Here is a 115343-nt window from a genome sequence, read left to right as displayed (position 1 = left end):
CATTTCGACGATTCCTGCGGATATTGTGGAAGCGGCCAAGATGGACGGCGCCGGCGAATGGCATATCATCAAGCATATCATGTTTCCGTACCTCATTCCGATGCTGAAGGTCAGCACGATATTGATGACGACGAGCTCGCTCAAAAGCTTCGACAATATTTACATCATGACGCAGGGCGGGCCGAACCATGCGACCGAGGTGCTCGCTTCGCATATGTACACCAAAGCGTTCGCGCAGATGGAATACGGTTACGGCAGCGCCTTGTCCACCGCTCTGATGGCGCTGTGCATAAGCGCGACGGTTCTGCTTAACCGGTTGTTCAGGAGAGACGACTTTGACGCCTAAGGAGGTGAATCCAACGATGTCGACGAGAACCGCGCTGGTAGCAAATGCGAATCCGCAAGGAAACCGGCAGTACTCGAGGCTGACGGCTCTGAAGTACGTATTTCTGGGCGTTTATGCGCTAGCCATCTTGTATCCGCTTTTTTTCCTGCTCATCTCATCGCTGAAGGACAACGACGAAATTTTTTCCAACCCATGGGGACTGCCGATAAAATGGGGCTTGAACGTCTATTACCAGGTGTGGACGCAATACGAGGTGGGACGATATTTCTTCAACAGTCTCTATTACTCGCTGCTCAGCGTTGCGATTACAATCTTTATTTGCTCCATGGCTTCCTATGCCATCGTGCGGATGAAATGGAAGCTCAGCAAATGGACGCTCGGCTTTTTTTTGCTCGGCCTGATGGTGCCCGTCCATTCGACGCTGGTGCCGCTCTACATTACGGCTTCCAAGCTCGGCCTCAATTATCCGCGGATCACGATGATCGTCATCTTCGTCGCGTTCGCCATTCCGTTCTCCGTATTCGTGCTGGCGGGATTCATCCAGGGCATCCCGAAGGAGATGGAGGAATCGGGAGTGATTGACGGGTGCTCGCTGCCCAAAGCGTTCTGGAAGATCATCTTCCCGCTGCTGGCGCCGCCGCTCGCGACGATTACGATATTCAATTTCCTCGGCTCGTGGAACGACCTGATCTTTAGCCTGATTTTTATTAACGACGAATATTACAAGCCGATTCAGCTCGGAATTATGCGGTTCCAAGGCAACTTCTCGACCCGCTATTCGTTCCTTCTGTCCGCGATCGTCATCGCGATCGTTCCGAGCGTGGCTGCCTATATGGTGCTGCAGGACAAAATCGTATCCGGCATTACAGCCGGCGCTGTGAAAGGATAACGCCCGCTTCCATCGCGGAATTCGAGCAGTTGGCGGAGCATTACGGCATCGGCTCGGTCTGGAAGGGCCTCTATGGGCTGGAGGAAGTGAAGAAGGGGAGAATGCGTTGGGAGGAATGGCTTCCCGACGGCCTTCACCCGACGGAGCGGGGAAGCCTGAGCTACGGTCGGCGTTCGCCGGCATTATTCGTTAACATTGGGGGAGCCGTTATGTCAACAGGCCGTAATGAACTGGCTATTGGTGCGGATATTGGCGGTACAAATCTGAAGCTGGGCTTGGTCACGAGAGAGGGGACAATCCTGGGTTCGCTCTCTCTCCCTCTGGCAAGAAATTCAGAAGGGGGCGCCGATCTTGCTTTTATTGCGGAAGAGATCTCTTATTTCATCCAACAACAGAATCTTAACGCCGAATTGGCAGGAGTTGGCGTTGCGAGTCCGGGCGTTATTGACAAAGAGCGCGGTGTGGTCATTCATGCGGTTAATTTGGGATGGAGCAACGTGCGAATGGTCGAATACCTACAGAGGCAATTGCAGCTTCCCGTACGGTTGGAAAGCGATGCGGTAGCCGGAGCGATCGGAGAGAAAAAATACGGCGCGGCGATGGAGATGGACAGCTTTCTGTACATCTGCATCGGAACCGGCGTAGGCGCGAGTTTGTTTCTGGATGGACACTTCTATGAGGGGGATAGCGGCGCGGCCATTGATATGGGGCATATGTGCGTAATTCACAACGGTTTCCCTTGTAAATGCGGCAACTACGGCTGTCTGGAAAAGTACGTTTCGGGGTCTGCCATTACGGCGCGAGCGCAGTTGGATGCCCGAATGATCTTTCAGGCAGCAGAGAGCGGCGACGAGTTTGCGTGCAAAGTATTCGAGGAAGCAGGTCAGCTTCTGGGAATCGCTCTTGTGAATGCACTGCATTTGTTTGGTGTCGGAAACATCGTGATCGGCGGGGGAGTCAGCCAGGCCGACGCCTACTTGCTTGAGCCTGCGAGACAGATGGTGCGCGATAGGTTTAGCCGTCATACCCTCCCTCATATCCGGATTGAACGCGCGGCTTATCCGATAACGTCTGGCGTAGTGGGGGCGGCGGCTTCATTTTTCGAGGATGAAACATAAGGGGGAGACCATATGCTGATTGATCAGTATTTGCAAAAAATTGCAGCGCTAACGGAAGCCATAGGCGCAACTCAATCGGAAACCATTCGCAGAGTGGCAAGCTTGATAGCTGATTCCGTGGAAAAGGGCGGAGTGCTTCACGTGTTTGGCAGCGGGCATTCGCACATGATCGCGGAGGATGTTTTTCATCGTGCGGGCGGTCTCGCTTGTGTCAATGCGATGCTGGAGCCATCGCTTATGGAATTGAATGTGGGCAGAGCGACAGAGCTGGAGAGGCTCTCCGGATACGCCAAAGTGTTGCTATCCGGCTACGATCTCCGTGCGGGGGAGGTCATCGTTGTGATCTCAAATTCCGGCATCAACGCCGTTCCGATTGAAGTTGCGCTAGAATGTAGAGAAAGAGGGCTACATGTGATCGCTCTGACAAATATGGATCATTCCAGGCAAGCGGCTTCTCGTCATCACAGTGGAGTAAAGCTTTTCGAGGTGGCCGATCTTGTGTTGGACAATTGCGGAGTATACGGCGATGCTGTTTTGCAACTGGAGCATTCCCAACAGTTCGGGCCGACCTCGACGATTGGCGGTCTGATCGTGATGCAATCGGTCGCTGCAGCGGTCGTCGATGAGCTGATCAAAAGAAAAATGGACCCTCCGATTTTCCTCAGCGCCAATCGGGAAGGAGGGGATGAGCACAATGGGGAATTGTTTTCCCGGTATAAAGACAGGGTCCGTTACGCTTAGAAGAGTTGGGGAAGAATAACGGACTTCGCTTGATGGACGCGGTTCGACAGGGGGGCGCCGTATGCATAAAGTTTTGATTGTTGAATTAAGTTTAATTTCGGGGCGGTCATAACGTGAAAGGACGTATGGCCGCCTTATTAGGAGCGATGGAGCAATGATAAACGATCATCCCATATGGGCTTCCATGCTGGCTAAATACCCGGAGCTGGAACCAAGCATGCCCGATATCAAGCGAGCGTTGGAAGTATTGAAAGAAACGTACCGACTCGGAGGAAAAACGTTGCTGTGCGGCAATGGAGGCAGCGCTTCGGACAGCGAGCATATCGTTGGGGAACTGATGAAGGGGTTTATGAAGAAACGGTCCTTGCCGGATGATGTCAGACGGATTTTTCTTGATCGGTACCCGGAAGAAGGCGGCTTTCTGGCCGATCATCTGCAAGGCGCTCTTCCGGCGATATCCTTGATCAGTCAATCTGCGCTTCTTACGGCATATGCCAACGATGTATCCGCGGAAATGATCTTCGCGCAGCAAGTGTATGGTTATGGTAAACGTGAAGATACGTTAGTCGGACTCAGCACTTCAGGAAATTCCGCGAACGTCGTTCGCGCGATGCAGGTCGCTAACGTATTGGGAATGAGGACTATAGGGTTGACAGGCAGAGATGGCGGGCAGATGAAAGAGGTATGCGCGGTTACGATTCGCGTGCCCTGGGATACGACTCCGGAAATTCAAGAACGGCATCTGCCCATCTATCACGGACTATGCATGCTGCTGGAAGAGGAGTTTTTCTAGAATGACTATATTAGCCGGAGTCGATATCGGCGGAACGAAGTGTGCGGTAAGTCTAGGCCGAATCCAAGGAACGCAAATCGAGTTAATCGCTAGAAGCAGCTGGCCGACTTCCTCTTCACCGCAGCATATGATCGACCGATTAATGAATGAACTGGAAGAAAAGCTCAATGAGCTTGAGAGTTCAGAGTTGTCGGCTATCGGCATCAGCTGCGGCGGTCCGCTCGACAGCAAATCCGGAATGATCCTGTCGCCGCCCAACCTTCCGAATTGGGACCGGATCAACATTGTACAGCCGTTTAAAGAAAAGTTTAAAGTGCCCGTCGGACTTCAAAATGATGCCAACGCTTGCGCGCTTGCGGAGTGGCAGTGGGGAGCCGGCCAGGGAAGCTCCAACATGATTTTCTTGACATTCGGAACGGGCATGGGAGCCGGATTGATTCTGAATGGGCGTCTATACGCGGGGACGAATGACATGGCGGGAGAAATCGGCCATATTCGGCTCGAAGATGACGGACCGATCGGTTATGGGAAAGCGGGTTCTTTCGAAGGATTTTGCAGCGGAGGCGGCATCGCGCAGCTTGCGCAATCGATGGTGCGGGAACGGTTAATGCGAGGGCTCCCGGTTTCCTTCTGCCAATCGGAACATGAAATAGCGATGATGACGGCACAACAGGTTGGGGAAGCGGTTAGGAAGGGAGATCCGCTGGCGCTCGACATTTTCGACATCGTCGGAAGGCAGCTCGGAAGAGGACTGGCGATTCTGGTTGACTTATTGAATCCCGAATTGATCGTCATCGGGAGTATCTATGCCAGACAACAGCCTCTGTTGGAAAATAAGGTGATGGAGGTTTTGCGGCGCGAATGCCTTCCTGTCTCATTGTCGGTATGTCGCGTCGTTCCCGCAATGTTGAGCGAAAACGTAGGGGATTACGCCAGCTTATCCGTGGCTATGCACATTCTGATGAAAGACACATAAAAAATTCAGGGGGCGATGCCGCCGATTTTTCTGCGCATTTTCTCCCCAAATAGCTTCCAGCCCACCCATAGCCAGAAGACGCCAAGGATCAGAAGGACAAGCAAGGTTAACAAAATGAAATGATGAGGTACAGAAGGTTTACCGAAGTGATTGTTGCCTAGCCGATTCAGAGCCTGCTTCATTAGAGACATCTGCAGCACAGGATCATTTGTCATACCGCCCGCGTTTACCCGGAATCCGTTAGTTTGGCCGGCTTTGTTAAGTCCGCTTTTTACCGTCAGCGTAATATCGATACCCAATTGATTGCATATTTTCAGCAGCGGCTTGGAGAATGCCCCGAAAGGGAAGGCAAGCACATGGTTCGGCGCACCTAACTTCTGAAACAGAATGTCATTGGCCTTCTTCAGATCGGATGTTACGCGCTGCTCGTATTCTTGCTCGGTTTCTTTTCGTTTCTTATCCTTCAGATAGATCTGGCTGGCAAGCATCGGCAGTTGTTTTTTGTTCGAAGGACCTGTTGGGACATACATGTGCGAGTCGTACGTGTGGCTGAAAAAGTCGATGCCGTTCTTATGCATCAACTCCACCTGCTCCCAGGTGAGCTTCGGAACGCCGTTATGCTGCGGATTGCCGACCGTGTTGACAATAAGAAAGCTGGCAGATGGTGCATGATATTTTTCCAGTACAGGGAAGGCATATTTATAAAGCGACTCATACCCATCGTCGAAAGTCAGAAGGACCGCGTTTACCGGAATCGGGGATGAATGGAGAATAAAGTTTCTGTATTGGTTCATGGTAATCCAGTGAAAATTATTATCCCGCATTAATTCTAACTGTTTGTCAAAATTAGCGACAGATAGCGACTTTAAGTCGTCCGGCTTCGGGCTGATATCATGATACATCAGCACGATAACACGATCCTTATAATAAATCCCGTTCGGGTCATTCGGTTCGGGCTTCAATCCCGTATACGGATAGATAGGCGTTTCCGAGTTCGTCGCGCGGGGATGGGTATAAAACAACCGGTTGATTAGGGGGATTCGCGAATGGTATCTTGTGACAGCCAATGAACCAAGCACTAATAAACCCGCCGCAAGCGATAGAGACAATAAGATGAATTTTGTTTTTAATGTCATGCGGATTACCCCTTTATAATAAAAAGTTAGCTTTAGTAATGACGATCCAATCCTGCAAGAAGTTGCTAATGAAAATTGCGCTCGCGTTTTTTTAGCTTACCCAATCTTTGACAATGTATATGTGTATTCGGTATTGGAATCTTCTCAATTAGCCTCCTAAAGGAGGTTTTTTTTTATTTTCATAGAACAGGTCGGACATTCGTGTCGAATTGTGTTGAAAGAACACGGTTATTATGGTTCAATCTGTATGAATCGAAGAAAAGATTTCCAGCTTGAGTTGAAGGCATGAAGCAGCTCTTGTTTATGCTGGAAATGGAGAGAGAGGTATCTCTATGGAGCATGTTCATGGTTCGTATGATACGACGCTTGTCTTGTTTTCGTATATCGTCGCGGTCGTGGCTTCCTATACCGTACTGGATTTGGCAGGTCGTGTAAGCGAGACTAGCGGGAGAAGCCGCTGGTTATGGCTTTCATTCGGCGCGGTTGCCATGGGTATGGGTATTTGGTCCATGCATTTCGTAGGAATGCTTGCATTCTCACTGCCCGTTCCGGTCGCTTACGATTTAGTTATCGTTCTGTTGTCCGTATTGGCGGCCATCCTCGCATCCTTCATAGCTTTATTCGTTGTCAGCCGCAATCAATTAACGATAAAACGATTGCTCGGCGGCGGATTGATGCTTGCCATTGGCGTATCGGCGATGCATTATATCGGAATGGCGGCTATGCAGATCGATATTACTTACGATCCGATGTACTTTACTCTGTCCATCGTTATCGCGATCGTTGCATCCATTGCGGCATTATGGCTTTCGTTCTACTTCCGTAAGGGAGGAGAACGGGGTGAGGTGTGGAAGAAACTGGGCAGCGGGTTGATAATGGGCGCTGCGATCGTCGGCATGCATTATACGGGGATGGCGGCTACACGCTTTCATTTGGGCGGTAAATCGGGAATGACCACTGGGATCATATTGGATCAGAAGTGGCTCGCTTATTTCATAGCGGGAGGTACTTTATTTACGTTGGGATTATCGTTGCTGGGGATATTTATCTCCAAACGATTTTCCTACAAAGATTCGGAAATTCAGGAGAAGCAGGACGAGATTTATGTCATCAACCGCGAGCTGCGGCAGTTAAACGACCATCTGGAGGAATTGGTGGCGGAACGCACGGCACAGCTTGAGAAAGCGCACGATGAGGCGATTCAAGCGAATATGATCAAAAGCCAGTTTCTGGCCAATATGAGCCATGAGCTGAGAACGCCGCTTAATGCGATCATCGGCTACAGCGAAATGTTGATGGAGGAAGCTGAAGACCTCGGTGCGCCTGCTTTCGTGGAAGATCTCGGAAAGATCAGCGTTTCAGGGAAACATCTGCTTGCGCTCATCAACGATATACTGGACATTTCGAAAATCGAAGCCGGCAAAATGGAGATCTATTATGAGACAATCGGATTGGATGAGATTTTTCAGGATGTAATGACGACGGTCAAGCCGCTTATCGAGAAAAACGGGAATCGGTTGGAAACCCGTTTTATAGAAGGGGAACTGAAAACCGACGTAACGAAGCTGAGGCAAATCTTGATCAATCTGCTCAGCAACGCGAGCAAATTTTCCAAAGAAAGCACAATTGTGTTCGAAGTTTACCCCCAATCGAGAAATAACGTTGCTGGCTATTGCTTCAGCGTTAAAGATACGGGAATCGGAATGACGCCCGAACAGGTGGAGAAGCTATTCCAACCTTTCTCTCAAGCCGATAGTTCAACGACGCGCAAATATGGAGGCACCGGACTAGGACTTGCGATTAGCCAAAGCTTCTGCAACATCATGGGCGGCGACATTAACGTCGAAAGCGCACCCGGTCAGGGGAGTACGTTTACGTGCTGGCTTCCTGCATTTCCCGCAGGAGAGAGTCCGATAACGGATACTCCCGAAACGATTAGAGAAAATGTGCATGAAAATAATCAAGTGAGTATTCTCCTCATCGATGACGAGCCCGTCAACCAGCAATTAATGCGGCGATATCTCGCGAAGGAAGGATGGACCTTAGCGTTTGCGGAAAGCGGGCAGGAAGGACTTAGACTGTCGAAGCAGCTGCGCCCTAAAGTGATCTGTTTGGATATCCTTATGCCGAGCATGGACGGGTGGAGCGTATTATCCGCGCTCAAGAGCGATCCGGAGTTGGCCGACATTCCCGTCGTTATCACGTCGATGACCGACGACAAGCAATTGGGTTATTCGCTCGGCGCTTCCGAATTTCTAACGAAACCTTTGCATAAGGAGAGGCTTGTAAGCGTAATGGACAAGTACATATCGAATCGTGCGGATCACGCCGTTCTGGTCATCGAAGACGATGAGACAACAAGCGAAATGATGACTAAGCTGTTGCGGAAAGAGGGATATTCCGTTACCCAGGCTCAGAACGGTCGGATCGCTTTGGAATGCATGGCGAGGGAGACTCCGAATCTCATCTTATTAGATTTGATGATGCCGGAGATGGACGGTTTCCAATTCATTGCCGAGCTGCGCAAACAGGAAACATGGAGCGACATACCGATAGTGGTCGTGACTGCAAAGTCGATTACGTTGGAGGATCGTTTGAAATTGAACGGCTTTGCTAAGGGCGTCATACAGAAAGGATCGTTCGATCATAAATCGTTATTGACCGAAATTCGCCGATTCATTGAAGTCGGCCAAGGAGCATGATGGGTATGTATACAGTGCTTTTAGTAGAAGATCACGAGATGAACCGCGACATGTTGTCCCGTCGTCTTACCCGCAAAGGATATGAGATCATCATTGCCGAAGATGGCAAGCAAGGCGTCGATCTAGCCATGGAGCAACGTCCGGATTTGATTTTGATGGATTTAAGCTTGCCCGTCCTTGACGGTTGGGAGGCTACCCGTATTCTCAAGAACTCTCCCGAGACGAAAAATATTCCGGTGATCGCTTTAACCGCCCACGCTATGGCAGGGGATAAAGAGAAGGCTTACCAAGCAGGATGCGACGATTTCGATACGAAGCCGATTGAGCTAAGTCGGTTAATCGAGAAAATGGAAGCGGCCTTGGCGAGGAAATGAAACCATTTGTCTAGAATTGTTCATACCAAGCTTGCCCTCAAGGTGATATAATTCCGTTCATACTGTCGATTGAAAGGAATGGGGGCGCACTTTCAGCATGAGAAACGGATTAATTAACGCGGTAATCGCTTATACAATGTGGGGGCTGCTCCCGCTATATTGGAAATGGTTCGAAACGATGCCTGCCGGCGAAATCCTGTCCCATCGGATTATATGGTCATTTGTGTTCGTATTAGGGATTATCGCGGTTCAGAAGCGCTGGCGGGAGTTTAAGCAAACGTTGAAAAATTGGAAATCGCTTCTTCCGCTAGCGGTCAGCAGCGTGCTCATTACGACTAATTGGTTGATTTTCATTTGGGCCGTTAACAACGGACATGTCATCGAGACAAGCCTCGGCTATTATTTGACTCCACTGATTAACGTCATGCTGGCGGTATTGTTTCTTCGCGAGAAGCCGAACCGGGGCCAGTGGTTGGCGGTTGCGCTGGCTGGAGCCGGCGTGTTGCTCGTTACTATTGATTACGGAAGCTTCCCATGGGTATCGGTATCCCTTGCGTTCAGCTTTGGTTTGTACGGTCTTGCCAAAAAAAGAGTGACCATCGACGCTTCTATCGGGTTGCTGACGGAGACCACGATCGTCGTCCCGGCCGCGCTCATATACTGGAGCTACTTAGGAACGGCTCACTTGGATACGGCGTGGTCTTTGCCCGCCGCTTCCTTGATCTTGCTGCTGCTGTCCGGAGCAGCGACCGCGCTGCCTTTGCTGTTCTTCGCCAAGGCGGCGAGTCGGCTTCCGTTATCCACGCTGGGGTTCATTCAATATATCGGCCCTTCGATCACGTTAATTCTGAGCGTACTTGTTTTCAAGGAGACGATTTCCTCAGTCCTGTTGATCAGCTTTACTTTGATCTGGACCGCGTTGGTCGTCTATGCGATGGCTTCTATTCGAACGCCCCGAGCGATTCAGTCGGCGAAAGCTAAGTGAGATGAACCGCGAGCGCAAAAAGCAAACCCTCCTCGGGATGGTGTTAATGAGGAGGGTTTGCTTTTCTTTATTTCACCGAGTCTAGAATGTCTTCGATCGAGTCGAGCGTTGCTGCCTCGAGAACGACGCCCGCAGCATGCACATTCTCTGCAACTTGCTCCGGATGACTAGCTCCGACTAAAGCGCTGGCCACGCTCGGTTGGCGGAGAATCCAGGCGAGCGCTAGTTGTCCGATCGTGAGACCGAGCTCGCGGGCGACGGCTGCCAGTTTCTTGACGGCTTCGATTTTGTCTTCCGTAATTCCGTTCTTTACCCATTCCAGTTTGGCCGCGCGGCTGTCCGACGGAATGGAAGCGACAGAATCGTATTTGCCGGTCAACAGACCCTGTGCGAGCGGGGAGAAGACGACCTGCGAAATTCCTTTTGCTTCGCCGAGCGGAATGATTTCCTTCTCGATGTATCGGTTGAACATGTTATAGATAGGCTGATTAACGACGATTCGATCAAGCAAATAGCGGTCGGCCGTTCCGAGAGCTTCCTCCATCTGGGCAGCCGTCCACTCGCTGACGCCGACATAAAGGACTTTGCCCTGTCTGACGAAATCGTCGATCGTGCGCAGCGTTTCATCGATCGGCGTTTCCGTATCGTAACGGTGGCAGTAGAAAATATCGACGTAATCAAGCCCTAAACGGTCTAAGCTCGAGTTAATTTGCTCGGTAACGTGCTTGCGGGACAGTCCCCGGTCATTCGGACCTTCGCCCATCGGCCAAAAAGCTTTGGTCGCCAAAACGTAGCTTTCCCGCGGATAATCACGAAGGATTTCGCCCATAACTTTCTCGGCCGCTCCTTGCTCGTACACGTTGGCAGTATCGAAGAAGTTGACACCAAGCTCGTACGCTTTACGAATGGCGGACGCGGCACGTTCCTGTTCGACGTATCCTCCGTATGTCAGCCAGCTCCCAAGACTGATCTCGCTAACTTTAAGGCCGCTGCGGCCTAACCGACGGTATTTCATCGCGCAATCATCCTTCCTGTCTTTCGATCTTAACAGATAGAATTGTACCGCAGCAGCCGGGTAACGGGAAGAAGTGAAAGTTTTGTCACTTACTATACTCGAGATAACTATAGGGTGCGTGGCCGACGCAGTTGCCGTGCGACTGAATGAAGTGAGCTTTCCGCGGCTAATTCTGGCTCAGTAGGGCGCGGCGGCGGGGAGTTAGACGGAAAAATCGAGTAATTCTGGCTTAGTATGGCGCGGCGGCGGGGAGTTAGACGGAAAAACCGAGTAATTCTGACTTAGTAGGGCGCAAGGACCGGGAGCTAGACGGAAAAACCGAGTAATTCTGGCTCAGTAGAGCGCAGCGGCGGGGAGTTAGACGGAAAAACCGAGTAATTCTGGCTCAGTAGGGCGCAGCGGCGGGGAGTTAGACGGAAAAACCGAGTAATTCTGACTTAGTAGGGCGCGGCGGAGTGGAGTTAGACGGAAAAACCGAGTAATTCTCGCTGAGCAGGGGTCACCGGCGGTTAAGTCCCATCATATTAAAGTGGTTTTTCTTCTGCTTCGTGTTCAATATTAAGATGTTGTTAAGTCTTTGCAGGATTATGGCTTCCGGGTACGAATCGAATACGGGAGACTAGCGAAGAAGGAAGGTTATGGCCATCGGCAGAGAAGTGGGTATTGGAGTCATTGGGCTGGGCGGAATGGCACGTTATCACATTGAGCAGCTTGGGGAAGTGGCGGGAGCGAGAATTACCGCCTTGTGCGACGTCAGTCCGCAGGCGCTTGCAGAGGTAGGGGCTAAGCTGGGTGTGCCGGAAGAGAAGCGGTACGCTTCGATTGATGCGCTTATCGGCGACGAGGAAGTGGAAGGGATCGTCTCGGTGACGCCGAACGATTCGCATGCCGCTATTCTGAAGGCTTGTATTAAAGCGGGCAAACCGCTGTTTGCGGAGAAACCCCTTACGAGGACGCTGGAGGAGGCTTCGGAAGTACTTGAACTGTACCGGCGTAATCCGATTCCGCTCCTGATCAACTTTTCTTATCGTAACGGGCCTGCTTTTCAGTATGCAAGAGAGTTTATCGGAGAAGGCCGGCTTGGCCGGATCAATCATTTGTTCGTACAATACATGCAAGACTGGGGTTCAACGGTAAAAAATACCCCTTTCTTATGGCGCTTCGACGAAGCGGTTACGGGTACAGGTACTTTGGGTGATCTGGGCTCGCATATGATGGATATCGCCGAGTATTTGACGGGTTCCCGTATGACGGAATTGCAAGCGATGTTGCAGACGATCGTCCAGGAGAGGCAGGATCCAAAGACGGGTAAACCCATTCCCGTGAAAGTAGACGATTTTGCTTGTTTTAACGCGAGGTTCGAGGATGGCGCAGTTGGCGTATTCCAGACTTCTCGCAACGCGCTTGGCTGCGGGAACCAGCACGAGGTGACGCTGTACGGCGAAGCGGGAACGCTGCATGTCAGCACTCTGAATGACGGTCAAGTCGTATGGACTTATCCGAAGGAGGATGGCAGCGGAACGGAAACGGAAACGATCGAGGTGCCTCGGCAGAAAGGCTTGAATCCATGGCGGGAATTCGCGGAACGTATTCGCGGCGAGCAGGCGGCAAATCCGGAATTCGCCACCTTGGAGGATGGATATCGTAATCAACTGCTGTTGGAAGCCGTTGTCCAAGCTCACCAAAGTCGCTCTATAATTGCTGTCGAGTCTGTAAAATCCGAATAGGGAGGCAATATTAAAATGACTGTACGGGTAACGATATGGAATGAGTATAGACATGAACTAACCGACGATAAAGTCAAAGCCGTCTACCCGCATGGCATTCACCGCGCGCTAGCTGACGGGCTGGCCGAGCACGGGATCGATGCGGGAACCGCGACGCTTGACGAACCGGAACACGGGTTGACGCAGAAGGTACTGGAATCAACAGACGTACTGGTTTGGTGGGGGCACATGGCGCATCATGAGGTGAGCGACGAAATCGTTGAGCGGGTGTACAGGAGCGTGTTAAACGGAATGGGGCTTATCGTCCTTCATTCCGGGCATTGCTCGAAAATATTCGCGAAGCTGCTAGGAACGAACACTTGCGCATTGAAATGGCGAGAGGCGGACGAGAAGGAAAGGCTGTGGATCGTTGACCCGTCCCATCCGATAGCGGCAGGCATTAGCGAATATATCGAGCTGGAGAGAGAGGAAATGTACGGGGAGCATTTCGACGTTCCTCCTCCGGAGGAGCTCGTGTTCGTCAGCTGGTTCGAAGGCGGGGAAGTATTCCGCAGCGGGCTTACTTATCGTCGGGGACAGGGGAAAATATTTTACTTCCGTCCGGGGCACGAGACTTATCCGACCTACTACCATCCGGATATCAAGCGAGTTATCGCCAACGCCGTCAGCTGGGCGGCGCCGAGCGGGGTGGCTCGACCGGTATACGGGAACACGCAGCCGTTAGAACAGATTAAACCTAAACAATAAGATGGGCCACGTTCTAACGCTCTTTTCTGGTGTCAAACCTTCCGATCTTTATTCGGAAGGTTTGACACCTTTTTTGATTTATGGGGAGAAAGGGTTAGTTAATGCAGGAAAGATGTACCCCTTTTGCGTAATGTAAGCGGTTACTGAACATGTGCGGGTCCCTCCATAATGAAGGCGTAACGAAGGTCAAATCTAATCCATTGGGGGAAACAAGTCGATGAGAAAGCGGTTATCCATTATTTTGGTTTTTGCGCTCGTATTCGTTTTGGCAGCGTGCGGAGGGGGCAGCAACAATACGGCGAGCCCGAGCGACAGCGCATCTTCGGCCAAGCCAGCCGAAAGCTCTGCGAAGGCTTCGGAGGAGAAATCTCCGGAACCGGCGGAGAAAGTCACGATCGAGTATTGGCACACGTATTCCGATTCGGAAGAGAAGGTACTCGTCGAGAAAATCAAACCGATGTTCGAGAAAGCCTATCCGAATATCGAGCTGAAACTGACCCGTATGCCTTATGAAGGCTTAAAGGACCAGGTCATCGCGGCAGTAGCGGGCGACGCCGCGCCGGACTTGATGCGGATGGACATCATTTGGGTGCCTGAGCTCGCTTCCAAGGGAGCGCTTAAGAAGCTGAGCGATCTTCCGGGTTTTGACGACGTAAAATCAAGCGTATTCGAAAGTCCGTTGCAGACGAATTTCTACAAAGGAGATTATTATGGCGTTCCGCTCAATACGAACACCAAGATCGCCATCTACAACGCGGATACGTTAAAGGAAGCCGGTTTGGACCATGCGCCTGCCACAATGGACGAATTAGTCCAAGCGGCGCGCACGCTGAAAGGGAAGAAGAAACAGGGAATCGGAATTTCCGGTATCCACGCATGGGGTTTGCTTCCGTATTTCTGGAGCCTTGGCGGTCAAGTGACAAACGAGGATTACACGAAGGTAGACGGTTATCTGAATAGTCCAGACAGCATTAAAGCATTGGAAACGATCGTGGGCTGGAACAAGGAAGGCCTCGTCATTCCTGCGCTGCTCGGCGGCGAGCCAGGCGCTTGGGACGGTCTCAAATCGGGTCAATATATGATGATCGACGACGGTCCGTGGTTTTTCAGCATTCTGATGGGCGACGCGGCGAACAAGTTCAATCCGATCGACAAAACCGTGCGGGCATTGCTTCCCGCCGGACCGGGCGGCAGCCATTCCGTCGTCGGCGGCGAAGACCTCGTCTCCTTCTCCAACTCCAAGCATCCGGAAGAAGCATGGACTTTCATGAAATGGATGCTTGGCGAAGAGCCTCAGCAAGTGATGGTCGAGGCGGGGATGATTCCTACCAACAAGAATGCGGCGAACGCGATCGATACGAGCAAGAATCCGTATATTGCGCCGTTCATCGAACAGTTGAATACGGCGCTGCCACGGACCCCGATCCCGCAATGGGGCGAGATGGAGACGATATTTAACCTCAGCTTCGAGAAAGCGATCCGCGGAGAACAATCCGCCGCGGACGCATTGAACGATGCGGTCAAGCAGATCAACGCGGTATTGGGCGGATAACCTATCCGGCTTATAATCCGACGACCGTACCGGCGGTTTTTCGTCCGGTGCGGTTGTCGTCATCCGAAAGAGGGAGGCTATAGCCGTGGCGCAAGTTATGCTGTCCGGAAACCCCAAGCCAATGAAGAAAACCCGTCTGCGAATCGGCCTCAAACAGTGGTTGAACGTGCTACCTTTCGTCGCTGTCGGGATTGTCGGCGTTCTCGTCTTCGTTGTGTATCCGATGATCCAGAACATCAAGCTCAGCTTCCAGGAATTCAACATTTTGCCCGGGACCCAGAGCCCTTGGATTGGCTGGGACAACTATAACGGAGTTTTCGACGACCCTAACCATAAGTTCATGATCGCGCTTAAGAACACATTCCTCAACGTAGCGGTCACCGTGCCGATCAACTGGTTTTTAGCGGTGTTCTTTGCCGTTGTCATCAATACGCGATTCGTCAAGATGAAGGTGACGTTCCGGACGTTATACTATTTGCCGATCGTTACTTCTTGGATTGTCGTAGCGCTTCTGTTCAAGTATTTGTTCGCCGACGGGGCAGGGGGCTTCGTCAACTTCTCGTTGCTTCACCTCGGGATCCTTAAGGACCCTATCGCTTGGAAAAGCCATTATTGGTCGGCCATGATCATGATCTGGCTATTCCATATCTGGAAGACGGTCGGCTGGGGAGTCGTCATCTACATGGCTGCGCTTCAAGGCATCCCCCGCGATTTGTACGAAGCCGCGGACATCGATGGCGCATCGCCGATCAGCAAATTTTTCCGCGTGACGCTGCCGATGCTGCGCCCGATTACGCTGTTCGTTCTCATCAACCTGATCAACGGCGCTTTCGGCTTTTTTCCGCAGGTGTACTTTATTACGGCAGGCGGGCCGATGAATCAAACTCAGGTTATCCCAAGCCTAATCTACATGGAGGCGTTTAAGCACTTCCACTTCGGGGAAGCGGCTGCAATGGGCGTTATGATGGGACTTCTCGTTTTCGCCGTCACGTTCTATCAAATGACCAAGATCGGCAAACAAAGGCTGTTCTAGAAAGGAAGATTCCGGATGAAAACGCAGTGGATGACGAAGCTCGCCGTTTACGCCATCATCGTGGCCGGCGCCATGCTGTTCGTATTTCCGTTTATTTATATGATTCTGACTTCGTTTTTTACCGCGACGTTCTCCTTGCCGAGGCCTGAAGAAGTATTTAACGTAGTGCCTAATTTCATTAACTATGAGGTCGTATGGGGCAAGAACCATTTCGCCCAATATTTTTCGAACAGCTTGCTCATTACCTCGGTCGCGATGGTGGGGGCGCTTCTGATTAGCTCTTTAACGGCTTATGGCTTCGCCCGGTTTGCGTTTCCCGGCAAGGAAGGGGTATTCCGCCTATTCCTGTTAACGATGATGATCCCTTCGGTCATTAACATCATTCCGCAGTTCGTAATCGTTAAGAACCTTGGACTCGTCAACACGTATTCCGGGCTTTGGCTTATCTACATCGCGACCGGAGTCGTCGGCAACATGTTTTTCCTGCGCGGTTTTTTCGAGAGCATCCCGAAGGAACTGGAAGAATCGGTGTTAATTGACGGCGGCGGCAACTGGAGGATTTACTGGAATATTTACTTGCCTCTTTCGCTGCCGGCGATGGGAACGCTCGCTATCTTCATCTTCCAAGCGACATGGGAGGAATATTTCCTTGCGCTGACGATTATTAAGAGCGAGGCGTTGCGCACGCTCCCGATCGCCATTCTCATGTTCAACGACAAGTACGCGACGAACTACGGGCAAATTTTCGCGGCTTCGATGATCGCGCTGCTTCCGGTTATTCTCATCTACGTGATTTTCCAGAAGCGGTTTGTGCAGTCGGGCTTGAATGAAGGAGCCGTTAAAGGCTGAGATGGAGATTTGAATGCTGTACGGAAAGCTCGGTTTCGGAAAAGGATTCGTGGCTGCGGCTGCGTTTATTATCGTAGGAGCTCAGCGGGATGTTCAAGCGGGAATCCGGAGCCGATCCGGAGCCGATCAGGGTTGACAGGATTTCTTCGGAAATAGCAGTCTTGCTAGGAACCGTTTCGACCGACAAGGCGGCTTATAAGCCGGGAGAGACGGTTCGATTCAGGTTGGAAAGTGGAGACTCTACTCCAACTGACTGATATTTGAACAATCACTTGCCAATCAGCAGGAAATTCGGTATCGTGAACACATATTAAGCTTTTCGCGTGAAGCACACGCCGCTTGCTCCTGTTTGCCGGAGCTTGCGGCGTTTTATTTTTCTAAAGGAGGCGGTCGGGGTGTTCGAGAAGGAGTATGAAGGATTTTGGAAGGAGCAAGTTCGAGGTGCTGGCGGGCAGAGGTTGGAGATGCTTCAGAGGGATTTGACGGGAACAAAAAAACTGTTGGAGATGGTGCTGCAGCCGGTACTCGGTTCATTCAAGGGTTTGGTGCTCGAGTATGAGATGGTAAGTCTGTCAGGCGTGAAAATATATGGCGACGTATTTCACCCCCTGCTGCGGACCGTATTCGAAGAGGATAACTACGTCACGCATGCCGAGATGATCACTAGAGACCGCTTCTCGTTCGAGAGGGCTCGTGCGCGTTCCGTTGCTGCACTTGGATACACGTACTTTCCGTATAGTCGGGATGAGCTTGAGAAGAAACCGGATTTCTGCCAACGGAACCTTTACGAGTTAATCGGCCGAATCGGAAATGCGGAGGGGGTAGGTTTGCGCCAGTTGCCCGTTTACGAGCGGGAAGTTATAAGGTTTTCTTTGCTATATAATAAACCTTTTCAATTGGCGGACGTATCCGTTTGGCTGCAACTCAAGAAAGAGACATGCAGAAAAGTATTGCGAGATTTGGAATCCAAAGGATTGGTCTATTCAATTGGCGGCGGTATGACTAGATGCCATGAGTTCATGATTACTGAAAAGGCAGTGTCTCTTCTATACCGTCAAAAGTAGCAAGTCAGCGGCAGGTAGTTGCTCGAAAAATCCGGTTAATTCGAGTGCGGCAGAGGTCAGCGGCGGGGAGTTGCTCGAAAAATCCGGTTAATTCCGGTGCGTTAGAGGTTAGCGGAGGTTAGTTACTCGAAAAAGTCGATTAATTCCGGTGCATCAGGGTCAGCGGCAGGTAGTTGCTCGAAAAAACCGGTTAATTCGAGTGCGGCAGAGGTCAGCGGCAGGTAGTTGCTCGAAAAATTCGATTAATTCGGGTGCGGCAGAGGTCAGCGGCGGGGAGTTGCTCGAAAAAGTCGATTAATTCGGGTGCGGCAGAGGTCAGCGGCGGGGAGTTGCTCGAAAAATCCGGTTAATTCGAGTGCGGCAGAGGTCAGCGGCGGGGAGTTGCTCGAAAAATCCGGTTAATTCGGGTGCGTCAGAGGTCAGCGGAGGGTAGTTACTCGAAAAAGTCGATTAATTCCGGTGCGTCAGGGTCAGCGGCGGGGAGTTGCTCGAAAAATCCGGTTAATTCAGGTGAAGCAGAGTGAGGGTGAATGTTTTCCATAACATTAGACACTCATTCCGGAAAATACGACACCTATTATTGATTATAATGTAAGTGCTTTCAACAACTCCGCCAGGCGTTGTACAATGGGTACACGGAGGGCGATCGCGATGATCCAGATCATGCAAAGGAAAAACCAACGGCTTCAATGGGGCAGAAGGTTCGCAACGAAGATGATCCTCGCCCTGCTCGTGGTCATACTCATTCCGACGCTGACGAGCGTGCTGTTCTATTCGGCTTCATCGAAGTTGGTTAAGAAGAACGTTCGCGAATCCTCGCTTCAGCTTGTAAGGCAGGCCGCGGATGCGCTGTCCTCGATTATTATCGCGGGAACGGATGCATCCAACGTGCTGTACAGCGACGTTAAGCTGCAACAGGCAGTACGCAATACGCAGCCTACAACTGAAGAAGAGAAAACGGATAAAGATTATATTTCGACCCTGCTTAACAATTTCGTAGGCTCCAACTCTTTCGTTAAGACGTTATATGTGTTAAGGGAGGAAGGTACCAGTTGGGGCAGCGGTTCGTTTAAGCAGTCCAAGGTTTATCTTCAACCGCTCCGGGACCTGGAATGGGCTCGTCTAGCCCGCATGAAGGACGGCGAACCGGCTTGGGGGCCGATCGCTTACGATCCTTATAGCGGATATGGAGATAACAACGACCTCATATTGTCGGTCACCCGAGTAATTAAGGATTTCGAGTCGCTAGCCGATATCGGGTATTTGCTCGTTAATCTCGACGGGAAGAAAGTCGTAGACAGGATTAGTCAAATTCATCTCGGGAAGACGGGCGGATTTTACGTCGTGGACAATGAAGGGAAAGTCGTTATCGACAGACGATTGGAGAGAATCGGTCAACCTCTTTCCGACAGCGGTTTACGCGACTGGGCATCCCGGGGGAGCGAAGCGGAGTTTGAATATGAAGCCAATGGCATTAGATATTACAATATCAAGCAGCCCTTATCCAACGGATGGAGTATTGTCGGTTCAGTACCCATCCACGAGATTACGGACGAATTGACGGATATGCGCAGAATGATCTGGACGTCGGCAGTCGGTTTTGCGCTGCTTGCGATTGTAATCGGCCTCATTCTTGCCCGTCAGGTAACTAAGCCGATTAAGCAGTTGACATCTCAGATGAAGGTAGCGGAAAGCGGCGACTTCACCGTGCGCACTGAAGTGAGATCGCAGGACGAAATCGGCCATATGAGCCGCCAGTTCAATAAAATGATCAAGCGAATCGACGAGCTCGTTCACGAGGTGCACGACATTCAGGAGAGCAAACGGCAAGCTGAGCTTAGGGCGGTCATGCACCGCATTCACCCGCATTTTCTATTTAATACTCTCAGCACGATCAAATGGCTTATTCGTTACAATCAATCCTCTAAAGCTTACGAAGCTTTGTCGGCGCTTGTGCTTTTGCTCGAGGCGAACATGGGCAAGAAGGGCAGCTTCGTATCGTTGGCGGAAGAGCTGGATATCGTCGGCAAATATTTATCCATCCTTGAAATCCGTTACGATACGGCGTTCCGGCTGCATCTTGATATCAATACGGAGGCGGTGCCATTCCGGATACCAAGGATGCTTATTCAGCCTATTGTGGAAAATGCCGTTTTTCACGGGCTCGTTCCAACCGGTGGAGACGGGGACATCTGGGTAAAGGCGTTTCCTTCATCCGATGCCATCATGATCGAAATAAGGGATAACGGACGAGGAATATCACCGGAGTACGTGCTGAAGTTAGACAAATATGAGCAGGCGGAGCATTCAGGAATGACCGGAATCGGACTCATGCACGTTCACGAATGGATTAGGTTGTATTATCCGGCAGGGTCGGAGCTGAGAATCGTAAACGGGGAATCAGGCGGAACTGTCGTACTCATGAAGCTGATGAAACCCGTGGACGATAATTGGCAGCGAGAGGGGGCATAGCCATGTATCGGGTCGCGATCGTAGACGATGAACCGGTCATTCGTTTCGGTATAAGGGCTTCGGTAGATTGGGGCCATGAAAATATCGGTCTTGCTGGAGATTTCGCCAACGGAGAAGAAGCGTGGCAGAACATTCGGAATGAGCCCGTCGATATTCTGATTACCGACATCAAGATGCCGGTTATGGACGGACTGGAGTTAACGAAACGGACGCTGGCGCAATATCCGAAGACAAAGGTTATTCTCGTAAGCAGCTATAACGATTTTGAATACGTTCGGCAAGGATTGAAGCTCGGCGTAGTGGATTATTTGTTGAAGCCGACATTGGAGCCGGAAGGGTTATTGGAGCTTGTCCGTAAATGCCTGCGGCTAATCGAGGACGATCGTCGTCACGATCTTGATCGTAAGCTTATTCGTATGACGATGTTGACCAATGACCGCAAGAAGCTGGAAACGGAAGTGAAACGGGCGCTCGTTCACGAAGAAGATCGTTTATCGCAAGGGACTGTTCCTTTTTGGATGACCTGCGGTTATGCGCTTTGCACCGTGCTCATTAACGGGTTGAGGGAGACGGAGGAGGAGTGCGGCAATTTGCATGTCGGCATGCTGTTGGAGGAGATGCAAGAAACGTTCTATGCAACGGTTGAAGAAGGAATTGCTTTCCTTGCAGGGGATAGGTCGTTGGTTTTGGCGGTTCCCGCCCAAAGAGCCGAATCGCCTGAGTCCATCATTCGGGCGATTTGCGGCATTTGGTCCACCGACCTAAATATAAGCGTAACGGTGGGATATGCGATCGGTACGGATGTCGAAGCGTTGCGTTCCGTATATCGGGAGAGCGGGCATTCGGCCCAACGGAGATTTTTCGAAGGAAAAGGGGTATATGGTTCGCCGAAACCGCCGCCTCCGTTGCATCAGCAATCGATGCCGGCTATCAAATCCGCAAATATTCTTCTCCAGGAGCTTCGAACTTCTTCTCACTCCCGAAATACGGAGGCTGCGGATGCCATCGTTCATACTTGGATTAGCAGATGGTCGGCGATGCGGACGGAGCCGGACGCGGTTCGCAAGGAAGCGTTCGAGATCGTGACGGCATTATTCATGAACGAACAAGAGATGACCGTGCTCCTGGACGGATTCGAGGAACTGAAACGGAGCGAAACGATTGAAGAGCTGACTAGTCTGCTGCAGGCGCAGATCCGCGGATACCGCAGCTCTTACGCCGCAGGATCGCATACATTCAAGGGAAATAAGCAGCTTATCGACAAATCCATCGATTATATCTCGGCGCATTATACGAATGAAATAACGCTTCAGCAGCTCGCAGACCACGTTCATATGAGCAAGAACTATTTTTGCCTTCAGTTCAAACACCATACCGGTCTCAATTTTATCGACTATTTAATCCGACTTCGCATTGGCAAAGCCAAGGAACTGATCGGCGATCCCGGGCTTAAAATCTACGAGGTGGCGGAGCGGGCCGGGTTTAACGATGTCAAATATTTCAGCAAGCTGTTCAAGAAAATGACCGGTTTATCGCCAGTTGACTATAGGGAACGTCAGCTTGGCAACGAGTAAGCGTCATACAAGGGGGAGAGGCCATGACGAGACGGAGGAAGTGGGGGCAGATTCGAAGGAGGAAGCTTCCGATTGCCTTAGCCGTATGGCTGGTCATCGGTATTGGCGTAACAGGCTGCGGTTCGGGCGAAAGCATCATCGGGGGAAGCAATGTTGAGAAGGTAATGGAGCCGGCGGCGAACGAAGAGATAACGGTCTGGCATACGTATAGCGACGTGGAGTCTTGGACTTTCGAACATGAAGTTATTCCCGCTTTCGAGAAGCAGCATCCAGAAATACGAGTCGTGTCCGTGAAGAGACCGTACGAGAATATTAAAGGCGCGCTAATCTCGGAAACGACTTCGGGGAGCGGTCCGGACGTCGGGCGACTGGATATGGTGTGGCTTGCGGAATTCGCCAAGCTCGGGCTGGTGGATCCGATCGACGGCTATCCCGAGTTCCCGCGAATAAGCAAAATGATTCACAAGACGGCACTCGAATCGAGCAAATATGCCGGACGTTATTACGGGGTTCCGCTTAATATGAATACGAAAGCGGCGATCTATAGCCGGAAACTCCTGAAGCAAGCAGGACTTGATCGCCCGCCCGCTACGATGGACGAGTTGGTGGCGCTCAGCGAAAGAACAGGTTGGCAGCTCGGAGTTAATGGAATTAACACTTGGTCGATCCTTCCTTATTTTACGGGACTGGGCGGGAAGCTGACGAACGACGATTATACGAAGTCGGTCGGTTACTTGGACAGCCCCGCAAGCATTCGTGCCGTTCAAACGCTCAAGCGACTGCTCGACAAAGGATTGATTAGTGAAGACGTCCTCAGCGGTAAACTCGAAAGATGGCTGGCGATTCAGGATGGCAAGCTGCTCATGATGGATGAAGGCCCTTGGTATTACACGATATTGTCTCATGTCGACGGTTACAATATCGAAAATATGCTTGATAATACGGTTCTAGCGCCGTTCCCGCACAATGCCGGGCAAAAGGGAGCCATTATCGGCGGTGAAAATTTGGTGCTGATGAAAAGCTCGCGCCATAAGCAAGCGGCTTGGACGTTCATGAAATGGATGGCCGGCGTTCCGGCGCAGCAGATTATGTTCAAAACAGGGCTCCTGCCGACGAACGTCGAGGCAAGCGAATCGAAAGAAAGCCTTAGCCCGACGATCAGGCCTTACGTGGAAAGCTTGAATGCATCGTTTCTTCGTCCGCCGGTTACGAATTGGGCCAAGATCGACAAGCAATTCAACGAGTCGTTCGAACGGATTTTACGCGGTCGTGTCCCGGTCGAGATTGGGCTCGAACAACTAGCTGCCCAAATCGATGAGTGGTTGAAATAATACTAATCGGACAAAGGACGAGCAGCCGTTATTATTATATAATTGAGGGAAAATGGGATTCGGAGGGTAAAGGATGAGGAAGGAAGACGAGTACCCGAAGAAAAAGAAAGATCCGGAAGAGTTCAAGGTTAAGGAAGGCGGGCTCACTTACGACGATTACGCGGCATTGGACGACGATCAACGCTATGAGCTTGTTGACGGTCGATTGGAGCTGATGAGCCCGGGACCGAATACGCTCCATCAGTTGATCAGCTTTGAAATGGCCCATCTAATCGCCAACACTTGCGAATCGGAATATATCGTGATGACCGCGCCGTTGGATGTGATTTTATCCCCTAGAGAAGTCCGCCAGCCAGATCTCATCCTCGTTCGCCGAAGCCGTCTTCATATTCTGACCAGAAGAGGCGTGGAAGGACCGCCGGATCTGGTTGTAGAAATTCTCTCCCCCTCTACGCGCAAGAGGGATAAGATCGAAAAAGCCTATAAGTATGCTTTATTCGGTATTAAAGAGTATTGGCTTGTAGACCCCGATAACGGAGTATTGGAGCAAAACATGCTGGGAGACGACGGTCGGTACGTCTTGGCCAATGTCATACAAGGCGATGAACCCGTAAACTCTCCGACACTTCCTTGCATCTCTTTTACGATGAAAGAAATCATGGACAAAATTCCGGAATTGCGTTAGATAAATTGGTAAAATACAGGCGGCAAAATAGAGCTTCTTTGGGGTGAAAAGTGTGAAATTTGTAGTTGCGCCAGATTCTTTCAAAGAAAGCCTGTCCGCTCTTCAAGTAGCTAGAGCGATAGCGGAAGCGATCCGTGATGTAATTCCCGCGGCGAAAATAGAGATCATTCCTATGGCAGACGGTGGCGAAGGTACGGTGGAGGCTTTGACTGCGGCTGCGGAAGGTGAGTTATTATCAGCGGAAGTAACAGGACCGTTGGGTACGCCCGTTCAAGCGATATATGGAATAATAAATAACGGCAATCAGGGTGACAAGGAACAGAGAACGGCTGTATTAGAGGCAGCTTCGGTCTTTGGGTTATCGTTTGTTCCCATCGATGAACGCAATCCCTATCGTACGACCACAAGAGGAATGGGCGAATTGATGCTTCAGTTGCTCAATCAAGGCATACGCAGGTTCATCATTGGGCTTGGCGGCAGCGGGACGAACGACGGCGGTATCGGAATGCTTGCGGCTTTGGGAGCGAAGTTTTATAACGGGCAAGGACAATCATTGTACGGGTATGGTCAAGATTTATTGGAGCTCAAGAGCGTAAATGTTGAAGCATTGGATGCCCGGTTGTCCGAGTGTGATATTGTCATTGCCTCGGACGTTCAAAATCCGCTTTGCGGTTCTGATGGGGCTTCCGTCATCTATGGACCTCAGAAAGGAGCTCAGCCCGATCAAGTTACGGCACTCGATCTCGCTTTGAATCAATACGCGGATATTCTGGAAGAGCAAACAGGACGCAAAGCGAAGACGTTTCCGGGAGCCGGAGCTGCCGGCGGAACGGGATTCGCCCTGCTGTCCGTCGGAGCGAAGATCGTTCAAGGAGCAGAAGTCGTTGCCAACGCTTCTCGGTTGAGAAGCAAGTTAACCGGCGCAGATTGGGTTATTACGGGAGAGGGGAAAAGCGACAATCAAACCCTTAACGGTAAATTGCCTCTATACGTTGCGCGATTGGCCAAGGAAGCAGGCGTGAGAACGATACTTATTTCCGGCAGTTTAGGCGAGAATGCGGATGAACTGGAGATGGAGTTTGCGGCCAGCTTTTCTTGCGTGCCCAGACCAATGTCTTTGGCCGTATGCTTGGAGCAGGCGGAGAAAAACTTGTCCGCGTGCGCGCGCAATGTCGTAAGACTGATCAGGTCCGAATCGTAACCCTAGTCCCAATCGGAACGATAGCCGCGAGTTGCAGCACGTCCTCATTATACATTCGGATACATCCGTGGCTGACTTCCCTTCCGATGGAGGAAGGGTCGTTCGTGCCGTGGATGCCATAGTGCGGTCTAGACAAGCCCATCCAGAAGGCGCCGAATGGCCCGCCGGGATTGGCTTGTTTATTTATTATTGTGTACTCGCCTGTTGGCGTTTGCGTCAACATTTTGCCGACCGCGATCGGAAAAGACCGTACGACGGTGTTTCCATCCAGCAAATATAGGTTTCGGTCGGATAGATCGACGATAATGCGGTAATTAGGCATTCCATCACCTCCTTCGTTCTTTTTATGTTGGTACGGGAAATGGTATGATCAAATCATTCGATTCGAAAACAAGGAGACTTCCGCCATGCAGCAGCGTAATGGGTCCTCTTTTATGCGATATGTGCTAATTTTCGCTTGTTACGCCGTCGCGGTCGCGATTTACGTTTGGTATACGTCGCCGAATCAAGTTCCCGATGCGTATGTCGGAACGGCGGCGGATCCTGCGACGTTCTTCACGCCTAACCAACTGCGCGATAGCGAAACGCTGAACGCGGTGCGGAACTTGATTTTCTTCATGAGCGGGCCTTGGGAGTGGCTAATCTACTTCATCTTATTAGCGAGCGGCTTAGCCCGAAGCTGGAGGGAGAAGCTGGAGCGTCTAAAACTTCCGATTTACGTGCGTTTTCCCGTTTACGTGTTGCTGGTGAATGCTGTTGCCTTTCTGCTTTATTTTCCTCTTCGTGTCGTGGGTTATAACCTGTCGAAAGCTTACGGAATTACGACTCAACCCGTATTTAGCTGGCTTAGGGATAAGCTTGTCGGATTCGGGATCGGTTATTTGACGATGCTTGCCGTATCCGCCGTGGCCTTCTGGATCATTTCCCGGGGAGGAAAATGGTGGCTTAAGCTGTGGCTGCTGTCCGTCCCGTTCACCTTGTTCATGATGTACGTACAGCCGGTGGTCATCGACCCGCTCTATAATCATTTCACCCGATTGTCCGATCCGCAATTAGAGCGTCAAATACTCGATCTCGCAGCTAAAGCGAACATTCCTGCTCACCGCGTATATGAAGTCGATATGTCCGCCAAGACGAACGCAATGAACGCTTATGTAAACGGAATTGGTTCATCGCTTCGGATTGTACTGTGGGATACGACGCTCCAGCAGTTGAAAGGGAAGGAAATTCTGCTTATTATGGCTCATGAAATGGGACATTACGTGAAACACCATCTCGAATGGAGCGCAGTCGGAGCGATAGGATCCTCGTTGTTATTGATCGTTATCGGAGGCTGGTTATTTACGGTTATCGTGCGCCATCGCGGAGCGAAATGGGGGATTCGCTCGTTGTCGGACATGACAGCTTTGCCTCTTGTGCTACTTCTCCTCTCGATCCTCTCCTTCGTGACCTTGCCGATATCCAATTACGTATCCCGGCAAGCTGAATCTTCAGCCGACCGCTATGCGATGGAACTGATCGGAAGCGCGGAGGGATCCGTATCGATGAATCAGAAAATGTCCGTCGTCGTGTTGAGCGACGTGAACCCGCCGCTTCTCGTCAAGTGGTTCCGCGACGACCACCCGTCAGACATGGAAAGGATTATCGATGCAGAGCGATTTGATCGGGAAAAGGGAAAACGGGATTGATTTGTACTTAATGGCCGGATTTGCATCAGCACCGTATTTCATGGAAAGGTTTAGGGTTGCCCTTCAGGGCAGATTAGAGCAAGGGGGGCATTCTGTTCACTCCGAGCTGTTGTTTCCTTATGGGGATTGGAGCAGGCGGGCCGTTGTGCAGTTATGGGAAATCAGATCGGATATGCGGCTTGGCTTAGGGCGGTTGAACAGATCTATTGGGGGAAATCGGGCGCTCGCGGCTATTCAGTTACATGGGCCAACGTCTAGCGGAAGAAAAACGATTCTGATCGGCCACAGCGGAGGAGGCGTCGCTGCGGTACATACGGCCCAGCTTCTGTCGGAGCAGGCGGGAGGTGCGGCATGCTTCGTCGTGATGATCGGATCCCCGCGATGCCGGATACCGGAAGGGCTTCGGCCATCCGTGCTGGCGATCCATGCAGCGGGCAGAAGACGGGGGCGTGTTGCGGAAGGTAAGTCCGGCGATATGGTCTCTAGGCTCGGCTCCTACGGCGGTTGGATAGCGGGCACGGGGAGAGGCCGCCAATTCCCCGTATGGCATAGGGACAAACACGCTCCGGCGGACACTCGAACCGTCCCGATTATCGGCGGTCATGCGGATTATTTTCGCGACAGCGCTCCTTATGTAAACCCGATGGGTCAGTCCAACTTAGCTATTACCTTGGAAGCGATAGAGTCTTGGCTTATTCGATGGAAATGAGTAGAGATATGCTATACTCGAACAAAAAATAGATTTGTGGAGGAACATCGATGACGGAGCATTATGCACAGAAGGAGACTTACGAGAGCGAGTCGGCTATTATGTTGAAATACGGAAAATACTCGGCGATTTTGCTGCCTGCCATCGGCGGAAATCTCATTTCATTCCGAGATGACGACCACGATTTCCGTTTTATACGCGAGCCTGGGGGAGCGGATTGGGAAGGCTTCCTTGCTAAGCCTCTGCTTCACGGCATACCCGTGTTGTTTCCCCCAAATCGTTATGACGGAGGGAAATTCCAATTCGATGAACGAACTTACCGTTTTCCGGTGAACGAGGAGCAAACAAGCAATCACATTCACGGATTCGTGTATCGATCGGAATGGGAAGTCGTAAGCTTCGAAAGCACGGATCAAGGAAGCTCGGTGACGGTGAGGTTCCGTTTTGACAAGCAAAACCCGGATTACGCTTATTTCCCACATGTATTCACGATGACTCAATCATTTACGCTATCCGGCGAAGGGCTTATCCAGCACTTTGAAGTCGTGAACGACAGCGCTGATGCGATGCCTTTCATGCTAGGATTCCATACGAGCTTAAACGCGCCGTTCGCGCCGGGAAGCAGCAAGGAGCATCTTGAATGCGGGATTTCCATCGGGGAACGTTGGGAATTAAGCGAGCGGATGCTGCCAACTGGCCGCAAACAACCGCTTAGCGAGGGGGAAAAACTCTTGCAGCAAGGCAAGGGAAATCCTTATTTCGAATCGCTCGACAACCATTATACGGTTTCGGTCGAAGGCGCTATTGGTATGAATAGGAATGCCATGACGCTATACGATCGGCGAGCAAATGTGAGTTTCGTCTATGAAGCCGGAGAAGCCTACAAGCATTGGATGGTATATAATGCGGCAGCCAACGGAAAGTTCTTCTGCCCGGAGCCGCAAACGGGCATGGTCAATGCGCCTAATGTTGATTTGCCTGCGGAGCAAACGGGTTTGATCCGGCTGGAGCCAGGCCGGCAATGGAGCGCTGTAAGCCGCATGTATACGAAGTAAAAGCGAAAGATATCAAGGAATAAGCCTCCAATCCCTCATTAATGACGGGGTTGGAGGCTATTTGTTTTCCGCCGCGCAAGTGTATATACGGTTCGTCTTGCTGGATTGGATAAGTGCCGTATACAAGCCGCTTGGAGACACTTTGTTTCGGATATTACGATAAGACTTTGGCTACGGCCTTCTCGCTCGATATTTAGAAGCCGCGTTATTTAATATTTTCGAGAGGTAGACTTGCCTCCTCATTTTTCCTTTTATCGGCAGATGTTTCTTTGCGGTTCGTTATGTTAACGGGTTGATTCGCATGAATGACGTCGCGCCAATCCAAGTCTCCCCTTTGCAGACCGCGAACCAAGAGCTCGGCGGTGGCCATGTTCGTAGCTACGGGGATGCCATACACATCGCAAAGCCGGAGTAATGCCGAAATATCGGATTCGTGCGCTTGGGCTACGAGAGGGTCGCGGAAGAAAATGAGCAGATCGAGATCGTTTTGCGCGATCATGGCTCCCAGTTGCTGGTCACCGCCCAAGGGACCGGACTTGAATCGAAAAATCGATAATGAAGTATTATCCATAATGAGCTGGCCTGTTGTCCCGGTTGCAAAAAGATGATGCGATTGAAATAAGTTTTGATAGGCGATAGCGAAATTGACTAGTTCTTTTTTCTTTTGATCGTGTGCAACGAAGGCAACATTCACAAGGATCACTCTCCAGCTCATATTTTGTAAGTAAATATAACATAAAATGTCGAAATAATAACCTATCTCATAAAAAATGTTCACGAATGAGCACATTTGTGTAACAAAACATTACATAAACCTTCGAATAAAGTCACATTATCCTGTTGATTATCTCAATCTTATTATCCAAAAATAGCAATTAATAATAAACCTGATCATTTGTAATATGCTAGAATATATCATGCTAGAGTGAAGTTGTTTCTTAAATTAAAAAAGGAGTGTTAAGTTTGGCTATTCAGCAAGATGCCGTCAAAGCCCCGAGCCTTTTCGGCAACCGTTTCCTTCAGACAATACTGCTGTCCAACGTCCTGCTTCAGATCGGCATCTGGGTGCGGAATTTTTCCATTCTGCTCTATGTCGCGGATAAAACAAACAACGATCCGTATGCCATATCATTGATCAGCGTCGTCGAATTCGCGCCGATTTTCGTGTTCTCGTTTATTGGCGGCACGTTCGCTGATCGCTGGCGGCCGAAACGGACAATGATCTGGTGTGACTTGTTATCCTCCGTTTCGGTGTTCGTTGTGCTCATGGTGATTCATTTCGGATCCTGGCAGTCCGTCTTCCTCGTCACTTTCATATCGGCGATTCTATCGCAGTTCTCACAACCTTCGGGTATGCGGTTGTTCAAGCAGCATGTTCCGGAAGAGCAGCTGCAACAGGGTATGGCACTGTTCCAGTCATTGATGGCGATCTTCATGGTGCTTGGTCCGATGCTTGGTACTTTCACTTACAGCACATTCGGACTGGAGACGTCAATTGCAGTTATGGGGGTTGCGTTCCTGCTGTCCGCGCTTACGCTGGCAGGTCTGCCTAGAGATAAGGTGGAGCAGCGGCCGGCAGCGGTGAAAGGCCAATTCCGAAAGGAGTTCAACGAGGGCTTCCGTTACGTCTGGCAGAGTCCCGTGCTTCGGATGTTGGGAGCCGCATTCATTCTGGCTGGCCTTGCCGTTGGCCTCGCCCAGGCGCTCGGTCTGTTCATCGTAACGGAGCGGCTCGGCAAGTCGAAGGAATTCCTGCAGTACATCCTCATGTTGAATGGTGCCGCCATGTTGATAGGAGGCGGGATCGTTGCCGTGTTCGCGAAGAAGGTCGCACCGCAATTGTTGCTCGCCTTCGGTATGCTGGTAGGCGCGATCTGCACGGTGGTCATTGGTTTCTCGACGAATGTACCCCTTACGCTCGTAGTGCAGTTTGTGAACGGACTCGTGTTCCCTTGCATCCATATTGGGATCAGTACGATGATTCTGAAATGGTCGCACGAATCTATCGTCGGCCGGGTCAATGGTGTACTGAATCCGATGTTCATCGGCATGATGGTCATTTCCATGTCATTCGCCGGCGCGTTGAAAGACGAGTACTCACTCGTATCGATCTATACCGGCGCAGGTATTCTATTCCTTATCGGAGCGTTGTCCATGATCCCGATTATGAGCAAGAAAGCACCAGAGTCGTCAAACGGCAACCAGATGGCCGCAGTCGACATGGGCTCGCATTAAATCGTTGCCCGAATGCAAGCACCTATAGAAAGACGATCATTCCCCAAAAAGGGAATGATCGTCTTTTTTCTCATAATCGCCTGTGTAAGGGCTATCATTTAGGTAATAATGTGCTATTCTACGTAAAATAGGTGATCTATTACGGGATTGCGATGGAATTCTCCCAAAGGCTTCGGATAGCGCGCATACTAATAGTCGATAACCCGTTGGAGGGATCCTGATGAGTTCAAGGTTGAAAAATCCCTTGACCCGATTAAACGTGAGACAACAGATGGTGTTGTTGTTTTTAATTTTGGTTAGCCCTGTTTTCCTGTTGAACTGGTACGCGAACACGAAGGCGGAACAAATACTGAAGGAGCATGTCACGAACGCGTACGAGGAGTTGAACAAGCAAAACCATGTTTTAATCAATCGGGATATCGACACGATCAACCGGATCATGTCGACGATCATTCAAAATCCGATTACCCAGAAAATGATCATTAACAAGGATGAATTGCAATTCGATCGCGTCCGCAAATATGCGGCGATGACCACGCTGCTCGGCAATAACTCCGTCGGCGTGTTCGGGGGAGAGGCGGTCTATTATTTTCTTTTCGTTTACGATCCGAACGGCAATTACGGGTTTGCCCCGTCGACGCCGAATATCGACCGCCAAACGTCATCATCGTCCGTCTTCTTCTATTCCGACCTCACCAAAACCCCGTGGATGGAAAAAGCCTTGAAGGAAAAAGGCAAAGGGGTATTGGCGTACATCGATAATTTCGGACCTAAGGGCGATCAGAAGACACTCGCCTATTTGCGGGTTGTCAACAACATTTCCAAGGGAAACAGCGTCGTCGGCATTCTCGTCGCCACGAAGATGGATAAGAAAATCGAAGAATCCTTAAGCACCGTATCTTTGCCTGAGGGCGGGGAAATCTATTTGACCGATTGGTCCAACCGGATTCTTGCCTCTTCGACGTCCCAAACGGGAGATTTGCTGAACTTGCCGGAATCGGTAGGCCAAACCGCGGCGCGAGAAGAAACGTCGAATACGATTACCGATGAATTTATTTACGTCGTCCATTCCAAATTATCGCTTCAGCAGAAGCTTATCTATCGAATCCCGGTTAAATCCCTGCTCCAACAGCAGAGCGCATTAAAAAAGGTCATCCAGATGATCTCGATCGTATATTCTTTATTCGCTATTATCGTCATGATGTATTTCTGGAGATCGCTCATGAATCCGCTGCAGAAGCTGGCGATGTTCGCCCGTTCCCATGAACCGGGGAAGCCACTGTCCAAATCGCCGGTCCGAGAGCGCAATGACGAGGTTGGCGTACTCATTTATTCCGTTCATAACATGGCCAATCGAATAAATGATATGATTCATGACCGTTACGATATGGAAATCAAACAGAAGGAGTCGCAGCTGCAGCTCCTGTACCAGCAAATCAATCCGCATCTACTCTATAACACGCTTGAGAGTATTTATTGGAAAAGCTCGCTGGAAGGCAATACCGGATCGGCCGAGATGATCAAAGAGCTGTCGAAGCTGATGAGGATTAGCCTTAGCAGAGGAAAAGAGCTCATAACGATCGAAGAAGAGCTGGAGCACGCAGCAGCCTATACGAGTTTGCAGCAAATGAGGTATGAGTATGGTTTCCGTATTCATTGGGATATAAGCGAAGAGGTTCGGCTTAATCTGATTCCTAAGATCACGCTTCAGCCTTTAATAGAAAATGCGATTATTCACGGCGTCATGAACATGGGAGAGGATGGGGTCATTCTCGTCACCGCCCGAACGGTCGAGGATAATGTGATCATTACCGTAGAAGACAACGGCTACAAGGAAACCGATCATTCGGCCATCAACCTGATGCTGAGCGGCAAACAATCCGAATCATCGTCAGGCTATGGAATCCGCAACGTCCATCGGCGCATCCAACTGCACTTTGGAGACCGGTACGGATTACGTTACGAAGCGCGCGAGGACGAAGGTACGCGAGTTATTGTCATTTTCCCCGTACGAAAAAACCCAGAACAGAACGAATAGGAAAGCATAACAGGGAGGTCATGCGATGTATAACATTCTAATTGTCGACGATGAACCGCTCATCTGCAGGGGGCTGGCTAGCCTTCTTGAAACTTCGGGCCTTAATATACAAAATATTTATACCGCGATTAACGGATACGAAGCATTGGACTACTTGAAAATGGAAAATATCGATCTGCTCATCACGGATATACAGATGGGTGCCATGAGCGGAATCGAACTGATGCAGCAAGCCAAGATTATTAAGCCGTGGGTACAGGTGATTGTTATTTCCGCCCACGAGACTTTCCAATACGCGCAGCTGGCCATTCGCCTTGGCGCGCGCGATTACCTGATTAAGCCCATTAATAGCGAACAGCTTCTGAATTCCGTCCGTCATGTTCTGCTTCATATGGATAAACCCGTATTTAACCAAGAGGATTTGATTTCAGACTTAAGAGATCATTTCCGGATGGAGCAGCCGCACCCGCAAAGAACGGAAATCTTAAACCGGCTGCTGACCGACAATATCGCTGGGCGTTCCCCGGACGTGACGCAGCTTGAACGGCAAAATCAAATCAGGCTCCAAGGTCCGTATTTTGCCGTTATCAAAATACGCTTGGATTTTTCCTCGAACGCGAAAGCGACGACGTTCGCGGACAAAGATAAATTGTTGCTGCAATATGCGGCTCTGAATATCGTGAACGAAATGCTGGACCGGGAATGGGATTACCTGTCTTTCTATTCTCCCCATCAAGAAATTAGCGTCATTATTCAGTGGGATGAAGCCAGGTACGGAGATTCGAGCGTCGATAAGATCAACCAGCTCGAGATGATCGGACGCAGCTTGCATTTCAATATTCATAAATTTCTTGGTTTTCAGTGCGTGGTCGGCATCAGTCAAATTCTGAAAGGCCGCGAGTTTTTGCATGAATTAAATGAGCAAGTGAACAAGGCCATCGTGTGGAATCGCGAGCATAAGGACCATCATGTCTTTTACTTCGGCGACTTCAAGTGGGGTGTCTTCTCCGAGGACCCTTCCGATGAAGACTTAGCCGCGCAGAACAATCTGATCGTAGAGCGCGCGAATGAATATATCCACGCCAACTATGCGCAGAAGGGGTTAACGCTGAACGAAGTCGCGCAAAAAAATCACGTCAGCCCGAACTATCTCAGTTACTTATTCAAGAAAAATACGGGCGTCAATCTATGGGAATACGTCATTAAATTGCGAATGGAAGAAAGCAAGCGATTGATCCTTAATACCGATTTAAGGAGATATGAAATATCGGAGAGGGTTGGTTACGAATCGCCGGAACATTTCAGCAAAATATTCAAGAAATACTTCGGAATCAGCCCGAGTGAAATGAAGAAGTAGGAACGCCTATAATCCCAATAGATATGCACATGTTCACGCCTCCTCCCTTTTTCTACAATAGTTATTATCGACAGATAATAGGAATGAGGGAGACAAGATGGATCGATCAACAGCCGCACCAATACGTTCCTTGGATGAATTCGCCAAGCGACCTCCCATGAAGTGGAGCAAACACATTTTGGGATACTTATTTCTCCTTCCCGCGGTCGTTATTTTTTTCACCTTTCTGTGGCTGCCTATCGGCAAAGGGATCGTCTACAGCTTTTACGACATCGACTTCGTAAAAGGGGATTCTTTCGTAGGCTGGGCGAATTACACGAAGATCTTTAAGGATGCCGAAGTGACGGTTTCCGCGAAGAATACGCTCTATTACATGATGCTTGGCATACTAATTGGTTTCTGGGTGCCGATCTTGTTCGCAATCGCCATCTCCGAGATCAGAAGGTTCCAAGGATTCGTAAGAGTCGCAGCATACTTGCCTTTTGTCGTTCCTCTTGTCGTTCTATATGGGCTGTGGAAATGGTTGTACGACCCGGTTGGCCCGATCAATGCCGCTTTGGAAAAACTAGGGTTCAGCCAGGTTCTATTTCTAACGGACAAGGCTTGGTCGATGATTTCCATCGTATTCATGGAAACGTGGCAAAGCTTCGGCTCGGCCATGCTCATTTATTTGGCTGCGATCATGAGCGTGCCGCGGGATTGGTACGAAGCGGCCGAAATCGACGGGGCGGGCGTATGGAAACGGATCCGCCACATTACGCTGCCGGCCATTAAAAATCAGATCATACTGCTATTTCTTCTTCAGCTTATCGCGACTTCACAAGGGTTTCAAACCCAGTTCGCCATGTTGGACGGAGGACCTAACAATTCAACGCTGACGTATGCTTTGCTCATTCAAAGGTATGCGTTCACCAGACAGGATTATGGAGCTGCTTCCGCATTGGGAGTTCTCATGTTCTTGGTGCTTGGATTGTTGGCCGTTCTTCAATACCGGATGTCCAACAAGAAGGAGGAATAGGCTTTGAAAACCTATGATCGCGGAATATTATCCGTCTATGACTTGAAGAAGCCTGGAAAAAGGCTGGTTTACTATTTAATGATGCTCGTCGTTCTGATCATGGCGTGCTCGATGTTATATCCGATGCTCATTATTTTCTTTAACGGACTTAAGCTGAATACGGAGGTCAATTCGTTCCCGCCAACGTTTCTTCCTTCGGAATGGCATTTCGAGAACTACCGTACGGCTTGGAAATATATCGAACTGCCTCTTTTCGCCAGAAATACAATGTTTATTTTTGCAGGGAATATGACGATTACGGTTATCGTTCTCGGGCTGGCGTCGTTCAGTCTTTCCCGCATGAACGTCCCTTACAAGAAAGCGATCGGCTATTTCTTTCTCTTGACGTTATTCATTCCGCCGACGACCTACATTATTCCGAACTTTGTCAATCTCAGAGACCTGGGACTCATCAATTCCTTCTGGGCTCTGTGGTTGCCGGCCGGGGCGAATGCATTTTTCCTCCTGCTGCTCAAGTCCTTCTTCGACGGCATTCATATGGAATTGTTCGAATCCGCAAGAATAGACGGCGCGTCGGAGTTGAGATTGTTTTATCAGATTGCCTTCCCGCTGTCCGTTCCAATCTTCGCTACGTTGGCTATTTTCGTATTCGCTACGGCGTGGAACGATTGGTATTGGCCAGGACTTATTATGTCCAGCAACGACCGATATCCGCTTGCGACAGCCATTAGCAAATACGTCGTCAATATTCGCAGGTTGGATATCAATCTTCGGTTCGCCATCCTTTCAATGGTCACTATGCCGCCCGTTCTCGTGTTCTTGCTTTTCCAAAAGTATATCATTCGAGGTTTGAATTTTGGCGGGATCAAAGGGTAATCGCGAATGACAGCATGCGTAAATTTGCACATGATCGGAATAGGAATACACATCGTCTAGATGAATGCGCCTCCATTATGATGAGCGTGTAAGTTAAAATTTTTTAACGAAAAGGGGATTATCCATGCGTAAGATTTCAACGATTATCGCTTGTCTTATCGTGTTCAGCTTGGTACTGGCTGCATGCGGAGGCAAGAACAACAACGGTGCATCATCTTCTCCGTCGGCTTCAGCCAGCACGCCTGCCGAATCGGCTTCGGCTCCTGCTTCCGAGAGCAGCGATCCTGCATCGCCGGATATCACGCAAGTGAAAGCAACGATCAGCATCTACTATCCGACTCCCGACCTAGTTGAAAAACGCGCATTGGAAGACGACAAAATCAAACGTTTTAACGCCGTGTTCCCTAACGTTGAAATCGTGAAGAGCGACTGGCAGTACAATCCCAACGAAATCGGGATCAAGATGGGTGCGAACGAAGCCCCTACGTTGTTCAACACTTACGCTACGGAAGGTAAATTCCTGGCGGAAAAAGGTTGGGCGGCCGACATTACGGACTTGTACAACGCTTATGACAAAAAAGATCAGTTAAACCCTATCCTTCTGGATCAGTTCAACATCGGCGGAAAAATTTACGGTATTCCGCAACAAGGGTATGTCGTAGGAACCGTCGTGAACAAAAAAATGCTCGCGGATAAAGGCGTAGCGATTCCTGCCCTAGATTGGACTTGGGATGACGTGCTGAATACCGCTAAAGCGGTTGCCGATCCGAAGAAAGGGATCGCCGGTATCGCTCCGATGGGTAAAGGAAATGAAGCCGGCTGGAACTGGACGAACTTCTTGTTCGAAGCAGGCGGCGAAATTCAGAAAGTCGAAGGCGGTAAAGTAATCGCGACGTTCAATTCCGATGCCGGCGTGAAAGCTCTTGATTTCTACAACAAGCTGAAAGAAGCGAGCGTTATTCCTGCTGATTGGGCGCTTGGCTGGGGCGACGCGGTTGGCGCATTCGCCCAAGGCAGAACGGCAATGGTTATCGCGGGTCCGGACGGTCCGCTTGACCAAGGTTTGAATCAAGGCGGATACAAACCTGAAGATCTGGTCGTGTACCCGATGCCGGCGGCTGCCGCAGGCGGCAAGCATACGGGCGTGCTCGGCGGAGATTTCCTCGTGATCAACCCGAACGCAACGAAAGAAGAGCAAGAGATCGCGTTCCGTTACGCGGTGTTCGATTACTTCTCGGATAAAGGGTTGGCTTCCGTAGAAGAAAACATCAAAGCGCGCAAAGCGGAAAACAAATTTTTCGTACCGCCGGTTATTCAATACTTCAAGCAAGATTCCGAATACGGCGCGAAAGTCAAAGCGGTATACGACAAATACGACAACGTCTATCAATACAGCAATGAACTGATGGGATTGCTGGATGGCAAGCCGGAAGCGCAATTTAACACGCAAGATTACTACGCGGCGATGACGAACGTCATTCAGGAAGTGTTCTCCAAAAAAGGCGTAGATCTTAAAGCTCAACTCGATGCGGCCGCTAAGCTCGTACAAGAGAAATTCTACGACCAAATTAAAGTGCAATAGTAAGATCGATCGCTTATAAGAAGGTTGCCTTGGGCAAACGTAAAGTTTGCAAGGGGCAACCTTCTATACTATCCAAGGGGGGGAGAGCGTGTCCAAGCGTTATAGGTCATCCAAAGGAATATGGATTTCCGGGAGTATCGTCGTTATCCTGCTGCTCGCCTATTTATTCGTATTTATTCCAATGAGCAGCGCGAAGGTGAAGCTTGTGGACGAAGACGGTTTATTGATTGTCGACAATTCTCAATATGAGATCGCGTTTCACTCCGTTAATGGAGCGATCGCCTATGTGAAGAACAAGGATTCTCAGGAAAAGGTATCGCTGGGGAACCGGGAAAATACGTTGTGGTGGGCATTCCTCGAAGATAATACGTCTGCTAACGGCAAGAAAGCGGAAGCCTTCTCTTACGAATGGAGCTCTAGGAAAGGTGAGCTTGCGTTCCACTACGGGGGCAAGATTAAGGTAGACGTGACCGCTCGCTTCAGCGGGGACAACAAAATATATTTGGAAGCGGCGGTCGATAATCAATCCGCTCAGACGATTAAGTCCTTTCGTTTTCCGTATGAACTGAAGGTGAATTCCGGAAGCGTAACGGATGCCCTATTGCCGATGCTGCCAGGAGCTGAGCTGAAGGATACGTTCTTTAAGGAAAGTAATTCTTTTCAAGACCAGTACCCGGGCGTGATGTTTGCTTCGTACGTTGGTTTACGCACGACTAACGGAAATTTGGCCGTATATGATCTAAGCGGCACGATTGTACCTGCGACGGAGTTAGGATTCAAAAATCAGGTGGACGATTCGGGGAAGACGGGAATCATTCACGACTATAATACATGGATTTATCCGCGGAAGCAGTGGAAAAGCCCCACGATTGTGCTCGAGATCGGCGGAGACTACAAAGATTCCATTACCGGTTATCGAGAGCTCAATAAGATGGATAACTATCGATCCCTGGCCGACAAGCTGGGCAAGGACAAGGAAACTTATTTCCAGCTCCCGTTCTACAAAGCGGACATCTCCGCCATCACTAACGGCAGCTGGAGCAACCTGACGACAAATATTGTGGATAAGATGAATTACAACGGCGTTATTCACCTGGTCGGTTTTCAGAAGGGCGGGCATGACGAGAATTACCCGGACTTCATCCCTCCCGATCCGAACTGGGGCGGGGAACAAGCATTCAGAGCGTTCATGAAAGCCGCCAAGGATAAAGGGAATCGCGTCGTTCCTTATACGAACATGTCTTGGTGGGGCAATCACTCACCGACGCTGGCGAACTTGCCTGCCGGAACGACGATGGAAGATGTTGCCGTCCTGAAAGAGAACAATACGATCACGCAAGAAGACTATGGCAAACATAGCGGCTACGTCGTCAATCCCGGGCATCCTTACTTTCTTCAACGAACCGAGGAGGAGCATAAGAAGCTGTTGGAGCAAGCCGGGTTCGACGGTATTTTCGAGGACCAGTGGGGAATTCGCAATTCTCCTTACGTATTCAATAAGATTATTCCGGCCGACACGGATCCTTCCAGCGCTTATTTCCAAGGCGTACGGCAATACTTCGACACTTTGAAACACAATATCTATATGGAAGACGGCACGGACGTATTCGCCGACGATGCCGTTGGTTTCATGGGATCGACCTACTTGTGGGACCGACTCGGGTATCGCAAGAATACGGCGTCTTACACGGACTATTATCCGCTTGCGGGAATGCTTTTTCGGGATAAAGTCATGCAGTACCAACATGATTTGGCCGCGGAGACGATGACCGACGATCAGGATATGCTGAGATGGAACCTGGCGATGGGATACAACTTAAGTGCCGATTTCTTCAATGGCCTCGATAATCCGTGGATTGACGGCATCGGCGTTTTGCAAAAGTATATCCTATCGCAATACGCGGATTCGCTCGTGGAGAGCTTCGATCAAGTAACTCCCGCCGTTACTCGGACGGACTTTGGCCAATACTCGGTCACCGCTAATTGGAATAAGGATGAGGCATACGTCCTCAACGGGGACGATACGCTGGCCCCGGGCGGCTATATTGCATCAGCGGACGATGGCAGTCGCAGAGCAGGCAACTACGCCCGGCTGAACGGCTTGGATCTTGATGCGGGAGATCATAATCTGGTTGAGGTGAGGGAAAAGGACAAGATCCGGATCTATCAACCGATCGGCGCCGACACGACGCTAAAGATTAAGAAAGGCAAAGGTTGGCCGTATGCCGCGGCAACTGCTTATCAGGCGAATGGGACGAAAATCGCCGAGCTGACGGTTAAGGAAGAAGGAGAGTACGTCCTATTCGATTATGTGGCTCTGATCAACAATCAGAAGGTCGGCTATATAGAGCTAGCCAATTCTAAAGAGAAGAGCAATGCTGCGGAAACATTCGAGAAAGTTAAGTTTGAGGTTAACCGCGCGTTACTGCGTAAGGTTCTCTCGACCTCTAATACGGTGAAGGAATTCCCTCCGGAACTTGCCGTAGATGGCGATCCGTACACGTATTGGGAAAGTACGGCCAAGAAGTTCCCGCAATCGCTCACGTTGGATCTTGGGGAGGATAAGAAGGTTAGCAAGCTTGTCTTAAAATTGCCGCCTAAGGATGCTTGGGGTGCGCGTGATCAGGAAATCGAGGTGCTCGTGAGCGATGATGGGGAGAACTTCACAACGCTGCTGCCCTCCAAGGCTTACACCTTCGATCCGAAAAAAGCTAACACCGTCGAAATTTCTTTAGGAGATACGAAGGCGCGGATCATCCGGTTGACGATTAGGGGGAACACGGACTGGCCGGCTGCACAGATTTCGGAGTTTGAAGTATACTGACGAAACTGCAGATTAATGTTCAAGAGACTGTTGCGACTTGTCGCAGCAGTCTCTTGGCGCATATCTAATTTAAGGAATGGTTCGCTCTCTATCATCTAATACATTTCATTCCAATCCTTCCATAATTGGAACAGGATGAAGTATGATAGTTAAAGGTTTAGACAAATGGCAACGGCAGGAAGGGGAAAAGCCTTGAGGGACCCTACGCAAGATATCCCATCAGAAGATATTGACAGATCGGAACTTATCGCTTGGCTCGATACGCTGCGAAGGGACTTTGATCCTCCGCTTCTTGAAGCACGCAAAAACTACCCTTCACCCGGTTTTTGGTTGTGGCCATTGTTGGGACGTTCGCTATTTGGTCTGAAGTATAAGAAGATGTCCGAGGACTCCATACAGAAGTTAGGCGCATTTTTTACAAATCATATCACGATTTGGACCGCTATTGGCCTAGGGGTTTTCGGTGCTTTATCAAATGATGTATTTGACTGGTTCAAAGATTTTCAACCATGGCCAAGAACGATTGGTGCGGCCTTGCTCCTGTTTAGCTGGCTTGCTGCGCTAAAGGCAAATTTCACGCGTATGTTAACGCCAGGAGATCCTTATCTTCATTTAGGTGCGTACCGTACTTTTCGTCCTAAAGAATTTTTTATGTTTCAAAACTATCTTAAAGAGAATAAATATTCGTTCAACAATGTATATTTTTGGGCAGAGAAATTAAAAAAAGATAACGCTTTGGAATCGTTCATCAAGGCATATGAAGAATTGAATGAGAGGCTGCAAAAGGATATTGCCACAATACAAGAAGCACTGAAAGAAAGTAAGTTGGATCTTGAGGCGTCTAATAAAACAATAGGTGATTTAAACGATAGTATTGGTCTGCTTTACCAGCAAGTAAAAAATAATGAGGTAGGCTTCAATAGAGCAATTGATATTTTATATCGCCTTCGAAATAACTATCACTTTACTGTGAATGATTTGCGTATTATTTGCGGCTTTTCCCTCTTTGAAGTCTTGGGGGATGATTTGTACATGCTCGGAGAACAAGAGACAACTGAAACCCCGTTACATATTAATATAAATGATCCGGATTATGAGCACTATTCTTCGGTCAAATTGGTCGGTAGCGAATCGACGATAGAATATGCAACTGCTGATCGCGAAGGCCGCACTGTGGCAAGTTATTGGATTGAGTTGCCATCTAACCGGGTAATTATTTATAACTTTCACTATGACTCTACAAATGTAACAAATCGTGATATTATAGAGTCAAAGGAAATGTATCGGTTTATTCGTGGGATTTGCATCCATCTGGATGAAAGAGGATTACTAGTAAGGGTGGGCGATCATGGTGAAAAACCGCAAGAAGCGATCGGTTGATGTACTTACAACGAACATTCAAAAAGCAGATGCGATTATGTCGCATATTGCAACGATTACGAATGATAACTCACATCGCCTTGCAACTATTCGTGAAGGTCAACAACGAATGGTTGTTATCTCGGAGAACCTAGATGAATCGTTGAAAATTCAACAACAAAAATTAAACAAACTAAAACAAATCGCATTCTAAAGAGGGCCTACGGGCTCTCTTTTACGTTTATAGTCTATTAGTCTGGTAAATACTTCCTACTATACACTTCCGAAGGGAGTAGGGTAGTAGTGAAGAAAAAGGATAAAGTAATTAGAGGGAAGTTCCGATTAGGAGAAAACCAATTCCCTTCCTTAAGAGAAAAAAGCGATAAAGTAATGCGTGATATCGAGAAGATCCAACAAAAAGCTGCCGAACGTGTTAAAGCGTCAAAGCCGGAGTAAACATCAATTAGCAAGAACCCGCGTCATTGCCCCCGCGCTTCCTGCATACAATGGCAGAAGATCGGTTTCCTACCGGTTATTAACCGTTCCCGTCTTGTCCAACTTGCATAGGATAAGAAATAAAAAGAATTAACGGGGAGGAACGGTGGATGCAATTACAGGCCGGGGTAGTATGCGCTTTATTGGGAGCGGCGGTTTCCTTTTCTTTCGGCGTATGGAACGAACCGCTTACTTTCTTGCTCGTTCTAATGGCAATTGATTATTTTACCGGCGTTGTAGCTGCTGTCCGGGAAGGAAGCGGGTTAAACAGCAATATCGGATTTTGGGGTTTGTTCAGAAAAGGGCTTATTTTGCTCGTACTGCTCATCGCGCACAGGTTGGACCTGCTGCTCGGCATCGATATCGTGATGGGAGCCTCGGTTTTTTTCTATATTGCCAATGAGTTGCTTTCCGTCATCGAGAATTACGGCCGCATAGGTCTCCCGTTGCCTGATCGCTTACGGCGCATCGTTCGAGTGCTTCGGGATCGCGCGGGCGAGGAAGAGGATAAGCCTGCAGAGTAAGAGAAATCCGAAACCGTATTTCATTCGTCTGCTGCGGCGATGAGATACGGCTTTTTGTTTTCGCTCAACTCAGGCTATACTCTATACATATACATTTCCATTTCCATGATAGGGAGGAACAACGGTTATGAGATTGGAAGGCGGCAATAGCGTCATACTTCGCGTTGAAATGGACAAGCAGTCGGTTACATTCGCCGAGCTTGTATCGGTAATCGGTCATCAAGGCGGGGATATCGTAGCGATAGACGTCATACGGCCAGGCAGAAAGATGGAAATTCGCGATTTAACGGTAAGCGTCGTTGATCCGTCCGTGGTCGAAACCCTTTCGGCCGCCGTAGCCGCCATGAAAGGCATTCATCTAGTGAATGTATCCGATCGCACGTTCCTGCTGCATCTTGGCGGGAAAATTCAAGTGCAATCCAAAGTTCCGATCAAAAATCGCGACGATCTGTCCCGCGTATATACGCCAGGCGTGGCCAATGTGTGCCTCGCTATTCGGGACGATATCAGCAAAGCCTTTTCATTGACCATTCGCCGGAATATGGTTGCCGTCGTGTCAGACGGCACTGCCGTTCTCGGGCTAGGGGATATCGGACCTCATGCGGCGATGCCTGTAATGGAGGGGAAGGCGATGCTGTTCAAGGAGTTGGCCGGCGTTGACGCCTTCCCGATTTGCTTGGATACTAAGGATACAGAGGAGATCATCGCGATAGTCAAAGCGCTGGCGCCGACGTTCGGAGGCATTAATCTGGAAGATATTTCATCGCCCAGATGTTTCGAAATCGAGCGCAGGCTTAAGGAACAATTGGACATTCCCGTGTTTCACGATGACCAGCACGGTACGGCCGTCGTACTGCTTGCGGGGCTCATCAACGCTCTGAAAATCGTCGGGAAATCAATGAGCGACATTAAAGTGGTCGTGTGCGGGATCGGAGCGGCGGGAGTCGCTTGCTCGCGTATGTTATTGGCGGCGGGCGTTACCCATCTCGTCGGAGTAGACAAGGATGGGGCAATCCACAGAGATGCTGCATACGAGAACGAAGTATGGAATGAATACGCCGCAATGACGAATCCTCATAACGAAAAAGGAAGCTTATCCGAAGTGATCCAAGGGGCGGACGTATTCATCGGGTTATCCAGGCCGAGGCTATTAAGTGGCGAGGCGGTTCGGCGGATGAACACGGATCCGATCGTGTTCGCCATGGCTAATCCCGATCCGGAAATTTCTCCGGAGGAGGCGGGTCCGTATGTACGAGTCTATGCGACCGGACGATCCGACTATCCGAACCAACTGAATAACGTCCTTGCGTTTCCGGGTATTTTCCGGGGTGCGTTGGATGCCCGCGCGAGCTCGATAACCGAGTCTATGAAGCTGGCAGCCGCTAAAGCGATCGCATCTATAGTTACGGATGAGGAACTAAACTCCGACTATATTATTCCGAGCGTATTCAATGAGAAAGTCGTCCCCGCCGTCCGTAAAGCCGTTGTCATGGAGGCCATTCACAGCGGCGTGGCCCGCAAAGTACCGGGAGACTTCAGGAACTTGGATTAGCGATTAATTCTTAGGATCATCGCAATAAGCCCTGGTTGTTCATTAAATTGTCAAAAGTAATAAAAAGTTGACCGATCTCTTTTGACAAGTGCTTGAGTTCAAATGCTCCTTTTAGGTAATATAAGAAGTAGACACTTTGTAGGAAGCAGGGGAGCAGACGATGCATAAATGGCTTTTGTCTACGTTAATTACGGTCGCTTGCGCCATGGGCGTATATTTAATGGCAACCGGATTGCCGGAGAAACCGAAAGACGAAGCAGCCGGATTGAAAGAAGGCCAAAAGTTGCTCAAGATCGTAGCGACAAGCTTCAACTTCGACCAAGAGGAGTACCATGTTAAAGCGGGAACGAACTACAAGATCAAGTTCTCGAACAAGCTTGGTAATCACGGAGCGGAAATCGTAGGCCTTAACGTGAATTTGACTAAGGATGCGCCGGAAATGGAAGTTACTTTCGACAAGCCGGGTAATTACGAGGTGCATTGTTCGATCATGTGCGGACAAGGGCATGCGGGCATGAAATCGAAATTCATCGTCGAATAATCGGAAAAGGAGCCTTGAAGGCTCCTTTTTTCCCATTGCATGTGATCGGTCTGGCTGGCTGTTACAAATGCCTCCACGTACGGATGCGCGAAACGCCGAGATCGCCTAAATAACCAATGAGGGCCCAGCTCAGTACGGTCAGCGCATACATAAACCATATATTGACCCTGTGGATGTCGGTGAAAACCTCGACGAACCACATTGGGACGCTAAACATGATAATGAACAAGTTATGGGGGTCATAGCCGGTCACATTAAAAAGGCACAATGCAACTCCGATTAGCGTACATACTGTTGTAATGGTGTAACGCATAGTGGTTGATGTGACTCCCTTCGCTTAATGTAATAAGTAGTATGCACGGCACTCCGAATCCTCATGATAAGAAAGGAATGGGAAAATTATGATCACTCATATCGTATTTTTCAAATTGAAAGACCGCAGCCCGGAAGCCATTGAACGCACCGTTCAAGTGCTTCGCAATATGGAAGGGAAAATCGACGAACTCCGTCATCTGGAGGTCGGAACCGACATCGTTCATTCTGAACGTTCGTATGATATCGCATTGGTAACGAAATTCGATTCGATGGATGCGCTGCAGGCATATCAAGTGCATCCTGTACATAAGCTTGTCATCGAGCATATTGCGTCTGTCCGCGAAGCGTCGGCCAGCGTCGATTACGAGAGCTAGAGGATGAGGCTCGTGGAGAAAGATCCGACGAATATGGGCGACGTTTACCAGATGATGACCTATATCGTCGTCATTTTGTTAAGCGCCGTCATAATGACGGTTTGGTTAAAACGAAGAGGCAGGCGCAAGAAGAAATAACAAAGGGGCAACCTTTCCATGTATGATGTAAACGTCGAAAGCATTCGTACCAGGCTGGCTTGCCTTCCGGAAATCGCGCAAGCGTTATCCGCTTCGACGGTAGCCTGGACGGGCAACTTGATCGAAGGTTTGGCGCAAGAACGCGCGCTCCATCTGGCTGCGGAAATCGCGACGGATGTCGGTCATACGTTAATTGATGGATTCATTATGCGCGATGCGAGCAGCTATGAGGACATTATAGACATTATTGCGGAAGAAGGGGTCATTACCGATCAGGTAGCGGCTCCTTTGCGCCGTCTAGTCTTGCTGCGCAAAACGCTCGTGCAGGATTACGATCGTTGGCCGAGACGCGAGCTGCATCCTCTCACAGCGGAGCTTCCGAGGGTGCTGCTAGGCTTCTCCGACCAAGTTGAAGCTTATTTGCGCAAAGAGTTAATCTAAAATAAATGAGCTCGTTAACTCCCTTCCTAAAATCCGGCAATTTACGAATAGTGCGGATTCCGTTACAATAAACCATAACATTACTAACTCGGACGTTCTAGATTGTACCGGATAAGGAGGGGGACTGCTCATGCTGCCGCAACAAGAGATATCGACGAGACGCCAGTTGCTTCAATTGCTCAAGACGCAAGGAAACTGCTGCATCAGCGATTTATCCAAGGAGCTGGGCATCACCGAAATGGCGGTACGTCGCCATATCCATTCGCTTGAACGCGATAACCTTATTCGTTCCGTCCTAGTTCGGCAAGCTATGGGCAGGCCGCTATACCGGTATTCGTTGACGGAACAAGCGGATGACCTTTTTCCGAAAAATTATCCGCAGCTGACGTTGGATTTGTTAAGCGAGTTGGAGGAGCAGACGGGCGGGTCAGAAGTTATCGATCGTATGTTTCAAGGCAGGAAAGATAAGCTCGAATCTCGCTATCGGGAACGAATGCTGGATAGGCCGCTTGCCGATAAAGTGTCCGAACTTAGCTCCATTCAGAACTCCGGCGGATATATGACCGAATGGATGGAGGCGGAGGAAGACGGGACTTTCGTGCTTTATGAATATAACTGTCCGATCGCCCAAGTGGCCAATCGGTATCGACAAGCTTGCCATTGCGAGCAACAGCTGTTCGAGCAACTGCTGGGGGCAAGCGTCGAACGAACGGAATGTTTGGCAGACGGAGGGGCTCGTTGCACCTACGCGATACGACCTGTTAAAGCAAACCTTATAAACAATTGAAATCTAACGGCCTTGCTGCTTTTTTGCGGCAAGGCTGTTTTTTTTGGCCTGTCTTCTGTGTCAAGACAAGCTGTTGCTTCTTATACTGTCATTAAACCGCATGGGCATTCGCCCGGGTTAAGCTGATAACTGGAGGGATCAAGGATGGCATGGGACATTGCGGCTTATGGGATTACGGCGGCTGTGTTGGCGATTGCCGCAGCATGCGTGATCGGCATCGCGAAAATTTGCCGGTCGCTCAGTCGTCTGGACGCAACTGTGAAAGTTCTCGGCAAGGAAACGGAAGTTTCTTTGCGTCAATGCGCGAAACTAGCGGATGAGGCCAGTGACGCCATTGCCGTTTCAAGGCAAAGCCTGCAAGGATTCGCCACGCTCGCGGAGGGGGCGCGAGCGCTCGGCGAAGCGGTGCAGGCAGCTGCGCAAACCGCGGCTCACGTTACGGTCTTATGCCGTGAACGCCTAACTTCTTTGAGTCCGGTTCCTTCCGAACATCGTGATCAAACAGCTTGCGAGCTGCCGGATTTAACGGAACTCGGCCGCAACCTGTGGTCATTGTGGAGACGTCGGACCGGCAATGGCCAATCCTCCTCCGAAAGTTGTCAGAGCAGCCCGGGACCGAGTGCGGATCCATCTCAAGGAGAGTGAAAAAGCATGGCCAACAAAAAAGTCGTTAAATCGTTTTTGTGGGGAACGCTGACGGGCGCGATTACCGGAGCGGTAACCGCGTTATTATTCGCCCCTAAGTCCGGCCGCGAACTTCGCGGAGATATCGCCGATACCGCTCAGAAAGTCGGGGAGAAGACGGCGGATTTAAGCAGGCAAGCCGGAACTGCCGTACAGTCGCTGGCCAAACGGACATCGAGCTTCGTATCCGATGCCAAACAAGCTACCGGACGCCTAGTGACGGATATTCGCTCCCGTAAAAGCAGCGAAACCGCAGAAATAAAGGAAGTTGCCGCAACGGAAGAAAATGACATCGAGAATAACTCTTCCGCGCTGTAATCCCAAATTATACGCATCGGTCCGAAACATCGTCCGCTCCCGCCGGACGGTGTTTTCGTATACCGTCATATTCCTTGAACCTCGTCCGAATATGAGCTAAGATGTAGGTACCTTTTGCGCTCCGATGTCATAAAGTATCAAGGATCGACCTCATCATTACATGAAGAAAGCGGTGTTTCCGTGCAGCAAGCGATCGCAGTCCTGGACTCAGGTGTGGGCGGACTGACCGTCGTCAAAGAAGTGATGCGACAGCTTCCCCGAGAGAAAATATTGTATTTCGGCGACACCGCGCGAACACCATACGGACCAAGAAATGCGGAAGAAGTCATAACTTTTACACGTGAAATCGTAGATTATCTTGTTCAATACAAACCCAAAATGGTTGTCATTGCATGTAATACGGCTACTGCCGTAGCTTTAGAGGACATTCGGAGTCGAGTAGATCTGCCCGTTGTCGGAGTCATAAATCCCGGGGCTCGCGCTGCGGTAGGCAGGACAAAGACCGGCGTCGTGGGCGTAATCGGTACGGAGGGGACGATAAAGAGCGGCGCGTATGAATCGGCGCTTAAGCGGCTTTCCCCTAGTGTCGAGGTCATTAGCCGCGCTTGTCCATCCTTCGTGCCGCTTGTGGAAGACGGGAATTTCAGCTCTTCGGAAACGTATGATACCGTATCGAATTCCCTGTTTCCGCTCAGAAATTCCACGATGGATTGCCTTATTCTTGGCTGTACGCATTATCCTTTTCTGGCGGATACCATTTCCGAGGTGATGGGCTCGGAGGTCGTCCTGATCAACTCGGCCGAAGAAACCGCGCGGGAAATAAGCACGATACTGCATGTGAACAAAGAATTAGTCGGCAGAGGTGAAGTGCCGGTGCATCAGTTTTTTTGCAGCGGCGATCCCCGGAAGTTCCAAGATATTGCTCAAGCATGGCTGGGAGAGCAAATCCGATTGACTCCGGTCGTATGGCAAGTTCCCCATATCGGGGCTTGAAAAACAAACAAAGCTCGAGCGTTAGGCGTCCAAACGACACCTGACCCGCTCGGGCTTTTTTCGTTGATACGGGGTCATATATTAGCTCAAACGCTCATACACAAATAGAATCGCTGCGGGTACAGGAGGGATCGACATGGCAATGGCTGGAGAATACAGCCCAGAGCTGCTCAGCAAGGAAATAAGAAGGTTATCAAGGAAATATCCCTTTATCACTACGGGGACTATTGGGCGAACCGTCTTGGGAAAGCCGATCCCTTACTTGCGGCTGGGAGCGGGTCCATTCCGATGGCACTTCAACGGGGCCTGCCATGCGAACGAGTGGATTACGACGCTCCTGCTCATGCGATTCGCGGAGGATTATGCTCATGCATGCGCAAGGCGGCTGCCCTTCTGGGGCAAAACGGCTAAGGATTTATTCTCGCGATGCAGTCTATGGATCGTGCCGATGGTTAATCCGGATGGGGTTGAGCTTGTTCAAAGAGGAATGTCCGCTAAACATCCGTTATTCAAGGACTTGCTGCAATGGAATAGAGGTTCGCGTCGATTTCATCGATGGAAAGCTAATGCCAGAGGCGTTGACCTGAACGACCAATTTCCTGCGCATTGGGAGGAGGAGCGTCAGCGACGAGCGGTAGCGGCGCCGGGTCCGCGGGATTTCAGCGGCATAGGGCCATTGTCCGAGCCGGAGGCTGCGGCGCTTGCGAAGTTTACGGAGGAGACGGATTTCCATGCGGTGATCGCTTTGCATACGCAGGGAGAAGAGATTTATTGGAACTATCGGAACGATGAACCCGCGGAATCTCGGGGTTGGGCTGAAAGTTTGGCCGTAGCATCCGGCTATCGCGCCGTTTACTTGGAAGGAAGCGACGCGGGGTACAAGGATTGGTTCATCTCACAGTTTAAAAGGCCCGGATTCACGGTGGAGGCCGGCTGGGGCCATAATCCGCTCCCTCTTGATGGCTTCGAAGAATTGTACGACGATATAGCGAGACTTCTCGCAGAAGCTCTTGATTGTGCGCCGACATGATTCTTAAGGGCCAGGGTGGGGTAAACTTGATGAAAAGATCTCGTACATCGAATGGAGGCCCCGCTTATGGCTCGCAGATCGTGGATTGCATTATGGAGACATCTTCCCGGCAGGGTTTGGCATATTTTGCGTTCGGAGCGCGTTTCGTTAAAGGACAAGTTGATTTTTATTATACCAGTGGCGCTTTATTGGGTATTGCCGGACTTCATGCCTTTCATGCCTATCGACGATGCCGCTTTTACCGCGATTGCTGCAAGCTGGTACGCGCGCGCCATGGAACGCAAATACACGTTGGGCAAGAAAAGCGATCTTGCATGAAGGAAAACGTTTCATTACAATAGAACGAGAACCTGATGGGAGTGAAACGCCATATGAATTGTAAAATCACCCGGAACGCAGCCAATGTGCTGCGCCGTGAATTGGACAAGCCGGAAAACTCAGACAAGAAATTGAAAGTATTCGTGACGCATAGCCACGGAGACCATGCGCATTACGGAATGGATTTGGGACAAGCGACCGATAAAGACGAAGTCGTGTCGACGGACAAGGATATCGAAGTAGTTCTCACCAAAGGGGAACCGCTGCTGGACGGCGTCAAAATCGATTACTTGTATTTCCCTAAAGAAGGGTTTGTCATTACGAATCCCAGCAAGGGCAATCATGGAGACCACTGATAACGGGCAGATAGCCCAGTTGAATGATATCCGCATATGCGACAAGTGCAAGCATATGCGAGTCAAGTCGATGTTGCCCAAATTGCAGAAGCTAGCGCCTGGAACCGAAGTTAAAGTGGCTTGCAAATCTTATTGCGGTCCCTGCTCTCGTTATGCTTTTATATTCATTAACGGTCGATACGTCACCGCACCGACGGAAGACGAAGCGATTGAGAAAATACGCAAGTACGTAAAATCTTAACTTCCCCGAAACTGTCGCCAAGCGCGACGGTTTTTTATTTTTTCGATGGGAATGTTAAGACGAATCATAAAAGGCGGATCACTTAAAAACGCAGCTATACAGCCGATTGATAATCGCTTCAAAGTTTTTGAATAAAGAAAACGCGGCGACGCCTCCCGATTTTGTCAGGAAAGCGATCGCCGCGTTTCTATGTTAAGATGCCGTCCGTTATTGCTCTTCTTCGCGTAACTTCGCAATCAGGTTGTTCTCGATCACCCGGTCCGATATGCTGAGGTCCTTCTTCGCCGTGTCCGCTCCTGCCGCGCAAGATGCGGAATCCGTCGTTGTCGGGCCGTCTGCGGATAAGGCATAACACGTTCCGTGAGCGGCGATTCCATCGTTGTTAGGAACGAAGTAAACTTGGCCGTCGGTGAAACCTCCGTTGCGGAATACGACTGGCTTAGGTGCTTCCGATAACATGCTCACCCCCATGAGATAACGATTATCAACGGGAATTCCGAGCAAATGCATAACGGTAGGCGTAGTATCGATCTGGCCGACAGCTTTGTCCACTACTCCCGCATGTTCATCGTGGGGAAGATGGATGAAGAATGGGACCTTCCTAACGATACGGTCTTTATCGATATCCGATACGGGCTTTCCGAATAATTGCTCGTAAAGCTTCCAGTCATAAACGGAGTTATCATGATCGCCGTAGAAAAGCAGCACCGTATTATCCCATAATCCTTCGTCCTTAAGATTCTCGACCAATTCGCCTACGGCGGAATCGACATAATGGGCAGCCTGTAAATAATCACCCATGATCGTTCCTTGCAAAGTCCCTACTTTCAGTTCCTGGTTCGAGTAAGGGAGCTTAAAAGGATGGTGGCTCGATAACGTTATCGTTAACGCATAGAAGGGCGATTTCTTGCGTTCCTTCAGTTGCTCGATCGTTTGGCGAAAGAAGGATTGGTCTCCGAGCGACCAGCCGATCGGTTCGTCGATAGTGTAATCCTTAATATTGTAAAATTGGTCGTAGTCCATATTATGGTACATATTATTGCGATTCCAGAAGCTGCCGTCGTATGCATGATGAACCGTTGTATCATAGCCTTGGCCCTTCAGAATGGATGGCGCGCAATCGAACTCGTTGCCCGCGAACCGGATAAAGACGGAGCCGGTAGGCAGAGGGTGAATGGAACAACTCGTAAGGAGATCCGCGTCCGACGTGCGGCCTTGCGCGGTCTGGTGAAAGAAATTCGGAAAATAGACGCTTTGCCCGATGAGCTTATTCAAGTTCGGCGTTATTTCCTCTCCTCCAATTGACTGGCCGATAACGAATTGCTGGAATGCCTCGGCTTGAACAATAAGCACGTTTTTTCCTTTATAATCTCCGAATAAAGGTTCAGACTCCATTTGCTTCTGCAGCTTCTGACGTTCGGTAAACCAGTTTTTCGCCTCTTGAACCTGTTCATCGGACAGCCCTTTGCCGAACCAATGCTCTTTGGCGTAACGGTATGTGTCGTAACCGTGGAAACCTAGCAGCCCAGTCACGTTGTAGATCGGGATGTTCCACCAGTTGCCTACGAACAATCCGCGGGCCCAACCGTTTTTCTGCTCTTCAACTGGGTAATAAATAAGAGACCAGCCTAACGCGAATACAAGTGTTGCCGGAATAGCCTTGCGCCACAAAGCTTTGCGAGTTTTTATCGAATGGGAGACGTACGATGAGGAACGCCGTGCAGCGCGATTGCGCCATAACAGCCAGCCCGCGAGCGCGAAGGCAAAGGGAATATCTGCGAATAGGAGCCAATCCTGCGCTTGAATGAGACTCCAGATGCTGGCTTGCAGCTCGCCGACCTGTCCGGCTTGCAGAAGCACGGGTACGGAAATGAAATCCTTGAAATAACGGAAGTAAATGAGGTCCGCGAATAGGAGGAATGAAAGCACCAAATCCAATATTGCGAGCGAGATCGCCCTCGAGCGGCGTCCCAGGAATAACGTCCAGAAGGAAACAAGCAGTATGGCGCCCAGATTAACAGCCCATTTCCAATGGTTCATGCCGCCAACGTTGAATTGATGATCCAGCTCGTTCAATTTGTATAATAAGGATGCTGCGAGCAATAGGATCCCCCAGAAAGGCCAGAGGATCAGCCCTTGCAAGGACAATTGAAGTCCTTTGCGGGCAACCGTTTGCAACTGCGCTAACATGCCAAAACTTCCTTTCTCTATATGGGCCAATTGTTATGAAGGGTCGCCCTAAATGATTAACGCAGTGTAAAGTGTAAACTAAAAAATAGTATAGCTCTTATGAAGGGGTTTTTACAAACGTTGTGGTAAAATGAAGGAAGGAGGTGGTTATCTATGGGAGTGTCGCCTGATCAATATTTCGATGACTTATATAGCAGGGATCCTGAATTGGAACGGGTAGGCGAAGTCATCCGAAGCGCGGAGATGCCGGAAATTTCGGTTGCTCCAGGGTATGGCCGTTTGTTGACCTTTCTTACTACAATATCGAAGGCGCGTTTAGTTCTGGAAATCGGAGCATTAGGCGGGTACAGCGGAATATGTTTGGCGCGAGGACTGACGGATGACGGGAAGTTATTGTCATTGGAACTGCACCAGGAATACGCGGACATTGCCAAAGCGAATTTGACGGCTGCGGGATTGGGAGATCGCGTTGAATATTTAGTGGGGGATGCTTCGGAAAGTTTAGAGAAGCTCATTTCCCAGGAAAAGCGTTTTGACTTCTTCTTCATCGATGCGGACAAAGAGAATTATCCCCATTATTTAGAAGCGTGCATTCAGCTTGCGAATGAAGGGGCAATCATAGCGGCCGATAACACGCTTCTGCGAGGAAAGACGACGGACGACAGCAAGCAAGGACCGTCTGTACTTGCTATGAGACAATTTAATCGTCTTATTGCGCAAGATTCCAGGTTGCTCGGGGTACATCTCCCTGCCTATGATGGGCTGGCTTTAGCGAGGGTTAAACAATTTAGGAAAATTTAGGCTGGAAAACGTCCTCCGAACCGACATATAGAGTCGTTTTAGGGGGATTTTTTATAATGTATAACGCTTTCATAGACATTTTAACAATTTAGTTAATTTCGTACTAATTTAATTTCCGGTACGAATCCTTTTAATCCAAATTTTGTATATGTTATGAACGTATTTTCAAATTGTAAAAAGCGAATTTACATTTCAATCATATAATATGAATGTTTATACGGGAAATTTGATTATTAAACAATAAAGTAAGCGTTTTCTGTCATTTATGAGTTATTACTAATCACGTTACGTGTAATAATATCTGACACTGCCAATATCTCTCATTGCAGAATCCGAATAATATATAGTAATATTTTTTTGTTCCAGCAAATTTCAAAAACAAACGAGTTGATTATAATTTGTGAGGTGAAATTTTGGGGGAATAATAATTTTGCAATTTTTCAATATTTGCAATTTTGCAATGTTTAAAAATTGCTTAGAAATCAGGTATGGCAGAAATGATAGTACTTAAAAATCGGGGAGGCAACAGAATTATGAAATTCAAGAAAATTTTCTCGACCGCGCTAGCAATTACATTAGCGGGTACTTTATTAGCAGCTTGCGGCAACAACAATAAGAACTCCGACTCATCCAACTCACCATCCGCATCCGCATCCGCAAGCTCGTCCGCAAGTGCAGGAACAGGAGGCAAGCAAGAACTCGTTATGAACTATCGTGCCGATCCTCCGGCACTCGACGTATCGATCGCGGAAAGCGCAGCTTCGTTCACGATTCTGGGCGCGATCAGCGAAGGCTTGTATCGTTTGGACAAAGATATGAATCCACAACCGGGGCTTGCCGCAGAGCTTCCTACCATTTCGGCTGACGGTTTGACTTATACAATTAAATTGCGCGACGGCTTGGTATGGTCGGACGGATCGCCTTTGACGGCGAAAGATTTCGTATATTCCTACCAACGCACGTTGGATCCGGCCACTAAAGCTTCTTACGCTTTCATCCTGACTTGGCTCAAAGGCGGGCAAGCCGTACAGGATGCTAAAACTCCTGAAGATTTGAAAAAGGCTAAAGAAAACCTCGGCGTTAAAGCGATTGACGACAAAACGCTTGAAATCACTTTGGACATTCCTAGAGCATACTTCACAGCTCAACTTGCTTTCTTGAACTATTACCCGCAAAAAGAAGAGTTCGTATCCAAGCAAGGCGAGAAAAGCGGCGCAGACGCAGACAAAGTACTCGGCGCCGGTCCATTCGTCTTGACGAAATGGGATCATGAGCAACAACTTATTCTCGAGAAAAATCCCAAGTATTGGGATGCTGCAAACGTTAAGCTGGATAAAGTAACTTTGAACATCGTCAAGGATACAGCTACCGGATTGAACTTGTACGAATCCAACGCTACGGATTTCGCGGATATCAAAGGCGATCAAATGAAAGCCTACGAAGGTAAAACCGAACTGCACAGAAAGAGCGAACTGGTTACTGGTTACCTGAATTTCCAACAGAAGAAAGTACCGGCATTCGCGAACGCTAAAGTTCGCCAAGCGATGAGCATGGCGATCGACCGCGAAGGTCTTGTTAATACGGTTCTGAAAAACGGTTCCGTAGCCGCAACAGGTTATATACCGAACGGTAACGCCGACGGCAACGGCGCTGAATTCCGTAAAGTCGTAGGCGACACGGAAGTTGCGTTCGATGCGGCTAAAGCTAAGGCGTTGCTTGCTGAAGGCTTGGCTGAAGCCGGAGTTGCTGCCCTGCCTAAATTGTCCATCATGGGCGATGACACGGAAACAGGCAAGAAACTATTGGAATTCGTCGTATCCCAATGGAAAACGAACCTAGGTATCGAAGTATCGGCAGAACCGTTGCCGCATGCTACCCGTCTGGACAAAGAATTAAAACATAACTACACAATCGTCAGCAGTCTGTGGGGCGCGGATTATAACGATCCAATGACTTGGCTCGATATGTACTTGACCGGCGGTCCATTCAACACTCAAGACTGGACCAACGCGAGATACGATGAATTGGTTAAAGGCGCCGAAAAAGAGCTTGACGTTAAAGTACGCGCAGACAAAATGCACGAAGCAGAAAAAATTCTGATGAGCGAAGCAGCTGTATTTCCACTGTACTTCCGTTCTTCGCCATTCGTGATCAAAGACAAAGTCGAAGGATTGATCTTGCCACCTTACGGTCCTGACTTTGAATTGAAATGGACTTCCGTTAAACAGTAAAATGTTCCATTGACTGTAAGAACTCCGAGCAGTACATTCAGTACTTGAAGCAATCCATGAGAGAGGCCGTTGCTAGAACGGCTTCTTTCATGTTGATTGTAGGGTATAGGAAAATTATTCATCCCGTGAAAGGAGGATTCATAGTGCTGAAATACGTGCTGCGGCGTTTTGTTTATATGCTCATTACATTATGGGTCATTATAACGGCTACTTTTTTTCTCATGAAATTATTGCCTGGAAATCCTTTTGGTGAAGTTGCCGCGAAATTGCCTCCGGAGAACTTGAAAATTTTGAGGGAACAATACGGCTTGGATAAGCCGGAATGGCAGCAGTACTTAAAGTATATAGGGCATGTCGCTCAAGGGGATTTAGGCGTTTCTTATCAATTCCCGACCCGTTCCGTTGTCGATGTCATTAAGCAATCCTTCCCGGCATCCCTAGAACTCGGAATTGAATCCTTGATTTTTGCAGTTATTGTCGGTTTGCTGCTCGGAATCTTTGCCGCTTTGAAACACAATAAAGCGGGGGATTACTCAGCCATGTTCATCGCATTGATCGGGATTTCTGTTCCTTCCTTCGTTGTAGCTCCACTGCTATCTTACCTTTTGGGGAACAAATGGCACATCCTCCCTGCTGGTTTATGGCAAGGGCCCGAACACCGAATTTTACCGGCATTGGCGCTCTCATTCGGAACCATTGCCATCTTGGCGAGAATGATGCGTGCCTCTATGTTGGAGGTATCGAGCTTGGACTATATTAAGACAGCTAAATCTAAAGGACTTACTACATGGAAAATAGTCACAAGCCATATGCTCAGAAATGCTATTTTACCCGTAATTACCATTCTAGGGCCTATCGCGGTTAATGTCATCACTGGAACGCTGGTCGTAGAAAGCGTATTTTCAGTTCCAGGCTTGGGTTATCAGTTCGTAACTTCTATTACGACGCTGGATTATACGATGATTACAGGACTGACGATTTTCTATGCAGCAATTCTTATTATCGTGATGTTCCTGACCGATATTGCTTACGGCTTTGTCGATCCACGGATTCGCATGTCGGGGAGGAGATAAGGGATGGAAATCATATCTAAGGATAAGTTTCAACCGGCAGAGAAAACGACAAACGCAGAATCCATTGTCCGACCTTCGCTGAACTATTGGCAGGATGCTTGGAGGCGTTTGAGATCTAATAAATTGGCTATGGTTGGATTAGTCGTTCTAATCCTGCTAACCTTGTTGGCCATCGTCGCACCTTTCGTGAGCAAGTTCGATTACGAAACCCAATATTTGAAGGATATCGATCTTAAGCCTTCAATGACGCATTTTTTCGGGACGGACGATTTCGGCAGGGATTTATGGACCCGGGTTTGGTGGGGCACTCGTATTTCTCTCTTCATCGGTTTGGTAGCAGCCTCGATTGATTTAGTTGTCGGCGTTCTATATGGAGGAATTTCCGCTTACTTCGGAGGACGCGTGGACAATGTTATGCAGCGGATCATAGAGGTTATTTATTCCATTCCGCTGTTGTTGCTTGCCATCATCCTCATCGTGTTTCTTGGACCCGGCATTAAATCGATCATCATCGCCTATGCGTTGACTGGATGGGTAGGTATGGCTCGTCTGGTCAGGGGTCAGGTATTGCTAGTTAAGGAGCAGGAATTCGTATTAGCTGCACGGACATTGGGTGCGAAGCCTGCGCGCATTATTCTCCAGCATCTGATTCCTAACGTTATCGGTCTTATTATCGTTCAAATCACCTTTATCGTGCCTACGGCGATTTTCTTTGAAGCATTCCTGAGCTTTATTGGGGTGGGGATTAAACCTCCAATGGCTTCGCTCGGTAATCTAATCAATGACGGTGCCCATTATATGAGATATCAACCGCATCGGCTTATTTTCCCAACTATCGTATTTAGCCTGATTCTGCTTAGCTTTAATGTATTGGGAGACGGCTTGCGCGATGCTCTCGATCCGAAAATGAGAAAATAAGGAGGAGTGCCGAATGAGCAAACCGATTCTTGAAGTCAATAACTTGCGTGTATCTTTCAAAATGTATGCCGGAGAAGTTCAAGCGGTCCGCGGCGTCTCCTTCACCTTGAATAAAGGAGAAGTTCTCGCGATCGTAGGGGAATCCGGCTGCGGCAAATCGGTAACGGCCCAGACGATCATGAGATTGATACCGACTCCGCCAAGCTATATTAAACCAGGATCCTCCATTCTATTCGATGGCAAACACGAAATCACGAAGCTAACCGAATCCCAGATGGAGCATGTGCGCGGGGAAGAGATGGGAATGATTTTCCAAGATCCTATGACTTCCCTGAACCCGACGATGACGGTCGGCGCTCAAATATCCGAAGGTATCCGCAAGCACCAGAAGGTGACCAAAGCTGAGGCGATGCAGCGGGCGGCCGATCTTCTAACTCTCGTAGGTATGTCGAATGCTCAGGAGCGTACCCGTCAATATCCTCATGAGCTTTCCGGAGGGATGCGTCAGCGGGTCATGATCGCGCTGTCGTTAGCTTGTAATCCGAAGCTGCTTATCGCCGATGAACCGACTACCGCGCTCGATGTGACGATCCAAGCTCAAATTATCGATCTGCTACGCGAGATTCAGAAGAAAACCGATACGTCGATCATTCTGATTACCCATGATTTGGGTGTCGTGGCTGAAATGGCCCATAGGGTCATCGTCATGTACGCGGGTAAAGTTGTGGAAAGAGGCACTTTAAACGATATTTTCTATAATCCTAAACATCCTTACACTTGGGGACTGCTTCGTTCAGTTCCTCGGTTAGATAGCGATAGAAATAATGATTTGGAGTCGATACCGGGAACTCCGCCGGATCTCTTTGCTCCTCCGGTCGGTTGCGCCTTCGCGGCACGTTGCCCTTACGCTATGAAGATCTGCAAAGAGGTTGACCCGGAGCATTTCGATGTGTCTGCAGAGCACAGTTCGGCTTGTTGGCTCATGCATCCCGAGGCTCCGAAGGTAGAGATGCCGGTTCAAGCGGGGAGGGGTTCACATGGCTGAGGATTATATCTTAGAAGTGAAAAATTTGCAGAAACATTTTCACCTTAGCGGTAACCGCGTGCTCAAAGCGGTTGATGGTTTGAACTTCTCGATCAAACGGGGCGAAACCTTCGGGCTGGTAGGGGAGTCCGGTTGCGGCAAATCTACGACCGGAAGAACGATTATTCGACTGTATGAGGCAACGGGCGGTCAAATCCTGTTTAATGGAAAAGACGTGCAGAAACTTAACGGCGAAAGCAGGCAGAAGTTTTACCGCGATATGCAAATGGTGTTTCAAGACCCTTATGCGTCGCTTAATCCCCGAATGACCGTCGGTAAAATTATCGCGGAGGGCATCGACATTCATGGGCTTTCTTCCGGTAAAAAAAGACGCGAGCGAGTCAGCGAATTACTGAACGCCGTAGGTTTGAACGAAGAGCACGCGGGTCGTTTTCCGCACGAATTCTCGGGCGGCCAACGCCAGCGGATCGGTATTGCCCGCGCGCTCGCGATTGAACCGCAATTCATTATCGCCGATGAGCCGATCTCCGCGCTGGACGTATCCGTTCAAGCTCAAGTCGTGAATCTGTTCAAGAAGCTGCAGAAGGAACGCGGCTTGACTTATTTGTTCATCGCGCATGATCTGGCTATGGTTAAGCACATCTCCGACCGTATCGGCGTTATGTATTTGGGCAAGCTGGTCGAAGTGGCAACCTCGGATAAATTGAACGCGAAGCCCCTTCATCCGTATACGCAATCGCTATTGTCCGCGATTCCGATTCCGGATCCGGATGTTCAGAAGCAGCGGAAAAGAGTTATCCCGCAGGGTGAAATTCCAAGCCCTCTGAATCCGCCAAGCGGATGTCCTTTCCGGACTCGCTGTCCTCATGCGATGGACGTATGCGCGGCAACGATGCCTTCGTTTAAGGAAGTCGAGCCGGGACATTTCGCAGCATGTCATATGTTATAATATTGTTTATGTAAAGAAGAAATGCTCCAAGTCAATGGCTTGGGGCTTTTTTTGTACGATCAGAAAGTTTTTAGGCACCCATCATCTGGGAAATATAGGGAAAAACCGACACCTATTTTCCGTTCTATTTCGGAGAAATGGTACCATTATCCCCTTGCTTCAGAAGTGAGTTGCCAATCAGCTGATATTTGAATGCCATGATTTGAGAGGGAGTTGCAATCAACGGATTCTCGAATGCCATGATTGGAGAATGGAGTTGTATTCAACGGCTTTTCGAATGCCATGATTTGAGAGGGAGTTGCAATCAACGTATTCCGGGATATTACGCACAAGTTTGCCTTTTCGTGAATTGGATTGAATGAAACGGGTTATCGGCAACTTAAAAAGCAGTCATCCCAAGCATCAAGCAATCCATAGGGTGAGATATTTTCCTTTCCACTTCGCTTTGCTCCCCCAGACCACCCAGGGAACGGTGAGAACCGGTTTGCTGCGGGTCAGATCTTTGTACGTCAAGGTTGGCGTCACAGCGCACCAATGGAGCAGTTGGCTGAAGACCGGGGCATGGCGGAGTTTTAAGTTCAACCGGAAACAAAACTCGTCTAAATAAGCCTGCAAATGTTTGGCCCCGATGCCATTAAACGTAAAGTTCAGCCACGCGGTCACCTTCCACTTGATTGGGTTCAAAGCGGGGTGAAGTCTGCCGCGCCCCAAAACGGTCACAGCTTGTTCATCTATATGATTGTCTACGAACGCTTGGACGCCAGGTTTTTCAATCCACCTCAACGCGTTATTCACATGGCTGGGATCCGGTTGTTTGATTTTGACCTGCTGAGGCTCGTCTCGCTCGTCGAGGGATCCGCCGATCAACAGCGGCTGCTGGGCCTCGCTATAATACGTGTAACCGTAAGAGATAGGGTCAACTCGCACAACACCCGTGAGCGGATCGGCTTCATCGGCTTGTTGCAGGGCATGGCGGATTTTTCTTGCGATGAGCCACGCGGTCTTATAGGTGACCTGAATCACTTGGGACAGGCGGGAGGCGCTGATGCCGGAAGGCCGGGAGATCAGAAACATCGCTTGGAACCAGCGGGTCAACAAAGTGGAACTGCCTTCCATAATGGTGCCGGCGATGACAGAAGTCTGATGGCGACAGGAGCGGCATTCGTAGAGAGGCAGTCTGCGCGTTTGGATGAGATAAAAGTGAGGATGACAACAAGTCGGGCAACGGAAGCCGTCCGGCCATCTGGCTTCGAACAGCGCCTCGGCGCAAGCCTGCTCGGAGTTGAACTGCTGGCAAAATGCCTCGAAGGTCAGATGATCTGGAAACATAGACGGCCTCCTCAAATAGAACATTTGTTCTTATTTCCATCATACCAAACATACGTTCTATTTTCAAGAGGCATCGGGTGAAATTACAACTTTCCTGGTTTGTTCTCAAAAGCATGAACAAGGGTTTTTTCCCCCTTATCGGATGGGATAGTGGTACGTTTTCGCGGAAAGGAGGTAGGGGGGCTGCGGTGGGCCTATTCTCCTTCTGATGCGAGGGGATAAAGGTACGTTTTTGCGAAAACCTGCAGGCATGAACTGGAGTATCGGACCGGTCAACCCCCACCCCCCGAGTTACAAGGAAGTTCATGGGTACGATTGATTAATTATGGATATCCGCCATCTCATCACTTGTCTCCCTCTGTCCACTGTAGCTGCTGCTAATACTTCGGCGGCGGTTTCGACTTCCAGCATTCAATCCTTTAATTCAACCTCCTTGGTTAAGAAAGATGGATCTTACTGGATATGGGGAAACTTGCGTCAATCAGTTCCGACACAAATGCATGGCCTGAACGATGTGGAATCGTCGTTTGCCGATAACCTGATCCAGAAGAAAGATCATACGGTATGGTTTTGGGAAAGCGCTACTTACTCTACTGAAGCAAAAGTCTACCCTGTCATGGCGTTAAACAATCTCGTTGCGGTTTACTACGATTATAGGCAGTCATTGGCTTTGGATGCCGACGGCAAAGTATACTGGCCATCGATAGTCAGTCCCGGCTGTGGTTCTGGGGCGCGACCATAACAGGATATTCGGATGGAACGACTCTTAATATTCAACCGGCACCTATATTGATTACGAGTGTTCAAGGCGTGAAGGATGCTTTTGTCGTTGAACGATCGCTGATTGTATTGACCAACGATGGTGAAGTGTACGAGGCCTCAATTGAACGTGAAACGATGCCGGATAACCCATCTTTTAAGCGGCTAACTTCGGAGATAAGTCAAATCAATTCTGGAGGGCGCCATATTATCATGCAGAAAAACAACGGAACATTGTGGGGTTGGGGCGTTAACAAGAGCGGGCAGTTAGGTTACGGAGATTATGAATTTATACATAACACGCCGGTACCGGTGCAGAAGCCGATCTCGGTTCAATTAAATGGCGTGCCTGTCGTTCTCTCTAGCGGCGTCATCACGCGAAATGAGCAAGCATTCATACCGCTGCGTTCTGTCTTTGAAAAAATGGGCGCTTCCGTATCATGGGACAACGACAATAAAATAGTGACGATTAAGCAGTCCAAAACCGGCAAGCCGCAGATCATTATCCATATCAACTATATTAAGGGAGTAGTGGATATGAACAACGAACCTGTTACTCTAAAGAACGCCCCCTTCAGCGTGGCAGGCATCTCGTACTTGCCGCTGCGATTTGTCAGCGAAGCACTCGGCGCCAATGTCGAATGGTTTCAGAAAGATGAGAAAATTACGATTACATTACCTTAAGTTTGCCGAGCCCGCAAAGCCCGAGAAGCCCAGATGCACGTCATAAACAACAGTGCAGCCGACAACAGGAACAGTCCTTCGATACCGATAAATCCCGACAGAGCACCGCCCATAATGGGGCCAGCCATGTTGCCTAGACTTAAAGCGCTGCCGTTAAAGCTGTAGGACCGGCTTTCCATTCCATCGGGAGTGTAGCGGCGGATGAGCGAATTGACGGTCGGTATTAAGCCGCCCATGAAACACCCGAGCAGGAAACGCCAAACGAGCAGCTGGCCGACGGACCCGACGAACGCTTGAGGAATGAGCATGATCGACGCCCCGGCTAACGATACGATCAAAATTCGCGAGGAGCCGATCCGGTCGCTTAACCGGCCGAGCAACGGGGCGCAGATCATATTGGATATGCCGGTTACCGAACCGACGAACCCCGCGTAGAAGGCGAGGTTCTCGGTTGTTCCGTGCAGTTGCTGTACATAGAGCGGTATAAGAGGCATCGGGCTTAACATCGCGAATTGGATTAGAAAAGTGACGGTAAGCAGCACGGGGAGCTGGCGGATGACCATTAAGTCGCGGAAGTTCTCGCGGACCATCAACCAAGAGATGACGGATGCGAGAAACAGCAGCGTACCCGTTATGTAGAAGATCGGACGAAACCCGAAGCTGTCTGCAAGCAATCCCCCGATAAAAGGGCCTAGAATCGTCCCGGCCGTGCCTCCGGATTGCAGCGTCCCCATAGCGAATCCCATCCGCTCCTTCGGCGTCGTGGCCGATACGAGAGAGACGGCGGCGGGCGTATAACCCGAGATGACGCCGTTGAGCATCCGCAGCGCGAGCAAATGCCAGGGAGCCGTCGCAAAGCCCATGAGCACCATGACAATAGACATCCCGAAGCCGGAACGCAGCAGCATCATTTTACGCCCATAACGATCGGAGAGCTTACCCCATAACGGCTGGAATAGGAACGATGTGACGAAATTCGCCGCGAAAATAAACCCAGCCCATAATCCGATCTGATGATTGTCGGTCAGGCCGAGATCTTGCTTAAGATATAAGGACAGGAAGGGGATGATCATCGTCATACCCGCCATCACGAGAAAATTGCCGCCCATCAGCACGATCAAATTAATTTTCCAACGTTGCATCGGTTGCTCCTTTGTCTAAATCGCGTAAGTATACCCAGTATATCACAGGCAGTTAGCGAGCCTATTACGATCATTGTCAAACTATTGTCATACTCGATGGAGGTTGCGAGGTTGTTCGCGTGCTCCAAAAGGGGCATAATGAAAGCAATGAAAGCCAATCCATGACCTAAATGAGGATGCCCTAATGATTGAAAATGATTTGTTCCTTCGCGCGTGCCGGAGTGAGCCTGTTAACCGTGTGCCGGTGTGGTACATGCGCCAAGCCGGAAGATATGATCCCGATTATCGCAAAATAAAAGAAAAATACTCGCTGCTCGAAATTTGCAAGCAACCCGAGCTTGCTGCCGAAGTGTCTCTGATGCCGGTACATAAGCTCGGAGTCGATGCTGCTATACTATATTCCGATATTATGAATCCCGTTGCTTCCATTGGGATCGATTTCGATATCGTCAAAGACGTCGGCCCCGTTATTCATAATCCGGTACGCAGCGCCAGCGACGTGGAACGCTTGAAGCCGATGGACGTAGAACGCGACCTCTCGCACGTCCTGGAGACGATTAAAATCTTGGATCGCGAGCTCAAAGTTCCGCTTATTACGTTCGCCGGCGCGCCGTTTACGCTAGCCAGCTATATTATTGAAGGCCGTCCCTCCAAATCTTATATCCGTACGAAAGCTCTAATGTATAGCGATCCTCGAATTTGGCACAGTCTGATGGGCAAACTGGCGGACATGGCCGCAACCTACTTGCGGGCGCATATCCAATCGGGAGCCAAAGCCGTCCAATTGTTCGACAGCTGGGTAGGTTCGCTTGCTCCCCATGATTTCAGGGAATACGTGCTTCCGCATGTGGAAAGTATTTTTGCGAAGCTGTCGGACCTGAACGTACCGAAAATCTATTTCCCCGGCGTAAGCTCGGGAGAGTTATTGCCGCATCTGACGGAGCTGAAGAGTGACGTTATCGGCTTGGATTGGCGCGTTCCGTTGTCCGAAGGACGCCGCCGCACGGGCGGCAAATTCGCGATTCAGGGGAATCTCGATCCTTATGTACTGACTGCCCCTTCAGCGTTAATTCATGAGCATGCCCGCAGGTTGCTGGACGAAGGGATGCGGGAGCCTGGTTTTATTTTTAACCTTGGACATGGATTGTACCCGGAAGCGTCGCTCGAAAAATTAAAAGATTTGACGGATTTCGTACATGCCTATAGCGAGCAGAAAATCGCGGCGGGGGTGACCTCATGAGCATAGCACAGGGAAAAGCGATCGGAGTGCTCGTTATGTCTTACGGCACGCCGGAAAGCTTAGAGGGCGTCGAAGCCTATTACACGCACATCCGTCGGGGGAATCCCCCGTCGGCGGAGCAACTTGAAGATCTAACGAATCGTTACCGTTCTATTGTTGGCGGCGTGTTTCCATTACGGGAAAATACGAACGGCCAGGTGGCTGCACTGCAAAGAACGTTGAATGAGCTGGCAGGAGAGGGCGCTTATGTGTGTTATCAAGGCTTGAAGCATGCGGCTCCTTATATTGAAGACGGAGTCGCGGCGATGGCGGCGGACGGCATTAAGGAAGCGGTCGGAATCGTGCTTACTCCGCAATATTCCGTCATGAGCGTAGGCGGTTATATGAAACGCGCACAAGATGAAGCGTCCAAACACGGGATTGCGCTTAAGCCCGTTCATGAATATCATCTGCACCCAGAGCTAATCGATGCGCTCAGCAAGAGGGTGAGCGAAGGTTTAGATCGGTTTGGCGAACGACGCGCCGATACGTTGGTGCTGTTCAGTGCCCATAGTCTGCCGGCTAAGATTCTGGAGATGAACGATCCCTATTCGGACCAACTGCTTGCTACCTCTGAAGCGGTGGCCCAGTCTGCCGGAGTGGAAAAGTGGCAGTTTACTTGGCAAAGCGCCGGACAAACCGGACAGCCTTGGCTCGGGCCGGACATACTGGAGACGCTTGAACGGCTAAGCGACGAAGGCGTCCCTTCCGTGCTTGTTACTCCGGTCGGTTTCGTCTCGGATCATCTAGAAGTGTTGTATGACATCGATATCGAAGCGAAGAAATTCGCCGCTGAACGGGGCATACGCTTGGAAAGAATTCGCATGCTGAATGACGATGCTCAATATATGGCGGCTTTAGCCGAATCGGTTATCGGATTGGCGCGTAGGGGGGACTAAGCGATGACGATGCAGAAGATTCGCCGCGTAGCGGTGCTAGGCGGCGGTATTACCGGCCTTAGCGCCGCTTTTTATTTGGGGAAGCTGGCGCGCGAGCGGGGAGAAACGATCGAAGTTACGGTAATCGAAGGTTCGGAAAGGCTGGGCGGACGGATCAATACGCTTAGCCGGGACGGCTTCGTCATCGAAAGAGGACCGGATTCGTTCCTTGCCCGCAAACTTCCCATGATTGAGTTGGCGAGAGAGCTTGGGCTTGAAGGGGAACTTACCGGAACGAATCCGGCTGCGAAAAAAACATATATCGCGCTGAACGGCAAGCTGCATCCGATGCCGGAGGGGATGACATTAGGCGTTCCTACCGATGCGGATATGTTCATGAAGACGGAGCTAGTGTCTGAGGAAGGTAAGCAACGAGCATTCGAGGAGCTCGATATTCCACCGGATTGGCGTGAGGGAGACGAATCCGTCGGAGCCTTTCTGGAACGCCGGATGGGCAGGGAAATGGTTGAGCGGATATACGAACCGCTGCTCGCGGGCATTCATGCCGGAGACTTGTACCGGCTAGGGCTGCAAGCGACCTTTCCGCAGTTTAAGGCGATGGTGAGGGCGCACGGCAGCCTTATCAAGGGAACAAGAGATAGCCAACGGATCGCGAAAGCGAAAGCGGAGGCGCAAGCAAATGCAGCCGTTAGTTCCGGAAAAACGGATAATCCGTTGCCCGCCTCCGTATTCATGACGTTCCGCAACGGCTTGTCTTCCGTCATCGAAGCGCTTGAGTCGCATCTTAGAGCGGATGGCTGCCATATACGCATGGGAGCGCAAGTCGAATATTTGGAACGGACGTTCGAAGAGATGCCGGAAAGTAAAGGAGCTTACCGGCTTCATCTATCCGACGACACAGCGATAGAATCCGACGAGGTGATTTTTACCTTGCCGGCCTATGCCACTGCCGAATTGCTTGCGGAGCATACCGATGTAACCGCATTGACGAACGTTCGTTACGTCTCCGTCGCCAACGTGGTGCTCGCCTACGATGAAACCGGGTTTAATCACACGCTCGACGGGTCCGGATTTCTCGTTCCGCAAGGGGAGCATAGACATATCACGGCGAGCACATGGACATCGTCTAAATGGCTGCATACTGCGCCGCAAGGCAAACGAATGATCCGTTGTTACGTTGGAAACGCAAAGGACGAGAAAGGCGTAGAGCTGTCCGATGCCGTTCTGGCAGGCGTGGTCCAACGGGATTTATATGATCTGATGGGGCTTACGGCGATCCCCGAATTCGTCGAGATTACGAGGCTTCGCCATTCCATGCCGCAATATCCGGTAGGGCATGTCGAGGCGACGGCTTCTTTCCGAGAAGAGTTAAGCAAACGACTACCCGGCGTTCTCGTTACGGGCGCGGCATTCGAGGGAGTCGGGTTGCCGGACTGCGTCGCGAAAGGGAAACAAGCAGCTGAGGCCGTATTGGCTAAGGCATAGATATGTTTGCTAGATGAGCCTGCTCTTCTGACGATAAGCCAATGGGCTTAGTCCGGTTCTAGACTTAAACAATCGCGAGAAATAATGGATCGATCCGAAAGCGAGCCGTTCGGCGATTTCGCTGACGGGCTGCCCGGATTGCGTTAGCATGGATTTGGCTAAATCCAATTTACATTCCAGAAAATAATCATGGGGCGACTGACCGTATTGTTTCTGAAACAAGGAAGAAGCATGATTCTCATGATAATGCGTCCATTCACGCAGCCATGCCCGGTTATAGGGTTTGGCTGCTCTTTCTTTTAAATGATCTTGAACGACACGGAGTAGAATTCCGTTCTCCGAGTTTTCCTCCGACTGTCGGCGGGTAAGCTGATGCAACTCCACGAGAAGCTGAATCAAGTTTACCCGATTGAGCAGATGGTTTATCGGTTCCGATTGCTGGAACGATTGCGCGAAATGATTAAAATAACGTTCCGCTTTCGTACCCGTAAACCGCATATATTCGGGTAAGTCCAGCCGCTCCGGCTGTTGACCGATAATTAACGTGTTGGGATAATCCAGCCTGTAATCTTCAGACACGTCTATCGGATAGCGATAGAGAGGCGCACCTTGTTCCGGCATATCGCCGGTAGTTTGAAAGTGTAACCCGCACAAAACGAATGGACGAGTGGAATCCGCCGTGAACCGGTGCACAACGTGGGGACCGTAATGAAATAAATCCCCGCTCGAGACGCTGTAGCGCCTGTTCTGGATCATGGCTTCGCCCGATCCTTCGGCAACCCAAATCAGTTGACGATCTTGGACGATTCTAGGACCGAAAGTATAACCGGGCGAACAAGCCAATTTGTTGGCATACGACACGAGCGGGTTCAATTTTTCCCAGCGGATTTCCTCACTCACCTGCAATCCGCTCCTTCCTAAAATTCTTTATAAAGTGCAAATGATAATTATTAAAACTAAATAAATCCTATTATCATTCAATTATATTAAGAGTACGGACTCAATAAAAGATAAATTTTTCATTTACCTAACAATGAGGAGGCAACATTCTGTGAGCACCCAACTGGAGCATGAACTGGAATCATCGAACGCATGGCTGCACGATCTACCGATGCTAAGAAACAAGCTCAAAGAGGACGGCTATTTGTTTTTTAGAGGAATATTGGACGTTCAGGCGTTAGAGCAAATCCGAGAGGATATGCTGGAGATTGCTAGCGAATATGGCTACGTGAATAGGGACGCCCCGCTGGCGGACGGAATCTACTCAGGTCAAAGCTTCCCGACCTCGACTAAATTCGAGACTTCGCCGATCTATCGCCGGATATTGGAGCTTCCCCGCTTTAACGCTTTCGGGAGCAGCCCCGTGCTTTCGCTATTGTTATCCGGATTGTTGGATTCCGAAATCCAGGAGCACCGGCGTCGTATAGGACGGATTACGTTACCCGGCAGCTTTAAGAACACGACGCCCCCGCATCAGGATTACTTCTATATCAAGGGTACTCCGGACACCTTTACTTGTTGGATTCCGGCAGGCAATTGTCCAGGAGAACTAGGGGGTTTAGCCGTTATGCCCAAGTCCAACCATTTGGGAATGCTTGAGCATGAACCGATGCAAGGCACGGGAGGTCACGGCGTATCCCACGAGCGTTGCGAGCAGTTGGGCTTGCCTTGGCTGACGACCGATTTTCGCATCGGGGATTTGCTGATGTTCCATGGACATACTTTGCATAAAGCTCTGGATAACCGCACCGAGGACCGATTGAGAGTATCCCTTGAATACCGCTTTCAGCGCAAAGAAGACGAGATCGATCCCGGTTCCATGGACTATCACATGAAAGGTGCTTTCGATAAATGATCTGATCGCTATAACGCCGCCGCTTGGAGTGAGAAATCATTCCGGTGGTCGGCGTTTTGTTTATGTTAGAATGGGGGGGAAGCGGCAGGATAGACTTAGAGGGGGTGACGCAGGTGAACAACATCAAATTGTGGATGACGTTAGGATGGCGCAAGATTCGTTTGCCTTATAAGCTCATATTGGTGTACACCCCCCTTATTCTTTTACCTGCATTAACGGGCATATATTATTTAACAGACAGTTACACAACCTCTTCCAAGGCGAGAACCGCCGAATACGCTACCGATTTGCTTAGTTTAATGGGACAAAAAATCGACGATCGGATGCGCAGTTACGAGCAGCTAAGCAAACAAATCATGACGGACGGGGATTTGCTCAAGCTGGTATCCTCAGAACCGGCAACGGCCTATGACAAGTTCAAGCTGGAGAGCATCATCAACGAGAAGCTAAACGTTCTGTGGCTTGGCGCCGATCAGAATAGCTATATTCGTTCGATTAAAATCGAAACGCCGAAAACGATGTATACGTACGGTAAAAACTCGATTGACGATTACGAGGTTCAAAATCCGCAATACCGTCGTGAGGTAGAGAAGATGAAAGGCGCTGCGAAGTGGTTTCCTCCGGAATCGTATAATGACGGTTACACTAACTTCAAGGCTTTTCGGCTTGGACGGACGATTAGGGATGAGAAGCTGAACGAGCTCGGTACTTTGTCTCTTGTTATTCGAGTGGAAGCGATCGAGGAAATTTTCCGGCAAACGAAGTTTCAAGAGGATACGGCGCTTAAACTTCTGGCTGCGGACGGCACAGTGCTCGTGGATAACGGGATCTCGATCGATCCCGGCGAGAAGCAGCTGCTTTCTTATTCGGAAGACAAAATCCAGAACGGTTGGCAGTTATCGGTACAGCTCCCGCTTCGGCAACTGTACGAGCCGATATACCACACCGTGCGTCTGGCGCTTTTTATCGTTCTCGGGTGCATTGTGCTTGGGCTTGTGGTGACGCATCTTCTCGCCATGGATCTGGTCATCCCGATCCGGCGTCTGATGCTGAATATGAAACAAGGAATCAAGGGAGTCCGTCCGGGCAAACTGAAGCATTTTAACGGCGCGATCGAAGTGGTCGAGATGAACGATACGTTTATTTCCATCATGTATGAAATCGAACAGCTTATCGACGAAGTAGCCAAGCAGGAGAAGAAGAAGAAAGATGCAGAAATCCGCGTTTTGCAAAACCAGCTGTCGCCGCATTTCTTATATAACACGTTAAATTCCATTCGCTGGATGGCGATGATCCAGAAGCAGGATAATATTAAGGAAATGGTGGACTCGCTGAATACGCTTTTAACCTATGCCTTGCGCGGGTCGGGAGATCCCGTTCCGCTTGCCGAGGAGATCGCGATTCTGCATAGTTACGCCACCATCCAGAACGTTCGTTACCAGCACTTCGAATTCGTGACGGATATCCCGAAGGCGCTGGATAATGTTAAAATGCTCAAGTTTCTTCTGCAACCTTTAATCGAGAACGCGCTTATCCACGGCTTGGCGCAATCCGAGCATACGGGCGAGATCAAAGTGTCGGCTCGAGCGGCAGTCGATCAGCTCATTGTGACCGTAAGCGATAACGGAGTGGGCATGACGGCCGAGAAAAAGGCCGAAATCGAAACCGGGCTCGTGAATCCAAGCCAGCATTTCGGTTTGCATAGCGTCAATGAAAGAATACAGCTTCATTACGGGCTCCAATATGGATTGTCCATACAGAGCGTGCCTGGTCAAGGCACGCAGATTACGATAGTCGTTCCTTTGCAGAAGCCGGAAGAAACGGGGGATTCGCAGCATGCGCAAAGTAATGATCGTTGACGATGAATCTCTTGTCAGAATCGGGCTTCAATCGATTATCGATTGGGAGAACCGGGGATATGAGATCACGGGCGTGTACAAGAACGGGGAAGAAGCGCTCGAGGCAGCCAAGCAGCAGTCTTTCGATATCGTGCTTACCGATATTCGCATGCCGGGCATGGACGGATTCGAATTGATTCGGAATTTAAAACTGATGGATACAGGGCTGAAGTTTATTATATTGAGTAGCTACAGCGATTTCGAATATACCCGCCAAGCCATTCAATTGGGCGTTACGGACTACATTTCGAAATATGAGATGGAGCCGGTTGAACTGCTGCGAGTGCTCGACTCCCTCCAATTCGGCGATGCTTCAACGAGCGGATCGCGCCAGCAAGGGCAGAAATTGCAGCCGCAGCAAGCGATGAATGCATTGGCGGATGAGAAGCAAAGGATGCTCCTCCGGACGGCGGAAGGCAATAATATCCGGGTTGAAGCGGAGTTTCCGGAAATATTCGAGAGGTTCGAAGGCTGGGGCCAGACGATGCGGTGGATTTGCCTCAAGCCGATTCCGAGGGAAACGGGATATTCGCCAACGGAAAGAAAGGCGATGGCTTTGCAGGCGGAAGAAATATTTTCGCGGCTGAAGCACCTCGAATTTTTCGGCGAGGATTCCGGGCTGCTTCACGGGGCTTGCATCTTCACGGAAGAGGAGACGGAAGCGGAAGGTTTGAGCGGATTACTTCTGAAGGCAGAGGAGCTGAAGGCGACTTGGGCCAAAAATTTGAATATCGGCCTCATCGCGGGAATCAGCTCAAACTCTGCTCTCGCCAAGATGGGACAATCCAGGGAAGAGGCTGAAGAAGCGGTCCAGCTTTCTTATTACGAAGGAGCGGGTATTTACGTCAGGGAGCAATGGGAAATCGGCAGGTTTACGGAGCAGCAATGGCTGGATTGGTACAGGCTGGTAAAGAATCGGATCCAGTATTTGCATTTCGCAGAACTGATCGAGGAAATTAGCGTCCGACTGGAAGACTCGCATAATCGATTGTTGCCGTCGGAGTGGCTGCGGCTTGGCGAAATGATATCGACCCATCTCATGGATCTGCTGATCGAGCGCTATAATCTGGACGTGGAAGGAATTCGTACCCGATTCGGTTTATTATGGCCAATGACCGATGCGCTGAAGAAGGTGTTTTCGCGTACGGAGTTTATGCGGGTCGTCCGACAATGGTTATCCCAAACCCAAGAAGTCATCTCTTCCATGCAGCCTAGCCGCGGCTGGGTAGTGAAAGTCAAGCAATACGTAGAGAGCGGCTACGGCAATCCGATCCGCTTGGAGGAAGTGGCCGACTTGGTCAATTTCAGTCCGAACCACTTCAGCCAACGGTTTCGTCAGGAGACGGGCGAAGCCTTCTCCGATTATTTGACCCGTATCCGAATTCGGGAAGCGATCCGACTGTATAAGGAAACGGATTATTCGACGGAGGAGATCTCTGCTCGGGTCGGATACTTAAACCCGAATTATTTTATCAAAGTGTTCAAAAAAACGACCGGGCAAACGGTGAAGCAATTCAAGCAGCGCTTCTGAAGCTTCGATTATGGAATCAAGTTCATATAATATGGAACATAGCCATCCGACTGGAATGATCCTCCGGTCTATTTGGCACATTCTCCGGGGCATCCTGCATGGAGCGCACAACTGAGACCGCTTACAATAAGAATAGATCGCGATCGCTTTATCGTACACACAAATGCGGATATCGGAGGGGTTTCATTTGAAGCTTAAAAGATTTGTAATCGTGCTTGCGTTCGTGGCTATGATCGGTGCTTTGCTGCAAGGCTGCGGCAAAGGAAACAACGACGGCAGCCCAAGCGCGTCAACTTCGGCAAGCCCGTCCGCAAGCACTCCCGCGGAAAGCTCGCAAGCGCCGAGCGACGAGAACGTCACCCTTAAAGTATGGGGAGACTTGGGAAACCAGGCGGTCCTTGAGGAACCGTTCAAGAAGATTAATGCGGCTTTCACGGCAAAGTATCCGAACATCAAGCTGGAATACGATTTCGCGCAAAACGACCAAAGCTTGAACGTCGCACTGCAAGCGAACGAACTGCCGGATTTGTTCTGGGTACAAGGCGACAAAACTTCCAAAATGGGAGAAATGGTTAAAAACGGCTTCCTGAAGGATTTGAGCTCCTACAATTTAGACGTTTCGCGTTACGCGAATTCGGAGAAAGCTTATTGCACCGTTGACGGCAAATTGTATTGCTCCTTGCCATCCTTCTTCGATACGAACGTCGTGTATTACAACAAAGACCTTTACGAGAAAAACGGGATCAAATCCCCTGCTACTTGGGATGAGTTCGTACAAGGGCTGGATAAGCTGAAAGCGGCTGGCGTTACGCCGATTGCATTGGCTGGCAAGAGCGAATGGGATCGCGCATGGCCAATTTTCGCCTTCGCTCCGGCATTCTCGAATGCGGCATTAAAAGCGGCGCAAACCGGAGACGGCAAGCTGACAGATCCGACCGTAGCCGAGGCGCTGCAAGCGTTCCGTGACTTCGCCGATAAAGGTTACTTTGGGAAAGACTTCTTGGCGCAGGATTATGCGGCGGCGCAATTCGCGTTCACGAACGGCAAAGCAGCGGCGATCATTGACGGCACATGGTCCAACTCGACTTACGTTGCTTCCGGCATGAATCTCGGCCGGTTCTCCATTCCGAACAAAGACGGTAAAAAAATCGTGCAATCAAGCTACAGCAATTTCATGACCTACGCGGTCGCGTCCGCTTCCAAGCACCCGGACCAAGCCGTCAAGTACATCGAGTTCTTGAATTCGTTGGAAGCTCAACAAATTCTCGAGGATGCGGTCGGTTTGGTGCCTACGATTAAAGATATTACGGCCAAAGACGAAGGCGTTAAAGAACTCGCCGTATTCGACGAAGCGGGCGTTAACATTTACACGGTGCTTACGGCGCTCTCGACATCGGAATCCAATGCGGCCGACGTTCTGATGAAAGACGTCATTCCGAAATTGATGACTTCCGCCATCACCGGAGCCGAAGGAGCGGCTACTCTGGACAAAGCGGCCAAGTACCCGACGAAATAACGAGACAACAGAATTCGGGATCGGTCAAACGGCGCATCCGTGCTGCCGTTTGATCGTTTCTCCAAGCAAAGAGGGTGTTTCGGTTGACTTGGTTCAAGAAGCGTCCGTTCCTTTGGTTTATTTTGCCGGGATTCATTCTATACAGCTTATTTTCTGTTTATCCGATTTTCTCGGCTTTCCAGATTAGCCTGAATCAATGGGACGGAATCGGCGTTAAAACATTCGTCGGATTGGATAATTACGTCGAGCTATTCGGCAATGACGAGTTGTTCGCCCAATTAACCGGAGCTTTCCGGCATAGCGTGATCTTATTTTTGCTCAATGCACTTGCTGTTCTACCCGCTCAGCTCTATATGGCTTATTTGTTATATAGCGGCATTAGGGGCCATCGGTTTTTCCAAGCGATGATCTTCTCGCCGCAGTTTATCGCGACGCCGGTCATCGTATTCATGGGTACTTTAATTTTTGACGGCAATATCGGCGTATTTAACAAGCTGCTTGAGGCGGTAGGATTGGGCGAGTGGACCCGTCCTTGGATGGGCGTTCCGGAATTCGGCATCTTTATCGTATGGATTATGGTCGCATGGTCCGGAATCGGTGTCGGGATGATCTTCTTCCTAGGCGCGATGAAAATGATTTCAAGCGAAGTGATGGAGGCCGCTTTACTGGAAGGGGCTTCATATTGGAGACGGTTTTTCAGCATCGTGCTTCCGCAAATTAAGACGACGGTGCTTAACATGCTCATTCTGACTTATATTTTCGCGATGACGATGTTCGATTACAGCTTTATTTTGGGCGGCGTATCGGGTGGCATTAACCGCAGCGTCGATGTGATGGCCTTGTTTTTCTATCGGATCGCATTCGGGGATAACAGCGCGGTCGGCGGCACGATGAACGTGAATGCGATGGGCATGGGGACGACGATTGCCTGCGTCATGTTCGCCGTTATTTTTATCGTCGCGATTATTCAGGTGGTCATCACCTATCGCCGAACGGAGGACTAAACATGAATTTGCGGCCGAAGAGAACGTATGCAAGCTCCGCTATCCTATGGCTGTATTCTTCTTTTACCTTGTTCGTCCTGGTTTATATGACCTACCAGGCGTTCCGGTCGAAGAAAGAATTATTGTCCAATACGTTCGGATGGCCGGATGTTTTTAATTTCGCCAACTTCAAAAAACTGTTCGTGGATGCGAACTTTCTTCGATATTTGTTTAACAGCACATGGATATTGGTCGCCGTGCTAGCGATTATCATTCTGTTATCGTCTATGGTTGCTTATGGCATCGGCCGGTTTCAATTTCGGTTCAAGAGCACGGTGCTGCTTTACTTCCTGATAGGGCTCATGTTTCCCGTGCAGCTGGGAATCGTGCCGATTTTCCTGTTGATTCGCGATATGGGTTTGTTGAACTCGCAATGGGGAGTCATTGTCGTACTGGCCTCGGGCCTTTCAATGCCGGTGTTTTTGCTGACGACATTTTTCGAGAAGCTGCCTAAAGACTTATACGAATCGGCCAAAATTGACGGCGCGGGCGAGTGGACGACGTTCATCCGGGTTATGTTTCCGCTGGCCAGTCCGGTTATTTTTAGCATTTGCATCATTATGTCTGTTCAAATCTGGAACCAGTTTTTCGTTCCTTTAATTATGCTGCAAAGTGAAGCGAACAAGACGATTCCGCTTATGATCATGAAGTTCACCAATAATCTGATGTACAATATCGATCTTGCGATGGTAGGGTCTGTGATGGCAACGGTACCGATCCTCATTTTGTTTTTTCTGTTTTCCGGCAGAGTGCTCGAAGGCGTTGCTTCCGGGGGGATAAAAGGTTAAGGATTGTACCGCGGTCCCGAGGACGGCGAAGCCGTTTTACTTGTGGAATGGAGGTTTCAACGTGGGTTTATTGACGGCAGAGCGTCTTCGCACGGAATATTTGGACAATCCGCTAGGCATCGACGCAGCGACCCCGCGACTTGGCTGGATCGTGACTTCCGAGCGCCGGGGAGCTAGTCAAGCGGCCTATCGGTTGTTGGTCGCAACTTCGCTGCAGAAGCTTGACGAACTCGAAGGTGATCTATGGGATAGCGACATTGTCGAGACGTCCGAAACCCAGCATATCGAATATGCGGGTTATGAGCTGTTCTCGGAGCAAAAGGTATTCTGGAAAGTACAAGTGTGGGATGAACAAGGCGTCGAAGGAGCCTGGAGCGAGCCCGCGATGTGGTCGATGGGGTTGCTCGGACGCGAAGAGTGGCGCGGACAATGGATCGGTTGGAAGAACGACCATAAGCCGACTAAGGAATCGCCGAAGCCGAATGTTTATTTGCGCCGGGATTTCAGGGTAGGTGCAGGCGTGAAGAGAGCGACCGTCTATGCGACGGCGCTTGGTTTGTACCGGTTGTACCTGAATGGCAAACGCGTCGGCAATGACGTGTTTTCTCCGGAGTGGACCGATTACCACGTGCGCGTGCAGTATCAAACCTACGATGTGACCGATATGCTGCGGGAAGGCGATAACGCTGCAGGCGCTATTCTGGGTCAAGGCTGGTATGCCGGATATATCGGAATGTACGGGTTTCAGAAATACGGCATGGATCCGTCATTCCTGCTGCAACTGAACGTGGAATACGAGGATGGGACTAAGGAGAGTGTAACTACCGAATCGCGGTGGAAAACGTCTTATGGCGCAATCGTTTCTTCGGATTTGCAGATGGGAGAGACGGTGGATGCGCGTTTGGAAATGTCGGGCTGGAATGAAGCCGGATTCGCCGAAGGCGGCTGGTCTCCTGTCGATGTCATGTATGACTATCGCGGCTGGTTAGTTTCGCAGATGTCCCGGACGATTCGCGTCACAGAAGAGCGAAAGCCGGAAAACATCCGCTGGCTTCCTGATGGACGGACGATCATCGACTTGGGTCAGAATTTGGCCGGATGGATTCGGATTGCTTTGTCGGGGGAAGCAGGAACGCGCTGCGTTTTCCGGTTTGCCGAGGTGTTGGATGCAAGCGGAGAGCTGTACACGGAAAATTTGCGGTTTGCCAGGCAAATCGATACTTATACTTGCAAAGGCGGAGGCGTGGAGGTGTTCGAACCGACCTTCACGTACCATGGATTTCGTTATGTCGAGTTGAGCGGAGGTCCGATCAAGATCGGCGAAGTGACCGGCATCGTGGTCCATTCCGATTTGCCGGAGTCGGGCGAACTGGTAACTTCGCATCCGCTCATCAACCGGCTCGTTCAGAACATTCGCTGGACCCAGCGCGCGAATTTCATGAGCGTCCCGACCGACTGCCCTCAGCGGGACGAGCGTCACGGCTGGACGGGAGATGCGCAGATTTTCGCGAGCACGGCCGCGTATAACATGGATGTGTCCGCATTTTTCGCAAAATGGCTCGTGGATCTGGAAGACGCGCAGCAGCCGACAGGCGCTTATACCGATTTTGCGCCGTTTATTTTCGGGCCGAAGACGGAGTTCGATAACGACTTCACGTATACGCATACGGCATCCGCGGGTTGGGCCGACGCTCCGATTATCGTCGCTTGGGGGTTGTACGAAACCTACGGGGACAAGAAGGTTTTGCGCAAACACTACGATTCGATGAAGAAATGGGTCGATTTCAACCGGAAGCAGCATCCGGAAGGCATTCGGCGGGACGTTCCTCAATACGGCGATTGGCTCTCGGTGAACGAGAGGCCGTTCGAGGAAGTGATCGCGGAGTTCGGACGGATGGTCAGTCATCATTCCACGACGCCGTACGATATCTTTTCCACCGCCTATATGGCGCATAATGCCAAGCTTCTGTCGAAAATTGCGGGCGTGCTGGGAGAAAATGAGGACCGCATTATATACTCAGCGTTATTCGAGCGTATTCGGATGGCGTTCGTGGAGCAGTTTGTAGGTGCGGACGGTTTAATTAAAGGAGATACACAAACGGCTTATGCAATGGCAATCGAGATGGAGTTGCTTCCGGAGAGATTGCGGTCATCGGCTATCGAGCGGCTTGTGGCCAAGATCGAACAAGCGGGCGGAATGGCGACGACCGGATTTCATGGAACGAAATCTCTGATGAACGTGCTGACGAATGCCGGTTATGCCGAGCTTGCTTTCCGGTTATTGATGCGCGAGGAATATCCATCGTGGTTATATTCCGTGAATCAAGGCGCAACGACGATATGGGAGCGATGGGACGGCTGGACCGAAGAAAACAGGTTTCAGGATCCCGGGATGAATTCCTTTTGTCATTTCGCTTTCGGTTCGATTGGCGAGTGGATGTATCGGAACATCGGAGGGATCGATCGAGATGCTTCGGAGCCGGGTTTCCGCAAGCTGCTTATTCGTCCGCAGCCTATGGGTGGTTTGACATCTGCTAGTTGCAGCTACGATTCGTTGTACGGAAAAGCTAAGACGCAATGGAGCGTGCTGAATGGGGAGTTTATGCTTAATGTGACGATTCCGGCTAACGTATCGGCAGTGGTGCACATCCCCTCCGTGGAAGGAACGGAAGTGCTGGAAGGGACTTCAGCCGCAAAGCATGCTTATGGCGTAACCTTAATCGGCCGCGAAGGCGATCATAACATCTATCGGATTGATTCGGGAACGTACTGCTTTGTTTCTTTGTTGCCTAAATAAAGCCTAAATTTCAATGTATCCGCTTATGCAGAGGGTTAAAGGCGTCGGCCTTCCTCCTTAAGCGGATTTTTTTCATGGCCGAGGATTGCAGTAAGCGGCAACTGCGGGGAGTTAGACGGAAAAACCGAGTAATTCTGGCTCAGTGGGGGGTAACGACGGGGAGTTAGACGGAAAAACCGAGTAATTCTGGCTCAGTGGGGGGTAACGACGGGGAGTTAGACGGAAAAACCGAGTAATTCTGGCTCAGTGGGGGGGAACGACGGGGAGTTAGACGGAAAAACCGATTAATTCTGGCTCAGTGCAGCGCAACGGCGGGGAGTTAGTCGGAAAATCCGAGTAATTCTGGCTCAGTGCAGCGCAACGGCGGGGAGTTAGTCGGAAAATCCGAGTAATTCTGGCTCAGTGGGCGGCTACCGCATCATCAAAATCACTGATGGTCGCCGGCGGCCATGTAATCCGATGGGTTGTCATAGGAGGCGGATGGGAGATACAATGTTGGAGCATAGGTTACATGGATAGGTTCGTATTTACGAGGGAGGTAACTCCGTGGCGCTAACTGCGGTTATTTTGGCGGGCGGCCAGGGACGGCGAATGGGTGGCGTGAATAAAGCTTTGTTGCCCCTGGGCGACGAAGTTTTCATTGAGCGCCAGATTCGCAAGGCGTTACCCGGCACGAATGAAATTATAGTGGTTTCTAACGATGAAGCTTTGAATCGTTTTCTGCGTGACTACGAATCGGTGCGAATCATTGCCGATCAATATCCCGGAGAAGGACCGTTGGCAGGTTTTCAAGCCGGGATGGCGGCTGCCTCTTGTGCCGATGTATGGGTCATTGGCTGCGATCAGCCGTTCCTTGAGGTCTCAGCGGCCCATTTTCTATTGGATCGCATGGAGAGCGGAGCATTTCAAGCAGCCCTCCCGGTCATCGGTGGTAAGCCGCAGCCTTTGCATGCGATTTACCGGAAGGAAACAGGATTAATCGCGGAATCGCTACTTAAGAAAGGCGAACGCAAATTGCTTGCTCTGCTAGATAATATTCCATGGTACGGGGTAGACGAACGCCAATTTGCCGAGCAGGGCATCTCCTTAAATTTCGCCGATGACGTAGATACCCCTGAACAATACGCGAAAGCTAGTCTTACTTTAAAAGGAGTTACTTCCTTCATGCCGCATACTGATAGGTCCGATAGGTTTCGCCGTCACGCGTTGCAGCCGGAAGAAGCACAGCGGCTCATCAAAGAAAAAGTCCGTCCTCTGGCTACAGAACGGGTTCCCCTAGCTGATGCCTGGGGGCGGCGACTGGGCGACAATATCGTTGCTCCCCATCCTTTTCCGCCGTTCCGTCGTTCCGGGATGGATGGTTATGCTTTGCGCACGGAAGACCTGCTTCAAGCGACTTCGGAAGCTCCGGTTTCTCTGACTGTAATCGAATCGTTGCCTTGCGGAGTAGAACCGCGCCATCCACTTAATGCTGGCCAAGCGACTCGTATTATGACAGGCGGAATGGTTCCGGAGGGCGCGGATGTCGTTGTTATGCTGGAGATGACGGTCACGGAGGATAGAGATGGGCAGTCGTTCGTGCAAATTGGAAAAAGCGTTCCGGTAGGCTTGAATATTGCGGAAATCGGCTGCGAAATCCAGGTAGGCGAAGCTTTATTACCAGCCGGCAAAGTTATCAGCTCCGGCGAGACGGCGCTTCTTGCCGCATGCGGTTATGCGGACGTCCCGGTCATGCGAAGGCCGCGGGTAGCGGTATTGTCGACCGGCAGCGAATTATTAGAAGTAGGAGAGCCCCTAGTACCAGCCAAAATCCGCAACAGCAACGCTCCCATGCTAGCCTCATTGCTAAGAGAAGCCGGAGCCGAACCCGTCATGCTCGGCAAAGTCCCCGATGACGCGAGTGAGGCGCAGCAACGAATACGACAAGCATTACGCACATGCGATCTGCTTATTACGTCCGGCGGTGTTTCCGTTGGCGATTACGATGTCATGGTGGATGTGCTTGCCGCGCCAGACGTGAAGCTTCTTTTCAACAAAATCGCGATGCGGCCGGGAAGTCCAACCACGGCAGCCCTGCTAGACGGCAAGCTCATCGTTGCTCTATCCGGGAATCCCGGCGCTTGTTTTGTCGGGTTTCACTTGTTCGTAAGTCCGGCGTTACAAAAGATGCAACAGGAGAAGCCGCTATCCCCGCAAAGCTTCAAGGCTTTTCTAGGTCGCGACTTCCCGAAAATAAACGCATATCGACGTTACATTCGTGCTCGAACGGAGCTGCGGGAAGGTACCGTATGGGTCCTGCCGATCGGTGACGATAAATCCAGCCTCATGACAACCATCGTCGACGCGGATTGTCTCATTGAAATCCCTCCACTTAAGGAAGGGTTAGAGAGGGGGCATTTAGTAACGGCTTGGAAGTTAAGCTGATAACTAAAGGTTCGTAATTTGAAGCCATGGGAGGGGGAAAGTCATGCGAATCATTCAGGTCGTCGGCTACAAAAACGCGGGAAAAACGACGCTGGCGTGCGAACTCGTCCGGCAATTAACCTCACTTGGACTTCGAGTCGGAACCTTGAAACACGATGCTCATGATTTCGAACCTGACATTGCAGGCAAAGACACCTGGCAGCATCGGCAAGCCGGCGCTCAAGTTACTGCAATAACATCGCCATCCCGCACGGCTTGGGTTCAAGAGGAGCCAACCTCGCTCGATGACTTAGTAGCCAGGATGGCCAAGCTCTCCCTCGATTACCTGATCATAGAAGGCTTCAAATCCGCCGCTTATCCCAAAATCGTCCTCCTCAGAAGCGAACAGGATGAGGATTTGTTAACTCTTCCTAACATAATTGCCGCGGCTATTCGAGAACCGTATAAAAATATCGAAAATATATCGGCAACTCAGGCTATTCCTATGTTTTACCATCCGGATATTCACTCCTTTGATGCGATTGTTGCGTTTGTTCGTGCATATAACGAATAGGTTTTGAATAGTTTTTGACTTGACATAGAGCATCGAATGTTGTAAATTTACTGGAATTCATTAATCATCGATGTTCATAAATAATAGCTTCGACCAAGGAAATGAGATTCTATTGCTGTTGTTCCAGAGAAGAAACCCTAGGATGAGAGGTTTCTCAACAGAATGGATTGCTCCCCGCCTTGCGAGCTGTAGCGGTGAAATTCAAGTATTCGCTACCGGGATTCCCCCGTTATTCATTCGAGGAATGTCATTCATCCATGACATTCGAATTAAGGGTGGTAACACGAACACATTCGTCCCTGACGAGTGTGTTTTTTTGTTTTCCATAACTCAAACTCAATAAGGAGGTCGTCGCTCAATATGCGCCAAAGTAAATTGTTCGCTTTAACTTTTCGAGAGGCTCCATCGGGAGCCGAAGCCATTAGTCATCAATTGTTACTTAGAGCGGGATACATTAGACAAATAGCGGCAGGTATTTATGCGTATTTGCCATTGGGATGGCGCGTACTTCGCAAGGTGGAGCGAATCATTCGTGAAGAAATGGACAAGACGGAAGCTCAAGAGTTGCTTATGCCCGCTATGCAGCCGACTGAATTATGGAAAGAGTCTGGACGATATGCTGTGTACGGACCGGAACTCATCCGTTTGCAGGACCGGCACGAAAGAGAATTTGCGCTCGGTCCTACGCATGAAGAAGTGGTTACGACGCTAGCTAGAAATGAAATGAATTCATATCGCAAACTACCGATTACTTTGTATCAGATTCAAACAAAGTTCCGGGATGAACGCCGGCCGAGATTTGGTTTGCTGCGGGGGAGAGAGTTTCTGATGAAGGATGCTTATTCATTCGATATGGATTGGAAGGGTCTGGATCAAAGTTATAAGAGCATGTACGAGGCTTATCATCATATTTTTGATCGTTGCGGTTTGAACTACCGAGCAGTGGAGGCGGATGCAGGATCTATTGGCGGGGAAGGCGGCACGCATGAATTTATGGCTCTCACTGATATTGGAGAGGACACAATCGTATCTTGCACCCAGTGTGAGTACGCAGCGAATGTGGAGAAAGCTGAATCTGGATCAGAACCCGTAAGCAAACAAGATCAGACTTCACCCTATGTATTGCCAGAAAAATTTCATACTCCGGATATCCGCACAATCGATCAGCTAGTTCAATCTCTAAAGCTAGATCCAACACATTTCCTGAAAACAATGATTTATAAAGTGGATAGCAAGTTTGTTGCCGTACTCGTTCGAGGAGACCACGAAGTCAATGAAATCAAAATCAAAAATTACTTGAATGCCGACACAGTTGACATTGCTGATGCTGAATCGGTGGAACAAATAACCGGAGCGCCAACAGGTTTCGCTGGACCGGTCGGTTTGTCCTTACCGTTGCTGGTCGATCGTTCGATTACAAACAACATGAATTGGATTGTCGGTGCTAATGAACGGGACTATCATATTCGTAATGTAAGTCCAGGCAGAGATTTCCCGATAGACCATGTAGGCGATTTCCGTAATGTCGCCGAGGGAGACTGTTGCCCGCGCTGCGCCAACGGATCCTTGCAGTTTTTCCGCGGGATCGAGATCGGGCATGTGTTCAAACTCGGTACGAAGTACAGCGAACGGCTTCATGCTCGTTTCTTGGATCAAGAAGGCAATGAAAAACCTATGATCATGGGTTGTTACGGAATAGGGGTATCACGGCTATTATCCGCAATCGTCGAACAGAATCATGACGAGGAAGGGATCAAATGGCCAACGTCCATCGCGCCTTTCCATGTTCACATCATTCCTATATCGATTAATGACCAGGTACAAATGGAAACCGCCGAGCGACTGTACCAACGTTTCCGTTCATCTGGAATAGAGGCGTTAATCGACGATCGGGAGGAGCGGGCTGGAGTGAAGTTCAAGGATTCCGACCTGATGGGCATTCCCATTCGCATCGTCATTGGCAAACAAGCCAGCCAAGGTTATGTTGAATTAAAGCAGCGCACGCTCGATGATAAAGAATCAATGAAGGTTGAGGATGTTCACGATAAAGTAAAGGAATTAATAGCAGAGGCCAAATGACCCAAAAGGGAAGAAAGGCCAATCTTAAAGTGGATAATATCAGGTGCCGAAAAAGGCCGTGAACTCTACTCGCGTAGAAATTCATGGCCTTCTTCAGCATCCCCTATTAGTGAATTTCTATTTCAGCCAATTGCATACGGTAAGGCGATCCGGACTCGGTTAAGATTTGTCTCAGATTCGTGCCTTGGATCTTGACGTACTGCGCGCTTTGGGAAGCGAAGGAGAAGCTCTGCACCGTGCCTGTCGGCTGGGCATATCCCGTTTGGGAGACGACGGTGGTCCACGGTCCCGAGGCACTGTTGGCCACCTGGATCGTGAAGTCGATTGGGAAACCCAATCCGATGTTATCCTTGTCGTTGCGCGGATAAAGGTCTACCCGGCTAAAGGTTTTGACCGATTGAAGATTTAGCGTAACCGACTCGGTATGGTTAGCGGAAAGATTACTGTTGCTGGACCAACCCGGTGCAGTATAGACTGAATTGCGAATTTGGTCGTTGAGCCCGGAGAGACCCCAGCTGTTGGGGAACTCGGCGGAACTAGTGGCGCTTAACGAAGCGCCTCTGGCGTAATTCGGCGAGGCGTATATTTCAACCTCGGCCAGTTGCATACGATATTCTGAGCCAACGGGCCGCAGCTTTGTTCCTTCGATTTTCACGTAACGCGCGGTCGCTGGCGTGAAAGGGAACCATTGGCCTGTCGTGGAAGCGGGATAGTTCGTCTTCGTTACGACAGTCGTCCATGGGCCGCCTGCGTTCTGGGCAATCTGGATGTTGAAGTCGATCGGGAAGAAGATGCCGCCACCTCCGCGCGGGAATAAGTTGACCTCGCCGACGGTTTTTGACGCGCCAAGATCGAAGGTGATGGATTCTGTATGATCGCTGCCCAGATTGTTGGTACTGCTCCAGCCGGAAGATTTCACGCCGTTGATGGTGCCAGAGCCGCGCTTGTCGTCATTCGCCTTCGAGACGCCCCAACCGTCGTCTGCTGTGCTCTCATAGGAACTGGTAGCCGTCACCTTGGCTTCCGCTGCCAGATTGTCGTAAGGAGAGAAGCCGATGGGAAGCGCGAACAGCTTTCCTTCTCCTTCGCTGAACGTGAGGGTCACGATGCCGGTACTCGCGTTGTATCCCGGAACGGCAACTTCCAATCCTGTTGTCTTTGAGATTTCAGTAAGATCCGATGGCTTAGGATTTAACTGGAAGCTCACCGTACGGGCGCTGATATAGTCTCGATTGGAAAGCATAATATATTTGCGCCCGGCGGCATTGGTGAAGTAGCCTTCGATCATCGGCTGGGTAGAATCAAGCGGCTTTACGAAAAAATCGTTTGGAACAGCCGTTGTGCCTGTCCACAGCGACGAACCGGAATGGTATACGCGAACTGAAGTAAGATCCTTGAGCGTATTGCCTAAATTGCGCATCTCCGCGTTAAGCGTCTGAATGGCCGAATAGCGCGGCAGCAGCGTTCCGTCGAAATCGACCGCCGTATTGTAGAAAAACTCCGAACCGCCTCCGTCATCCGGACGCCAATAGGTAAACCAATTCATTTTCTTGTAGCCATAGGGCAGTAAAGAGTACACGTTCCAACGCATTTGATTGACAGTCGGAGATCGGTAAGTTTGCACTCCTGTGGAGGTTCTGATCTCGATGCCCTGCAGAAAACCTCCGTAAAGCACATCGTTGGCCAGTCCTCGTCCGCGGATGGCTTCGGCGTTGAGGAAATGAGTAGAATCGTCGTATCCGCCTTTGAACGGGTAGTTGTCGTATAAGATGTAATTCGCTCCGCTGTATTGCACCCAATCGTCCACATAATTTTCATAGCTTGTTCCGGCGTTCGTGCGCGTTGTATATAGCCGGAAGAAAAAGTCGTAAGTTTTGGCTATGCCGTTCTCGTAACCGGTTCCGCCGCTGTAGGTATCTCCAGAGGAACGCACAACCCACCCGACTTGATTGTCTCCTCCGCCGCTATGGACAAGCTCGATATAATAAGTGGAGCCAGGTGTTACATTGGCGTAAAGATTAAAATAACGATAGAAATCGGCCGCCGTGCTCGATCCGGTGCCGGCGATGGATGCTTGGCTGATTAATGAGGTTTTCGCGGTGCTATTCCATAATTTCAAAGTCAGCGTCTCGCCTGAAGTCCATTGCAGCGAATCGATGTACATATCAATACCGTGCAGATAAGTGATTCCCGCAGGAATGGTAATGGTCTGCCCTAGACTATTGCCGGGGCTGACATAGGAACCGTTTCCTCTGGCGGCCGAATTGGACAGGAACAGCTTGCCGGGCGGCGCTTGCGTGTCGGGAACGGCAAACACGGGAAGCAGGTTGACGTAGAAGTCCAAGTTGGGCGCAAATGCCTTGGCTTGCTTGTAAGTGTTGGCGATTCCCTCCATATCCGTCGCATTCGGCTCATCCCGCAGGTCGATGGCTTTGACGCGCGAATCGTTCTTGTACGGCGTCAACAGCGATTGCAGGCTAGCGATATCCGCCGAAGTAAAAACGCGTTTGTCGTATATTTGGGAATCTGTTGCGTACAGCTTGACATTATTGGCATAGCTGTTCGCGATGCCGGATTCATTGTTCGTTTTGTTGGCCGTTTGGCCGGAAGGGATACGCAAGCCCATGACATTGTCGATATGGGCGTTGGCGATATTGGCCCAGTTCGCCATCGTATTGTAGTCGGCTCCTACGAAAATCGGAGGTTGCCAATACCCCCCAATCTCGAAGGAACCCGTACCCGCTGCGCTGGCGCTCAAGCCTCCGCTCGCCAGCGTCAGAACTAACATTATCCCTGCCACCATTTTTTTTGACCTGCTAAATCTCATCATGCACATCTCCTTTTCGATTTATTAAAGCGCTTACATTGATATGCAAACCGACTATAGCAAGACTTGGTCCAATAGGGAATAGAAAATCGTACAGGAGTTGTTGGATAAATGAATGCGTACCATTATCCACCCGGCGGCGAACGATTTTCTATTTAGCCTCGATTGCGAAGCGGATATGATAGGTCGTGAAAGCGATTACTATCATAATTCGGGAGGGAAAACAAAAGCGGATCGATTTTTGTCGCAAGAAGTTGTTGGCTTGATGATGCGGAGGGCGTTTCGCCCATCTGCGGCTATTAAATTCAGGGTTGGGGGTACTCATATGCGCATTGGTCAAAAAGGATTGGCTGTCACTCTAATTGTAATGCTCATCGCGCTTTCTCTTGTAGGATGCGGCAGCAATAATGCCAAGGAAAGTCAGACAGGAGCGGAATCGGAAAGCCCGAAAGCTTCGACTCCTGCTGCGAGCGGGGAAGCTTCCCCATCGGAAGCGAAGGTCTATCCGGAGAACGGTCTTCCGACCGATCAGGAAGTCACCTTGAAGTTCGGTTTCTGGGAAGCTGGAGCGGGTAGGGAGGCGATCGACTTCGCGATGAAGTCCTTCTCCGAGAAATTCCCGAACGTCAAATTCGATACGACGTATTCTCCGGATATTTTTACGATTATCGGCACCAAAATCGCGGCCGGAGACGACAAGGACATGTTCGACATTTTTTCCAGAGAAGGCGTTCCGGATGTTAATTCGCTTGTAGAGAACAAAAAGCTCGAGCCGCTAGAGGACTTATGGGACAGAGAGCTCTTAGACACGCCGGGTAAGAAGCTGAAGGATGCGGTAATGGATGGCGTATTCGAGAATGCTCCTCGGATAAACAAAACCTCTTATTTCTTGCCGGATACGAGTTGGGCTGGCGGGCTGTTCTTCGACAAGACGCTGTTCGAGAAAAACGGCTGGAACCAAAATCCGCAAACGTGGGACGAATTCACGGCACTGCTGGAAACGATTAAAGCATCGGGAATTATCCCAATTACATTCCCTGGCGTATATTCTACGTACCTGGAACAGTTCTCCTTTGCGCCTAAGGAATTCGAGCTGGCGGAAATGAACGGCAAATTGGACAGCTTTACGAGCGGTTATCGGGTATTCGCGCAACCTGTCTATACTTCGCCGGAATCGATCGAGAAATGGAACCGCATCTATGAACTAGGCAAGAAAGGGTATTTCCCTAAGGGCGTCGCGGCCCTTAACCACACGCAATCTCAGATGCAGGTGTTGCAGCATAAGGCCGCCATGGTTAGTACGGGCAGCTGGGTCGAGAACGAAATGAAGGATTCCACGCCGGAGGGCTTCAAATGGGGCTACATGGGCGTGCCGTTCAGGACAAGTCCGGATCAAACCTTGTGGCTTGCGAGCGGATTAAACGGCGGTATGTATGTATGGGCGAACAAGCCTGAGTTGAACAAGAAGTGGGCCAAGGAATTCGCGCTCTGGCTATTTAACGTTGAGACCCAGAAGATTAGCGCAGCGAAAGCCGGCGCGATTCCGGGCCGAAATTTGTCCGAGTATCCGGATGCTTCGAATGCGCTTCAGGATGCGGCCAAGGAAGTATCCAAGTACGCGGCAGCCAACAAGGGTCGATTCGAAACGTCCTTCCGAGAAGTCACTTTGACGGACCCGGCTTACAATCAATCGACTAAAACGTATATCGATGCGATTCCGGCAATCGCAGAGGGTAAGCAGGATCCGAAAGCGATTCTGGAGAAGGCGGAGAAATATATTGAAACGGCAATCGCCGCGCAAAAATAAATAAGGATGGCAAGAAGAGGGAGGCTTCCTCCCTCTTCTTGATTCCGTCCGATAGGAGGAACCGGATGACGAAGTTGCGCATTCAGAAGCGTTTATTTGTACTTCTTGCTGTCGGGCCGGCATTTGCGGGTTATATGCTCTTTACGCTGTATCCCAATCTGATGTCGGCCTATTATTCTTTACTGGATTGGAACGGTATTTCTTCTGCCCGGTTTATCGGGCTGAGCAATTTCAAGAGGATGTTCGGCGATGAGTACATGTGGGCAGCGCTTAGGCACAGTCTGATCTATGCGGTTACCGTACCTTTGCTGATCCTGGTCATCTCGCTATTCCTGGCGTACTTGCTGACGAACCGCGGGTATCGGGAAAGCGCTTTTTACAAGGTTCTGTTTTTTTTCCCGAACGTGTTGCCGATGGTCGTCATCGCTCTCATCTGGGCATTCATATACGACGGCAATTTCGGGTTGCTTAATTCCGTCCTTAAAGGGTTGACGTTCGACTACGATGGCTATTACTGGCTTGGGGACGAGAAGATTGCGTTCTGGGCGCTCATTCCCCCTCAAGTATGGGGAGGGGTCGGGTTTTATCTCATTATTTTCATGAACGCCATGATCGCCATCCCGAAATCTTTGTATGAATCCGCGATTCTGGATGGAGCCACTCACTTTCAACGCTTGACCGTCATCACGCTTCCGCTGATGAACGGGATTATCCGAGTGTGTCTGCTCTTCATGGTGCTGGGAATATTTAAAACGATCGATATCGTTCTTATTTTGACCAATGGCGGTCCGGCAGGCTCCACCGACGTGATCGGGCTTTATATGTTTAATCTCTCTTTCGGCAAAGGAGTCGCCGGCGGAGGCATGCATACGTATGGTTATGCCTCTGCGATCGGCATGTTTTTATTCGTCATACTGGTAGGGGCCAAGCTGCTGATCGATAAACTTATCCCTAATAAACAGGTGGAGTTCTAACATAGAGATGACGGAGGAATCGGCTTGAAACAAAAAAACGGGTTTGCGGATTATAGCTGGCGACTATTGATGGCGCTGTGGGCCATCGGTATTTTGTTTCCGCTCTTATGGATTGTATTCGAATCTTTGAAAACGAATCGGGAATTTTTCGCGGATATTTGGTCGATTCCCGAGAAGCTTAAGTGGGTCAATTATGCCAATGCCTGGACTCTTCTTGGCGTCAAGCAATCCATGTTCAACACGCTTTATTATATTGGGCTAAGCCTGTTAATCGGCATGTTCTTTACGACCGTTAACGCCTATGCATTGACGCGTTTGGACTTTCGCGGACGCAAGCTGATCTGGGCAATGATTATGCTCTCGCTTTTTTTGCCGGGAATTAACGCGCTTGTACCGCAATATGTGCTGATGCGGTCATTCTCCTTAACCAATAGCTTGACAGGACTCGTTATTCTAGACAGCTTGGGCGAAAGCGCGCTTTACCTCATGCTGCTTGGCGGTTTTATGGCATCGTTGCCAAAGGAAGTGGAAGAAAGCGCGTATGTGGACGGTGCGTCCCTGTTCAAGGTTTTCTACAAAATCATTGTTCCGCTCTCCATCCCGGGAATCGTGACGGTAGCCATCTTTAAGTTCATGGGCTTGTACAACAATTTTCTTGGTCCGCTCATCTATCTAAGCGATCCGCGCAAATACACGATCGGGCTTAATATTTATTATTTGAACATTCTGATGCAGTACAAAACCAATTGGGTTACGCTGTTCGCGAGCGTAATCATTACCTTGATCCCATTAGTATTTGTATATGTCTTGTTCCAGAGGCAGATTATGGAGGGGACAACCATCGGAGCCGTAAAAGGCTGAGGCTTCGGAGCTTTGGGCGGCAGATGGACAGGGCTTCCGTAACCGGGACTGATGGTGTAATGTTTGTAGTAAAGGGGGTGTCCGAGTGAGGAGATATTGGCTAATGAAGGCAGGGGCTGCTTGCGCGACGGTAGGGTTGCTGATCTTTCTGGCGGGTTGCGGCGCGGGAGAGGCTCAGCCGTCAGAAATCACGCGACTGCCGCCGACAACGAAGCTCAAAGTTTTAGGCCACGCCACCTGGTTCAAATCGGGTTGGAATGCCCTCGTCAAGGATGCGGCTTTGCATGGCTTCGAGCTGGAAGTAGAGACGGTGCCGGATACTCCGTCTGGCAATGACCTGATTCAGACGAGGTTCGCGACTCGGGATACGCCGGACATTTTGCTCTACTTTCCAGGCATCCTGCTTAGAGATTTCGGTCCGCCTTCCGAGCTCTTCGTGAAGCAGGAGGATCAGCCTTGGATGGCCAACCTGGACAAGGACGCCTGGGCCGGCGCGTTAGATGATGCGGAAACCCCGGATGGCTTGGTACGAGGTTATTATGCGGTTCCTTACTGGGGCTCTAACGGATCGGTTATTTTATACAACAAAAAGGTTTTCAAGGCGTATAGTCTAAACATTCCGAAGACGTACGCGGAGTTTCTGCACATCTGCGAAACGTTGAAGCAAATGAACGTTACGCCGGTTTATTACTCAGGCAAGGATGCTTGGACGCTGCAACTGCTCGTGTTTAATGCGGCCAGCAAGAGGGGCTACCACGTTCTTGTGGATAAAATTAATGCTAATCAGGCTAAATTCACCGAATACGTGAATTTCAAGCGGGGATTGGAGGTCATGTTGGAATTAAAAAACAAAAGCTACATCAACGCAGATTACCTATCCGGCACCTATGACAGCGCGCAGAAGGCACTAGCGACGGGCAAAGCAGGCATGTATCCGATGGCAACGTGGGTTATGAACGACATTTCAGAAAAGTATCCGGACCAAGTGAATGACATCGGCGCTTTCATTTTGCCGTTTGACGGCGATGAAACCGATGTTGTTCCCGTATTTGCTCCTTATGGCATGTTTGTGCCTAAAGGCAAAAATCAGGAAGCCGCTCAGAAATTCGTGAACTACTTCGCGTCAATCGATACGCAGAATTTGTATTTTGCCCATGAAGGGGGCATACCGGCGCTTAAAGGCGTCGTTCAGAAAAAGCTGACTCCCGCGGAAGCGGACGTCAAGCGCGATATGGATGCCGGGAGGAGTCTTGCCAACTGGCAGTACGCGATGAAATACAATTCCGGTGACTTGCCCGCTTACATTATGGATGTGCTTGTCGGGGGGAAAACGACCGAACAGGTTTTAAGCGCCATGGACAAGGAATTCGCGAAGGATGCGAAAGCCAATGGCGATCCGATTTTTCTTGGTTCCAGATAACTAGGCTTCTGATAACTGTTGACAATCGGAACGGCGGTAATACGGTTGAACCGGAGGTGGCGGCGTGTTTTCGTTTCGAACGTTTCAAACCCGGCTTTTTATGACTTACACCGTCTTTCTCATTGTTTTTACGCTCATCCTCAGCATCCCTTTATATCTCTATATAAAAAATACGACTGAGAAAAATATCGTTTTTGGCGTTCAACAATCGTTAACGGTCATTACGGAAAGCCTGGACATGTTCTTCACCCAATATGAGAATATAACCAATCAGCTCTATCTTATGAAGAGCGATGAAATATCGCGCAATAGCGCGGTAAGCTGGTTGCATCTGCTGGCGGGATCGCCCGATGAAACGGAAGCTCTGAAAGCGCATAATTCAATTAATGAGAGCATCGCCTTACTGGCGGAAATTTATAAAGGCGTACATCGGATTAACATCTTTAGCGACGAAGGCGTATTCTTCTCCAACAGGCCCCATGATATATTGCCGACGGCCGTACTGCGCAACGAGCGGGAATGGCTCGACCTGACGGCGAAGGGGAAGGGAGTAGCCATGCTTTCTTATTTCGATCACGATCCATGGGTTACCGGCGACGCGTCGCCCGTATATGTGCTTACGCGCCAGTTGAACCGGCAAGGTCACAAAATCGGTTATTTAGAAGTCCAGATACGCGCCGATGAGCTGCTGGCTCCAGAGAAATTGACTCGCTGGTCCGATGCGTCCTTATGGATCATGAATTCGGAGCGTTTGCTGTATACGAATTCGCCGCTGTCTTCTGAGCATCTAGCGGGAGAGTCGGCCTTGTTCCGAACGATTGCGTCCGAATCCGGTTCCCTATTCGGCAAGCAGCGAATTACATACGAGGGCGTAAAGGAGTCGTTGCTTTATCGCCATTCTACCAAGACGGGATACACCGTTTTTTATACCATTCCCGAGAATACGCTTTACGCGCCCGTTTATCTGTTTCGCAATGTCGCGCTGCTCGCATTTTTGACGCTGATGCTTCTTTCCGTTCTCGTGTTTTATTTGTTGTCCAAATCATTGACCTATCCGATCGTGAAGCTTAAGCGGATGATAGATACCGTCGATCTGGAGGATAAAGCATTGACGTTAAGGGATGAGTCCGGACTGGACGAAATCGCGCTGCTCAATCGTTCCTTCCAGAAAATGAACGTACGCCTTCAGAGCTCTTTGGAAGAAATCGTAAGCTTCCGGACGATGCAGCTTCAATCGCGGTTTGAAGTGCTGCAGTCTCAAATCAATCCCCACTTTTTGTTTAATATGCTAGGCGTCATTGCCATCCTTTCGGAAGAAGAAAGAACGAAGGTGGCGGATACTTGCAGGAAGCTGGCCGATTTTCTAAGGTACACGATCGTCCAGACGAACCCCATTACGACGTTGGAGCTAGAAACGGCTTTCGCCCAAAATTATCTGGAATTGATGGAAACCCGGTATGCGCATAGGCTGCAGTTTGAGCTTTCGATTCCGGATGCAATGAAGCGCATCTCCCTTCCGAAGCTTACGATTCAGCCGCTCGTGGAAAATGCGATCACACACGGCTTTCAGAATATCGAATATGGTCTGAAAGTGACGATACAGGGCAGAATGGAAGCCGGAAGGTGGCATCTCGTTATTGCGGACAACGGTTGCGGAATCGAACAGGAACGGCTCGCCTCCATTCACCGTCAGTTGGAGCTGTATTCCGCGGATTGGGAAAATCTATATAAGCAGGAGCAGCTTTCCCTTGGCGGGATGGGTATTATCAGCACGTTTATGCGACTTAAGCTTTATTTCAAGAACCGAGTAGATTTTAATATCGGGAGCGGTCCGGAAGGCGGCGTCCGCGTCGATATTTCCGGGTTCGTTCAGGATATGAACGACAATGCCGATACGGAGGGGATTCCGTGAATATTCTAATCGTGGATGACGAACCGATCTTTATAAAAAAGGTAAGGAGAATTATCACTGAATTCGACGCCGAAACCGGAGAAACGACGGAAGTAGCGGAAGCCTACAGCGGGCAAGAGGCGCTTAAGATCATTGCAAAATCCAAGCCGGATCTTCTATTTACAGATATCAAAATGTCCAATATGAACGGTATTGAGCTTTCGCTGTCGTTGCAGAAGGACTTTCCCGAGATTCCGATCGTCATCATCAGCGGTTATCCTTCCTTTGATTATGCTAGAGCGGCTATTCGCGCCAATGTACTCGAATATTTGCTGAAGCCGATTGATCCGGAGTTGGTCAAAGCGGTCATTCACCGAGTCTATCCGCGTTTGCTCGAAGCCAAGTACGCGGAGGAAAAGCAGCTGTTGCAGCGGGCAATTGAGTTCGATGACCAATGGGAAGAAAAACGTGTCGACGGGAATGATGCAATCCGTCGTTACCGCGCCTATTATGTGGTCGCGATTCAGAATTTGGAAGTTATGAACGACAGAGAGCGGTTATTCTACCGTCAGACGGATATTGCGCACGAAGCTTATATGACGGAGTTAAATCGACATATCGGAGAAAACGGCTCTGCTTGGATATTCGATTATAGAGACCAAAGATCGTACATGATTATCGTCGGATTAAAGGATGAGGATGAAGAAGCGATAGAGGGGGTTGTCGATAGCATCGTCCGTTACTTTTCGTTTCGCGATTTTCCCGTCTCCGTCGTATATACGTCGGGCCTGCATAAGATTTCGAATATAAAGGAAACGATACCGCTGCTGGCTGACGTCCTTAAGGACAGAATCGTGTTAGGCGTCCCCAGTCGAATCCGGTTGAAACCGGGAGAAGCTTATTCCCGGATCGCTTATATGCAGCTTGGCGAGCAGGAAGAGATGAAAATGAGTTCACTGTTGCAAAAAGAAGATACGGCTGCTATGAAAAAGCAATTTTTTCTTACCTTTCAGATGTGGAAAGCGGAACGGCTTCCCGTTGTTGAAGTCGAACAAAATATGAAGCGCCTGTACGGCTGGGTGGAGAAGCATGCAAGGTTCGCGAACTCTAAGGCTGCAGGAATAGCGGAGAAGAGAATAGAGGAAATATTGCAAACGGCAGTTTCCTTCGAAGAGGCGGCCGAATTTCTGTGGGAGCTGCTGCTTGAAAGATTGGAGCCGCAAGCCGGCAGTCGAGCCTTCGAGCCTCCCGCTCCTTTGTTCAAACAGATAGACTATTATTTGAAGACAAATCTGAACAGGCCCATCGGATTAAACCATCTGAGCGAGCATTTTAAAGTTTCGCGTACTTACCTGTGCAACTTGTTCCGCAAACAGGCGGGAGCGTCTTTTCTGGACTATTTCAACACGCTTCGCATGGATAAAGCAAAAGAGCTGATTCGGGAGCGGCCGGAGCTCATGTTCAAGGAAATTGCCGAACGGATCGGATTCTGGGACCATCATTATTTCAGCAGAGTATTCAAAACGTTCACAGGATTGACGCCAAGCGAATTCAGGCAGGCGGAATCCATTTCGGACTGAGGCCAAATAACAGCGAATAGAATGCAGAAAAACCATCGCCGACAGGCGATGGTTTTAGTCGTTGCAAGCAGTCGAATATTTCAAAAACTTTACGAGCCAGTAGATCGATAGTGCCTTACTCCGAATCGCCAGATGAGCAGGCAAGGCAAGATGAAAATACATCCGGCCAGCGGCGTTAGCGCATAGAGGGCGGAGCTCCCTTCCGTTCTGCCCAATAGGTACAGCAAAGGCAAGTAATTTACGCATCCGAACGGAATGACATAGGTGAAGAAGCGAGCGACCCATTTCTGATAAATATTGAGCGGATATTGCGCCATTTCCCTGCCGCCGTCCGTGAATATATTGGCGACTTCGAGTCCTTGAATCGTCCAGAAGCACATCGTAGCCATCAGGATGAATATTCCCGTAAAAATAAATACGCCGCTAACGATCATGAACAGCAGAGTGAGAGCTTTAAGGAACGTCCATTCCACATGGATTTGGCTAATCGCCCAAGCCAGCACGAGCGCGCTTTGAAGCAGCCTTCCGAATCGGGTGAATTCGAATTTGGAACCGAGCACTTGCAGGACGGTGCTTCGCGGACGGACGAGCAATCGATCGAAGTCGCCGTTCGCGACGAGGCTGGAGAACATATCGAAGCCCCGGGCCATGCATTCGCTTATCGCAAAAGCCATATGAATGACGCCGAAGCACAGCGCCACCTCGAAGAAATCCCAGCCTTTGATCTGGCCGAATCTTTCGAACATAAAGTATAACCCGGCGAACACCGAGAACGGGATGAAAAACTGGCCGAACGTGAGCAGCCAAAACGAAGTGCGATATTGCATCTGGGATTTGAACAAGATCAGCAAGTATTTTCCGAAAAGTCTCATTCTTGCCTAACCTCCCTGTACGACGACTCTTCGAAGCGCTTTACCCATCGCGTATTTGCCGATTCCGATTAATGCCGCGAGCCAAACAAGCTGGAGCGGGATCAGTTCAAGAGCCTCCCATTTAGAGATATGCCCCGAGTAAACGCGAAAAGGAAAATCCGCCGTCAGCCGAAAAGGAAGTACGTTCACGATAGACTGCAGCCATGAAGGCATTAGCGGAATCGGGATGACCATCCCCGCCAGAAATTCACCGATGACCCCAAACATAAGAAGGGAACCGGCGGCTGACATCGTGACGAAGGTAGAAATGTAAATCAACATGGAGATAGCAACCAGGATGAATAACCCCAAAAATAGCGTAACAGCAAATAAAGCAGCGGTAGTCAGATCGACCGGCATTGACAGTCGGTAAGCCTCAGGCAAGAAAACGGCGACGAGGAGAATGGGGAAGCAGCGTAACATGGCGCTCGCCAATCGCTGCGCAAGCAGCTTCGCATACCAGAAGCCGTATATTCCGCTCGGCCTGCAGAGCTCGTAAGCGATATTTCCGTTGGTAATGAGCTGAAACAGCTCGTTATCCCGGAACCATAACATAATGAACGAGAGAAAAGACTGCTGCAGCCATACATAGGTAATTAATTGCGGAAGCGAAATCGGTGGATGGACAAGCGCTTGGCTATAGAAAGCTTGGAATACCATAATGATGATGAAGCCCCAGAAAAATTGCGTCGCAATGCCGGCAAGCGCAGCCGAGCGGTACTGCATGCCGTTGGCAAGCCGCAGTCTGAAGACGGATACGTATGCCTTCATGTGATTTGGTACTCCTTGTACATTTGAACGATAATGTCATCGATCGACGGTGCGTTAATCGAAGATCCCGCTTCCGTAACAAGATTGCTTGGGGCGAATCGTTCGCGCAGCGTGTTCAAATTACCATCGTACAGCAGGCTTCCTTTGCCAATAAGGATAATCCGCTGCGCCAGCGCTTCGATATCGTTCATGTCGTGCGTGGTCAGAATAATGGTCACGCCTTTTTCTTTATTGATCGTCGTAATGAATTGTCTTACCGCAAGCTTGGAGATGGCATCGAGTCCGATAGTAGGCTCGTCCAAGAACAGGATGCTTGGGCTGTGCAGCAGCGAGGCCGCGATCTCGCAACGCATCCGTTGTCCGAGGCTTAACTGGCGCACGGGAGTATGGATGATGTCTTTCAGATCCAGCGTCTCGACGAGAAGCTTAAGATTGCTCTTATATTCGTTCTCTTGCACGCCGTAAATATCCCGCAGCAACTCGAAGGAATCTATGACCGGAACATCCCACCACAATTGCGAACGCTGTCCGAACACGACGCCGATGTTCTTAACATACGCGACGCGATCCAGCCAAGGCGTGTAACCCATGATCGTGCAAGTTCCCCGATCCGGGACGAGTATGCCGCTCATCACTTTAATCGTCGTGGACTTGCCCGCGCCGTTAGGTCCGATATAGCCGACGATTTCCCCTGGCGCGATGTGAAATGAAATCTCGTTTAACGCAGCCACTTCCGTATACTCCCGGCGAAACAACGATTTTACCGCGCTTCTCACCCCGGAACTCCTCTTAGCCACCTTAAAGCTCTTGCTAATTCCGCTAACCGTTATCAATTTTTTATCCTCCTGGATGGAATAAAAACGAAAGGAAGAAGATGGTATCACTAATAGGCAATCGGTGTCAATTGTTTTATTTTGTCAGGTTATTTTTGAGATTTTGAACGGTTAAAACCGCTTACATTCACCTCTATAATGAAGCAGTGACAACAAACTGTACTCTCACAGAAATGGATGAAAGGAGCTTACCCGATGAAATCCGGCATTAACCCAGCCAGCCGCCGCAAGGCAACACCTTCCCTACTCCGTAAAATGCTGATCCAAAAGGAGTTGCTCCTGATGACGGCACCCCTGATAACGCTGGTCATCGTGTTCAACTATATGCCGCTTTACGGCTGGATCATGGCGTTTCAGGATTACAAGGTCGTTAAGGGCGTGTCCGGCAGCCCTTTCGTGGGCTTCGATAAATTCGTTCAGCTGTTCCAAGACGACCAGTTTTTCCTTGTGCTCCGTAATACGCTCGTGATGGGTTTCTTGAACTTGATCGCCGGATTTATCGGGGCTATCGTGCTGGCTTTGGCTTTGAACGAAGTTCGGGTCAAGTGGTTCAAGCGTTCGGTGCAAACGATTACCTATATTCCGCATTTTGTTTCCTGGGTCGTCGTCGCCAACATCGCTCATATGTTTCTATCTCCAGACGGGGGTCTGCTGAACATCTTGCTGCAGAAAATCGGTATCATCGACCAGCCCTTCTACTTCATGGCCAAGTCGCATTGGTTTTGGCCGATCCACACGTTCCTCAGCTTCTGGAAGGAAGTCGGCTGGAGCTCCATCATTTACTTGGCGGTACTCAGCGGCATCAATCCGGATTTATTCGAGGCTGCGGACGTGGATGGCGCGGGGAAGCTGAAGAAGATGTGGCATATTTCCATTCCGGGTCTGATGCCTACGGCGATCATTCTGCTCACCCTGTCGGTCGGCTGGATTATCCAAAGCGGCTACGAATCCCAGTTTCTGCTCGGCAATCCGATCGTGCTCGATTACTCGGAAGTGCTCGACTTGTACGCCTTGCGGTATTCGTTCCAAATCGGAGATTACTCGATCGGCGCGGCTATCAGCATTTTTAAGTCGGTCGTCAGCATTCTGATGGTATTGTCCATTAACTATTTGGCGAAAAGAACCGGTTCCGGCAGGTTGATATGAGGAGGAGTGCAGCATGAGAAGCTTTAAAGCCGGGGACGCCTTCCTCAATACGTTCCTGTATGCGGGATTGGCCCTTTTCGGCGCGATGACGTTATATCCGTTCTTGAATTTGTTCGCAATCTCCTTCAACGATCCCCTCGATACGTTAAAAGGGGGAATATATCTTCTGCCCCGGGTCTGGTCGATGGACAATTACGGCATTATTTTTTCCAACGATCGGCTGCTGGGCGCGTTTACTCTGTCAATCGTCCGAACGGTAACCGGCACGGCGCTTGGCATCTTGTGCACCGCGATGTTTGCCTATGCGCTTAGTTTGAGGGAATTCGTTTTCCGCAATTTGTTTAACGGCGTTCTCGTTCTTACGCTTTACGTCAATGGAGGGCTGATTCCGACGTATTTGCTGATCAAGAACATCCATCTCATGAACAACTTTCTCGTTTATTTGCTGCCGTTGCTGGTCAACGCCTTTTTCATCATCATCATGCGCAGCTATTTCGAGAGCTTGCCTTCCGGATTGACCGAGTCGGCCAAGATGGACGGGGCGGGCCACTTTCAAACGCTGTTCCGGATTTTGCTGCCGATCAGCTTGCCGGTCGTAGCTACGATCACTTTGTTCGTCGCGGTGATGCATTGGAACTCCTGGTTCGACAACTACCTGTATGCGAGCCGGGCGAATCATCTCAGTCTCCTTCAGTATGAGCTGATGAAGATTCTGATGAGCGCGATGAACCAGTCCGCAGGCTCGCAAGCCCACGTCGGGGAAAGCACGGTCAGCGTCGTGACGCCCCAGGCGATTCGCGCCGCCATGACAATCGTCGTCACCGTACCTATTCTCGTCGTCTATCCGTTCCTGCAGAAATATTTTATCCAGGGGATGACCGTCGGGGCCATTAAAGAGTAATTTCATGACTTTGTATCTAAGGCGGAATGCCTTAAGATAAAACTAAGACAAGAAGAGGGGTAGTACGCATGCGCTTGAAAAAAGGGTTAGCCGGTATTGTTCTCTTATCTCTTATCGGATTTGCGGCGGCTGGCTGCGCCGGCAACAAGGGGAATGAGGGGGAAGCTTCCAGTTCCTCGTCCCAGTCCCCAACCCAATCCCAGGAATCCGGAAGCGCTTCTTCCGAGGCTCCCACGGAAAAGACCATCTACACGATGGGAGTAGAGGAAAGCAAACTGATCTGGGGCGGTTCGATTACGAAGAAGCTGACGGAAAAGACGGGCGTGGAACTGAAATACGACGCGGTTCTCGGCGATCTGTTCCAGAAGTGGGACATTTGGCTTGCGGCCAGCGACTACCCGGATATTATCCGGTTGGACAATGAGCATCTGCAGAAATACATTGACGCGGGCGCAGTCATTCCGCTTGATGAACTGATTGACCAGTACGGTCCGAATATCAAGGCGAAATGGGGCGACTCTCTCAACTTGCTCAAGCATGACGACGGCCATATTTATTCGCTTTATTCCGTCAACGCGACGAAAGAAGCTCCGGCCAATGCCAAAGCGGGATTCGTCGTTCAGTATGACGTGCTTAAAGAAGCGGGTTTTCCGACAATCAAGACGCTCGACCAATTATACGACGTCGTCAAAGCTTACGCCGCGAAGCACCCCAAGATCGACGGGAAAGATACGATCGCGTTCGGAGCGGCGATGAATTCCTGGACGATCAACGTCTTCTTCAATAACGCGGGCATTAGCGCGGCGGGGCGTCCCGACCATGGCAACTTTGTCGTCGAAGACAGCGGCGACGTGCATTGGAATCCGGTTTCGAACTACACGAAGGATTACTATAAATTCATGAACAAGCTGTTTAACGAGAACCTGCTCGATAAAGAAGCTTTCTCCATGGGCGAGCAAGAGCTGAAGGCCAAGATGGCCCAAGGCCGCGTGTTGGCGGCTTATGCTCCAAGCTGGTTCTCGAATCCTCCCGAAGCTTCGCTGCGGGCAGCGGAACTGCTTGACCGGCAGTATGCGCATATTCCCGTTTATTTTAACGAATCGGTCAGCGACCATAGCAACGCGATGACGATCGCCAATGGCGGGACGCATGAATGGGCCATTACGGCCAATGCCAAAAATCCGGAGAAAATCATTAAGTTTTTCGACTACCTGTTCTCCGATGAGGGTCAAATTCTCACCCAGTGGGGAATCGAAGGCGTACACTACGAACTGAAAGACGGTAAGCGGACGCAAACGGCGGAGTGGGTGAAGCAGAAATTGGCCGACCCGGACGCGATATTCAAAGAAGGCTTCCGCAGCGAATACACGGGTCAGGTGACCAACTGGTTCAGCATCGGAGACGGCGCGAAGCTGGCCGACGGCGATTTCGCCACGCCGATCACCCAAGAGTCGGTTCGCAGCGAATATGACGAGAAGACGTTGGAAGTTCTCGATAAATACGGAATTTCCACATGGGCGGACTTACTGCCGCCGGTCGAGAAGGTTCCCGCCTACTTATGGCAGCTGCCGCCTCCGAGCGACTCCAAATTCAAGGTTGTCGATCAGAAGCTGGACGATTTGCGCAGAAAAACGACGTCGCAGATTATTATGGCTAAGGATGATGCGGAATTCGAGAAGCTATTCGCGGCATTCGTAGCCTCAGCCAAAGACATCGGGTTGGATATGTACGAGGAGTCGTTCACGAAAATATGGAAAGACTATTTGGCCGAGTATAACGCAACGCTGAGTAAATAAGCTCGGTAGGTTTCCCCGGCCATGCGGTCGGGGATTCCTCAAGTGTTGGCGACCCTAAGGGAGGGATGGACGTGAGAATACAAACTCGATTATTCGTCGTTTATTTGTTTGCGGCCATCCTGCTGATGGGGTCATTAACTTATTTCCTGACCAAACGCAGCGCCAGCCTGCTGTTCGATGCGATTACCGAGACGAAGGCGCAGACGCTTGCTCAGGTTACCTCCAATTTGGACAACAAGCTGCAATCGTATGAGGAGACGGCCAATTCCTTTTACCTTAACCTTACGCTGCAGCAGGTGCTGCTCACGAGGTACCCTGACAAACGGGTAGCCTATCAAGCGTATTTCGACTATTTGCAGCCGTATTTGTTTAATCTGGAAGGCATTAAGGATATTTATCGCGTCAAATTTTATTCCGACAACCCGACGCTCACTTACGCCAACGTCACGATGATCGACGAAGAGGTCCGCAATGAGCCTTGGTATATTACCTTGAAAAACAAGCCGTCCGGAATGTATTGGACGAATTCGTACCGCATCCCGATGTCGAACGAACAGGTATTCAGCCTGAAGCAGAAGCTGGATTACTTAGAGCCCGGCACGGACCTGTACGCTTCCATTGAAGTAAGGGAGCGGGAGCTGTATCGGCTGATTGAAGAAGAAAGTCGCGGAGCCCGGTTATTATTCATTCTGAAAGATGGCCAAGTGCTGCTCGACAGCGGAGACCGTAATAAATCTATCCCCGAGCTTCAGGATTTTCCATTTGCCTCCCGGATTGGCGAAGGCAATGGCTTTTTCCAATTGGAGGACGAAGGCAGCTCTTCCCTGGTGCTGTATCGGCACTTAAACAGCCGGAGCGCGTTACGGGATATGAGGGTGATCATGATCGTTCCGCTTGATGAGTTGATGCCCAAGGTTGAGCGGATGCGGTGGCTGGCTTATCTGATGTTCGCCGCTTCTTGCGGCTTTGCCGCACTGCTCGTATACGGCTTATCCATTGGTTTGACGAAGAGGCTGACAAGTCTGGCGAAAAAAATGCGCACGGTCCATCAAGACCGATATCGCGGGTTCGTGGAAGTAAGCGGAAACGATGAGATCAGCCAGTTGGGCCGTATTTTCAACGAGATGGTCAAACAGCTGGAGACGCTTATCCGGGAAGTGTATCAGTCGGAAATCGACAGCAAAGATATGGCGCTGCGTACGCGCGAAGCGGAATTGTACGCGCTTCAGGCGCAAATCAATCCCCATTTCTTGTTTAACGTGCTGAATATGCTTCGCGCTAACCTGCTCGACCTCAAAGACGCCAAAAACGCCGATATCGTCGACATGATTGCCCGAACTTTCCGATTCCTTCTGCAAAATAAGGCCGAGCAAATAACCGTGCAAGAGGAACTTGAGCTCGTATCTACGTATTTACGGATTCAGAAGCTGCGTTACGAGCACCGTCTGCAATATCGCATCGAGGTGCCGGAAGCGGCGCTCAACCTGTATATTCCGAAGCTGACCTTGCAGCCGCTGGTGGAAAATGCTTTGATTCACGGCTTGGAAATGAACGATGAGCCGACATGGATACGGATTAGCGCAGTATTGGAGGAGCAATGCTGGAGGCTGACGGTTGAAGATGACGGGGTCGGTATCGATCCCGATCGGCTGCGAGAAATTAGGGAATGGCTGAACGACGAACAATCCGTTTTATCGGGAAGTCATATCGGCGTGCGCAACGTGCATTTCCGGCTAATGGCGACGTTCGGTCCGGAAAGCGGTCTTGAGCTTAGCAGCAACGGCAAAGGAACGAAGGCCGAATTTACGGTGCCGATTGCTGCGGAGAACGCGGAGCTTAATCAATTAAACGAAGGAGACGATCAATGATGCTGAATGTGCTTATTGTGGATGACGAGCCCGCCGCGCTGCGATCTCTCCGAAATTTGATTCCGTGGGAGCAATACGGATTTCGCATCATCGAAGAAGCTTCCAATGGCGAAGAGGCGCTCGAGTCGTTCCGCAAGCGATCAATCGATTTGATTATAAGCGATATTCGAATGCCTAGAATGGACGGCTTGCATCTGATTGCAGGCGTTAGGGAGTTTTCCGAAGTGCCGATCATTTTGCTTAGCGGTTACGGGGAATTCGAATATGCCCGCCGGGCGATGCAACTGGGCGTAAAGGATTATTTGCTTAAGCCGGTGAGCACGGATGAGCTGAAGGAGAAGCTGCTGGCCGTTAAGGTCGATATCGAGAATGAAGCGATGGAGAAGAAAAAGTGGTACCAAGGAATGCCTCTCGTACGCGAACAGTTGGTGCGGCGCTGGGCGCGCGGATTGCTGATCGACCCTTCGGCATTCAACGATTTCAAATGGTGGGCTCAGGAGGGCGGCGAGCCGTTCTGCGTATTTATCGTGGAGCTTACGGATTTGCTTCAGGCCCAAAATACCCTCTCGCGGGCGGGAATCCAGCTTAGAAGATTTGCCGTTCGCAATGTCGTAGAGGAGCTGTTCGGAAACAACGGGTTATTGTTCGAGGAATCATTGGAACGCTTCGGCATCGTGTATATGGCTAACAAGAAGGAGATTGGAGGAGAGAACCTCTGGGAGAAGGCCCGGCTTATGCGAAGCGAGGTTGCTCAGTATGCGAAAGCCGAAATAGCGGTTTCCATCGGGCCGATCGTGTCTTCCTTCGAAGACGTGCCCGGTTCCTATGAAGCGGCGCTTGAAGTGCTGAACAAGCAAAGCTTGCTTCCTGCCGCCGAATCGATTTGGCTTGCGGACCGGGTGCAGCAGAGCACCGACAGCCACTATTTGCTTGTCGAGGAAGTGAAGCAGATCGTTAAGGAACGTTATGCGGCCAATCTCGAGCTTAAGCAAATTGCGGCGGAACTATTCGTTAATCCGAATCAGCTCGGCCAACTGTTCCGTTCTTACGCGGGAATATCTTTCAAGGATTATTTGCTGCAGAAACGGCTGGACGCCGCCAAGGATTTGCTGATGTTCACCGACAAGAAAGTGTATGAAATTTCCCAAGAAGTCGGATTTAAGGAAATCGATTGGTTTTACAAGAAGTTCAAACAATATACGGGAAAGAGCGCCAATGAATTCCGCACGGAAATGGAATAAAGGGCATATGGAGCTGCAGAAAATCGGTTGATTATGGGGGAGTGGCAACGATGTATTTTGGAGCTTGTTATTACGCGGAGCAATGGCCTGAGGAACGCTGGGAGCGAGATATCTCGTTAATGCGCGAGGCCGGGTTTAATCTAGTAAGACTGACGGAATTCGCATGGAATAAAATAGAGCGGTCGGAAGGTCAATTTACGTTCGATTGGTTGGACAGATTGATCGAGATGTTCGGTTCCGCGGGAATACAAGTCATTCTCGGAACGCCGACCGCCAGTCCGCCGAAATGGATTATGGACCGCCATCCGGATATGTACAAGCGCGATATGTACGGACATGTTCGCGGATTCGGCACCCGAATGCATTATTGTTTTAATAACGCGGATTATCCGAGCTATATACGCAAGCTCGTCGGCGCTATGACCGAACGGTATAAAAATAATGCCAACGTCATCGGATGGCAGATTGATAATGAATTCGGTTGCGTAGATACGACATGGTGTTATTGCGATACGTGCAAAGCGGCATTCCAAGGCTGGCTCAAGCGCAAATATTCCACAATAGACGCGTTAAACGAAAGTTGGGGCACCGTCGTATGGAACAATATGTACAACTCGTTCGAAGAAATCGAGACGCCCAAGCTTACCGTATACCAGCTTCATAATCCGGGGTATCAATTGGATTTTCGGAGATTTTCCTCCGAAGCCGTCTGCCGGTTCCAGGATATTCAGATCGGCATTATCCGCAGCGCCGCCCCGCACCAGAAAATCACGCACAATATGATGGGCACCTTTAATGAAATTGACTATTACAAGCTGGCCAAACCGCTGGATATATCAGGGCTTGACGTTTATGCGAATTTCCCGGACAACGAGCCGATTAATCCTTACACTCCGGCGCTGCACCACGATATGACCCGGGGCTTCAAACAGGCGAATTATTGGGTTCTCGAGCATCAAAGCGGTACGCCGGGAGCTCATATTCTGAAAGTTACGCCGAAGCCGGGAGAGCTGCGGAGATGGACTTATCAATCGATCGCCCACGGAGCGGATGCGCTGCTGTATTTCCGCTGGCGTACGGCCGTCGCCGGAGCGGAGCAGCATTGGCACGGCATTTTGCAGCATAGCGGCGTTCCCGGCCGCAAATATGATGAAGTCCGCCAGGTCGGAGCGGAACTTGCCAAGTTGGCGCCACACTTGGACGGCAGCATTGTGTGCAATCAAGCTGCCATTATCCGCTGTTTCGATAATGATTGGGTGTTCGATATTCAGCCGCATAATCCGGGTTATAAGTACCTCCGTCAAGTGAAAAACTACCATCGCTATTTTATAGAGAAACATACGGGCGTTGATGTCGTCTCGCCGACAGCTGATTTCACCAAGTACAACTTCATCATCCTGCCGCATCTCGCGCTTGTTGACGATGCTCTCGCGGACAAAATCTATCGTTACGTCGAGATTGGAGGGACGGTCGTCATGGATTTCCGGGCGGGCGCCAAGCTGCCGGATAACCGCATGCGTTCCGAAGTGCTGCCGGGACCGTTCAAAAAGCTGCTCGGAATCGAAATCGACGATTACGGAATCATTCCGGAAGGTGAATCGCAGCAGCTGCAATTCCTAGATGGGAAAGGTGTCTCCTCAGCTGGCTATGCATCAAGCATATGGTACGACGTAGTAGACAACAAAACGGCAGAAGTCGTCGCCGAGTTTACGTCCGATTATTTCGCGGAATGTCCCGCGGTAACTTGCAATGCCTATGGCAAAGGGAAGGCCTATTATATTGCAACGGAGCTAGACGCTTCCGCCCGAACCCGGCTGCTCGATAGAATCTGCAAGGAAACCGGAGCGCTTCCCGAATGGAATGTCGATCATCCCCTAGTCGAAGTCACCGTGCGCAGGCGGGAAGAGCAAAACATTTATTTCGTCCTGAATCATTCTAACGATCTGGTCAGTTTCACCCCTCCGACGGGAAGCGTGAATCTGTTTACAGATGAACCCTTAGCGACCGAGGTGGAATTGGAACCAAATGGAGTCCTTGTATTTAGTAATTCTTTAGTATAGCACTTAGATTATTGCCTCTTATTTTGTTTCATCTCTTGTCTCTTCTCTTTCCTCCTCCTGCCCCAGCCCATAAGTGGTTGTTGCAATGGAAAATGGAAGGAGCCGAAAGGCAGGGAGCGATGATATCTCTCGGAAGAGTGCAACGTCCGCCTCTGTAAACCCTTTGCCACCTTTTCTGCATTTATCCATCAGGCAAAGGGTTTACAGCAAGCGGCTGGAGAGAGATATCATCGCGTACTGCCGCATACAGCTCCGTCCAACGCCCTCATTCAAAACCACTGTCCATTTTTATCCCCCCATAGTGGGAATAATAACTTATACCGCCCAACCCCGCGCTTTATAATAAAGGTATATCGATTAGTTGCCGCTATCCAGTCCCTAGAGCTTCCTCCTCCTGCTATAATGAAGTCACATTTCCCGAGAGGACGGGCGCCGACAGATGAGTTTGAGCAAACGCATTTTCGCCGCATTTTTCGCTTTTATTATCGTTCCTTTGTTCGTGCTTGGCAGCGTTTCTTATTTGGTATTCCAGAAAGTGACCGAGGAAAAATACGCGGAGCAGACGGAACTGACGTTGAAGGCGATCGGACGGAATATCAATAACATGATCAAGGAAGCCAATTATTTTTCCGATTTCTGGGTTACGACGGAAGATAGCGTAGAGAGCTTGAAACAATCGCTAGGAGGCCTGGATCCGAATAGCGGCAACACCCCGGCAAAAAGCAATGCCGATTACGATGAACTGCTGGAGAAGGAGCGGTTGCGCCAGCGTGTGCTCCTAACTTATCCGGGCATTAAATCCGTTACGTTGTATCGCAATGACAACCGTCAAGTCAATGTTAACTTTACTAAAGATACTCCGATTCCTCGGGAAGTTCTGGAAAGCAACCCGATCTATGCCGAGGTTTTGCGGAAATACGGGGCTCCGGTATGGGTCGGGCCTAACGAGGATCGGGATTTGACGGGCGAAAATAATTTTTTCACGCAAATCCGGGTATTGCTTGATATTGACACGCTTACGAGCAAAGGCGTGCTGGTGACGCGGTTTCAGATGAACGAGTTAAGCCGGATTTTCAGCTTTTACAGCAGCCAAGGCAAGCTCGACAGACGTTTTCTCATTGTCGGAGGCAATGGCAAAGTTATATTCGATAACGAGTCGGAGGCGGAAGGAAGGTATGTATCCGATCTCGTAGATACGACGGCTAAGGGTATTAACTTGGAAAGCTCTGAGGCGCAAAGCAAAACGTTGTCCTTCGATAGACGCAAAAGCCTCGTTTCCGTGCAGGACTTGCAATTGCAGCGCCTCGGCGTCGGGGATTGGAAATTGGTCATGGTCACCTCCTGGCAATATTTATCCGGCGACATGATCGTCGTATTACGTTGGATGGCGGTCATCACGTCTATCTCACTCATTCTCGCGCTGGCCTTTAATCTCATGTTCGTCCGTCGTACGGTTACTTTTATCGTGCGGGTTGTAAGAGCTATGCGCCAAGTGGAGCGAGGCGATCTCTCGACGCGCGTTCAGATCGTCGGCAAAGACGAGACGACTACGCTAGCCAGAGGCTTTAATAGCTTGGTAACCCGGATAGCGGAGCTGCTCGAAGACGTGAAGCAGGAGCAGAGGCGCAAGCGCAAAGCGGAGATGGCACTGCTGCAGGCGCAAATTAAACCGCACTTTTTGTTTAATGCCTTGGAATCGATCAACATCCTCGCGGTGCAGAACGAAGGCCGCAAAGTAAGCAAAATGGTGCAGAGGCTAGCGAATATTTTGCGAATCAGCATCCAGCAAAAAGAAGAAATAACGATCGAGCAGGAGCTGGAGCATTTGACAAGCTACCTGGAAATCCAGAAGTACAGATTCGAAGAATTGTTCGAATATACGATAGACGTTCCTCAGCGGCTCATGGGAAATCCAATCTTGAAATTGACGCTGCAGCCGCTTGTCGAGAATAGCATCCAGCATGGGTTCGAAGGGATTGATTACATGGGACGAATCCATGTGAGCGCCCGGGAAGAAAAAGATAATATCGCGATATATATTGAAGACAATGGGATCGGCATTTCACAGGAACGGTTGGCCCAATTCGCGACTAGCGGCATGACCTCCTTGCAGGAAATGTATGAGGAATCCCCCGAAACCGGTGAACGTCGCGGGCTTGGCGTCGGTAATGTAGCCGATCGTCTGCGCATTCATTACGGAAGCGGGTACGGGCTCATTCTTTGCAGCGAGGCAGGTCAAGGAACCGTCATCAAATGCCTGATACCAAAGGTTACGGGGGAGTGATTGCTATTGAGGCTTAAAGCGATGCTCGTCGACGACGAAATCAATATTTTGAAAAACCTGCAAGCCGTCGTTCCTTGGGACGAACTCGACATCGAGCTCATCGGGACGGCCCGCAACGGCGAGCAAGCTTTGGAGTTGGCGCGTGCGATGCGACCGCAATTAATATTGTGCGATATACGGATGCCGGTCATGGACGGGATCGAGTTTCTTGGCGCTCTCCGGGAGTTCGACACGGAAGCGGAAGTGATCATGTTGACGGGTTATCAGGATTTCAGCTACGTACGATCGGTTATTCGCTATGAAGTGAAAGATTATATTCTGAAGCCGATCGACTACGAAGAGCTTGCGAATACGATCAAGCGGCTTGCGGACGGCATTCGTGAAAGAAGCGTTGAGCAGCAGTCGATGCAGCAGGAATGGAAGCAGGTTTTTCATCTCGCCTACGAGAAGGTGCTGTACGACAGACTTGTCGATCTCGGAGGAGGCTCGACCCGGCCCTTCCTGAAGCTTCATGAGATGGAAGGGGAGAATTTGACGTTCGCAATGATGCTGGTCGATGTCGCCGACTACTCCAAACGGGAAAGAACGTGGGACGATAAAGAACGTAAGCTGTGGAATTTTGCCATTCACAATATTTTGCAGGAAAACCTCGTATCGTTCGGCGTACCTCATTCCGTGCTGCAGGTGCGAAGCGGGGAATGGTGCGTGCTTATCGAAAGAATGGCTCCGGATCTGTACAATCGCGAGCAGAGCCTGGAATGGGCGGAAAAGCTGCGGCATGCGGTACAAAGCTATCTCAAGCTGAGCATCCGCATCGCGCTGCATCCATCGGAAGTTTCCTTAGAGCAGTTGGCCAGAACTTATAAAAGCTTGCAACGCTCGCTTAACTTGTCCCCGTCCGCGGAACTCGGGGTCATCGTTTCCGAGAAAATCAGAGGCAGTACCGAACCTTCGCAGCAGTTGTGGGATCGGATAGAGGAAATGGTCACGGGTTTGAAGAGATGCGACCGCCGCCGCACCGAAACCGCGCTGAAGCAGCTTAACGACAGCTTCCGTTTGCTTCCCGAAACTTCTTTCGAGCGGGTCGCGCCGATCGTCCATTATTTGTGCATTCATCTTCTGCGGGAAATGCGGGCGATGGAAGTGATGACCCGCGAGGAAGAGATCGCCATCTGGCGTCAGATCGATCAGCATCACGGCATTCGCGAAACGCTGCTCGTTATTAATCGGCTAGTCGACCAATCGATCGAAAGCGTCATGAAGAAAAAGACGAGCGACGTGCTCATGTTATCGGCCAGAGATTATATCGAACGCAACCTGTCGACAGAGCTCAGCATTGATATGCTCGCTGATTACCTTGGCATAAGCGGAAGCTATTTCAGTCTGTTATTCAAGCAGCATGTTGGAGAAACCTTCGTAGAATACGTGACGAAGCAGCGCATGGAAATGGCAAAGTCTTTACTCGCCTTAAGCGACAAAAGCGTCACGCAAATCGGCCAGATGGTCGGTTACTTGGAACGTCGTTATTTCACCAGGGTGTTCAGCAAATATACGGGCATGCTTCCGTCGGAATTCCGCGAGCGGCACCAGAATCAAGGCGGCAAGGAAGCGGAATTGCCGGCATGGGCGATCCACGATGAGTGACGGGGGAGACATAACGATGAAAGCAAACAGAAGTTTTGAGCAACTGGGACTCAAGGAGAAAATCGGACAGCTCTTCATGTGCGGTTTCGACGGCCTAGAGCCGACGAACGACATCATGAATTTGATACAGGAATACGGGATCGGCGGCGTCATCTATTTCCGGCGAAACGTTCGCGACGCAGCTCAGGTTGCAGCGTTGTCGGGCAAGCTTCAGCAAGCTTCGGCGGATCCATTGTTCTTAGCGATAGACCAGGAAGGCGGAATGGTTGTCAGGTTGGAAGAAGGCGTGACGGTTATGCCCGGAGCGATGGCGCAAGGCGCGGCCGACAATGCGGAATTAACGCGCGAGGCGGCCAAATGGTCGGGCGCGGAATTGCGCGAGATCGGAATCAACATGAACTTTGCCCCCTGTTTGGACGTCAACAACAACCCGCAAAATCCGGTCATTGGAGTCCGGTCCTATGGGGAAGATGCTGCACGCGTTGCGCAATTGGGCACGGCAGCTATTCGCGGTTATCGCGAAGGCGGCGTCGCGGCGGTAGCGAAACATTTTCCGGGGCATGGCGATACGGCCGTTGATTCTCATCACGAGCTTCCTACCGTCCCGCACGGCGTAGATCGGCTGAATGAAATAGAGCTGTTTCCGTTCCGCCAAGCGATATGGCAAAGAGTGGATGCGATCATGACAGCTCACGTCGTGTTCCCCGCATTCGAACCGGACGGCGTTCCCGCGACGCTCTCCCAGAAAATATTGACGGGACTTCTGCGCGATCGTATGGGCTTTGAAGGCGTCATCGTGACGGATTGCCTGGAAATGAACGCGATAGCGGAGACGATCGGAGTGGCGAGGGGAGCGGTTGAAGCGATTAAGGCCGGCGCGGATCTTATATTGGTCAGCCATAGGCTTACCCGTCAAACCGCGGCTTTAGAGGCCGTAATGGAAGCTGTAATGACGGGTGAAATTTCGGAGTCGCGCATTGATGAGGCTGCCCGAAGAATATGGGAGCTTAAGGAATCGCGCGGATTATTCCGAAATTCCGTTACGGCTGCGAACCCGCTTCGGGCCGCAGAAGTCCAACGCCAGCTTTGCGAAGCAGCGATTACGGTCGTGAAGGGCGGATCGGAGCTGCCGCTGTCTAAGGCAAGCAAAACCGTCGTCGTATGGACGGAAGCCCGCGTGGGCACCGAAGTTATTGAAGTCATTTCCCAAGAATGGACGCTTGGCGCGGCTCTGGCGGACGTTGGTTTCGTTATCGAGGAAATAAGAATAGCGGTTGACCCGACCGATGAAGATGCAGCGGCTGTTCGATTGGCAGCCAGCCGGTGCGATACTCTCGTATACGCTTCCTACGACGCGGGTTTCTCATCCGGACAAACCGAATTAATCCGCGAGCTGTCGGGAAACCCAAGCTTTAAGTTCGTATGGGTGGCGTTGAGAACGCCGTACGATTTGCTGGCAGCCCCCGAAGCTTCGATCTACTTGTGCGCTTACGAGAATAAACCCGCCATGATGACCGCTTTGGCCGGCGTGTTATCCGGAGAAATACCCGTTCAAGCTAAACTCCCTGTAACGATAGGGAGCTACGCACGGGCATCCGCGGGGAAATAGGCATAAATCGACGTAATAACCGAAAATACGACGGTTTCTCCTCTTTTACGAGCGGCGAAATCGTCTTTTTTGCCGCCTTGATGTATAATACGGGGCAGGAGCAACGTGCAAGAGAGACGGAGGGACAACTAATTTATGAGCTATTCGCGATCGCAGACGCAGAGCAAACAGAAATCGAAACGCCGCAGCAAGACCCGGTTTTTGCTTATGCTTAATGGCATTCTGTTGACCGGTATCGTGATCGTCGCCGTTCTCGTATGGAGTTCCAATAGAAGTCATAACGGCCAAGAAAACAATCCGGGCAATAAGGAAGCCCAAAGCAGTCATACGCCGGATGGAGGTCAGTCGCAGTCCACGGCGCCTTCCCCGGACCCATCCGACGATAGCGGCGTAATTGCTTCGCCTGAAGAGGAATCGTCGCCTCCGGCATCGGAAGGGGATACGGTTACGCTCGCATTGGTCGGAGACATACTGCCCGCGGCCAAAGTGTTGGACTTGATGAAGAAGAATGGGTTCGATCACCCTTTCCGCGAGGCCAAATCGCTGCTGGAAGCTGCGGACATCGCGGCAGGCAATCTGGAGACGCCCATTACGACCAGAGGCACTCCCGCCGAAGACAAGCAATATGTGTTCCGCGGACTTCCCGAAGCCGTTCCCGCGATCAAGGAAGCGGGATTCGATTACTTATCGCTCGCCAACAATCATACATTGGATTATGGCTGGCAAGGATTAAGCGACACGATGGACTACTTGGACGATGCCGATCTTCAGCATGCGGGATCGGGCAACGACGATCGTGAAGCTTTTGCGCCGGCATACATAGAAAGCAAAGGAATAACGGTCGGATTCGTGAGCCTCACACGGGTCGTACCGGATGTTTCGTGGAAGGCGGACCGTTCTCATCCAGGCGTCGCGGAAGCTTATTCTCCGGATCGTGCAGTCGAGGCGATTAAGACGGCGAAACAGAACGCGGATATCGTCGTCGTCATGGTACATTGGGGCGTGGAAAAGGTAGATACGCCGGTAGCGCACCAGACGGATTTGGGGCATCGGTTCGTCGACGCGGGGGCTGACTTGGTCATTGGCAGCCATCCGCATGTTCTTCAAGGCTTCGAGGCTTATAAGGGCAAATGGATAGCCTACAGCTTAGGCAACTTTGTTTTCTCGACGACAACGTTGTCCAAAACTTCGGAAACGGGCGTCCTAAACGCGGAATGCAGCAAAGAAGGAACTTGTTCGTTGAAATTTAATCCGATGTTGGCGACAAACTCTCAACCCGCACCGATGGATGAAACTGCGGGAAAAGCTTTGCTAGCCCGATTATCGACTTTATCCTTTGGAGCCTCCGTGAGGGAGGATGGCATCATTGAGGCGATTCGTTAAAAAAATGCTGGACACCAAAGCCCGATTTTCTCGTAAAGGGATGAGTATTGTGAATGAAGTAACACGAGCTGCGTTACATCCTTGCGTTGCGCATCGTGGATTTTCCGGGCGCGCACCGGAAAATACGTTGGCCGCCTTTCGTATGGCGATGAGTCAACCGTTCGTACAATGGATCGAGTTGGACGTTCACTTGTCCCGGGACAACGTTCCCGTTGTCATTCATGACGGCACGCTGAAACGGACGACCAACGGGCAAGGGCTCGTCCGGGAGAAGACGGCTGCGGAGCTTGGAGCTTTGGATGCAGGCAGTTGGTTTCATGCTTCTTTTGCCTCGGAAGGTGTTCCGACGCTGGAGCAGGTCGTTGCCCTGACTTCCGGAAGATGCCGATTAAACGTGGAATTGAAAGGCGACGCTGCGGATCGCGATCTTCTAGCCCGGAAGGTAGTAGATGTTGTTCGCTCTTATCGATTGGAACACGATACCGTAATTACCTCGTTTCATCCGGAATTGCTATCATCCGTACGCAATTATTATCCAGCTATGCGAACAGGTCTTATTATCGATGATCGGCCTTTCAATCTTATCCCCATGTTAACGGTAATGGGGGCATCCGTTCTTTCTATCGGATATGGCCGACTGACCCCGCAGCTGTTGCAGCAGAGCGCCGACGCTTCTATCGATGTCATGGCCTGGACCGTCAACTCACCCGGCGATTTACGCAGGCTGGCGAAACGTCCTGAGCCTTTTCAGCTTTGCACCAACTACCCGGACCGCTGGCTGGCGGCTGTGAAAGAGGAGAGCTAGAAGATGAGTGCAACAACGACGACGTTATCCCCGGATATTCGCAATATTTATTGCATTGGCCGCAACTACCGCCTCCATGCCGCCGAGATGGGCAATGAGGTGCCTTCATCGCCGATGCTGTTTACGAAACCGACGCATGCGGCAGTCAGCATGACAAACGGAACCCTCGTCGTACCCGGGGCGCAAGGAAGCGTGCATTACGAAGCGGAGCTCGTACTCGCTGTCGGACGAACCTATGAAGCCGGCATTAGCTGCGATGAACTGCTTAGCGCTTTTACCGTCGGATTAGATCTGACGCTCCGGGA

At 50.2% G+C, this 115343-nt stretch carries 99 protein-coding genes (2 of these 99 running past the window's edge); 87 read left to right on the top strand and 12 right to left on the bottom strand.

Annotated elements, in window-relative coordinates; all coding sequences use genetic code 11:
• From K7P76_RS15555 to K7P76_RS15530, 6 genes are all read left to right on the top strand, one after another.
• A protein-coding gene (locus K7P76_RS15555; RefSeq protein ID WP_232186227.1) for a carbohydrate ABC transporter permease crosses the window boundary here: on the top strand, positions 1-346 show its 3' portion. Its footprint begins 539 nt before the window's first position; the window shows 346 of its 885 coding nt (coding positions 540-885); the start codon falls outside the window, past its left edge; its stop codon occupies positions 344-346.
• A gap of 16 nt (positions 347-362) precedes the next feature.
• Positions 363-1235, top strand: coding sequence for a carbohydrate ABC transporter permease (locus K7P76_RS15550; RefSeq protein WP_232186226.1), 873 nt, complete (start codon positions 363-365; stop codon positions 1233-1235).
• 29 nt (positions 1236-1264) lie between these two features.
• Positions 1265-2353, top strand: a complete 1089-nt coding sequence (locus K7P76_RS15545; protein WP_232186225.1) for an ROK family protein — start codon at positions 1265-1267, stop codon at positions 2351-2353.
• Positions 2354-2365: 12 nt separating this feature from the next.
• Positions 2366-3094: a sugar isomerase domain-containing protein gene (locus tag K7P76_RS15540; RefSeq protein WP_232186224.1), complete on the top strand. Its 729-nt coding sequence runs from the start codon at positions 2366-2368 to the stop codon at positions 3092-3094.
• Between the two features lie 154 nt (positions 3095-3248).
• A complete protein-coding gene (locus K7P76_RS15535; protein ID WP_232186223.1) occupies positions 3249-3887 on the top strand; it encodes a D-sedoheptulose-7-phosphate isomerase in 639 nt (212 codons plus the stop codon).
• A gap of 1 nt (position 3888) precedes the next feature.
• Positions 3889-4863: an ROK family protein gene (locus K7P76_RS15530; protein ID WP_232186222.1), complete on the top strand. Its 975-nt coding sequence runs from the start codon at positions 3889-3891 to the stop codon at positions 4861-4863.
• Between the two features lie 5 nt (positions 4864-4868).
• On the opposite strand, the gene K7P76_RS15525 is transcribed toward K7P76_RS15530, so the two are convergent.
• The gene (locus K7P76_RS15525) at positions 4869-5999 is read right to left on the bottom strand and encodes a polysaccharide deacetylase family protein (protein WP_232186221.1); all 1131 of its coding nucleotides are present in this window, start codon (positions 5997-5999) and stop codon (positions 4869-4871) included.
• Positions 6000-6331: 332 nt separating this feature from the next.
• On the opposite strand from K7P76_RS15525, the gene K7P76_RS15520 reads away from it, so the two are divergent.
• The 3 genes from K7P76_RS15520 (at position 6332) to rarD (ending at position 10060) form a co-directional block, all read left to right on the top strand.
• Positions 6332-8701 (top strand): MHYT domain-containing protein, encoded by a 2370-nt coding sequence (locus K7P76_RS15520; protein WP_232186220.1) that lies wholly within the window; start codon positions 6332-6334, stop codon positions 8699-8701.
• Between the two features lie 5 nt (positions 8702-8706).
• The gene (locus K7P76_RS15515; RefSeq protein WP_232186219.1) at positions 8707-9075 is read left to right on the top strand and encodes a response regulator; all 369 of its coding nucleotides are present in this window, start codon (positions 8707-8709) and stop codon (positions 9073-9075) included.
• Between the two features lie 97 nt (positions 9076-9172).
• Positions 9173-10060: an EamA family transporter RarD gene (rarD, locus tag K7P76_RS15510; RefSeq protein WP_232186218.1), complete on the top strand. Its 888-nt coding sequence runs from the start codon at positions 9173-9175 to the stop codon at positions 10058-10060.
• Between the two features lie 67 nt (positions 10061-10127).
• On the opposite strand, the gene K7P76_RS15505 is transcribed toward rarD, so the two are convergent.
• Entirely contained in the window at positions 10128-11075 is a 948-nt protein-coding gene (locus K7P76_RS15505; protein WP_232186217.1) for an aldo/keto reductase family protein, read from the bottom strand.
• A gap of 638 nt (positions 11076-11713) precedes the next feature.
• Between K7P76_RS15505 and K7P76_RS15500 the strand changes: the two genes are divergently transcribed.
• The 12 genes from K7P76_RS15500 to K7P76_RS15445 all read left to right on the top strand — a co-directional run bounded on the left by K7P76_RS15500 (position 11714) and on the right by K7P76_RS15445 (position 25310).
• Positions 11714-12802 carry a Gfo/Idh/MocA family protein gene (locus K7P76_RS15500; RefSeq protein ID WP_232186216.1) on the top strand — a complete coding sequence of 363 codons (1089 nt, stop codon included), beginning with the start codon at positions 11714-11716 and terminating at the stop codon, positions 12800-12802.
• Between the two features lie 15 nt (positions 12803-12817).
• Positions 12818-13549 (top strand): ThuA domain-containing protein, encoded by a 732-nt coding sequence (locus tag K7P76_RS15495; protein WP_255678550.1) that lies wholly within the window; start codon positions 12818-12820, stop codon positions 13547-13549.
• A 217-nt stretch (positions 13550-13766) separates the two neighbouring features.
• Complete coding sequence (locus K7P76_RS15490) at positions 13767-15101, top strand: extracellular solute-binding protein (protein ID WP_232186215.1); 1335 nt, start codon at positions 13767-13769, stop codon at positions 15099-15101.
• Positions 15102-15186: 85 nt separating this feature from the next.
• The gene (locus K7P76_RS15485; protein WP_232186214.1) at positions 15187-16134 is read left to right on the top strand and encodes a carbohydrate ABC transporter permease; all 948 of its coding nucleotides are present in this window, start codon (positions 15187-15189) and stop codon (positions 16132-16134) included.
• Between the two features lie 15 nt (positions 16135-16149).
• On the top strand, positions 16150-16983 hold the full coding sequence (locus tag K7P76_RS15480) for a carbohydrate ABC transporter permease (RefSeq protein ID WP_232186213.1): 834 nt from the start codon (positions 16150-16152) through the stop codon (positions 16981-16983).
• A gap of 89 nt (positions 16984-17072) precedes the next feature.
• Entirely contained in the window at positions 17073-17240 is a 168-nt protein-coding gene (locus K7P76_RS15475) for a glycoside hydrolase family 66 protein (RefSeq protein WP_232186212.1), read from the top strand.
• A gap of 138 nt (positions 17241-17378) precedes the next feature.
• On the top strand, positions 17379-18047 hold the full coding sequence (locus K7P76_RS15470; RefSeq protein WP_232186211.1) for a hypothetical protein: 669 nt from the start codon (positions 17379-17381) through the stop codon (positions 18045-18047).
• Between the two features lie 651 nt (positions 18048-18698).
• Positions 18699-20519, top strand: a complete 1821-nt coding sequence (locus K7P76_RS15465; RefSeq protein WP_232186210.1) for a sensor histidine kinase — start codon at positions 18699-18701, stop codon at positions 20517-20519.
• A 2-nt stretch (positions 20520-20521) separates the two neighbouring features.
• Positions 20522-22093, top strand: a complete 1572-nt coding sequence (locus tag K7P76_RS15460; protein WP_232186209.1) for a response regulator transcription factor — start codon at positions 20522-20524, stop codon at positions 22091-22093.
• A 23-nt stretch (positions 22094-22116) separates the two neighbouring features.
• The gene (locus K7P76_RS15455) at positions 22117-23424 is read left to right on the top strand and encodes an extracellular solute-binding protein (protein WP_232186208.1); all 1308 of its coding nucleotides are present in this window, start codon (positions 22117-22119) and stop codon (positions 23422-23424) included.
• Positions 23425-23497: 73 nt separating this feature from the next.
• Positions 23498-24109: a Uma2 family endonuclease gene (locus K7P76_RS15450; protein ID WP_232186207.1), complete on the top strand. Its 612-nt coding sequence runs from the start codon at positions 23498-23500 to the stop codon at positions 24107-24109.
• Between the two features lie 52 nt (positions 24110-24161).
• Positions 24162-25310 (top strand): glycerate kinase, encoded by a 1149-nt coding sequence (locus K7P76_RS15445; protein ID WP_232186206.1) that lies wholly within the window; start codon positions 24162-24164, stop codon positions 25308-25310.
• On the opposite strand, the gene K7P76_RS15440 is transcribed toward K7P76_RS15445, so the two are convergent.
• Positions 25294-25632 carry a L,D-transpeptidase gene (locus tag K7P76_RS15440; protein WP_232186205.1) on the bottom strand — a complete coding sequence of 113 codons (339 nt, stop codon included), beginning with the start codon at positions 25630-25632 and terminating at the stop codon, positions 25294-25296. The two genes, K7P76_RS15445 and K7P76_RS15440, sit on opposite strands and share 17 nt — an antisense overlap.
• An 85-nt stretch (positions 25633-25717) precedes the next feature.
• Between K7P76_RS15440 and K7P76_RS15435 the strand changes: the two genes are divergently transcribed.
• The 3 genes from K7P76_RS15435 to K7P76_RS15425 are packed head-to-tail and all read left to right on the top strand — an operon-like array spanning position 25718 to position 28762.
• The gene (locus K7P76_RS15435; RefSeq protein WP_232186204.1) at positions 25718-26998 is read left to right on the top strand and encodes a M48 family metallopeptidase; all 1281 of its coding nucleotides are present in this window, start codon (positions 25718-25720) and stop codon (positions 26996-26998) included.
• Positions 26958-27707, top strand: coding sequence for a hypothetical protein (locus tag K7P76_RS15430; RefSeq protein ID WP_232186203.1), 750 nt, complete (start codon positions 26958-26960; stop codon positions 27705-27707). The genes K7P76_RS15435 and K7P76_RS15430 overlap by 41 nt, the downstream gene beginning before the upstream one ends.
• 50 nt (positions 27708-27757) lie before the next feature.
• A complete protein-coding gene (locus K7P76_RS15425) occupies positions 27758-28762 on the top strand; it encodes an aldose 1-epimerase (protein ID WP_232186202.1) in 1005 nt (334 codons plus the stop codon).
• 205 nt (positions 28763-28967) lie between these two features.
• On the opposite strand, the gene K7P76_RS15420 is transcribed toward K7P76_RS15425, so the two are convergent.
• Positions 28968-29456, bottom strand: a complete 489-nt coding sequence (locus K7P76_RS15420) for a methylglyoxal synthase (RefSeq protein ID WP_232186201.1) — start codon at positions 29454-29456, stop codon at positions 28968-28970.
• Positions 29457-29725: 269 nt separating this feature from the next.
• On the opposite strand from K7P76_RS15420, the gene K7P76_RS15415 reads away from it, so the two are divergent.
• The 24 genes from K7P76_RS15415 to K7P76_RS15305 all read left to right on the top strand — a co-directional run bounded on the left by K7P76_RS15415 (position 29726) and on the right by K7P76_RS15305 (position 51158).
• A complete protein-coding gene (locus K7P76_RS15415) occupies positions 29726-30997 on the top strand; it encodes an MFS transporter (RefSeq protein WP_232186200.1) in 1272 nt (423 codons plus the stop codon).
• A 220-nt stretch (positions 30998-31217) separates the two neighbouring features.
• Complete coding sequence (locus tag K7P76_RS15410; RefSeq protein WP_232186199.1) at positions 31218-33035, top strand: cache domain-containing sensor histidine kinase; 1818 nt, start codon at positions 31218-31220, stop codon at positions 33033-33035.
• Between the two features lie 25 nt (positions 33036-33060).
• Positions 33061-34392, top strand: a complete 1332-nt coding sequence (locus K7P76_RS15405) for a response regulator (RefSeq protein WP_232186198.1) — start codon at positions 33061-33063, stop codon at positions 34390-34392.
• Between the two features lie 97 nt (positions 34393-34489).
• A complete protein-coding gene (locus tag K7P76_RS15400; RefSeq protein ID WP_232186197.1) occupies positions 34490-35410 on the top strand; it encodes a carbohydrate ABC transporter permease in 921 nt (306 codons plus the stop codon).
• Positions 35411-35413: 3 nt separating this feature from the next.
• Positions 35414-36286 carry a carbohydrate ABC transporter permease gene (locus tag K7P76_RS15395; RefSeq protein WP_232186196.1) on the top strand — a complete coding sequence of 291 codons (873 nt, stop codon included), beginning with the start codon at positions 35414-35416 and terminating at the stop codon, positions 36284-36286.
• A gap of 124 nt (positions 36287-36410) precedes the next feature.
• The gene (locus K7P76_RS15390) at positions 36411-37868 is read left to right on the top strand and encodes an ABC transporter substrate-binding protein (protein WP_232186195.1); all 1458 of its coding nucleotides are present in this window, start codon (positions 36411-36413) and stop codon (positions 37866-37868) included.
• An 88-nt stretch (positions 37869-37956) separates the two neighbouring features.
• Positions 37957-40692: a discoidin domain-containing protein gene (locus K7P76_RS15385; RefSeq protein ID WP_232186194.1), complete on the top strand. Its 2736-nt coding sequence runs from the start codon at positions 37957-37959 to the stop codon at positions 40690-40692.
• A 165-nt stretch (positions 40693-40857) separates the two neighbouring features.
• Positions 40858-42072, top strand: coding sequence for a hypothetical protein (locus K7P76_RS15380; protein WP_232186193.1), 1215 nt, complete (start codon positions 40858-40860; stop codon positions 42070-42072).
• Positions 42041-42265 carry a hypothetical protein gene (locus tag K7P76_RS15375; protein WP_232186192.1) on the top strand — a complete coding sequence of 75 codons (225 nt, stop codon included), beginning with the start codon at positions 42041-42043 and terminating at the stop codon, positions 42263-42265. Before K7P76_RS15380 ends, K7P76_RS15375 begins: the two co-directional genes overlap by 32 nt.
• Positions 42266-42354: 89 nt before the next feature.
• Positions 42355-42507 (top strand): hypothetical protein, encoded by a 153-nt coding sequence (locus tag K7P76_RS15370; protein WP_232186191.1) that lies wholly within the window; start codon positions 42355-42357, stop codon positions 42505-42507.
• 149 nt (positions 42508-42656) lie between these two features.
• On the top strand, positions 42657-43070 hold the full coding sequence (locus K7P76_RS15365; protein ID WP_232186190.1) for a phage holin family protein: 414 nt from the start codon (positions 42657-42659) through the stop codon (positions 43068-43070).
• 127 nt (positions 43071-43197) lie between these two features.
• Positions 43198-44622: an NAD-dependent malic enzyme gene (locus K7P76_RS15360; protein WP_232186189.1), complete on the top strand. Its 1425-nt coding sequence runs from the start codon at positions 43198-43200 to the stop codon at positions 44620-44622.
• A 160-nt stretch (positions 44623-44782) separates the two neighbouring features.
• Positions 44783-45163 (top strand): cupredoxin domain-containing protein, encoded by a 381-nt coding sequence (locus tag K7P76_RS15355; RefSeq protein WP_232186188.1) that lies wholly within the window; start codon positions 44783-44785, stop codon positions 45161-45163.
• 401 nt (positions 45164-45564) lie between these two features.
• A complete protein-coding gene (locus K7P76_RS15350; RefSeq protein WP_232186187.1) occupies positions 45565-45852 on the top strand; it encodes a Dabb family protein in 288 nt (95 codons plus the stop codon).
• Positions 45853-45864: 12 nt separating this feature from the next.
• Positions 45865-45990 (top strand): hypothetical protein, encoded by a 126-nt coding sequence (locus K7P76_RS33155; RefSeq protein WP_255678549.1) that lies wholly within the window; start codon positions 45865-45867, stop codon positions 45988-45990.
• An 18-nt stretch (positions 45991-46008) separates the two neighbouring features.
• The gene (locus K7P76_RS15345) at positions 46009-46431 is read left to right on the top strand and encodes a DUF86 domain-containing protein (protein WP_232186186.1); all 423 of its coding nucleotides are present in this window, start codon (positions 46009-46011) and stop codon (positions 46429-46431) included.
• Positions 46432-46561: 130 nt separating this feature from the next.
• On the top strand, positions 46562-47218 hold the full coding sequence (locus K7P76_RS15340; protein WP_232186185.1) for a helix-turn-helix transcriptional regulator: 657 nt from the start codon (positions 46562-46564) through the stop codon (positions 47216-47218).
• A 144-nt stretch (positions 47219-47362) separates the two neighbouring features.
• Positions 47363-47863 carry a hypothetical protein gene (locus K7P76_RS15335; RefSeq protein WP_232186184.1) on the top strand — a complete coding sequence of 167 codons (501 nt, stop codon included), beginning with the start codon at positions 47363-47365 and terminating at the stop codon, positions 47861-47863.
• Between the two features lie 6 nt (positions 47864-47869).
• Positions 47870-48220, top strand: coding sequence for a YtxH domain-containing protein (locus tag K7P76_RS15330; RefSeq protein WP_232186183.1), 351 nt, complete (start codon positions 47870-47872; stop codon positions 48218-48220).
• Positions 48221-48400: 180 nt separating this feature from the next.
• Positions 48401-49213: a glutamate racemase gene (gene racE, locus K7P76_RS15325; RefSeq protein ID WP_232186182.1), complete on the top strand. Its 813-nt coding sequence runs from the start codon at positions 48401-48403 to the stop codon at positions 49211-49213.
• 136 nt (positions 49214-49349) lie between these two features.
• Positions 49350-50243, top strand: a complete 894-nt coding sequence (locus K7P76_RS15320; protein ID WP_232186181.1) for a M14 family metallopeptidase — start codon at positions 49350-49352, stop codon at positions 50241-50243.
• Positions 50244-50309: 66 nt separating this feature from the next.
• The gene (locus K7P76_RS15315; protein WP_232186180.1) at positions 50310-50561 is read left to right on the top strand and encodes a hypothetical protein; all 252 of its coding nucleotides are present in this window, start codon (positions 50310-50312) and stop codon (positions 50559-50561) included.
• A gap of 53 nt (positions 50562-50614) precedes the next feature.
• On the top strand, positions 50615-50917 hold the full coding sequence (locus tag K7P76_RS15310; RefSeq protein ID WP_232186179.1) for an iron-sulfur cluster assembly accessory protein: 303 nt from the start codon (positions 50615-50617) through the stop codon (positions 50915-50917).
• Positions 50904-51158: a YuzB family protein gene (locus K7P76_RS15305; protein ID WP_232186178.1), complete on the top strand. Its 255-nt coding sequence runs from the start codon at positions 50904-50906 to the stop codon at positions 51156-51158. Before K7P76_RS15310 ends, K7P76_RS15305 begins: the two co-directional genes overlap by 14 nt.
• A 207-nt stretch (positions 51159-51365) precedes the next feature.
• Here the strand turns inward: K7P76_RS15305 and K7P76_RS15300 are convergent, their stop codons facing one another.
• On the bottom strand, positions 51366-53348 hold the full coding sequence (locus K7P76_RS15300) for an LTA synthase family protein (RefSeq protein ID WP_232186177.1): 1983 nt from the start codon (positions 53346-53348) through the stop codon (positions 51366-51368).
• A 153-nt stretch (positions 53349-53501) separates the two neighbouring features.
• Between K7P76_RS15300 and K7P76_RS15295 the strand changes: the two genes are divergently transcribed.
• The 6 genes from K7P76_RS15295 to K7P76_RS15270 all read left to right on the top strand — a co-directional run bounded on the left by K7P76_RS15295 (position 53502) and on the right by K7P76_RS15270 (position 60365).
• Positions 53502-54149 carry an O-methyltransferase gene (locus K7P76_RS15295; protein WP_232186176.1) on the top strand — a complete coding sequence of 216 codons (648 nt, stop codon included), beginning with the start codon at positions 53502-53504 and terminating at the stop codon, positions 54147-54149.
• 533 nt (positions 54150-54682) lie between these two features.
• The gene (locus K7P76_RS15290; protein ID WP_232186175.1) at positions 54683-56380 is read left to right on the top strand and encodes a peptide ABC transporter substrate-binding protein; all 1698 of its coding nucleotides are present in this window, start codon (positions 54683-54685) and stop codon (positions 56378-56380) included.
• A 143-nt stretch (positions 56381-56523) separates the two neighbouring features.
• Positions 56524-57453, top strand: a complete 930-nt coding sequence (locus K7P76_RS15285; RefSeq protein ID WP_232186174.1) for an ABC transporter permease — start codon at positions 56524-56526, stop codon at positions 57451-57453.
• Between the two features lie 3 nt (positions 57454-57456).
• A complete protein-coding gene (locus tag K7P76_RS15280) occupies positions 57457-58371 on the top strand; it encodes an ABC transporter permease (protein WP_232186173.1) in 915 nt (304 codons plus the stop codon).
• Between the two features lie 13 nt (positions 58372-58384).
• Positions 58385-59416, top strand: a complete 1032-nt coding sequence (locus K7P76_RS15275) for an ABC transporter ATP-binding protein (RefSeq protein WP_232186172.1) — start codon at positions 58385-58387, stop codon at positions 59414-59416.
• Positions 59409-60365 carry an ABC transporter ATP-binding protein gene (locus K7P76_RS15270; RefSeq protein ID WP_232186171.1) on the top strand — a complete coding sequence of 319 codons (957 nt, stop codon included), beginning with the start codon at positions 59409-59411 and terminating at the stop codon, positions 60363-60365. The genes K7P76_RS15275 and K7P76_RS15270 overlap by 8 nt, the downstream gene beginning before the upstream one ends.
• Positions 60366-60767: 402 nt before the next feature.
• On the opposite strand, the gene K7P76_RS15265 is transcribed toward K7P76_RS15270, so the two are convergent.
• A complete protein-coding gene (locus tag K7P76_RS15265) occupies positions 60768-61694 on the bottom strand; it encodes a transposase (protein WP_232186170.1) in 927 nt (308 codons plus the stop codon).
• A 472-nt stretch (positions 61695-62166) separates the two neighbouring features.
• Here K7P76_RS15265 and K7P76_RS15260 point away from each other — a divergent pair, with 472 nt between their 5' ends.
• A complete protein-coding gene (locus K7P76_RS15260; protein ID WP_232186169.1) occupies positions 62167-62436 on the top strand; it encodes an RCC1 domain-containing protein in 270 nt (89 codons plus the stop codon).
• Positions 62437-62504: 68 nt separating this feature from the next.
• A complete protein-coding gene (locus tag K7P76_RS15255; RefSeq protein WP_232186168.1) occupies positions 62505-63137 on the top strand; it encodes a stalk domain-containing protein in 633 nt (210 codons plus the stop codon).
• On the opposite strand, the gene K7P76_RS15250 is transcribed toward K7P76_RS15255, so the two are convergent.
• Positions 63134-64279, bottom strand: coding sequence for an MFS transporter (locus K7P76_RS15250; protein WP_232186167.1), 1146 nt, complete (start codon positions 64277-64279; stop codon positions 63134-63136). The two genes, K7P76_RS15255 and K7P76_RS15250, sit on opposite strands and share 4 nt — an antisense overlap.
• 184 nt (positions 64280-64463) lie before the next feature.
• Between K7P76_RS15250 and hemE the strand changes: the two genes are divergently transcribed.
• From hemE to hemG, 3 genes are read left to right on the top strand one after another with little or no spacing between them, the layout of a single operon-like run.
• Positions 64464-65519, top strand: a complete 1056-nt coding sequence (hemE, locus tag K7P76_RS15245; protein WP_232186166.1) for a uroporphyrinogen decarboxylase — start codon at positions 64464-64466, stop codon at positions 65517-65519.
• Positions 65516-66457, top strand: a complete 942-nt coding sequence (gene hemH / locus K7P76_RS15240) for a ferrochelatase (protein WP_232186165.1) — start codon at positions 65516-65518, stop codon at positions 66455-66457. Before hemE ends, hemH begins: the two co-directional genes overlap by 4 nt.
• Positions 66458-66460: 3 nt before the next feature.
• On the top strand, positions 66461-67942 hold the full coding sequence (gene hemG, locus K7P76_RS15235; protein ID WP_309244769.1) for a protoporphyrinogen oxidase: 1482 nt from the start codon (positions 66461-66463) through the stop codon (positions 67940-67942).
• A 9-nt stretch (positions 67943-67951) separates the two neighbouring features.
• Here the strand turns inward: hemG and K7P76_RS15230 are convergent, their stop codons facing one another.
• Positions 67952-68842: a helix-turn-helix transcriptional regulator gene (locus K7P76_RS15230; protein ID WP_232186164.1), complete on the bottom strand. Its 891-nt coding sequence runs from the start codon at positions 68840-68842 to the stop codon at positions 67952-67954.
• Between the two features lie 151 nt (positions 68843-68993).
• On the opposite strand from K7P76_RS15230, the gene K7P76_RS15225 reads away from it, so the two are divergent.
• The 10 genes from K7P76_RS15225 to K7P76_RS15180 all read left to right on the top strand — a co-directional run bounded on the left by K7P76_RS15225 (position 68994) and on the right by K7P76_RS15180 (position 84426).
• Positions 68994-69797 carry a phytanoyl-CoA dioxygenase family protein gene (locus K7P76_RS15225; protein WP_232186163.1) on the top strand — a complete coding sequence of 268 codons (804 nt, stop codon included), beginning with the start codon at positions 68994-68996 and terminating at the stop codon, positions 69795-69797.
• A gap of 113 nt (positions 69798-69910) precedes the next feature.
• Positions 69911-71656, top strand: coding sequence for a sensor histidine kinase (locus K7P76_RS33470; RefSeq protein WP_232186162.1), 1746 nt, complete (start codon positions 69911-69913; stop codon positions 71654-71656).
• Positions 71634-73226, top strand: a complete 1593-nt coding sequence (locus K7P76_RS15215) for a response regulator transcription factor (protein WP_232186161.1) — start codon at positions 71634-71636, stop codon at positions 73224-73226. Before K7P76_RS33470 ends, K7P76_RS15215 begins: the two co-directional genes overlap by 23 nt.
• A gap of 187 nt (positions 73227-73413) precedes the next feature.
• Positions 73414-74742 carry an ABC transporter substrate-binding protein gene (locus tag K7P76_RS15210; protein WP_232186160.1) on the top strand — a complete coding sequence of 443 codons (1329 nt, stop codon included), beginning with the start codon at positions 73414-73416 and terminating at the stop codon, positions 74740-74742.
• A gap of 83 nt (positions 74743-74825) precedes the next feature.
• Positions 74826-75746 carry a carbohydrate ABC transporter permease gene (locus K7P76_RS15205; protein WP_232186159.1) on the top strand — a complete coding sequence of 307 codons (921 nt, stop codon included), beginning with the start codon at positions 74826-74828 and terminating at the stop codon, positions 75744-75746.
• A 2-nt stretch (positions 75747-75748) separates the two neighbouring features.
• Entirely contained in the window at positions 75749-76573 is an 825-nt protein-coding gene (locus K7P76_RS15200) for a carbohydrate ABC transporter permease (protein ID WP_232186158.1), read from the top strand.
• Positions 76574-76634: 61 nt separating this feature from the next.
• Positions 76635-79370, top strand: a complete 2736-nt coding sequence (locus K7P76_RS15195) for a glycoside hydrolase family 78 protein (protein WP_232186157.1) — start codon at positions 76635-76637, stop codon at positions 79368-79370.
• Between the two features lie 546 nt (positions 79371-79916).
• On the top strand, positions 79917-81794 hold the full coding sequence (locus tag K7P76_RS15190) for an NTP transferase domain-containing protein (protein WP_232186156.1): 1878 nt from the start codon (positions 79917-79919) through the stop codon (positions 81792-81794).
• 43 nt (positions 81795-81837) lie between these two features.
• Entirely contained in the window at positions 81838-82347 is a 510-nt protein-coding gene (gene mobB, locus K7P76_RS15185; protein ID WP_232186155.1) for a molybdopterin-guanine dinucleotide biosynthesis protein B, read from the top strand.
• A 360-nt stretch (positions 82348-82707) separates the two neighbouring features.
• Positions 82708-84426 (top strand): proline--tRNA ligase, encoded by a 1719-nt coding sequence (locus K7P76_RS15180; protein WP_232186154.1) that lies wholly within the window; start codon positions 82708-82710, stop codon positions 84424-84426.
• 106 nt (positions 84427-84532) lie between these two features.
• Here K7P76_RS15180 and K7P76_RS15175 read toward each other — a convergent pair whose 3' ends face one another.
• On the bottom strand, positions 84533-87214 hold the full coding sequence (locus tag K7P76_RS15175) for a discoidin domain-containing protein (RefSeq protein WP_232186153.1): 2682 nt from the start codon (positions 87212-87214) through the stop codon (positions 84533-84535).
• A gap of 154 nt (positions 87215-87368) precedes the next feature.
• Between K7P76_RS15175 and K7P76_RS15170 the strand changes: the two genes are divergently transcribed.
• The 6 genes from K7P76_RS15170 to K7P76_RS33460 all read left to right on the top strand — a co-directional run bounded on the left by K7P76_RS15170 (position 87369) and on the right by K7P76_RS33460 (position 95786).
• Positions 87369-89060 carry a type 2 periplasmic-binding domain-containing protein gene (locus K7P76_RS15170; protein ID WP_232186152.1) on the top strand — a complete coding sequence of 564 codons (1692 nt, stop codon included), beginning with the start codon at positions 87369-87371 and terminating at the stop codon, positions 89058-89060.
• Positions 89061-89125: 65 nt separating this feature from the next.
• On the top strand, positions 89126-90034 hold the full coding sequence (locus K7P76_RS15165) for a carbohydrate ABC transporter permease (protein ID WP_232186151.1): 909 nt from the start codon (positions 89126-89128) through the stop codon (positions 90032-90034).
• 24 nt (positions 90035-90058) lie between these two features.
• Complete coding sequence (locus K7P76_RS15160; RefSeq protein WP_232186150.1) at positions 90059-90895, top strand: carbohydrate ABC transporter permease; 837 nt, start codon at positions 90059-90061, stop codon at positions 90893-90895.
• A gap of 85 nt (positions 90896-90980) precedes the next feature.
• Positions 90981-92315 carry an ABC transporter substrate-binding protein gene (locus K7P76_RS15155; protein ID WP_232186149.1) on the top strand — a complete coding sequence of 445 codons (1335 nt, stop codon included), beginning with the start codon at positions 90981-90983 and terminating at the stop codon, positions 92313-92315.
• 64 nt (positions 92316-92379) lie between these two features.
• Positions 92380-94227: a cache domain-containing sensor histidine kinase gene (locus K7P76_RS33465; protein WP_232186148.1), complete on the top strand. Its 1848-nt coding sequence runs from the start codon at positions 92380-92382 to the stop codon at positions 94225-94227.
• A complete protein-coding gene (locus tag K7P76_RS33460) occupies positions 94224-95786 on the top strand; it encodes a response regulator (protein ID WP_232186147.1) in 1563 nt (520 codons plus the stop codon). Before K7P76_RS33465 ends, K7P76_RS33460 begins: the two co-directional genes overlap by 4 nt.
• 89 nt (positions 95787-95875) lie before the next feature.
• On the opposite strand, the gene K7P76_RS15140 is transcribed toward K7P76_RS33460, so the two are convergent.
• From K7P76_RS15140 to K7P76_RS15130, 3 genes are read right to left on the bottom strand one after another with little or no spacing between them, the layout of a single operon-like run.
• Positions 95876-96658 carry an ABC transporter permease gene (locus K7P76_RS15140; protein WP_232186146.1) on the bottom strand — a complete coding sequence of 261 codons (783 nt, stop codon included), beginning with the start codon at positions 96656-96658 and terminating at the stop codon, positions 95876-95878.
• Between the two features lie 6 nt (positions 96659-96664).
• A complete protein-coding gene (locus tag K7P76_RS15135) occupies positions 96665-97468 on the bottom strand; it encodes an ABC transporter permease (protein ID WP_232186145.1) in 804 nt (267 codons plus the stop codon).
• Entirely contained in the window at positions 97465-98301 is an 837-nt protein-coding gene (locus K7P76_RS15130; protein ID WP_232186144.1) for an ABC transporter ATP-binding protein, read from the bottom strand. Before K7P76_RS15130 ends, K7P76_RS15135 begins: the two co-directional genes overlap by 4 nt.
• A gap of 195 nt (positions 98302-98496) precedes the next feature.
• On the opposite strand from K7P76_RS15130, the gene K7P76_RS15125 reads away from it, so the two are divergent.
• From K7P76_RS15125 to K7P76_RS15070, 12 genes are all read left to right on the top strand, one after another.
• Complete coding sequence (locus K7P76_RS15125) at positions 98497-99447, top strand: ABC transporter permease (protein ID WP_232186143.1); 951 nt, start codon at positions 98497-98499, stop codon at positions 99445-99447.
• 13 nt (positions 99448-99460) lie between these two features.
• Complete coding sequence (locus K7P76_RS15120) at positions 99461-100348, top strand: carbohydrate ABC transporter permease (protein WP_232186142.1); 888 nt, start codon at positions 99461-99463, stop codon at positions 100346-100348.
• A 68-nt stretch (positions 100349-100416) separates the two neighbouring features.
• Complete coding sequence (locus K7P76_RS15115; protein WP_232186141.1) at positions 100417-102144, top strand: extracellular solute-binding protein; 1728 nt, start codon at positions 100417-100419, stop codon at positions 102142-102144.
• Between the two features lie 71 nt (positions 102145-102215).
• A complete protein-coding gene (locus K7P76_RS33455; RefSeq protein WP_232186140.1) occupies positions 102216-104012 on the top strand; it encodes a sensor histidine kinase in 1797 nt (598 codons plus the stop codon).
• The gene (locus tag K7P76_RS15105) at positions 104009-105253 is read left to right on the top strand and encodes a response regulator transcription factor (RefSeq protein WP_232186139.1); all 1245 of its coding nucleotides are present in this window, start codon (positions 104009-104011) and stop codon (positions 105251-105253) included. Before K7P76_RS33455 ends, K7P76_RS15105 begins: the two co-directional genes overlap by 4 nt.
• A gap of 50 nt (positions 105254-105303) precedes the next feature.
• Positions 105304-107313 (top strand): beta-galactosidase, encoded by a 2010-nt coding sequence (locus tag K7P76_RS15100; RefSeq protein WP_232186138.1) that lies wholly within the window; start codon positions 105304-105306, stop codon positions 107311-107313.
• 439 nt (positions 107314-107752) lie between these two features.
• Positions 107753-109597: a sensor histidine kinase gene (locus K7P76_RS15095; RefSeq protein ID WP_232186137.1), complete on the top strand. Its 1845-nt coding sequence runs from the start codon at positions 107753-107755 to the stop codon at positions 109595-109597.
• 6 nt (positions 109598-109603) lie between these two features.
• Positions 109604-111241: a response regulator gene (locus K7P76_RS15090; RefSeq protein WP_232186136.1), complete on the top strand. Its 1638-nt coding sequence runs from the start codon at positions 109604-109606 to the stop codon at positions 111239-111241.
• Positions 111242-111257: 16 nt separating this feature from the next.
• Complete coding sequence (gene nagZ / locus K7P76_RS15085) at positions 111258-112850, top strand: beta-N-acetylhexosaminidase (protein ID WP_232186135.1); 1593 nt, start codon at positions 111258-111260, stop codon at positions 112848-112850.
• A 135-nt stretch (positions 112851-112985) separates the two neighbouring features.
• Positions 112986-114233 carry a CapA family protein gene (locus K7P76_RS15080; protein ID WP_232186134.1) on the top strand — a complete coding sequence of 416 codons (1248 nt, stop codon included), beginning with the start codon at positions 112986-112988 and terminating at the stop codon, positions 114231-114233.
• Positions 114217-115038 carry a glycerophosphodiester phosphodiesterase gene (locus K7P76_RS15075; RefSeq protein WP_232186133.1) on the top strand — a complete coding sequence of 274 codons (822 nt, stop codon included), beginning with the start codon at positions 114217-114219 and terminating at the stop codon, positions 115036-115038. Before K7P76_RS15080 ends, K7P76_RS15075 begins: the two co-directional genes overlap by 17 nt.
• 3 nt (positions 115039-115041) lie before the next feature.
• Positions 115042-115343, top strand: the 5' portion of a protein-coding gene (locus K7P76_RS15070; protein WP_232186132.1) for a fumarylacetoacetate hydrolase family protein. It continues 352 nt past the right edge of the window; the window shows 302 of its 654 coding nt (coding positions 1-302); it begins with the start codon at positions 115042-115044; its stop codon lies off the right edge, out of view.

Origin of the sequence: Cohnella silvisoli, from assembly GCF_021190915.1 — a bacterium.
GTDB lineage: Bacteria > Bacillota > Bacilli > Paenibacillales > Paenibacillaceae > Cohnella > Cohnella silvisoli.
Note: the sequence above shows the minus strand (reverse complement) of the source record. Positions and strands in the feature narration are given on the sequence as shown.

What these genes read in the sequence shown, in the direction of transcription:
- K7P76_RS15265 (WP_232186170.1), bottom strand. Translation starts at nt 61,694, where the DNA reads ATGTTTCCAGATCATCTGACCTTCGAGGCATTTTGCCAGCAGTTCAAC.
- rarD (WP_232186218.1), top strand. Translation starts at nt 9,173, where the DNA reads ATGAGAAACGGATTAATTAACGCGGTAATCGCTTATACAATGTGGGGG.
- K7P76_RS15350 (WP_232186187.1), top strand. Translation starts at nt 45,565, where the DNA reads ATGATCACTCATATCGTATTTTTCAAATTGAAAGACCGCAGCCCGGAA.
- K7P76_RS15170 (WP_232186152.1), top strand. Translation starts at nt 87,369, where the DNA reads ATGCGTACCATTATCCACCCGGCGGCGAACGATTTTCTATTTAGCCTC.
- K7P76_RS15480 (WP_232186213.1), top strand. Translation starts at nt 16,150, where the DNA reads ATGAAAACGCAGTGGATGACGAAGCTCGCCGTTTACGCCATCATCGTG.
- K7P76_RS15400 (WP_232186197.1), top strand. Translation starts at nt 34,490, where the DNA reads ATGGATCGATCAACAGCCGCACCAATACGTTCCTTGGATGAATTCGCC.
- K7P76_RS15200 (WP_232186158.1), top strand. Translation starts at nt 75,749, where the DNA reads ATGAATTTGCGGCCGAAGAGAACGTATGCAAGCTCCGCTATCCTATGG.
- hemG (WP_309244769.1), top strand. Translation starts at nt 66,461, where the DNA reads ATGACGATGCAGAAGATTCGCCGCGTAGCGGTGCTAGGCGGCGGTATT.
- K7P76_RS15180 (WP_232186154.1), top strand. Translation starts at nt 82,708, where the DNA reads ATGCGCCAAAGTAAATTGTTCGCTTTAACTTTTCGAGAGGCTCCATCG.
- K7P76_RS15505 (WP_232186217.1), bottom strand. Translation starts at nt 11,075, where the DNA reads ATGAAATACCGTCGGTTAGGCCGCAGCGGCCTTAAAGTTAGCGAGATC.
- K7P76_RS15525 (WP_232186221.1), bottom strand. Translation starts at nt 5,999, where the DNA reads ATGACATTAAAAACAAAATTCATCTTATTGTCTCTATCGCTTGCGGCG.
- K7P76_RS15435 (WP_232186204.1), top strand. Translation starts at nt 25,718, where the DNA reads ATGCAGCAGCGTAATGGGTCCTCTTTTATGCGATATGTGCTAATTTTC.
- hemE (WP_232186166.1), top strand. Translation starts at nt 64,464, where the DNA reads ATGATTGAAAATGATTTGTTCCTTCGCGCGTGCCGGAGTGAGCCTGTT.
- K7P76_RS15390 (WP_232186195.1), top strand. Translation starts at nt 36,411, where the DNA reads ATGCGTAAGATTTCAACGATTATCGCTTGTCTTATCGTGTTCAGCTTG.
- K7P76_RS15450 (WP_232186207.1), top strand. Translation starts at nt 23,498, where the DNA reads ATGAGGAAGGAAGACGAGTACCCGAAGAAAAAGAAAGATCCGGAAGAG.
- K7P76_RS15490 (WP_232186215.1), top strand. Translation starts at nt 13,767, where the DNA reads ATGAGAAAGCGGTTATCCATTATTTTGGTTTTTGCGCTCGTATTCGTT.
- K7P76_RS15475 (WP_232186212.1), top strand. Translation starts at nt 17,073, where the DNA reads ATGTTCAAGCGGGAATCCGGAGCCGATCCGGAGCCGATCAGGGTTGAC.
- K7P76_RS15280 (WP_232186173.1), top strand. Translation starts at nt 57,457, where the DNA reads ATGGAAATCATATCTAAGGATAAGTTTCAACCGGCAGAGAAAACGACA.
- K7P76_RS15165 (WP_232186151.1), top strand. Translation starts at nt 89,126, where the DNA reads ATGACGAAGTTGCGCATTCAGAAGCGTTTATTTGTACTTCTTGCTGTC.
- K7P76_RS15335 (WP_232186184.1), top strand. Translation starts at nt 47,363, where the DNA reads ATGGCATGGGACATTGCGGCTTATGGGATTACGGCGGCTGTGTTGGCG.
- K7P76_RS15465 (WP_232186210.1), top strand. Translation starts at nt 18,699, where the DNA reads ATGATCCAGATCATGCAAAGGAAAAACCAACGGCTTCAATGGGGCAGA.
- K7P76_RS15305 (WP_232186178.1), top strand. Translation starts at nt 50,904, where the DNA reads ATGGAGACCACTGATAACGGGCAGATAGCCCAGTTGAATGATATCCGC.
- K7P76_RS15540 (WP_232186224.1), top strand. Translation starts at nt 2,366, where the DNA reads ATGCTGATTGATCAGTATTTGCAAAAAATTGCAGCGCTAACGGAAGCC.
- K7P76_RS15115 (WP_232186141.1), top strand. Translation starts at nt 100,417, where the DNA reads ATGCGCTTGAAAAAAGGGTTAGCCGGTATTGTTCTCTTATCTCTTATC.
- K7P76_RS15380 (WP_232186193.1), top strand. Translation starts at nt 40,858, where the DNA reads ATGGCAACGGCAGGAAGGGGAAAAGCCTTGAGGGACCCTACGCAAGAT.
- K7P76_RS15125 (WP_232186143.1), top strand. Translation starts at nt 98,497, where the DNA reads ATGAAATCCGGCATTAACCCAGCCAGCCGCCGCAAGGCAACACCTTCC.
- K7P76_RS15460 (WP_232186209.1), top strand. Translation starts at nt 20,522, where the DNA reads ATGTATCGGGTCGCGATCGTAGACGATGAACCGGTCATTCGTTTCGGT.
- K7P76_RS15375 (WP_232186192.1), top strand. Translation starts at nt 42,041, where the DNA reads ATGGTGAAAAACCGCAAGAAGCGATCGGTTGATGTACTTACAACGAAC.
- K7P76_RS15100 (WP_232186138.1), top strand. Translation starts at nt 105,304, where the DNA reads ATGTATTTTGGAGCTTGTTATTACGCGGAGCAATGGCCTGAGGAACGC.
- K7P76_RS15425 (WP_232186202.1), top strand. Translation starts at nt 27,758, where the DNA reads ATGACGGAGCATTATGCACAGAAGGAGACTTACGAGAGCGAGTCGGCT.
- K7P76_RS15410 (WP_232186199.1), top strand. Translation starts at nt 31,218, where the DNA reads ATGAGTTCAAGGTTGAAAAATCCCTTGACCCGATTAAACGTGAGACAA.
- K7P76_RS15340 (WP_232186185.1), top strand. Translation starts at nt 46,562, where the DNA reads ATGCTGCCGCAACAAGAGATATCGACGAGACGCCAGTTGCTTCAATTG.
- K7P76_RS15105 (WP_232186139.1), top strand. Translation starts at nt 104,009, where the DNA reads ATGATGCTGAATGTGCTTATTGTGGATGACGAGCCCGCCGCGCTGCGA.
- K7P76_RS15270 (WP_232186171.1), top strand. Translation starts at nt 59,409, where the DNA reads ATGGCTGAGGATTATATCTTAGAAGTGAAAAATTTGCAGAAACATTTT.
- mobB (WP_232186155.1), top strand. Translation starts at nt 81,838, where the DNA reads ATGCGAATCATTCAGGTCGTCGGCTACAAAAACGCGGGAAAAACGACG.
- K7P76_RS15515 (WP_232186219.1), top strand. Translation starts at nt 8,707, where the DNA reads ATGTATACAGTGCTTTTAGTAGAAGATCACGAGATGAACCGCGACATG.
- K7P76_RS15500 (WP_232186216.1), top strand. Translation starts at nt 11,714, where the DNA reads ATGGCCATCGGCAGAGAAGTGGGTATTGGAGTCATTGGGCTGGGCGGA.
- K7P76_RS15320 (WP_232186181.1), top strand. Translation starts at nt 49,350, where the DNA reads ATGGCAATGGCTGGAGAATACAGCCCAGAGCTGCTCAGCAAGGAAATA.
- K7P76_RS15215 (WP_232186161.1), top strand. Translation starts at nt 71,634, where the DNA reads ATGCGCAAAGTAATGATCGTTGACGATGAATCTCTTGTCAGAATCGGG.
- K7P76_RS15520 (WP_232186220.1), top strand. Translation starts at nt 6,332, where the DNA reads ATGGAGCATGTTCATGGTTCGTATGATACGACGCTTGTCTTGTTTTCG.
- K7P76_RS15300 (WP_232186177.1), bottom strand. Translation starts at nt 53,348, where the DNA reads ATGTTAGCGCAGTTGCAAACGGTTGCCCGCAAAGGACTTCAATTGTCC.
- K7P76_RS15140 (WP_232186146.1), bottom strand. Translation starts at nt 96,658, where the DNA reads ATGAGACTTTTCGGAAAATACTTGCTGATCTTGTTCAAATCCCAGATG.
- K7P76_RS15310 (WP_232186179.1), top strand. Translation starts at nt 50,615, where the DNA reads ATGAATTGTAAAATCACCCGGAACGCAGCCAATGTGCTGCGCCGTGAA.
- hemH (WP_232186165.1), top strand. Translation starts at nt 65,516, where the DNA reads ATGAGCATAGCACAGGGAAAAGCGATCGGAGTGCTCGTTATGTCTTAC.
- K7P76_RS15365 (WP_232186190.1), top strand. Translation starts at nt 42,657, where the DNA reads ATGCAATTACAGGCCGGGGTAGTATGCGCTTTATTGGGAGCGGCGGTT.
- K7P76_RS15550 (WP_232186226.1), top strand. Translation starts at nt 363, where the DNA reads ATGTCGACGAGAACCGCGCTGGTAGCAAATGCGAATCCGCAAGGAAAC.
- K7P76_RS15455 (WP_232186208.1), top strand. Translation starts at nt 22,117, where the DNA reads ATGACGAGACGGAGGAAGTGGGGGCAGATTCGAAGGAGGAAGCTTCCG.
- K7P76_RS15120 (WP_232186142.1), top strand. Translation starts at nt 99,461, where the DNA reads ATGAGAAGCTTTAAAGCCGGGGACGCCTTCCTCAATACGTTCCTGTAT.
- K7P76_RS15355 (WP_232186188.1), top strand. Translation starts at nt 44,783, where the DNA reads ATGCATAAATGGCTTTTGTCTACGTTAATTACGGTCGCTTGCGCCATG.
- K7P76_RS15535 (WP_232186223.1), top strand. Translation starts at nt 3,249, where the DNA reads ATGATAAACGATCATCCCATATGGGCTTCCATGCTGGCTAAATACCCG.
- nagZ (WP_232186135.1), top strand. Translation starts at nt 111,258, where the DNA reads ATGAAAGCAAACAGAAGTTTTGAGCAACTGGGACTCAAGGAGAAAATC.
- K7P76_RS15330 (WP_232186183.1), top strand. Translation starts at nt 47,870, where the DNA reads ATGGCCAACAAAAAAGTCGTTAAATCGTTTTTGTGGGGAACGCTGACG.
- K7P76_RS15175 (WP_232186153.1), bottom strand. Translation starts at nt 87,214, where the DNA reads ATGTTAGTTCTGACGCTGGCGAGCGGAGGCTTGAGCGCCAGCGCAGCG.
- K7P76_RS15295 (WP_232186176.1), top strand. Translation starts at nt 53,502, where the DNA reads ATGGGAGTGTCGCCTGATCAATATTTCGATGACTTATATAGCAGGGAT.
- K7P76_RS15405 (WP_232186198.1), top strand. Translation starts at nt 33,061, where the DNA reads ATGTATAACATTCTAATTGTCGACGATGAACCGCTCATCTGCAGGGGG.
- K7P76_RS15530 (WP_232186222.1), top strand. Translation starts at nt 3,889, where the DNA reads ATGACTATATTAGCCGGAGTCGATATCGGCGGAACGAAGTGTGCGGTA.
- K7P76_RS15430 (WP_232186203.1), top strand. Translation starts at nt 26,958, where the DNA reads ATGCAGAGCGATTTGATCGGGAAAAGGGAAAACGGGATTGATTTGTAC.
- K7P76_RS15360 (WP_232186189.1), top strand. Translation starts at nt 43,198, where the DNA reads ATGAGATTGGAAGGCGGCAATAGCGTCATACTTCGCGTTGAAATGGAC.
- K7P76_RS15080 (WP_232186134.1), top strand. Translation starts at nt 112,986, where the DNA reads ATGAGCTATTCGCGATCGCAGACGCAGAGCAAACAGAAATCGAAACGC.
- K7P76_RS15135 (WP_232186145.1), bottom strand. Translation starts at nt 97,468, where the DNA reads ATGAAGGCATACGTATCCGTCTTCAGACTGCGGCTTGCCAACGGCATG.
- K7P76_RS15250 (WP_232186167.1), bottom strand. Translation starts at nt 64,279, where the DNA reads ATGCAACGTTGGAAAATTAATTTGATCGTGCTGATGGGCGGCAATTTT.
- K7P76_RS15290 (WP_232186175.1), top strand. Translation starts at nt 54,683, where the DNA reads ATGAAATTCAAGAAAATTTTCTCGACCGCGCTAGCAATTACATTAGCG.
- K7P76_RS15095 (WP_232186137.1), top strand. Translation starts at nt 107,753, where the DNA reads ATGAGTTTGAGCAAACGCATTTTCGCCGCATTTTTCGCTTTTATTATC.
- K7P76_RS15345 (WP_232186186.1), top strand. Translation starts at nt 46,009, where the DNA reads ATGTATGATGTAAACGTCGAAAGCATTCGTACCAGGCTGGCTTGCCTT.
- K7P76_RS15495 (WP_255678550.1), top strand. Translation starts at nt 12,818, where the DNA reads ATGACTGTACGGGTAACGATATGGAATGAGTATAGACATGAACTAACC.
- K7P76_RS15440 (WP_232186205.1), bottom strand. Translation starts at nt 25,632, where the DNA reads ATGCCTAATTACCGCATTATCGTCGATCTATCCGACCGAAACCTATAT.
- K7P76_RS15275 (WP_232186172.1), top strand. Translation starts at nt 58,385, where the DNA reads ATGAGCAAACCGATTCTTGAAGTCAATAACTTGCGTGTATCTTTCAAA.
- K7P76_RS15315 (WP_232186180.1), top strand. Translation starts at nt 50,310, where the DNA reads ATGGCTCGCAGATCGTGGATTGCATTATGGAGACATCTTCCCGGCAGG.